This is a genomic window from Candidatus Nitrospira neuquenensis (genome assembly GCF_979578155.1).
Window position 1 is genome coordinate 115344 of the sequence record NZ_CEFZDU010000022.1, and the last position, 109951, is coordinate 225294.

A 109951-nucleotide genomic window follows, 5' to 3' on the forward strand; every position below is an offset into this window, starting at 1 on the left:
CCGCCCTTTGCGACGGCCTCCAGGAAGTACCGGATCTCTTCCACATACATCTCGTTGACGTCCGGCTCGGGATGGTCGAGGAGCGTCTTCCATCCCCCGGAAGCGTGGGCGTAGGCCCGAACCAATTGGGGATTGAAGCTCCACTCGATGACGCCGCGGTCGCCGACGACGCGGGCGACGCACCGGTATTCTGCCTGGAGAAAATCCAGGTGGATCGCGCCGATCACCCCGGACTTGAACCTGACCAGCATTTCGGCCACGTCCTCGGTGTCGATGTCCAAGTCGCTCCGCTTGGCGTGCAGGCAGGTCCCGTCCGTGACCTCGCCGAACATCCAGCGCAGGTAGTCCAGCTCATGCGTCCGGTCCAGGATGACGCCGCCCCCGAGCGAGGCGCGCGAGGCGTAGAAGTCCCGGTAATCCTCGTAGGGATGCATGGCCGGCAGGAACAGGCCGAACTCCGCGCGGACCGAGGCCACTGTCCCGACCGCGCCCTCCTCGATCAGGCGCTTGACCAGGTTGAGGCTCCGGTCGAAGCGGTAGTTACACCCGACCATGGTCACCAGGCGCCGTTGCGCCGCCACCGCGATCAGCTCCTCCACCCCCTCTAAGCTGTGGGACAGGGGCTTCTCGATGAACAGATGGCAGCCTCGTCGGGCCGCCTCGAGGGCCGCAGGGACATGCAGCGCCGTCGGCGTCGCGATGATGGCGGCGGTCGGCTTGTGATCGAGGGCCTCTTCCAGGTTCGCGAACCCGACCGCGCCGGCCTCATCCGCAGCCTGCCGCCGCCGGTCCTCCCGCGGATCCACCCCGAGGAGGGTCGGCACGCCGAGGGCCCGCAGGTTCCGCAGGTGCCGCCGCCCGATGGAGCCACACCCGACCACCAACGCCGCCTCGACCTTGCCGGCGTCCCGGCTCATGGGCGCCCCTGCGGCTCGCTGCCCTCGTCCAGGCAGCAGGCCAGTCTCGGCGCATCCGCGTGCAGCCGCCCGCACCGGCTCTGGAGGCACCGGTTGTAGGTGCGAAAGACCGGCCTGGCCGGCCTCCCTTCCAGCAGCCCCTCGACGGACTTCTGCTCCAGCGCCCGCCGGTATACGGCGCAGGCGGCTTCGCAGGCATCCAGGGTCTGCGCGATTTCCGAGTCACCGTGGCGGAACGAGGGACAGACCCAGTTGAGAAAGACGCCCCGGCGGATCAGCTCCTGCATGAACAGCGTGCGGTGCGCCATCGAGGGCCGTCCCTCGTGATCCAGGAACGTCAGCACGGGCCGGCACGCAAAATCGCCGGCCGCCGCCACGTGATGCGCCACGCCGTGCCGTCCGGCCGCCTGGTTCAGCCCGTCCATGAGCCGCTGGCCCGTCCGGTACAGGCCCCCGATCACGTCATGCACCTGATAAAAGCGGATGGTGGCCAGGCCGGCGGCCAGGGCCGATCGCTCGGCCCCGTTCGTCGTGGAGAGCAGGAAGCACCGCGGCTCCCGATGATCCAGCCCGCCCCGGGCCATGTATTCCCGCCGGCCGACCAGGGCCGTGAGCGCATACCCGTTGGCCATTCCCTTCCCAAGCGCGAGCAGGTCGGGCCGGACGCCGAACAGCGAGTGCGCGCCGCGGAGCGCGTAGCGGAACCCGGTGATGATCTCGTCGAAGATGAGCAAGGTCCCCTGCTCGTCACAGAGCGCGCGCAGCCGCTCCAGGAAGCCGGACGACGGCCTGGTCTCCCGGCAGGGCTCCAGGATCACCGCGGCCAGCTTGCGGGGATGCTCGGCGAAGAGGCGTTCAACGCTCTCCACATCGTTGTACCGAAACGGCACCATGTGCCGGACGGCCGACTCGGGAATCCCCGCGTTCATCACCGTGGTCCCGATGAACCAGTCGTGGATGCTGAAGAAGGGGGCGCTCTCGTCGTAGGCCACGCGGTCGCGACCGGTCACGGCCCGGGCCAGCCGCAGCGCGGCGGAATTGGCGTCCGAGCCGTTCTTGCCGAACTTCACCATGTCGAGGCCGTCGAAGAGGGACAGGAGGGCCTCGGCCGTCTGGACTTCCAGATCCGTCGGCCGTGAGAAATTCTGGCCGGCGCGGAGTGCCGCGATGGCGGCCTCGTCGATCGCGTCCTCCGCGTGGCCGATCAGCACGTTGTGGATACCCATCCCCCAGTCCACAAACTCCCGGCCCTCGAGGTCCCAGACCCTGGCCCCCTTGCCCCGCACGAAGGCCCGCGGCGCGTTGGCCGGAAACTGGTCGTCTCCCTTGGAATAGGTGTGCGCGCCGCCGGGGATCGCCCGGTGGGCGCGGATGCCGAATTCCTTGGGGTCCCGAGGAGCAGCGGGCGACATGGCTTGCAGGTTTCGCGTGCGGCGCCTACCCGGACGCGGCCCGGTGCGCGCCCTCCGCATCCCGGTCCCTGGACAGCGAGCGGCGGTACCCCTCGTCCCTGGTCAGACCGCGATTCAGCGCCGCAAGCTGCGGCTCGCGCGTCACAAGAGCCAGGACTTCGTCCATCCCGAAGACCGGCCCCGCATGGCTCAACCGGTCGTAGACGGCCCGGACGAACGCCAGGTCTTCCTCCTGATCCACGGTCCACCGGTGCGCGGAGAGGTCGCAGCCGTGGTCGACGTTGCCGAGGCGGAATTGATCCCCTCGCTTCCAGATGAACGGTGTGACGTGCTCGCGCTCCGAGGGCAGGACGGCCTCGCGCCAGGCCCGCTCCAAGGCAGGGAAGGACACGACCTCCGTGTCGAGCCCGTCCGGGAAGGTCGGGGGATGGACGTTGCTCACGTAATCGAACCGACCCTGAAGAAATTCGCCCACCACCCGGCCCGACACCTCCGGGTCCAAGAGCGGGCAATCGCCCGTGAGCCGGACGACGACGGACGCGTCCCACCGCTGCGCGGCCTGATAGTAGCGATCGAGGACGTCATCGGCGGCGCCGGCGAACCCCTCCACCCCGCAGTCCTGAGCCAGACGCAGCAGCACCCCGTCGCAGGGGTCGGCGGTCGTGGCCACGATCACCCGGTCCACGCCGCGGATGCGCTTGGCCCGCTCGATCACGCGAGCCAGCAGCGGCCGGCCGCGGAGGTCCGACATGGCCTTGCCCGGCAACCGGGAAGAGCCCATGCGCGCCTGGACGATCGCAACTACCCAGGAGCGCGCGCCGGCCGCGTCGGCCATCATCCGGCCAATTCCATCGCGCCCTGCCTCGTCGACCGGAGCGCCGTGTCGTAGGCCGAGAGCAGGAACTGCACGTTCTTGCTCCAATCCGCCCGCTGTCCAGCGAGCGCCACGTTGGCCTCGCGCATCCGAGAATGGGAGTCGGCCGCGTCGAGCGCCGCCGCCATCGCGCCGGCGAGGGCCTCCACGCTGCCCGGCTCGAACAGCCAGCCGTTCCGTCCGGGCGTCACCCATTCGCGATTACCGGGGGCGTCCGCCACAATCACCGGCAGTCCGCAGGCCATCGCCTCCAGGAGAGAGATGGACGTCCCATCGCTGGGGACGCTGCTGACGTAGAGGTCGGCCAGGTTGTAGTAGTCGGGCAGGGCGCTTTGCGGAACCTGTCCGGCGAGATGGATCCGGTCCGCGTGGCCGCCCGTCTCGACCATGTTCCTGATCCGCCGAGCCATCGAGCCGGCGCCGAGCAGGATCAGGCGGGCGTCGCGGTGGCACTCCGCCACGCGGTGGAAGGCGGAGACAAGGACATTGATCCCGTATTCCGGCTCCCAGGACCGCGTTGAGAGGAAGACGCACGAGCGGCCCCACCCGAGGCGCTCGCGCAAGTCCAGCGCGGAGCGACGGGGCCGAAACACCTCCAGGTCGATGCCCCAGGGGTAAGTTACGATGCGCTCGTCGGGGACGCCGGCCAGGGCCCGGACCTGCTCGCGGACCGCGCGGCAGTCGCCGATGACCACCTCGGCCTTCCGGAGCGCGTACCGCGCCAGCCGACGGACCACCGGGCTCCGCTCCGCGTCCACCAGCAGGTCCGACCCCCAGGCCATCGCTACCAGCGGCCTCGCGCCGGCCAGCGCGGCCAGGAAGGCGCAGGACGGCACAGGTCCGGCATGGACAAGGTCGGGCGCGAACTCGCGAAGCACGCGCCGCAGGCCGACGACGAGGCGCGGCCACATCCAAGACCTGACCCGGGACCGGCCCCCGGCCCAGACCAGCAACTTGACGCCGGGCGGCAGCTCCCGCCCCTCGTAGGCCACCGCCCTTTGCTCCAGGCGCAGGAACCCCACGTCGTAGCCGGCGGCGGCCAGGCTCTCCAGGTAGCGCCGGTCGTGGGTCGTGTAGTCGCGGGAGAAGTAGAGAACGCGCACCGTGCCGTCCGCCCTACTCCAGCTTGCTCCAGGTGAGATGCTCCCCGGCCCGCAGCCCGACGCGCGTCCGCCGGCCGACCACCCGGGGCAGTTCGAACGGCGGGATGGCGTCCTCGGGCGCCGGCCGCAGGACGTCGATCATCTGGCGCGTGAGGGCCGTGGCCGGCGCAAGGTCCCGCGCGGCGCGTAGGCACCGGCGCTGGACGACGGCCGAGGCCCGCTCGTTCTCCTCGATGGCCTTGCTGCCCCCGCCCAGGGCCGCCTCCAGCTCCCTGGTACGGGCGACCATTTCCATCCACGTACCGGGGTCCATGGAGAAGGCATGATCCGGTCCCTCCCGCCTTGTATCGTCGGTGAAATGCTTCTCGATGACGCGGGCGCCCAGGGCCACGGCGCCGAGGACTGTGGCGTGGCCGGGCGTATGGTCCGACAGGCCCAGGAGCACCGAGGGGAACATCGCCCGGTAGGTCTTGAGCACGTTCAGGTGGATGTGCCGGAAATTCCCCGGGTCGCCGGTGTAGTTGGTGTTGCACTGCATCAGCACGAGGCGGGGGTTCAAGGCCAGAATCGCCTCGACGGCCCGCTGCACGTCTCCGATGCTCGAGGCCCCGGTCGCCAGCATGACCGGCTTGCCCTTGCGCGCCACGTGCTCCAACATCTCCGGCCAGGTGATGTCGCCGGAGCCGATCTTGTAGACCTCGACGAAGGGATCGAGCATGTCCACGGCGGCGAGGTCGTAGGGGGCGGAGAAATAGTCGATGCCGACGCGGTCGCACTCCTCCTTGAGCACCTTCGTCCACTCCCAGGGCAGCGACGCCGCCTCGTAGACCTGGTAAACCGACTTCTTCCACGAGGCCTGGTGGGCGAGTTGCGCGCCGAGCGCCTCGAACCCCTGTCGGCTCACAATCTGGGGCGCCCGGAAATTCTGGAACTTGGCGGCGTCGGCCCCGGCGTCCTTCGCCAGCCGGATGAGGAGCTTGGCACGGCCGAGATCGCCGTCGTGGTTCGCGGAGATGTCGGCGACGAAGTAGGTCGGCTCGCCGTCACCGATCCACCGACGGCCGATCGGCAGCCGGGTCACGCCCGCGCTCCGCTTCCCGGCGCCGCGCCGGACGACACCGGGGCCGGACACAGGGCCCGACGCGCGGCGACCTCGCCGCTCTCCTCCAACCGCCGAAGACGCCGCAGGCCCTTCGCGACGGGGGGCATGGCCCTCCCGAGCGCAGCCTCCGCCTTGGCCGGATTCAGGTTCGTCACCAGGGGGCGCGCCGCCCGCAACCCCGCCGAGGCGATCGAGGCGGGACGGACCAAGTTCCGGTCAAGGCCGAATTCCCGGGCCAGCGCGCGGGCGAACTCATACTTGCTCACGGCGTCCGGCGCGCCGAGGTGGTAGAGCCCCTTCAGGTCCCGTGCGATCATGTGCAGCAGGATGTCCGCGAGGTCGTCCACGAGCAAGGGGGAGAAGATCACGTCCCGAAACCCCGGCACCTCTTCGCCCCGCCGCAGCCTGCCGAGGATCCATTCGGCGAGGCTGACCTTGGGAGACACGTTCCAGCCGTAGAGATTGGTGCGGACGATGAGATGGTCCGGTGCCTCTCGCCGGACGGCTTGCTCCCCCAGCCATTTGGAGCGCGCGTAGACGTTGAGCGGCCGGGGCTCGTCCTCCTCCACGTAGGCCCCTCGCGTGCCGTCGAAGACCGAGTCGGTGGAGATGTAGACCAGGCGGGCGTTGACCAAGGCGGCCGCGCGGCCGAGCCGCGCCGTACCCTCGACGTTCACCCGTATCGTCTCGTCCGGATGGTCCTCGCACCAGTCCACGCGGGTTTCGGCCGCGCAATGGACCACAACGGTCGGCCGCGCCGCCGACACCGCCGCGGCGATCGACTCGTCGCTGGCGAGGTCGAGTTCCACCGACTCCACGCAGGGGAATTCGATTATGGGCCGCCGGGAGCCAGCCACGACCTCGTACCGCTTCGAGGCGGCGAGGACGAGCGTGGCCCCGACCAGCCCCATGCTCCCCGTCACCAGCAGCCGATGGGCCATGGTCAGGCCTCTCCGATCAGGGCTCGCAACTCACCGGACGAGAGCCACCGCGCGTTGGTGTGGCTCTCGAAGCTGAACCCGTCGGGGAGTGCCTTGCCGCCCTGGAGATGGTCGCCACCCCACCAGGGGAACATGGGCTGGACGACGTACATGTCGTCGAACTCGACGGCGTTGCGCGCCTCGTCGGCCGAGATCAACATCTCGTGCAGTTTCTCGCCCGGCCGGATGCCGGTGACCTCCACCCTACACCCGGGGGCCACCGCCTCCGCCAAGTCGGTGATCCGCATGCTCGGAATCTTCGGCACGAATATCTCGCCGCCCATGGCCAGGTCCGCACAGCGGACGACGAAGCGGACGACCTGATCGAGCGTGATCCAGAAACGCGTCATCCGCTTGTCCGTAATCGTCAAAACGCCCTTCCGGCGCTGCTCCTGGAACAGGGGGATGACGCTGCCGCGGCTGCCCATCACGTTGCCGTAACGGACGCAGGCTAGCCTGGTGAGGCGCCGGCCGACGTAAGAGTTGCCTTGGACAAAGAGCTTCTCGGCGACCTGCTTGGTCGCCCCGTACAGGTTCACGGGGTTCACGGCCTTGTCCGTCGAGAGCGCCAAGACCCGCTGGACGCCGTTGTCGATGGCCGCGTCGATGACGTTCTTCGCCCCCAGGATGTTCGTTTGCACGGCCTCGAAGGGGTTGTACTCGCAGGACGGTACCTGCTTGAGGGCGGCGGCGTGGACCACGATGTCCACTCCATAGAAGGCCCGATTCAGCCGGTCGCGGTCGCGCACATCCCCGATGAAGTAGCGGACGGGCGAGTTGCCGGTATCCGGATACTTCAACCTCATCTCGTGCTGCTTGAGCTCGTCCCGGCTGAAGACGATCAGCTTCTTGGGTTGGTATTCGGCCAAGACGAACTCGATGAACTGTTTCCCGAACGACCCCGTCCCGCCGGTGACCAGAATTGTCTTCCCGTCGAGTCCCATCGCGCCTCCCTACCACCGGTTCAGAACACATCGAGGTCAGAGTCCCCGCCGTTGAGGACCCACCGCTCTGGGGCTTCCACGCCGGCGCCGCCCCGCCCCTCCCCGCCGGCCGACATCATCCAGCGGATGGGGCTCGGGGCTCTCAGAAAGCCGGACCGCGCCAGTTGCCGCTCGACCGCCGGCTGGCGGACGGTGCATCGGATGAACGCGGGCCGGTCCCCCGGCGTCCCCGTCAGTCGCCGCTCGGCCTCCGCGATCAGGGCATCAACGGCCGCGTGGTCTGCGGGACGGGTCAACACCTCCGTGATGAACCCGGCTGGCAGACCGCGCGAGCGGCCGAGACGCAGAACCGCCACCCCACGCACCTCGGTTCCGGTCCTCGCCATGAGCATCTGATAGCGATGCGTGGGATGCTCTTCGTATCTCCAGCGCATTGTGTCGGCCGTGCGGCGGATCACGCAGGGCAGGCGCGGCTCGATGTCGGCCCACCAACGATTGAAGCGCTCATCGAACCGGTCGAGGAGAACCACCTCGACCCCGTCGTTTCCCCGCCCGACGAAGCCGGCCAACCGTCCGACGGATTGCCTGGCCCGGATTGCCGCACCGATCAGCCGCCGGTGCAGCGGGCTCCACGGCAGGGTATCAAGCACCCGGGCGGATTCGTAGAGCCTGACGTAGACGGGCAGAGTTCCGGCGTCCCGAAACCCCAACCGGTGAAAAAGGGAGGCTGACTGTTCGTTCATCCCCGCGACGAGCAGGGGACACCCTGCAGCCTCCCGCGCCGCCAGCACGAGCAGAGCGCCGACGCCCAGACTGCGGGCCTCCGCGGCCACGATCAGGTCGCGCGCCCAGGCCACCGGAGTCGGCCGTCCGCCAACCACGGCTTCGGCGGGCAGCAGGCCCAGGTGGCCGACGATCCGGTTTCTGTGCCGGCAGACCCAAGCTGGCGGCCCGCCCTCCATGGGGACCGGGCTGCGCTCGTACAACCAGCGCCACCGGCGCTCGACCAGGGACCGGTCTCGGAAGCTCTCCGCCAAGGATTGGTCCGCATAGGCCTGCTGGAAAAAGTCACACAGCTCTCCGACCTCGTCCGGCCGCACGCGTTCGACGGGCAGGGACGAGGAGAACCGCCGGAGGAGGGCAACTTGCGGCGGAGACGCGGCGGGAACCGTGCTCATGCCGACACCCGCTCACCCGCCGAGGGGCCGGCAGGATGCCGGCGGGCCTGCCATCGCTGCACGACGACGTACCAGTCGTAGCCGCCCTGCAACAGCAACTCGAACTCGCTGATCCCTTCGCACCAGGAGATCCGTGACCGGCGGAGCAGGAACCGGTCGGCGCCGGCACCGTTGGAGCCGAAAACCGTGGTGAACGCCCCGGCAAAGCCCGCCGCTTCCACCGCGGCGCGCGCCGCAGCGTCCCAGGCATCGAAGGCACCGAAGGGGTAGGCGAACAGCTCGACCGGCGCGCCCAGGCCGTCCTCCAGGCTCCGCCTGGCGCCTTGCGTTTCCACCGCAAGGCTGCCCGGGTCGAGTCCAGCCAGTCGCCGGTGCGTGGCGCTATGGCACCCCGCCGTGATCAGGCCGCTCGCCACCAGCTCCCGAGCCTGCTCCCACCCCAGATAGCTCCCCCCCCACCCGGTGTAGACCAGGTCCCGCCGGCCGGCCAACGCCGAGGTCACAAAGAAGACCGTCGCCGGAAAGCGGTGCTGCTGCAAGACCGGTAGGGCCAGCTCCAGATTGTCGGCATAGCCGTCATCGAAGGTCAGGACGATGGTCCCGCGCGCGATCGGCTGGCCGTCCCTCAGCCGCTCCACCAGATCCAAGGCCCCCACGACCCGATAGCCCTTCGCCGCCAGGTAGGCCATCTGCTCCCGGAAGAGGGGGAGCGGCGTGGTCATCTGTTCGGGATCATGACGAGGCTCGGGGACGATCGAGTGGTACATGAGGACGCGGGCCGCATCGGCCGGCGCGCCGCCGCCACAGGCCCGATAGAGGCGGCTGACACCCCGTTTCGCGGCCATCCTCACCTCGGCGACCCGCATCGGCCCGATCACTCGCCCGCCCCGCCGTCCACGGCGACGGAGACGCCGTTGACCTGCGCGGCCGCGGGCGAGAGCAGGAACGACACGACCGCGGCCACATCCTGCGGCTCGACCAGGCGGCCGGTCGGCATCCTGGCCGCCATCACCAGGCGGCCGCGCTCGGACAGGCCTTCGTTGAGCCCGACCGGGACCATCGTGGGCACCACCACGTTCACGGTGGCCCCCTGCGCGGCTAGGTCGGCGGTGAGCAGTCGTGCGACCTGCTCCATGGCCGCCTTGCCCAGGGAATAGGCGCCGAACTGCGGCTGGGGGCGCCGCGAGCCGGCGGTGGACCCCACCAGAACCATCCGCCTGACTCGGGAGCCAGGTCGACGCGCCCATCGGGCGAGCAGCAGGGGCACTTCCACCGCATGACGCCAGTGCCGCGCCACGCCGGGCAGGTCGTCGCTGGCGAAGCTGCGCACGAGAGGAGGGACGCTCATATGCAAGAGCCCGTAGAACCCGTCGGGAGCAGTCCGGGCGAGGAAGCCCTCAAGGGCGCCGGGCTGATCCAGGTCCACCTGCTCGTACCGGACCCGGTCGGACCCTTCGAGCCTCGCCGCGCGACGCGTCAAGCAATGGAGACGGTACCGGCTCGCAAGGTCCTGCGTGACCTGCGCTCCGAGCCCCCCGGTCCCCCCGGTGACCAACAGACAGGATTCTCCGCCGGGGGAGGCGTCCCGTTCATCCTCCCGGCGCGCGACCGGCCGCCGCGCTTCGCCGGCCCAGTCAGCCGAGCCGGAGCCCGCTTGGGGCTGCGTCGCGTGGAGAGCAAAGGCGACTTCCGAACTCAACACCGACCACTGGCGGGCCAAGTCCGTGACCGTGACCGACACCGAACCGAGGCCCTGCGCCTCGTTCAAGTGCGTGAGCTCGCCGGTCACCTGCACCTGCGCGGGGTAATACAGCGGTTTCGGGAAACGGGCTTTCACCGAGAGAATCAGGCTCCGCGGACCGGGGATGTGCATTCCCACGACCCGCGACACGAGGCCGACGAGGAAGGCCCCGTGAACGAGGGGCCGGCCGTATTCCGTCCCCCGGGCGTACTCTCGGTCCGTGTGCAGCGGGTTGAGATCGCCGCTGAGGCGTGCGAAATCGGCGACGTCCTTCTCGGTGACCTCGACGGTGAAGGAACAGGTCCTATCCACGGCGCAGGGCCTGTCGCTCTTCGATGATCTTGACCGCTGCCTCGAACGAGGCCAGGTCCACGACGTCGTCGTCCGTCAGACGCACCTGGAATTCCTGCTCGATCGCCACGATGAGGTTCAGGTGGAACAGACTGTCCCATCCCACGCAATTGAACCTGCTCCGTCGGGCGACCGGTACGGCCTCCCCCGGCATGAGATCGGCGAAGATCGCCTCAAGGCGGCCGGCGACGTCAGTCATGGAGCCCCCGCCCCACCGAGGCGCGCGACGGCTCGCGCGCCTCGCGGACCACGGAACCGGCCTCGCGGATGAGCGCCTCGCCCGCGGCGACCGCCTCTCGTCCGCTGAGTCGCCAGTGCCCGTCGGGCTCAAGGCAGCACCCGAGATCCTGGACGAACCGCCTGGCCGGCTCATTTTTCCCCGTGTCGCGCAGAGGGATGCGCACCCACTCGCAGGCGGTCCGCCTCGCCAGCTCCGACAGGATCACAACCTCGACCCCGCGACCGAAGGCACGGCAACTCAGGACGAGCTGGCGGAGACGGATTGACCGATCCGTTTCCAGGCTCCCCGTCACGACGCAGACCGTTCCGAACTCCCCGAAGCGATCGCGCAGCTTGGCCGACCAGCAGAACGCGCCGGGGGTCTCCGCCCACGCCGCCCATTCGTGCTGTAGAAATCGCTCTCCGGTGAGATTGAATTGGTTGGTCTTGTTGATCAGCTCCAGCGAGCGAGGATCGCGAAATGCGTCGGCCGTGAGGATCACTTCGAGATGCAGATCACGAAGGCGCGCGCAGGGGCCGCTGGCCGTGGCCGCCCCTTCCCGCCTCGGCTCCGCCGCGAGAGAGGCCGCCCGGTGCCGGTCCTCCGCCAGCCGTTCTGCCCGAAGCCGGTCCTCTTCGCTCACGCGCCACGCGGCGAACAGCTCCTGAAGCGAAGCGAACAAGGCCTGCCACTCCCGTCCTTCCCGCGGTGTCCTGAAGGTCACGACGTCCGGCAGCCGTTCCTCGATCTCCGCCAGCTCCAGCGGATCGTCGTCGACCAGGACCATCGAGTCGGGTCGGATGTTCAGCTCGGTCGCGATCGCACGGAGGTTGTCCGACTTGGGATCCCAGTTGCAGCGGTGGGCCGCAAAGTCCGACAGCCCCAGCGGCATATTCATGTCGTCCAGGAAGGGGAGGACGTCGCCGGGGTTGTTCTTCGAGCAGAAGGCTAAGAGGACCCCTTCGTTTTTCAGTTTCAGAAGAAACTCTTGGAACACGTGGAAGGGATAGCCTCGGCCATCCGGCCGGTACTGAAGCCCCTCGGGCCCTTCCTCGCCGATCACCCCGCTCCAGAGGGTGCCGTCCAGATCGACCACCAGCGCCTTCTTACGGAGCCGAACGGGGAAGGCCACCTCGACGAAATGCCGAGCGATCGTCTCGCTCCGCTCCGGTGAGAGGGGACACCCTGCTAGGAGCAGCTCCCGATAGTCCAACTCGCAGGGGGGGAGATCGAGCAGGCGCCCTCCCTGCCGGCTGGCCTCTCGAGCGATATCCCACATCAGCGCGGAGGCCTCCACCGCGACGGGCCCGATCGCCATCGGCGAACAGGCGTCGAGCAGGGGAAGATACCGTGCTGGCGGGAGCGCGAGGTAGGTCTCCGCTCCCTGACGGGACCGGAGCCACAGACTCAGCTCCTCCTTCAGCTTGGCCGCCCCCTCGATGAGGGCCGCGGCTTCCACGCGATCCTTCCCGCGCCCTCGCCAGGACAGCGCGGGATGGATGTCCTCCCAGGAGAGGCAGAGGAGGGCGGGGAAGATCCTGAGCCGCGAGGCCGTCGCGTCGAGCCCCGCCCGCAACTGGTCGTAGCCGAAGGTCTCGACCTCCGGGGTACGGCCGGGAAACCGCTCGGCCAGAACCGCCTGCAGGTAGGTTTTCAGGTGGAGCGGCTCGAACGAGCAGAGGAGAGCGACCCGGCTCCCATCGTAGGAAGCAGTCCTCACCACACGGAGGGCCTCACGAATCAGCATGGTTGCTTGAGAAGCCTGGGGATCGAAGGGAGAAGGGACCCGCTTGCTGGCGTCGGGGCCCCGCACCACCCCGCCGCCTATAGACATAGCTCCGCCTCGTCACTTACACGCACCCTCCCGCCTGCCGCCGTCCGAAGCCTGAAGCCCGTTCAGACCGGGGCGGAGGCTTGTGAGGAAGACTCCTCGACCGGGCAGAGCGTCCAGATCCGACCGAGCGGGACCGATGCACGGGCGAGTTGCTCGCGGACCCGCTCCACCTCTTCCAATTGGGCGATCAGAACCGCGTCAAAATCCCACTCCGCCAGCAGCTCGACCGGCACGCGCGGATAGGACAGGAAGGTCCGGTCGCCCCGGCCGTCCACGAACCCTACCAAGACCAGGGGAGTCTCCTTCAAGCTCAGGTATGCCAACTCGGCTAGCTCGCCCGTGCCGTAAATCATCACGCGCTTCAATCCGGCCTCCGCAAGACCGTCAAGGACGGCCTTGAGCCGCTGCCGGATCTCCCGGTAGTAGCAGAGCGAGTACTGCATGTACTCATAGGTGAGGCGGGATTTTTCCGCGACGCCGCTGGGGGTCAGCAGGTACTTGATCCGATTCCGCGGAATCGTGGTGATCTTGATATAGCCCTTCCTGGCCAACCGCTTGAGGTAGAGATTGGTCAGGCCGAGGGCCACGCCCAATTTTTGGGACAGGGTCCGTTGGGTGACACAGGCGTCCTTCTCGACTTCGTTCAGAAGTTGGAGATCGCGCTGTGCTTGTAAGTTCATGGAAGAGCAAGGCCTTTTCAAACGAGGTTCGAATTTTGAACACTTAACCCCGCTGCGTCAAGAGAAAAAACTCTCATGGGCAAGACGAGGCCAGGCCAGGAGCCGAAACCGGATCGCCTAAGATCCCCCAAACGGCCACTCCGCCCAGCGGAAGACCGCACCCTTGACACCCCTAGGCGAGGTGCCTAAGATACGACCCCTCACACCTATGGTTTCAAGCGCTCTCCCCGCCTTGGCCGAGGGTTCCATTTGAGCATCAACCCGCAAGCCAACCTGGTCGCTGCCGGGCGGCCGGAGCCTGGACGCCACCCATGATTTCCATCGTGATCCCCGTCCTCAACGAGGAGGACAACCTCCCCGAGCTCCGCAGCCGCCTCCTCAAGAGTGCCGAGGCCTGGGGCGAGAGCTTCGAGATCATCCTCGTGGACGACGGGAGTACCGACCGCACACCGGCCATTCTGCGCGGTTTCAACCAGGAGGATCCCCGTTTCAAGGTGGTCCGATTGTCTCGGAACTTCGGCCATCAGGTGGCGATCAGCGCCGGGTTGGAATACGCCTCCGGGGATGCGGTGGCCGTGATGGATGCGGACCTGCAGGATGGGCCGGACGAGTTGACCCAACTGCTCGCCAAGTGGCGGGAGGGCTACGAGGTGGTCTATGCCGTCCGGCGCAAGCGGAAGGAGAACCTCTTCAAGCAAGCGGCCTACTGGGCTTTTTACCGTCTCCTGGCCTGGGCCTCCTCCGTGCGCATTCCGCTGGACAGTGGGGACTTCTCCGTCATGGACCGCCGGGTCGTGGACGCCTTGGTGGCCATGCCGGAGCGGAGCCGCTTCGTGCGCGGGCTGCGCAGTTGGGTCGGTTTCCGCCAGATCGGGATCGAGTGTGAGCGCAACGCCCGCTTCGCCGGCGAGGTGAAGTACACCTTCACGAAACTGCTCAAGCTGGCCCTCGACGGTCTGGTGAATTTCTCGGAACGACCGCTGCAGCTCCTGTCCGTGACCGGCTTTGCGATCGCAGGACTGGCCTTCGCCGGCATGATCTACTCCGTCGTCTCCCGGGTCTTCGACATCAGCCTCTTCGGGGTGAAGCCCGCCGACACGCCGGGCTGGACCTCCCTCATCCTTGTGGTTCTGTTCCTGGGCGGCGTCCAGCTCATCGGCATGGGGATCATCGGGGAATACCTCGGGCGGATGTACAGCGAGGTGAAGCGGCGGCCGCTGTACGTCGTGAGGGAGGAACTCGGTTTTCCGACCTCCCGGAAGCAGCGCGAGATCCTTTCATCCGGCCGGATAGACTGAGGCGCGCCTGGCCAGGCAGGCACACCCCGCATCGAAACCATTCCATGAATCACGCCCCGTCAGCCCGGGAGAAACTCACCGCCCTTCGCCAGGCTTGGGAGCGAAAGCCCGTGCTGCGGCGACTCTATCGAGAGTATTATCGGCGCATCGAAGCTTCCCTTCCGCCGGATGCCCGACGCATCGTCGAACTGGGAAGCGGCAGCGGAAACATCAAGAGCGACTTTCCGGCCGTTATCTCTACGGATCTGGTGGCCTGTGACTGGTTGGACGCCGTCCTGGACGCCCATGCTATGCCCTTCCCCAACGGCCAGATTGATGCATTCGTCGCGGTGGATGTGCTACACCATCTCGCGCGCCCGCTCCGATTTTTCTGCGAGGCCGAACGCTGCCTGCGCTTCGGCGGACGCATTCTGCTCGTGGACCCCTACATCTCCCCGATGTCGTTCGTCATCTTCAAGCTGCTTCACCACGAACCGGTGGATTTGACCGCGGACTTGTTCGCCGACCCCGAGGCGGCCGGGTCACTCGGCAAGGACCCTTGGGACGCGAACCAAGCTGCGGCCACGATCCTGTTCTGGAAGCACCGCGCGCGGTTCGAGCGCCGATTCCCGCGCTTGCGCATCCTGACGCGCGAGGCGTTCGACTGGGTGTGGCCGCTCACCGGGGGATTCAGCCACCCCGCCCTGGTACCGGAGCGATGGGCCGAGTGGCTCTGCCGGATCGGTCGCTGGAGGCTCGCCAACAGGCTGAGTGCCTTCCACTCGTTCATCGTGATCGAGAAGACCTGGTGATCGAGCTTTTCGCTCGCGGAGTTCGCATGGGTATTCACAGGAGCACGCCGGCGAGTGCCGCGGGAGTGCCGCAGCGGGCATCCTCGTCCTTGCACAGTCACGAAGGCTCACCGCGGAAGTCTTCGGAAATTTCCTCGGGTGCGGTCTGTCGGGACCGCAGTGCATCGGTCAGTTTCCCCGTTCCGGCTCGACAAGCCCGCGGTGGCGCTCCGCTCCTCCGGCGAAGTCGGGGAGCCACGCTCCCGCCGCTGGTCTCGTGCCGGACTTCTGCCGCGATGTTCAGAGGCCGGACCCTAGCAGGAGCCCACGGTACAGAATGCGGGGGAGTCCATCCCATTAGAACAGGTCCGCCAGCGGCGTGCTCGCGTCGCTCAGGGACTCAACGTACGGCAAAGAGTACGCCTCGCCCCTTCGCTCGCCGCCTGCCCGCCGACGGGCAGGCGGCCTTGCTGGACGGCCTGTTTGACCATCCTGCGAGCGATTCCGGTTCCGCCTGGAATCCTGTGCCGTGGTGTCTGTCAAGGCCGAAAAGAGTTTTTCAACAGCCCGCTAGATGCCTGTGAGAATCCCTACAACATTGCGCGACGCGTATCGGACGGCGGCGCTCATCCTCCTCAATACCTCCATCCTTCTGTTGGTCGTGAACGTCGTCCTTTTCGTGTATTTCCAGGTCTCCCGTAGAGACACGAACAGCAATGTGGTCTTTGAGAAATACGGCGCTGCGTGGGTGACGAGCCGGTATCCCGAATTGAACGGGGAGCAGGTCCAAGAGCTGCTGGCGGAGACTTGGTCCTTGCATTTGACGTACGAGCCTTACACGGAATTTCGAGAGCGACCTTTCCAGGGCACCTGGGTAACCGTCGATCCGCGAGGCTTTCGAGTCTCCCGCAATCAAGGGCCTTACCCGCCCTCCGAGGAATATTTCAACGTGTTCGTCTTCGGAGGCTCGACGACCTTCGGGTACGGGTTGCCAAACGATTCCACCATCCCGTCATATGTGCAGGAACTGCTCCCCTCCCCCCAAACCGTTCGGGTCTACAATTGGGGACGCGGCTTTTATTTTTCATCGCAGGAACGCATTCTATCGGAGGCGCTGCTTGTCTCCGGCGTTGTTCCCGATCTAGCGGTATTTATCGACGGCCTCAATGAATTCCATTATGCGGAGGATCGTCCGAGGTTATCCTCTCGACTCGAGTTGTTCGTCGAGGGCTGGGAGCTCGTCAAAGCGATTCCGATGATTCGGTTGATGCTCCCCCTGGGGGCCGATGTATCGGCCGGCAGCATTCGCGAAGCGACCCGGCTGGTCGCCGAGATACGATCTCAAGAGAATGGGGAGTACCTTAAGAACCGCTACACGGATCCCGGGCTAGTCGATCGCATTCTCGAGCGGTATAGGCGCAATAAGACGCTCATCGAGAATGCTTTCAAGGCGTATAACGTTCCGGTCGTCTTCGTCTGGCAGCCTGTCCCCGACCAGGCCACTTTCGCGGCGTTCGGCTACCCCAAGATGGCGAACCTGCACCGTGAAGGTGCATTGGGACCAAATTTCGTATGGTGCGCGGATGTCCCGGATCCAGTCTATGTGGATGGCGTGCACTATTCGGGCGGGACCTCGCGTAGGATCGCTCAATGTATCGTGAGCAACATCGTTGAGAGGGGCATGCTGCCGACCGCGCACCGGTAACGGCTATTTCACAACCCGTGATGGCGGGTACTCATCCGAGCGATGTTCATGCGGACGATCAGGCGCTATCGTACGTTCGCCTTCAGCCACCCTCACCGAGCCTTGCTTGGCATGCGGGCTCTCGCTCTGGCTCCTCTCGCCAAGGCATACGCCAGGTGCATGGGGGTGAAGTTCGGACGGGGCGGGGTCTTCTTCGGCAGGCCGTTCATCGACAAGGCGATCGGCAGCACGATTGAGATAGGGGATTATTTTACGATCCAGAGTCTGTGGTATCTGAGTCGGGTCGGCTTCGCTCATCCGATGATGTTTCAAACCGAGAGCAAAGAGAGCCTTATCCAAATAGGCGATTATTTCGAAGCTTCCGGCAGCACCTTATATGCGGCCAAGCGCATCACGATCGGGAACAACGTCATGATCGGCGCGAACTCAATAATCATCGATACGGATTTCCACCCCGTCTTCGCGAAGGTAAGGGATTGCGCCGATATGGAAAACGTCGGTAAAAGGGAAATCCGCATAGAGGATAATGTTTGGATCGGGATGAACTGCACGATCTTAAAGGGTGTGACTGTCGGCAGAAATTCTGTGGTGGCCGCCGGATCGGTGGTGACTAAGAACATCCCCCCTGACTCTATCTGCGCGGGTATCCCCGCTAAAGTGATAGGGGTTAACGAACACGATTGAAGACGGCCTCATGACCTCTCTGTTCCGATCGGAGCTTGTCTAGGCGCAGGCTAGCCATGTCATTGCTCACCTCATCGCCACACACCGCACATTGATGCGAAAAGCGACGGCTTCTGGACATGCGGCTGCGCCCGGCAACGCACCGACCGCGTGGCGCCGGATAGGCCCCCTGCCGGCACTGCTCGGCATCGGGCTGCTTGCCCGGTTGGGCATGCTGTTCTGGTATCTGAGCGCGCACGGATGGACCCTGGAGACCTGGGAATATGAAGTTCTCGCGCTCAACCTCCTGAACAAAGGCGAATTCTCCTACCCCTATCTCGGGAACGACTACCGTTCGTACGTTGGCCCCGTGTTCCCCTTCATCGGTTACGTGCTGCACTTGGTCGGGGGTAAGAGTTTGTTCCTGTACGCCGTGTTTCACCTCTCCGTCTCCCTCACGACCATCTGGCTGACCTACCGGCTCGCATCCGCATGGTTTTCCAGGGAAACCGGGACCCTCGCCGGCTTGCTTGCGGCACTGGAGCCCGGGCTCATCGTGTACAACTCTTACAAGGTGGATGTCATAACCCTGGCAACGTGCCTCCTGCTGGTCGGGTTAGCGGTGTTCGAGCGCATCGCGACTACCGGACGATACCGCTGGTCAGCATTGCTTGGGAGCCTGGTCGGGATCGCCATGTTGACCCGCCTGGACTTGATCACCATCCTGGCTCCCTATGGCCTATGGCTCGCACTGGGCGGCACCTCCCGCCGGAGGATTCTGCTGCACGGCCTGCTTGCCGCCGGAATGACGCTGCTGGTGCTCACGCCGTGGCTCGCGCGCAACTACGCCTTGCATGGCCGAGTTCTGCTGACCACGACGGCAGGCGAGCAACTGTGGATCGGCAACTATCCGGGCTCGACCGGGACCCCGGATCCCTCGGCGAGAGCCGCCTACCTGCAAATCGCGCCCGCCTCACTCCGCGAGGCCATTGCCCACGGAACAGAACTGGAGCAGAACGACGCCTTCCTCGCCGACGCGGTCCGCACGATCCTGGCGGACCCGATCGGCTTCCTCCGCCAGACCACCCGCAAGTTCTTTTATTTCTGGTGGTTCGCGCCGACCTATGGGCTCTATTACAAAGACCTCGGGGGCCTGCGCGACGCCTACAAGGCCTTGTATGCCGTCCTGCTGGCGCTCGCGATCGTAGGGTCGGCGGCAGCCTGGCGGAACGACGACGTCCGGAACCGGCTCCCGGTTTGGTCCGCGATGGCCACGATCATGGCCATCGTGCTCATTCACAGCGTCTACTTCCTCGAGGGTCGGCACAGAGTCTTGGTGATGCCCCTGTTCCTGATGTTTTCAGCTCACGGGGTTGTGGCCCTTGCCGCGCGATGGCGACTTCGCCGTGCTCTTGGGTCCGTCGCGCGACCTCGTCCTTCGTCAGGCGACTGATCCCGATGACCGGCGGGGCGTCAGATAGGACACCGCGACGCGGCGTCCCGACTCAATGGGCTGAACCATGGAGGCGGCACCGATCTCCGGCGCGGCCGGCGGAAGCCCAAGGGGGCGCCGCCCAGGTCGAGGAATCCTTTTGCGGTCCCTCCACGGTTTGGCTTAGAATGCGGCCTCGCCCGATGGCGGGTCGGTGGGCGGCGGAGTGAAGCCCGATGGGATTTTGGACCGATAAGCGAGTGACGGTCACCGGCGGGGCCGGCTTCCTCGGCTCCTTTGTGGTCGAGAAGCTGGTCGAGCGCGGCTGTCGGCAGGTCGTGGTGCCCCGAAGCAAGGACTACAACCTCGTGGACCGGGACGCCGTCATGCGACTGTATGCGGACGCCAGGCCGGACATCGTCATCCACCTCGCCGCCAAGGTCGGCGGCATCGGCATCAACCAGCGTTGCCCGGGGGAATTTTTCTACGACAACCTGATGATGGGTGCCCAGATGATGGAGGTCGGACGGCTTCGCGGCATCGAAAAGTTCGTCGCGATCGGCACCGTCTGCGCCTACCCCAAGCATGCGCCCGTACCCTTCCGCGAGGAAGACCTCTGGAACGGGTACCCGGAGGAAACGAACGCCCCTTACGGGCTAGCCAAGAAGATGCTCCTCGTCCAGGCGCAAGCCTACCGGGCCCAGTACGGCTTCAACGCGATCTTCCTGTTGCCGACCAACCTCTACGGGCCGCGCGACAACTTCGCTGCCGAGAGCTCCCATGTAATCCCCGCCCTCATCCGCAAGTGCCTCGAGGCCGCCGCCCGCCGCGAGCCGGCCATCACGCTGTGGGGAGACGGCCGCGCGACGCGCAGCTTCCTGTACGTGGAAGATTGCGCGGAGGGCATCATTCTGGCCGCCGAGCGCTACAACGAGAGCGAGCCGGTCAACCTCGGCGCGGCAGGGCAGGAGATCAGCATCAAGGAACTGGCCGGGCTCGTGGCGCGTCAGACCGGTTATCGCGGCGAGGTCCGCTGGGACGTGGCCCGGCCGAACGGTCAGCCCCGCCGCTGCGTGGACACGGCCAAGGCGGAAGCTTGTTTCGGCTTCACGGCGAAGACCCCCTTCGAGGAGGGGTTGGCGCGGACCATTCAGTGGTACCGCGCCACCCTCGGCGGCGGACCCGCGTAATTCGTGAAGCCCCCCCCTGTTGACGAAGCGGAGCACGCACCGGACCTCGGAGCCCCTCCCGCCCTCTCGCCCCGCAAGGGACGGATCCGAGACCACTTCGACCGGCTCGCACCCGACCGGGCCCGGTGGCGTCGGCGGTACCGCTACTACTACCGACTCACCGAGGACTATTTCCGCTATCTCATCCCGCCCGGCTCGTCGGTCCTGGAAATCGGCTGCGGCACCGGGGACCTGCTGGCCGCCGTGCGTCCCACGCGGGGACTCGGGATCGATCTCAGCCCGCGAATGGTCGAAATCGCCCGGGACCGCTATCCCGACCTGGAATTTCGCGTCGAAGACTTCGAGACCCTCGAAACCGCCGACCCGTTCGACTACGTGGTCCTTTCCAACGTGCTGGGCTACGCGGACGACGTGCAGCGGGCCATCGGCCGGCTCCACCGGGTGTGCCGTCCCGACACCCGGATCATCGTCACCTACATCAATTACCTGTGGGCTCCGCTGTTCAAGGTGGCGGAGCGGCTCGGGCTTCGGATGGCGCAGCCGGAGCTGCACTGGCTCCCCCTGGACGAGATCGAGAACCTCCTCCGGCTCAATGACTTCGAGGTCGTTCGGAAGACCTATCGGAACCTCATGCCTCTGCCGATCCCGCTCCTCTCGGGCTTCCTGAACCATGTCGCCGTCAACCTGCCGGTGCTCTGGAAGCTGTGTCTCGACGAAGTCGTGATCGCCAAACCGGCGGCGCGGCGCAAGTCGCGGGAATCCGTCACCGTGTCGGTGATCATTCCCTGCCGGAACGAGCGCGGCAACATCGAACCGGCCGTCCGGCGCCTTCCGCCCCTGGGCGCGGCGACGGAAATCATCTTCGTCGAAGGACATTCGCGCGATGGGACGCTGGAGGAGTGTCGGCGGGTGCGGGCGGCCTACCCGGAGCGGGCGATCAGCCTCCTCGTGCAGGATGGAGTCGGCAAGGGGGACGCCGTGCGGAAGGGGTTCGCGGCGGCGCGGGGGGATGTGCTGATGATCCTCGATGCGGACCTGAGCGTGCCGCCCGAGGACCTGACGAAGTTCTTCGACGCGATCGCCGAGGGCAAGGGGGAGTTCATCAACGGCTCCCGCATGGTGTACCCGATGGAGGAGGGCGCCATGCGGTTCTTAAACTATCTGGGCAACAAGTTTTTCAGCCGTGCCTTCACCTATCTGCTGGAGCAGCGCCTCCGGGACACGCTCTGCGGGACGAAGGTTCTCTGGCGCACCGATTATGAGAGAATCGCCGCCGGACGCTCGTACTTCGGCGACTTCGATCCGTTCGGCGATTTCGACCTGCTGTTCGGCGCCGCCAAGCTGAACCTCAAGATCGTGGAAATCCCCGTCCACTACCGGGACCGGACCTACGGCACGACCCAGATCAGCCGGTTTCAGCACGGCTGGCTGCTCCTGAAGATGACCATCTTCGCTCTGAGGCGCATCAAGTGGATCTGAGCCAGGAGACGCTCCGCGCCATGCCCCCGCCCCATCCCATCGGCCTCTGTCGCGATTGTCGCCACGCGGCGACTTCCACCAGTCGCTCGGGCAGCCTCTTTTACCGCTGCCGTCTCTCCGAGACCGACACCCGCTTTCCCAAGTACCCGCCCCTGCCGGTCCTGCACTGCGCGGGCCACGAGCCGGCCGGCTCGACGCCGCCCACGGCCTGACCCGCCCCCTCAGCCGTCGGCCGGCACGACCCCGCGCACGACCCAGCCGGCCGAGGTCTTCAGCCGCTCCACGCGGACCTCCGCCAGCCCGCAGGACCGGAGTAGCGCGACGACTCCCTCGCGGCTGTACCGGACCTCGATCGGCGCACCGAACCGGTCGAGCAGGTCCCCGTGCACCGAGAAGAGCGAGGTTCCGAAGTTGAACGGCATCTGATCGGCCAGCGCCCGCGTCGGCCCGAACCGGGCCATGATCCGCGCCGGGATCGAGAAGGTCAGCACGACGAAGGGCGAGAGCAGGTAACAGAGGACGCTCAGCGCCCGCGGCGGCAGCTTGGTCGTCACGGCTCGGATCGCCGTCACCAGCCGCAGCGGGACCGCCTTCCAGGGATTGTCCGCATGATCCTCGTACAGATAGAGGACGAGGCGGGCCCCGCCCCGCTGAACCCGGACCATCTCGCCGAGCCCCCTGCGTGGATCGGTCGTGTGGTGCAGCACGCCGAAGGAGTAGCCGAAGTCGCAGCAACCGGCTCGAATCGGCAACGCGAGGACGGAGGCGCGGATCGGGTGGACGTTCGGCAGCGTGGCTGTGGCGGCCTGCGTCCGGTGGATCCCCTCGCTGATCTCCACGCTCAGGAGCTCGACGGACGGATGCCGCCTCGCCAGCGCGGCCGTGTCGGTGCCGGCCCCCGAGCCAGCTTCCAGCCCGACGGCGCCGCGGACGATCGGCTCGCCCAGCGCCGCTTCCACCCCCTCCGCATGGGTCGCCCCCTGCCGTTCCGCCGGCTCGACCGCCTGCCACAGGTGGCTGTAGAGGCCGACTGTCTCGCGGAGCCGCCGCCCCCGGGCGCCGGCCTCCGGCTCAAACAGCCAGGGGACACCGTCCACGACGGGAAAGTCCCGCCCGCAGCCCGTGCAGACCAGGGTTCCGGAAACGACTTCCTCGTTCCAACAGGCGAGACAGCGCTCCCGCGGCGGCGGTACGACGGCTTCGCCCTTCGCGCAGGAGCGTGTGCAGGGAAAGCAGACGCCGCGCACTTCGGCCGGTCGGGTGGTGGCCCCGGTGAGCCTCAGGTCGCCTCGGCACCGTGGACACTGGAGGAGGTCGACGAGGCGGTACTTCACCGCGGATCGCCGGGATGGGAGCCGACGGCCAAGTCGCCAAGCGCCCTCATGCGCCGAAGGCCCTCCTGCAGGGGGAGGGAGGCGATGCCCAGCTCGTCGTGCATCCGCTCGGTCACGAAGGAGGTGTTGCGGGGGCGGGGTGCAAGGGAGGGGAAGAAGCTGCTGTCCACGGGATGCAGGAGCGAGGCGTCGAGGTCGAAGACCTGGGCCACGAGCCGCCCCAACTCGTACCGATTCACGACATCCCGTCCGGCGACGTGGAACAGCCCGCCCTTCGCGAGCCCGATGACCCGCCAGATCACCTCGCCGCAGTGGAGGGACCACAGGGGGTTCTCGTAGACATCGGTGACCAGGTGCGTCGTCTCGCCCCGCCGGAGCCGATCGAGCAGCCACGTCGCCGGGTTGGCGCGTCCCTCCGGTCGATGCCAGCCGTACATCAGGATCGGCCGCACGATCGCGGCGTCGGGACAGGTGCGCCGGACGAGGGTTTCGCATTCCACCTTGATCCGGCCGTAGGTGTTGACGGGGTTCGTGTCGTCCGTTTCGCGGTAGGGCGCATGCCGGCCGTCGAAGACCGCGTTGGAGGAAACGTAGATCAACCGGCTGTCCGACTTCCTGGCCAGTTCCGCCACGTTCTGCGTGCCCACGACGTTCGAGCGCCAGGCCTCCTCCGGCCGACGCTCGACCTCGTCCACGCTGGCCATGCCGGCCGCGTGCACGACGACGTCGAACCGGCGGGCCGTGAACAGCTCAGCCAGTCGTGGCTGGTCGAGGACGTCGAGCACGATCTCCTCGACGCCGTCGGACGACGAGCGGTAGTTCCGCCGGTGCAGCACGCAGAGGCGCGCCCCGTCCCCCGCCGTCGCCACGATCGCCTGTCCGAGGAGTCCGGTCCCGCCCGTGATGAGGACGTTCATGCCCGCCCGCGCTCCGCGAACCATGGGACCGTCACGTCCAGCCCCTGGGCTACCGTGTGGCTCGGCGCATAGCCGAGCAGCCGCACGGCCTTCGCGATATCGGCCAGCGAGTGCCGGATGTCGCCGCTCCGGAAGGGACCGAATTGCGGGACCGCGTCCCGCACCGCGGGCCCAAAGGGAACCAGACGCTCCCGGATCAACCCGTAGAGGTCCAGGAGGGTCGTCTGCTGACCGACGGCGATGTTGTAGACCGTGTTGACGGCCTGCTCGTTCGTCGTGAGGGCGGCCAGGAGGTTCGCTCGCACGACGTTCTCCACATAGCAGAAGTCCCGACTCGTCCGTCCATCCCCGTTCACGATGCACGGTCGCCCGGCCAGCAGATTGCTCACCCAGGTCGGGATGACCGCGGCGTAGGGGCCACGGGGATTCTGTCGAGGCCCGAAGACGTTGAAGTAGCGCAAGCCGATACAGGCGAGTCCATAGCAGCGGGCGAAGACGCCGGCGTAGAGCTCGTTGACCTGCTTGGTGACCGCGTAGGGAGAAAGGGGGACGCCCTCGACGCCCTCGACCTTCGGCAAGCCCGGGTGATCGCCGTACACCGAGCCGGAGCTCGCGTACACGAACCGCTTCACCCCGGCGTCCCTGGCCGCGACCAGCATGTTGAGGAAACCGTCGACATTGGCCCGGTGGCTGCCCAGCGGGTCCGCCAGCGACCGCGGTACGGAGCCGAGGGCTGCCTGATGCAGGACATAGTCCACGCCGGCGCAGGCCTTGGCGCAATCGGCCTCCCGGGTAATGTCCCCTTCGATCAAGCTGAACCGCGTCCAGCAATCGGGGCCAACCCGCCCCCGCACATCCTCGAGGTTCTCCCGCGTCCCGGTGGCAAAGTTGTCCATCCCCACGACCCGTTGGCCGGCTCTGAGGAGCGCCTCGACGAGATGGGAACCGATGAACCCGGCTGCGCCAGTGACGAGCCACCGGCGCGAGTCGCGGCCCAACGAGTCGTTCAAGGATTCCCATGCCGTCATCGGCCGCCACGCCTCACGCAACCCATCCCCCTGCTCCCGCTGCAGGCCACCCCCACTTACCGGACGACGGCCCGGTGCCGGGCCGCTCAGTATGCCAAGGCCTCTCCATAGCCGTCAACAAGCGGGGGCGCGGCCCACTCGGCATTTCGCCGGTCAGACCGGGGTGAGCCGCCCCCTCCAACGACGCCCCCACAACACCAGCGACACGAGCACCAAGCCCCCCGACACGACGGCGGACACCCTCAGCAACCGGTAGAACATGGGCGGTGCGAAGACGAACTCCACGGTCTGCCGACCGGGCTCGATGGCGACGCCGCGCAATGCCGCGTAGGTACGAAGGAGCGGTCGCTCGACGCCGTTCACGTAGACCCGCCAGCCCGGGTAGTAGGTGTCGGAGAGGGTCAGGATGCCGCCCGGGCCGTCTTCGACCTCGACCATGATGCGGTCCTGCCCGCGCGCCGTGCGAATCGTGGCGGGGGTGGTCTGGGCCACGACGCCCGCCTCGCGTCCGCAGATGGCCCCGGCCGCCGGGTCTTCCTCCAGCAGCACGGCGCGGGCCTTGAGCTCCGAGAGCGTGGCGGCGTGGATGGCGAGCAAGGCGTCCTCCTCGCGCGCAAAACACCGAAGAGCCGTCGCCACAAAGGCAGGGCCGAGCCGACTGTCCGCTTCTACCTGAAAGACGGTCTTGCCGCCGGGCGCCAACTCCGCGACGGGTCGGTATCCCGGCAGCACCTTGCCCCGGGGCGCCAGGATATATTCCACGTCCAGAAGGGGAAGGATTCCGAAATTCGTGCGGTCCGTATCTTCGACTTGGACGATGTTCCACGGGCTCCCCGGATTCCCGTTGATCCCGACATGGATGAGACGCCCGTACCACGCCGGCAACAGATTGTTGTAACCGGAGAGGACTCTCACCCCGGCCAGGGGCAGCAGGGTGATCTCACTGCCGAACATCCAGGTCGCGCTGTTCAACGGTCTGGTAAGGTCCAGCACCCGCCCCTCCCGTTCGATGAGCCGTTTGAGCGCCAAGATCTCCTCCGGCAGGGCGTACCGCTGTGCATAGGTCATAATCGGCACCGCCCCGGACGGCGCTTCGATGCCCTGCGGCCGAACTAGACCGCTCCGGTAGGCATGGACGGACGTGACCAGGGCCACGGCCGCCACGAGATGGGCGGCATCGGCGAGCCGCCCCCCCCAGCCCCCCCCTCCCGCCGGGGCGCCGACGGCCTGGGCCGACCGGAGCCACAGCCTGACCAGGAGACCGCCCAGCACGATCGCGTATGCGGCCAGGAACCCGTATAGGAACAGTCGTTGCGGACCGACGCTTGGGGGTACGTCCCGCAGACGGTAGGCGGCATGGCCGATCTGCAGGCTCCCCAACAGGCCGACGGCAGCGATGGCACCCCGCAACACCCAGCTCTTGGTCGGCGAGGGAGCGGAGGGCCGAGCGCCGAACAGCGATCGGTCCCACATCCACCCGACGAGGATCGCAACGCCGAACGAGCCGAAATCGGCGAACCGCTGGACGTTCCATCCCCGCACGAGCGGCAGCGATCCCTTGGCCGCATTGATGGCCTCGTGGAACAACTCGATCAGCGGGATGGCCAGCGAGACCACAGCCGCATAACGCAGGACCCTCCGGCGCCCCGCCGACTCCCCCCCCCATCCCTCCCCTTGGCCGCCCCACCACAGAACGCCAAGGAGCACGACCAGGAAGATGCCGTAGCGGTTCACGCCGACGGCGAATTGGGCGGCCATTAGTTTCCCATGCGCCACCCAGGCGGGGAGGTCGAGGGCTTGTACCGGGTAAAAGCCTGGTCCGGCGTTGCGGTGGGAGAGGCTCGCCGCTTCGACGAAGAGCCACAGGAACGGCGCATACAACAGCAGGCCCGTGCCGAGCGCCACCGCCACCCAGAACCCGGAGCGCCGCGGCCGGAGGACGGCGACGGCGTAGGTCGAGACCAGAAGCAGCGTCACCGGCAACGTCGAGAGGGACCCGTGCAGGGCGCAGGCGGCGAACAGGAGAGCGAGCCCGGCGAAGGGCCACCAGACGTCGCCTCCCCGCCCGACGGTTGCCTCCAGGCCATGGGCCACCGTGAGCAGCGCGGGCAGCCAGGCCACGGCCATGGGCACGTTCGGGTTGGTGTTGAGGTTGTAGTCCCAATAGGTGGCGCAGGCGAACGTCGCAGCGGCCGAGACTGCAGCCTCTCGTGACAGCGAGAGGGCCCGCCGCAGGTACAGGTACAGGGAGATGGCTGAGAGGTAGTAGAGCAGCAGCGCGCCCACGACCTCGATGCCCAGCGGAGACAGGTGGAGCCATCGCGCGGCCAGGACGTCGAGGGCCAAAGGGCTCGATACGAGGCTGACGATCCAAAGGTAGCCCGCCAGAGTCTCCTCCCGCCACAGGGGGCCCAGCAGGCCTCCGTCGCCCAGCCTGGCAAAGAGATACTTGTTGGTGAGGTCGACGTGGTAGCGGTCTGCCCAGTACTGGTAGCTGTCCTGGCCGAACAGCAACAGGAAAGCAAAGAGGGTACCGGGAGCCGCCAGCCCGAGCAGGGCGTAGGCGGCTAAGACCTGCCCGGACCGGTCTTTGTCCGTCAGCTCAGGGCTCATCGGGGTTTGTTCCAGCACGGAGCGGATCGCGGGGCGGGGTGTGCGGTCAGACCGGGGTCGTGGGAGGGCCAGGCGCGGCCAAGGGGGCAAGAGGAAGGGGGGCGGCGGAAAGGTCGAGCGGTCAGGTGAAGCGGCGGTCCTGCTCCAGCTCGTGCACGAGCGCGGCGATCAGGTCCCGGTGCTCCTCCAGCAGCCCGCTGAGTTCCTCATTGGAGTAGATGTCCACCTCCTCCGCGGACTGCAGGTGGGAGCCGATCAGGTAGGTCCGCTCGGCTTCGGGCAGCTTGCTCAGACGGGCACCGAAACGGTCCACGAACTCGATCCAGGCGGCCGGTTTCCGGCCGGGCTCGACGGACAGGCCTGCCAGGGTCTTCTTGCGCCGGCACTCGCACACGAACAGCAGCGCGAGCAACTGGCGTGAGTTCAACCGTTCCGCGAGAAATCCTCCGGCTAGCTCTGCCATGGGCCTCCGAGAACTTCGCTCGGCGGCTGGCTCAGCCCCTTGCGCGTCCGGTAGAACTTCTCGCCCTCCTCGCGGGAATGCTTCAGGAGCTCCGAGAAGAAGCTCTCCTTGATCGTCCGCAGGATGTGCCGCGCCGAGTACTTCATCGGGTAGATCTTGGTCCCGATCAAGTAGGCCTTGGCCAGGTAATACATGATGAAGTAGAGCTTGGTCCAGCGCCGCTTGATCAGGTGGTTCACGACGAGGTTGCGCCACGACGGGAAGACCAGCAGGACGAGCCCCAGCAGCGACAGGTTCACCTGCTCCAGCTTCTCCTGCGGGGTGAAGCAGGTGAACGGTGACTCGGTCTGGTAGTTTTGGTGGAGCTTCTCGAAGTCCCCGTCGAAGGCGCCGATGTCGATCGTATACTGCGACACCGGCGTGCCCGGGTAGGGATGGAGTTCGGGAAACTCTCCGAACACCACCCCGTTTTGGATGTTGATGTCCACGGACTCGATGTCGTAGTCGAGCACGCGGCGCCGCAGACCCACCCCTTCCAGAAACTCGACGACCTTCTTCCGAGCCGGCGCGTCCAGGGGTCCGTCGAGGTTCACCTCCGCGCGAAGCGTCCCCAGGTTCATGCGGTGGTAAGACTCCAGATGGGCGCAGAGGTCGTTCGCCTTCCGCTGGAACTCCGGGTCGTCCGGGTCGGGGATGGTCGGGACCGGCACGGCCAAGATCGTGTTCGAGAAGGTGTGGATGCCGTGCTTGTGGCACAGGGCGAAGGCGAAGCGGATGTCCTCGGCGTCCATCCCCCGCTTGAAGATCTGCTCGCGGATGAAGGGATTCCCCGACTCGATGGACATGCTAATGGACTTGATGCCCGCCTTCTTGAGGTAGCTCAGGATGTCGGGGTCGCGCCGGACGAGGTCGGAGCGGACCAAACAGTGGAAGGGCAGCCCGATCGTCCGGGGGTACTTGTCTGCGAACTCGATCAGCCAGTCGTCCGTCCGGAAGACGAAGACGTCGTCGTAGAACTTGATGAACTGGGTACGATGCCGCCGCACCATGTCCTCCAGCTCGGCGATGAGCCGGTCCACGCTGTAGCGGTTGAGCATCTTCCCCTTGCCCTTGTACATCGCGTTGTACTTGGCGTTGAAGCAGTACGTGCACGGGAAGGGACAGCCGCGCCCGGCCATCAGGCTGCGCATGCCGAACTCTTTGAGCCGGGTCTTCGCGTACACCACGTCGCGGTCCAGGTAGGGGAGGTCGTCGAGCGCCATGTTGCGCTCGCGCAGGGTCACGCTGCCGTCCGGCTTGCGGTTGGCTCGCGTGACGACGTTGGGGATGTCGTCGAGGCCGCCGCCGCTCGACAGCGCCCGCAGCATCGCGGGCCAGGCCTCGTCGCCCTCCCCCACCACCAGCGCGTCCAGTTGCGTGTCCTCCACCACGCGCGGCATGGCGGGGCCCGAGAAGGTCAGCGGCAGCTTCAGGCACTCCCCGTAGAGCTGCATGCGCATCGAGTTGAAGGTCGGGTGCGGCCCGCCCATCACCGTGAAGACACGGTCCCGGTAGGTCGCCTTGATCGCCCGGTTGGCGCGGAACATCACATTGCTCTCGCCGGTCTTCGCGCTGTAGGCCACGACGTCCGGCCCGATCGCCCGGACCTCGTCCATGAGGTTGTCGTGCTCGAGTACGTTCAGGAAAGTATCGTGTCCTTCCCGCTTGGCCAGGGCCGACAACAGCTCGATGTTCATCGGGTCAATGTAGTCTTCCTTGACCATGACGAACATGATTTTCATGGCGACGTCCTCTGCAGCTTCGTCCCGGCGGGCTTAGGCCCGCGATTCGACCCGCCGCACCGCGCCGCGGTACTTGCCGCGCTCCGCGATCCGGACTTCCCAAAAGAGCTCGGCCAGGGTCCGGAGCACGCTCAGGATGTTCTTGAACTTGAAGGCCTTGGACCGGCCGTGCTGCCTCGCCTGCAAGGGCATCGGCACCTCGATGTAACTGCGGCCGGATCGGATCAGCCGGACCAGGATCGCCGCCATGTAGGCGAACCCGTGGGTCCGCATGGGTACGGCTTGCAGCAACATCCGGCGATGCACGCAGGGGCCGTTATAGTAGCGGAGGCTCAACCCGAAGAGCAAGTTAACCAGCCCCACGAAGGCGGCGGAGATGATCTGACGACGGCGCGACCGCACGGCTGGTGTGGAGATATAGGGCACGACGATGTCCGCGTTCCCCACGGCGTCCAGGATCGTGCGGATCGCCTCCGCAGGGATCTCGTTGTCCCCGGGGAACATCGTCACGTACTCCATGCGGGCCAGCTCCACACCGCGGGTGTAGTTGTAGCCGAACCCCCTGGTCCGCTCATTATGGATGACCCGGATGCGCGGGTTCTCGGCCGCCAGCCCGTCGGCGATGGCACCCGTGCGATCGGTGCTCCCGTCATCGAAGATGAGCACCTCGTAGTCGGCAAACCGGTCGCCGACGGCCCCGATCACCGTCGCCACCGCTGCGGCCAAGTTGCCCTCCTCGTTCAGGGCTGGAATGATGACGGAGAGGGTGCGCTCGCTCATTAAAAGGGTCCGGTGAAGGCCTTGTCCGGCACGTCCAGCGGGGTTTCGTGCTGGATGCCCAGTCGCTCCTCGGTCACCTCCGCGAGCCCCAGCATGGCCCGGGCCGCGTTCACGATATGCACGGCGCGCGGGTAGAAGTGCTGCGCGAGGGCCGGCGTGCTCGGCGAGGGCAGATCGGGGAACGTGACTCGTGCGGGGGGGGCCTTCAGAGTCCCGTGGGTCCGCTCGGCCGCCAACGCGACGATCTCCGCCGCAAAGCCCACGGTCCGCCAGGCACCATCCACCGCGACCAGCCGACCGGTCTTCCGGACCGATGCCAGGATGTGGTCCGCGTCGAGGGGGCGGAGGCTCCGCACGTCCACCACTTCAGCCTCGATGCCGTCCCGGACCAGCAGGTCGGCCGCGCGCAGGGATTCCAGGACCATGTAGGAGGTCGCGACGATCGTGACGTCCCGGCCCGGCCGCGCCGTCCTGGCCTTGCCGATCGGCACCGTGTAGTGGCCCTCGGGCACCGGCCCGAAGATGTTGTGGAGCCACCGGTGCTCCAGGTAGATGACGGGATTGTTGTCCTCGACGGCGGCGATCAGGAGGCCTTTGGCGTCATGCGGCGTCACGGGCATCACGACCTTGAGGCCCGGGACGTGGGCGAACATCGCCTGGAGGCTCTGCGAATGCTGCGGCCCCTGGCCCCAGCCGCGCCCGATCATCATGCGGATGACCAACGGCATCGCAGCCTGCCCGCCGAACATATAGTGCCAGTTGGCGGCCTGGTTGATGATCTGCTCGACCGCGAGGAGCGCGAACTCGATCCGTTGATGGACCATGATCGGTCGCATCCCGACGAGCGCCGAGCCGATGGCCACCCCCGTCATGCCGTTCTCCGAGGTCGGCATGTCCATGACCCGGCTTGTGCCGTACTTCTTCTGCAGCCCCAGGACCGTGCCGAAGACGCCCTTCGGGTCGGCCGGCACGTGCAACCCCATCAGGTAAACGGAGGGGTCTCGTGCGAGACAGAGGTCCGTCGCCTCATGGACCGCTTGGAAGAATTTCAGGTCCCTGGTCATGGCGCGTAGAGGTGCTCCGCCAGCAGCCCGGGTTCGGGGAAGGGGCTCGCCTTGGCGGCGGCCACCGCTCCCTCGATCTCCTCGACGAGGGAGGCCTCGAGCCGGTCGAGCTCCGCCGGCCCGACCAATCCGCGTTCCAGCAGCCGCTGCCTGGTCCGCGCGATCGGGCAGCGCGCTTTCCACTCCTCGAATTCCTGCTCCGACCGGTAGCCCGCGTGGTTGTCATAGTGGGGACCGCAATGTTCCCGCCAGCGATACGTCTTGAACTCCAGGAACGTCGGCCCGCCGCCTCTCCGAGCCTTATCCACCGCCGCCTTCGTGAGCGCGAACACCGCCTCGACGTCGTTGCCGTCGCCCTGGCGGCTTTCGAGGCCGTACCCCTCGGCCATCCGGTAGATCTCCCGATGAGCGGGCTGCCGGACGCCGAGCGAGGAATAGACTGAAAAAAAGTTGTTCTCGCAGACGAAGACGGCCGGCACCTGCTTCAGCACGGCGAAGTTGAGGGCTTCGTGGAAGACCCCCTCCTCGGTCGCCCCGTCGCCGAGGAACACGACCGTCACCCGTCGCTCTCCGCGCAGCAGCGTCCCGAAGGCCGCTCCCACGCCGATGGGGATGGTACTGCCCACGATCGGCACGGCGCCCAGGAATCCCACCGACCGGTCGACCAAATGCATGGAGCCGCCCTTGCCCTGGCAGCAGCCGGTCACCCGTCCATAGAGTTCCCCCAGCATGGCCTTCAGGCTCCCCCCCTTGGCCAGGTAGTGGGCGTGGGAGCGGTGGGTGCTGACGGCGTAGTCCTCCGGCTCCAGGGCGGCGCAGGCTCCGACCGCCGCCGCCTCCTGCCCGACGCTGAGGTGGACCGGGCAGCGCATCTGTTGTTCCGGATAGAGCTCCGCGATCTTCTCTTCGACCAGGCGAATCCGCAGCATGCGGCGGTAGAGATCGCTCAGCGCGACGGAGGCCATCGGGGACGGAATCCTTTCGCGGTCAGATGAAGTTGACGTGGGCGGGGGGATGGATGAGGTCCCAGAGGTAGCGGTTGACCTCGTCCATGCGGCAGTTCTGGCGGCACTCCGAGATGTTCAGCTCATGGCGCACGTGGTGGAAGCTCCGTCGCCGTTCCTCGCCCTCCCAAATCTCCGCAAAGGAGCGCTCGTTGAGGTTGCCGTAGCAGAAGCGGGAATCCTCCAGGTAGGCGCTACAGCCGTAGACGTCGCCGCTGGCCATGACGTAGGCCCAGAAGAAGGGGGTCGCCTGGCAGACGGAGTAGTAGCGCTCGCCTTCCCGCAGCTTTTCCATGGTCCGCCGGCGGAAGATCACCCGGAACCGGTCGGTTTCGAGCGCCGTCAGCTCCCGCTCCATCGGAAAGAGTCGGCTGTAATCGTAATCCTTGTAGCCCTTCTGCATCGTCTCGACGCTCAGCAGGTGCTGGGAGTAAGGCTTGATGACGACGTAGTCCGCCCCGATGTCCTTCGCGCGGGCGGCGAGCGCGAGCGATTCGCCCTCGTTCTCCGGCAGCAGCACCATCTGCACGCCGATCGTGCACTTGTACCGGTTGGCGTCCCGCACCTCGACCGCCTTGGCCAGGTTGCGGAAGACCCGATCGAAGTCGTCCGCCTTCGTCTGGTGGACTTTGGAGTAGGTGTCCCGGGTCCCGGCGTTCACGCTGGCCTTGATCCAGGTGATGGAGCCCAGGGCCTCCTGCACGACCTTCTCGTTCAAGGCCACGGCGTTCGTCGTCAGCGCCACGTCGATGCCGGCCTTCTGCGTCTGGACGATGATCTCGCCGATGTGCTTGTGGAGGAGCGGCTCGCCCTCTCCCGCGTACATGATGCTCTTGACGCCGCGCTCCGCCATCTCGGCGACGCGGCGGATCAAGAGGTCCTTCTCCAGACTCCGGGTTTTGTAGCCGATATAGTCCACCGCGCAGAAGGTGCAGCGGTGGTTGCAGGCGCCGGCGGGAGCAATCTCCACGTAAAGGGGGTACACGGACTTCGCCCGTTCCCACTCACCCCCCGCCGCCTGCCACTGGGCGATGCGGTCCGGGTGGTACATGAGCTTGTGCGAGTCGATCCGATAGAGGTCCATTCCCACTCCCCCGGAAGGTGGCGAGCCGGATCCGGGACCCATGAATGACCTGGGCCGGAAGCGAGCCCTCACGATACTGCGCAGGGGTCCACGATTGCAAGGCTATTCTCTCATCCACCGGGCCCGAGACGCAGCAGACGCTTGCACAGAGCCAGCAGCCCCGCCGCCAGACGGCCGCGCGCCGTGGTCCGGTACCAGCCGTCCTCTTCTACCACGTAGCCGGCGTGGATCAGGCGCTTCAGGCGGCGATCCAGCATCCAGTCGTAGCGATACCGTTTGGTCAGGTCTTCCAGCGACAGCCCGCGCTCGCCCGCGGCGGTCAGCTCGATCATGGTTCGGATCCCGACCGAGCTCTCCGCCATGTAGAAGAACTGGGCGTAGCCCATGAACAGAAAGAAATACAGAAGCCCCCCGCACAGGAACGTCACGGCGTCGGAGGGGGCGGCCAGCGCCGCCGGCCAGATCTCTCGATCGTCGGGTATCGTCGCATAGAGGAGCCAATAGAGGGGGAGGCAGGCGCCCCAGAGCCCCACGAGGACGACCGCCCGTCGCGCCACCTTGATCAGGTGGAAGACGGCGCCCTGCAGCAGGAAATACCCGCCGAAGGCCAGAATGCCGGCCAGTAAGCCCCGCATCAGCCCCCCTCGCCGAGCTGCAGGAACCGCTTGACAAAGGCGAACATCTCCGCCGCCGCTCTCCCCTTGGGGGTGTTGACGTACCGGCCGTCTCGCTCGACGACCCGGCCGATCTCCAGCATCTCGCCCAACCGCCGGAGTAGGACCATCTCCAGCGAGTAGCGCGCCGCGATGTCCTCGGCCCGGAGCCGGCGTTCCGGCGCGGCCTCGATCTCGATCATCATCCGGCCGGAAAACCCTCGGTCCACCAGGAAGTAAAACATGCAATAGCCGACGAAGAGAAACGCGAAGACCAGCAAGCCGTTCAGCAGGTCCACGGCCCAGCCGGCGCCCGTGTAACGAGCGGGCAAGAAACCCAGGTCCGGCGGCGTGAGGGGATACAGCAGCAACAACCCGACGCCGATCGCCGTGGCGATCCGGACCATGGTTTTGAAACGCAGCCGGGGGACCCGAACCTGAAAAAGGGCCACGTGGGCGACGAGGAAGAACAGAAAACCGCCGAGGGCGAGGACGAGCCCCTTCAGCATCCACGGCTCCTCATCAGGCTTCCCGCATCAGCCCGGCCAGGCCGCCCCAGGTCACGGCTCGATCGGCAAGCAGGCAGGCGAGCCCCACCGCGTTGATCGCCAGCCACTGGCTCCCGTGCAGCAACGTCGCGTAGGCGGCCGCGGTCGTGGGATCGGTCGAGGAAACCATCGTGAGCGCCGCGACGCAGAACCCGTGGAAGGTGCCGACGAAACCCGGCGCCGAGGGGACCGCGATGCCGAGGAGGACCACCACGAAGACGAGCGCCGTCTGCGCGCCCGTCAGCCCCAGCCCGAACCCCTCGGCCAGCAGGTGGAAGGAGAACACCCCGATCGCCCAGACCAGCAGGGACAGCCAGATCACCTGCAGCACCTGCGCCCCGCCCCGGAGTGCGCACAGGCCCTCGATGAACCGGCGGAAGAGGTCGAGGGCCCGCACCTTCCAGGGAGGCTGATGGCCTTGAGCCAGCCGCTCCGCTTGCCGATGGATCAGGTCTTGATAGCGCACGACGATCAAGAGCCCGACGATGAAGCCGGCGCTCAGCAGCACCCCCACGAGCCCCATCCGCCGGAAGACATCACCGCCCGAGCTGTTCAGGGATGGGGCGAAGAAGAGAGCCATCCCCAGGACTGCCACGAGCGCGATCATGTCGAGGATCCGCTCCAGGACGATGCTGGCGAACACCAGCGGCACAGGCCTCCCCTCGTTCCGCGCAAAGACCCAGGCCCGCACCACCTCGCCCAGCCGAGCGGGCAGCACGTTGTTCGCCATGATCCCGATGAAGGTGGCGGATACAAGCGACCGGAGCGAGGCCGCCTCCCCGTCGGGGAGCAGGTAACGCCAGCGCACTCCCCGGACCACGAGGCTCAGCAGCGCTGCGACCAGGCTCGCGATCAACCACCCCACCCCGACCCGGCCCATCTCGCTGGCCAGGCCGCCAAAGTCCACGCCCCGGAACGCGTACCACAGGCAGGCGAGGCTCAGGACAAGGCCGAGGAGGAACCCGGGAAGGAGCCGCCTACGCACGGCGCTCGATGATCGTGTCGATGAGGCAGTGGCAGAGGGCGAGGTGGGTGATCTCGACGTACCCGTAGGACCCCGAGTCGGCGTAAAAATTGACCGCGCCCAGGGAGCGGAGCGGATTGTCCGGTTTGAAGCCGGACATCGTGATCAAGGAGCAGCCGCGGGCAAGGCCGGCCTTGGCGCCGCGCTGGATGTTCTCGGATCGTCCCGAGCTGCTGATCGCGATCAGGACGTCGCCCGCGTCCGCGAACATCTCGACGGGTTTCTCGAAGACGTGGGGATACCCGAAATCGTTCCCGACGCAGGTGAGCAGCGAGCTGTCGTTGAAGGCCAGGGCTCGGATGCCTCCGTTCTTCCAGTAGTCCACGGCTTGATGGGAGGCGATCGCGGCGCTCCCCCCGTTGCCGATGAAGAGGACCTTCCGCCCGGCCGCGGCGCAACCGGTGATCAGGGCCATGGCCTCCTCCAGCCCCTGCCCCAGGCTGATGGATCGGCCGTCTCCTCGGGTGACCTCGACCGTGCGGAGCACGGCCGCCAGCTCGTCGAAATAGCGGGACATCGCATCCATGTCGTCTTGACTCCTTCGCCCGCGGTGGGCCCGATCACTTCAGCAGAGCCGTGACGAACTTGAACAGGGGAACCGGCTCGACGGCTGATCGGTTCCCGACGATCCGGACCGCCAGCGCGCCGACCGCGTTGCCGATGAAGGCCACGAGGTCCATCGGCAACCCCGCCGCCACACAGGGCGCCGCGACCGACAGGTAGGCGTCGCCCGCCCCCACACGGTCCACGACCCGGCTCGAGAAGACGGGAATCTGGCAGAACCCCTCCTCCGCGCCGTAGGCCATGGAACCGTGGTGGCCCCGCGTGACGACGATGCGCTGGCAGTCCAGCTTGCTCGCGACCCCGGCGATCAGCTCCCGCAGGTCGCCCGTGCGGTCGTGGCAGGCCAGCCGCATCTCCGGTTCGTCGATGCAGATGAAGTCGGCGCGCGGATACTTGGTGATCAGATTGAAGCCCGCGTTGGCGCTGTTCGTCTGGGTATTGACGGCCAAAAAGCGGGAGCCGCCGCACAGCAGGTTGATCATCTCGCTCCCCATCAGGCCATGGCCGTAGTCGGCCACCAGCACGAGGTCATAGTCTCTGATGACCGACTTGAGGTAGTCACACACCTCGTCCTCGATCCGTGAGGGGAGCGCGCTGTCGTCGAGGAAGCAGACCTCGAACATCTTGGAGAGGAAGGCATGGTCCACGTAGCGCCGCTTCACGATCGTGGACGCGTCGTCCCGGTGGAAGAACTGCGGCACGACGTTCGGCTTCAGGTGCGACCGGACGAATTCCTCGCGCGAGTCCCTGGACCCCAGGCAGGTCACCAGGTGGACTTCCTCGCAGAACCCCGCCACGTGGTTCGCGCAGGCCAGGATCCCTCCGGCGAAGGCCTCCTCCCGCAGAAAGCGGGTCGTCACCAGCAGCTCTTTCGGGGATTTGCCCATCGCCGCGCAGTAATGGTACTCGTCGATGATCGTCTCGCCGACGAGGAGCACCCGGAGCTTGCGCAGGGCGTCGAGTTTGCGGATCACGTCCTCCGCCGAGTAGCGCTGCCGGAACCCCTTGAGAAAGGCCTGGGCCTCGTCAGGGTAGACGTCGAAGTGGCTGTTCAGGAGCTCCGTCGAGCTGAAGGTGATTTCGTTGGTGAAATGGATGCGCCCGCCGGCGGCCTTGACCGCCGCCTCCTCCCGGTGGATGCCGCCCGTCACGTCGCGCTCGGCGGCGGCATACTCGTCGCCCTTGACGTAGACCTGCGGCTTGAGCAGCCCGATCGTTTCGACCGCGGTCGGCCAGCGGTTGATCGCGACGAAGTCCACCGCGTGCAGGGCCGCGACCGACTCCGCCCGCAGCCGCTGGTTGAAGACCGGCCGGCCCGGTCCCTTGTTCACGTGCTCGTCGCGCGTCACCGTCACAACCAAGACGTCCCCCTCCTTCTTCGCAGCCTCGAAGTGCCGGATGTGGCCGGGGTGGAGGAGGTCGAACACCCCGTGACAGTGGACGATCGACTTGCCCTGCCGGCGGAGGTCCGCAAGGATCCCCGCCAACTCTTCGAGCTCCTTGACCTTGTTCGCCGCGTTGACGCCTTTCATGGGCTCTCCTTCAGCGTGGTCGTATCATTTCGACAGGAACTCGAACCATTCCTTGGTCGCGCGCGAAATCGAGTCCGGGGTCCAGACCGGAGCCTCCGCCCAGTCCTGGATGTGGGCGAGCATCCGCCCGACGCCCTCCTCGAACGACACCTCCGGCTTCCAGTCCAGGTACCGGCGGATCAGCGTGGTGTCGGCGAAGGTGCAGTCCGGCTCGCCCGGCCGCTTGGGGATGTGCGTGACCGGCCCCCCGAGCAATGCCACGAGGCGGTTCACGCTGTAGGTCCCGCCCGAGCCCACGTTCAGGACCATCTGCCGCACGTCCGACTCGGCCGCCGCGAGAAACGCCCGCGCGACGTCCGTGACGTAGGTAAAGTCCCTGGTCTGAGTCCCGTCCCCCACGATCGTGAAGGGCTGACCCGCCAGCTTCTGCGCGAGAAACACCCCGAAGACCGCCCCGTAGGTTCCCGAGGTCCGCGACCTCGGCCCGTAGACGTTGAACAGCCGCAGCGACACGACCGGAAGCTTGTACACCTGCCCCCAGTGCAGGGCGAGTTGCTCGCCGAGGTACTTGGTCAGGGCGTAGGGGTACTGCGGCCGCACCTCGGCCGTTTCTGGCGTCGGCACCTCGTCGGGGATCCCGTAACAGGAGGAAGACGCCGTGTACAGGAACCGCTTGACCCCCGCGAGGCGGGCCGCCTCCACGACCGCCGCCGTCCCGTCCACGTTGGCGTGGAAATACTCGAGCGGCCGCTGGATGGAGGGCACGATGTCCGCGAGCGCCGCGAGGTGGAAGACCCAGTCCGCGCCCTCGAAGAGCGGCCGGATGGCCTGCGCATCCGCCACGTCCACTTGATGGAAGGACCAGCCGGAGCGGCCCTGAAAGGCGGTCAGGTTCTCACGCCGGCCGGTGGACAGATTGTCGAGCACCACGACCTCGTGGCCGCCCGACAGCAGAAGCTCCACCAGATGGCTGCCGATGAACCCTGCCCCGCCGGTAACGATCGCTTTCACGCCCGTCCCCCCGCTATTCCCCGCCGCCCCGGACCGGTCGCTCAATCAGGCGTGTCCGGGGAACCCACCGTCGATCAGCCGCGCGAGCAGCCGGTCCACGACCCCTGCCGCAACCAGGTTGACTCCCAAGATGATCCGGCGCCGGACCGGCTGCGCCATGGTCTCGGCGCGCGGCCGACGGATCACCGTGACGATGCGGGTCGCGACCGTCCGTGCATCCTCCACCGGGCCGACGAGCCCTCGATGCCGCTCCGTCCGGCGGCGCGCCGCCTCGAAAAAGTCCGTCCGCGTCGCCCCGGGCAGGACCAGGCTGACCTCGATGCCCGTGCCCAGGAGCTCGGTCCGGAGCGACTCCGTCAGACCGACCACCGCGAACTTCGCGGCGCAGTACGCCCCCACGTAGGGCGATCCGCGCCGGCCGGCGGTCGACGCCACGTTGACGATGTGGCCGGCGCCCTGCCGCCGCATGACCGGCAGCGCCGCCTTGATGCCGTGGAACGTCCCCTTGAGGTTGACCGCCAGCATGGCCTCCAGGTCCTCGGCCGTCGTCTGCTCGACCGTCGCGAACAGCCCCGCGCCCGCGTTGTTGACCAGAACATCGAGCCGACCGAACCGCTCCACGCAGCCCCTTACCCCCCGCTCGCAGGTTTCCGGATCGGTCACGTCGCCGGCGAAGACTTCCGCCGCACCTCCCGCCTCTCGAACCGCCGCCGCAACCGCTTTCAGCCGCTCGGCTCGGCGCGCGACCAAGCCCAGCCGGGCTTTCGCCCGCCCCAGCGCCAGAGCGGTTTCCCGACCGATGCCGCTGGAGGCTCCGGTGACCAGGACCACGCAGCCGGCAAGGGAGCGGCCCACGGCGCGGCCTTCCTCCTTCTTTAGAAGGGCCAGGCGGCCAGCCTGGCCCTCGCCCACCGGACGAAGATCAGGGGTGCGAACCGCGGCCCCACCCCCAGGTAGGCGAGGGGGATCAGCGCCAGCCGGCCGGCCACGTACCACCAGCGCCGGTCGCGGAGCGGCGTGGCGACCCAGACGAACGAGAGGGGCTCCCTCCGCAGGAGCCCGCGCACCTGGGCCAGTTGCAGCCGGTTGGACACACACACCAGCGTCCGAACGCCCCGCGCCCTGGCCTCGGCGGCGACGTTGCAGGCCTCCTGCACCGTGTCCAGCGAAGGTCGGGCACCGGGCCGCTCGCCGGAACAGGTGACCGCCTCCGCGGGCACGCCGCGCCGCACGAGCTTGGCCTTCAGGAGCCGCTCCACCGACTCGGGATAGCGCGCGGAGTTGCTCCCGTACAGCCAGATGGGCGCCCCGGACTCTCGATGCAGCGCGACCGCCCGATCGATCCGCTCCTCCGCCTCCAGCGTGTCCGGGTAGTGACAGAGGAGCCAGATGACCGCCTCCTGGCTCTTCCGGACGTCCTGTGATCCCGTGCATCCGGCCCCGCCGCTCACAGCAGCACGACGTTCGTCTTCTTGCCCTTGGCGTGGCGCGTCGCGTTCCTGGTGTCGAAGACCAGCGGCGCGAGGCGGACCACGGTCTCGTAGTCGAAGGCCGAATGGGCCGTCAGGATCAGGACGCCGTCGCAGCTCCGGAGCCGGTCCTCGGTGACGGGGACGGCCTGGTAGACCCGGCCTTCCACCTCGAAGGTCGGCGTGTAGGGGTCCGCGTAGCTCAGCGCCGCGCCTTCGCGCTGGAGCAGCTCCATCACCTTGGCGGCGGGCGTCTCCCTGGGGTCCGCCACGTCCGCCTTGTAGGTCACGCCGAGGACCAGGATGTCCGCGCCGTTCAGGCAGCGGCCGCGCCGGTTCAGCAGGCGCTGGAGCTTGGCCGCGACGTAATAGGGCATGGCCTCGTTGATCTCGCCGGCCAACTCGATGAACCGCGTGTGCAGGTCGTACTCCTTCGACTTCCAGGCCAGGTAGTAGGGGTCCAGCGGGATGCAGTGGCCGCCGACGCCGGGCCCCGGATAGAAGGGCATGAACCCGAAGTTCTTCGTCGCCGCCGCGTCGATCACCTCGTAGACATTGAGCCCCATCCGGTCACACAGCAGCGCGAGCTCGTTCACCAGCGCGATGTTCACCGACCGGAACACGTTCTCGAAGACCTTGGTCATCTCCGCCACGCGCGGCGAGGAGACGGGGAAGATCTTCACGATGGCCTGCTCGTAGAAGGTCTGGGCGTGGGTCAGGCAGGCGGGCGTGACGCCGCCCACCAGCTTGAAGGTGTTGTGCGTCTTGAACGAGCGGTTGCCCGGGTCCACCCGCTCCGGCGAGAAGGCGACGTAGAGGTCCTGGCCGACCTTCAGCCCGCCCTTGGTGAGGATCGGGACCATCACCTCCTCCGTCGTGCCGGGGTAGGTGGTGCTCTCCAGGACCACGAGGATCTGGGGGTGGAGGTGCTTGGCCAGCTCCCCCGTGACCTTGACGATGGCCGTGATGTCCGGTTCCTTGTTCCTGGTCAGGGGCGTCGGCACGCAGATCAGGACGACGTCGCAGTCCTTCAGCGCCCGGAAGTCCGTGGTCGCGGACAGCCGGCCCGCTTCGACGGCCTGGGCCAGCTCGGCGCCGTCCACGTCCGAGATGTAGTTCTCCCCCCGATTCACCCGCTCGACCTTGCCGGCGACCTCATCCACCCCGATCACTCGGAACCCGACCTTGGCCTGCAGGACGGCCAGCGGCAGGCCGACGTACCCCAGACCCACGATGCCGACCACCGCGGAATGGTCCTTGATCTTGTCCAGTAGGGACATGCTCACCTCGTTGAAGAAGGAACGCCCCCCCCGGCGCCGACCGGGGGGAACCCGCTCAGACCCCGTAGTACTCGCGATACCAGCGGACGAAGCGCGGCACGCCCTCCTCGATGGGCGTGGCCGGCTTGAAGCCGACGGCCTTGTCGAGGTCCTCCACGTCGGCCCAGGTGGCCGGGACATCCCCCGGCTGCAGGGGCAGGAGGCGCTTGGCGGCGGTCCGTCCCAGCGCCCGCTCCAGTACCTCGATGAATCGGAGCAGGTCCACCGGCCGGTGATTGCCGATGTTGTAGACCCGGTAGGGCGCGGCGCTGGTGCCGGGGTCGGGCCGGTCGCCGGACCAGGCCGGGTCGGGCGCGGCGGGCCGATCGAGCACGCGCACGACCCCCTCGACGATGTCGTCGATGTAGGTGAAATCGCGGGACATGCGCCCTTCGTTATAGACCTCGATCGGCTCGCCCGCCAGGATCGCGCGCGTGAACCGGAACAGGGCCATGTCCGGCCGGCCCCAGGGCCCGTACACCGTGAAGAAGCGCAGCCCCGTGCAGGGCACCCCGTACAGATGGGCGTAGGTATGGGCCATCAGCTCGTTGGCCTTCTTGGTCGCCGCGTAGAGCGACACGGGATGGTCCACGTTGTCGTGCACGGAGAAGGGCAGCTTGGTGTTGCCGCCGTAGACCGAGCTGGAGGAGGCGAAGACGAGGTGGCGGACGCCGGCCCGGCGACAGCCTTCTAGCACGTGCAGGAAGCCCACGACGTTGCTGTCCACGTAGGCGTGGGGATGGCTGAGCGAGTAGCGCACCCCCGCCTGGGCCCCCATGTGGAGCACCAGCCCCGGCGGGCGCTCGGCGAAGAGCCGTTCCATGCCCTGCCGGTCCGCCAGGTCCAGCTTGACGAACGTGAACCGGTCCGCGGGCGCCAGGCGCGCCAGCCGCGCCTCCTTGAGGCCCACGTCGTAATAGTCGTTCAGGTTGTCGAGCCCGACGACGTCGTCGCCCCGGTCCAGCAGCCGGCGGGCGACGTGAAACCCGATGAACCCGGCGACGCCGGTCACCAGCACCGGGGCGGTCACCGCCACGGACATGCGCGCTCCAGGGAGCCGCCCTCAGGAGACCGGAACCACATCGGAGGCATCGATCTCGACGGCGGCCGCCTGCTGGATCAGATGGACCGAGATCACCAGCCGGTAGGGTTTGGTCTTTCGCAGTAGGATCCCGCGGATGCCCTCCAACGGTCCGCGAGCGACCTCCACGACCATGCCCTCGCGGAGGTAGGGGTAGGCATCGTACCGCAGGCTGCTGTCCATGAGCCGCTTGAGCGCCTGGATCTCCTCCTCGGGGATGGGCTCGGGGCCCTCCGCCCCGCCCACGATCTGCACGACCCCGGGGACCTTGAGCACGGTCAGCCGATCCTGCAGGGTGAAGGTCGCGAAGCAGTAGCCGGAAAACAGGGGGACTTCGATCTTCTTCTTCCGGTCCTTCCACTGGCTGAGCCGCACGACGGTCGGCAGCAGCGGCTCGACCCCCTGCGCCACCAGCCGGTCGCGCACCTGCTTTTCGTGACGGGAGCGGGTGTGGAGCGCGTACCACCGGAGGCTTCCATTCGATTCGGGCATAGCTCCGCTCTCTCACTTACAGTGCGGGGATGGCCCCAGCCCCCTGGAGTCCCTCGATTCCTGTTCGACGATCCGAGCCCGCGACAGGGCCGGACCTATGTCCCGACTATGATGGGAGCAACCGACATACCACCGAGCCCACGCCCATTACCGGGCGGATTCGACGGTTCTGCTCGTCCTGCCGGCCTGCATCCGGAAGTTGGGTGCCGGAATGACACAGCGCCTGTGCAATCGGCGCATCGGCAGGTGACCGAGTCGGCCCCGGAGCGAAGACAAGCAAGTGGGCATCACCGCGCTCGTCTCCATGGATGACATGGGAGGCAGCTTAGCGCCTTACCAACGGCCAGGGGTGGCCGGCTTGAGCGGGGAGGATGGGCCAACCACTCAACAAGAAGGGAGGATGATTGCAATCGTTGACGACACGCCCACTTCCCACCGCCGCGAGGGTCGAGCGAAGCCCGTTGCCCGACCAGCCCTTCCTCACATTCCCAGTCCTGCTTTTCGGGGTGAGCTTTTGCCACAGTCACCAAGACTTGTCAAGATATTTCGTGCACTTCTCATCACGCAGTCCTGTGGACAGGTCAACTTATCCCCAGGCTCCACACAGGCCGGTGCCTGTGGTCGGACAACCAGGCAACCGGCCCGAACCGTTCATTGCTTCGCAATAAAAGGCGGAGGGCCATGGTCTGCCTGGAAGACTTGAAGGGGATCAAGCACCTGGGCGGCCGACAGGACCTCCGTTCCACCGTCCGGCCTTGACCGGAAGAGGTCGAAGGCCCGGCTCAGATGGTAGCCGCACCCCCCAGGAGCCAGGAGCTCGGCCAGGGCAGCGGGGGGTTCCCAATGGGCCGTGAGGAGGGCCGTCCGCGCGGGGTTGCGCCCGCTGAACGTGAAGGAGAGGTGGTCCGGCAGCCAGTCCGCCCCCCCCGTCGCATAGGACACGAAGAGGCGCGCCCCGGCCGCTCCGGCCAACTCCGCCAGGTACCCGTTGGTCAGGTAGCCGTTCTCCCCGACGTCCAGCCATCGGCCGGGCGGGGACAGGCAAGCGTGCGCGGCGTAGGTGCGCACTTCCAGGAGCTGCTGTTGAGAGGCGAAGAGGGTCCCGATGGGGCCGTATCGTTTCACCAGCCCTTCGATGACTCCCTCCTTCACCGCGGAGCGGCCGGCATTGGTCGGCCCGCTGTCCACGTGGGCCAGGACGTTGTAGCCCCGGTCCGTGATGAGGTAGCAGTTCCGCGGCATCTCCAGGTCGCAGGGGTCCTCGCCGAAGAAGGGCACGGACACGACCGCCCCGCCGTCGAAGGGCCAGGATTCCCCGTGGGCCAGCTCGATGACGTGCGTGAAACCGAGCTCCCGCAGCAGGGACAGGTAGTCATAGAACAAGGCCTTCCGGTTCCGCCGGCTCGGCACGATGATCGGAATGTCCTTGGGGAGGTGGAACAGGGTTCGGGGGTCCACATGGTCGTCGTGGTCGTGGGTCAGGAACACGGCGGCGGGCCGGGGCAGCAGCGAGGTCCAGACCGACGGGACCGGCGACTCTGCGAACCAGGGCATCAGCCAGGGATCAAACAGCAAGAAGCGGTCCTGCTGCCGGTAGAGCAGCGCCGCATGACCGAGATGGACGATGTCGCGGTCGCGCGTCGCGGCCAGCCACTGCTCGCGCACGGAGGAGCGGGGAGCCGTCGTCAGGAAGCCGTGCGTGCTCAGAAGCTCCATCAACCGGGTCAGGTGCCGCTCCACGTCCCGACCGGCGGCGGCGGCCACGGTCCGCAGCTCGGAGCAGGTGTGGGAGCCGTCGAGAAAGCCGACGAACTTGCCGACCGCCGGGGCGATCGGCCGGTCGAAGCTCAGGGGAATCACCTGCCGGGTCACCGAATCGAAGACCCGCAGCCCGCTGTAGGTCACGCGGGCCGACTTCGTGGGATCGAGCGGGTACTCCCACTGGAAGGACCCGTCGGGCCGGCGCCCGCACCGGATGTGGGCGCTGAGATAGGCTCGCGACCGGACCAGCTCGGCGTAGGCATCTTCCAATCGCCGCTTGGTGGCAGGGTCGTCGAGGCTCGCGCGGCGGGAGAAGACGTCGCTGATCGCGGTCTCCACGCCGCTCAGCAGCAACTGGTGCGCCTCGTGGAGGCTCGCCACCACCTCGGGCGCCACGCCTCCGAGGAACGGCAGGGGGCCGGGCGATTCCTGCGATTCGAGCTGGACCCACGTCCAGGGGGCCAGGCCCACGTGGACGTCGCTCTTAAGCTGGCTCCAGATCGCGCTCATACCCTCAGCATCCGGCGGTGGTAGGCACCCGCGGTTCGCCCTTCAGGTACTGCTCGACCACGTAGTGGGCAAAGGCCATGGAGCTGGTAAACGCAGGAGAAATCGCGTTGAGGATGTGGAGGCTCTCCTGATCCCGCAACACGAGGAAGTCCATGACGAGCGCCTTCTTGTGCCAGTCCACTAGCTGGGGCCGAATCCCGACTTTCCCGCTCGGCAGCAGATCACCGGGAGCGAGTGCCTTCACGAGACTCCTGGCATCCTCGAAGAAATACTTTGGCAAGTACTTTCTTGGCTCTCTCAGCGCGACGGCCCTGAACTTTCTGTCCATCAGAACGAGCCGGGTGTCGTCGAGCAGGATCCGGAGCGTCTCGCCGCTCAGCCCCTCCCAAAACCCGTAGTTTTCCCGTCCAAGGGCCGGGATCGCGGTCGGCCCGACATAGACATGGTCGTGGATGCCCCGCGTGAAGTGCACGCCCAGAAAGGGCGTCCGGAGATCCGGGGCGGGATAGATGTTGCCCCTCACCAACGACGCCTTCTCCGGCGCCAGTTCCCGGTAGGTGCCCTTGAAGGGGATCAACCGGAACTGCCGGGCCAGGCCGAAGCCGTGCGCAACCGAATCGCTGTACGCCCCCGCCGCGTTGATGAAGGTGCGGAACCGGACGGGGCCGCGGCTGGTCTGCGCCGTCCTCGTCTCCTTGAGCCCCGTGAAGCTGGTCCCCGTGAGGAGCCGGACCTTGCCGGTCTTCTGCAGCTCGTCGACGAGACTCCGGAGAATGGCCTGGGGATCGACGATGGCGGTATCCGCGCAGAACAGGGCGACCTGGTGCGTCCGGGCGAACGGCTCGCGGGCCCCCAGTTGCCCCTCGTCGATCAGCTCGACCGAGGCGCCGTTCCCCAGCCCTGTCTGATGCAGCGTCTGGAGCACGGGGATCTCCCCTTCGTGCCTCGCGACCACCACTTTGCCGACCTCGCGCAGAGGCAACCCCCGTTCCCGACAGTAGGCCTTCATCATGCGATTGCCGCGGAGGCAGAGCGCGGCCTTGAGGCTGCCGGCCGGATAATAGATGCCGGCATGGAGGACGCCGCTGTTCCGACCGGACGCGTGGGCCCCAACCCTGCCCTCCTTCTCCAGGATCAGGACGTCCTCCGCCCCGCGTGAGACCAGCTCCCGGGCGAGGGTCAGTCCGATGATGCCGCCGCCGCAGATGAGGATGTCGGTGTCCGCGCACGTCATATCGACCGTGAACGGCTCATGCCTCGCCGCGTCCCGTCGCCCGGCTGATCGTCGGCTCGTAGAGGACCTGCACCGTGTTGCCGTCCGGGTCGGCCAGATAGCAGGAGTAGCTCCCGTCCCGATGGCGGCGGGGCCGGTGGACGATCGGCGTCCCCCGCCGCTCCGCCTCCGCGCACAGCCGGTCCACGACCGCCTCGGTCTCCACGACAAACCCGAGGTGGTCCAGAAACTGGCCGCGCCGGTCCGCATAGGCCGCGAGCTCGTCGGCGGCGACCTGGTGGAGCGCCAGGTTGTCCGATCCGGAACTCAGGTAGAGATTGTCCGGGTCCGGCTGCCAGACGACGCGCAGGCCGAAGAGCCCCTCGTAGAACTCGCGAGACCGCTTCAGGTCCGTCACCCGCAGGGCCAGATGCCACAGGCCCCGTACCCCCGGCGTCCCCATGCCCCTCCCCGTGGATCGGGCGTGCCGCGCCGCCCCGCCGGCGCGGCTACCGCCCGTCTCACTTGTACGGCCTCGGCCGCCGGGGCGTCAACCGGAATCTGGCGGCCTGTCCCGGCGGCTGGACGGCCCCGCCGCGCGGCTGTTCCCGCGCGGCGGGGCTGTGATAGGATCGGCCCGTCCATCCGCGAAACCGGAACCGAGGAGCCCCGATGCGCACCATCAGCCCGATCGCCCTCTCGTTGTCCCTGCTGTCCCTCCTGACGCTGCCGCCGCCCGCCCCCGCCCCCGCGGCGGCGGGCGGCCCGTCGCAGGCCGGCGAGCCCGCGCGCGTCGGCAAGGACGGCGCGCCGATGGTGTTCGTGCCCGCCGGACCCTTCCCCATGGGCGTGCCGGCCGGCGACCGGGACGGGGGCCGCGACGAGTACCCGCGCCACGAGGTGGACCTGGACGCCTTCTACATCGACCGGTACGAGGTCACGAACGGCCGGTACCTCGAGTTCGTCCGGGCGACGGGCCATCGCCCGCCGCAGCATCCGACGAATCCCTCGCGCAACCTCTGGCAGGGGGGAATGATGCCGGAGTCCGTCGCGGACCGTCCGGTCATCAACGTGGATTGGTACGACGCGGACGCCTACTGCCGCTGGGCGGGCAAGCGCCTGCCGACCGAGGCCGAGTGGGAGAAGGCGGCCAAGGGCACGGAGGATCGCCGCTTCCCCTGGGGCAACGTCGAGCCGACCCACAAGCACCTCAACTACAACCAGCAATGGCAGGGGGAGAAGACCCTCATGCCCGTCGGCAGCTACCCGGCCGGCCGGAGCCCCTACGGCGCCGACGACATGGCGGGCAACGTCTGGGAATGGGTCGCCGACTGGTATGACCCGCACTACTACGAGAAGAGCCCGGCCAAGAACCCGAAGGGGCCGGACACCGGCACGCATAAGGTGCAGCGCAGCTCCGGCTGGCAGGTGGAAACCCCGCTCGTCCGCATCTTCACGCGCGTCAAGAGCGACCCGCTGATCCGCAATGAGTCCACCGGCTTCCGCTGCGCCGCCGACGCGCGGGACGGGGAGATGAGCCATTGAAGCGTGGCTGATCGAGTCATGGGAGGATTGACGCTAATGATCCCGGCTTCAGCCCCCTCCCTCTTCCATCATCCAATGCCTCAATGCTTCAACGCCTCACTCCTTCACTCCCCCCTGCTTCCATCCCCCGATCCCTCAAGTCCGCCATGAGCGTTCCTGGTTTGAGGGGTCTGCGCGTCGCGGCCTTCGAGAGCCGGATGGCGGAGGAGATGGCCGGGCTGATCCGGCGGCACGGCGGGGAGCCCCTCGTCGCCCCGGCCCTGCGCGAGGTCCCGCTCGCGGACAACGCGGAGGCGCTCCGGTTCGGCGAGGCGCTGCTGGCGGGCCGCTGCGACCTGCTGATCCTGCTCACGGGGGTCGGCGCCCGCGCGCTGATCGAGCTGCTCGACAGCCGCCATCCGCCCGAGGCCGTCCGCGACGCGCTCCGCCGCACCGACCTCGTCGTCCGCGGTCCCAAGCCGGCCGCGGTCCTCAGGGATCTGGGGCTGACCGCCGCCGTCACCGTCCCCGAGCCCAACACCTGGCGCGATCTGCTCGCGGCGCTGGACGCCCGCGGCCCCGTCCGGGGACGCCGCGTCGCGGTCCAGGAGTACGGCGCGCCGAACCCTGAGCTGCTTGGTGGGCTCGCCGACCGCGGCGCGCTCGTCACCCGCGTGCCCGTCTATCGCTGGACCCTGCCGGAGGACACCGGCCCGTTGCTGGCGCTGCTGGGGGAAATTCTCGCAGGACGGGTGGACGTGTTGCTGGTGACCAACGCGGCGCAGGCCGACCACGTCATGGAACTCCTGGAGCGGGACCGGCGATCCGATGCGTTCCGGCGGGCGCTTGCGCGGATGGTCGTCGGCTCCATCGGGCCGACCGCCGGCGAGCGGCTCCGCCGCCACGGCTGGCCCGTGGACCTCGAGCCGAGCCATCCTCGGATGGGGACCCTCGTCAAGGAGGCGGCGGAGCGGGCGCGGGAGCTGCTGGCGGGCAAGCGCGGCTCCGGCTGACCGCGGTCACTCAGGAAGGCTCGCCCGGCGTGGAAGCCGGCGACCTCCCCGCGGAGCCGGTCGGCGTTGCCCCGTCCCCGGCCGCATCGCGGGCGCAGCGGAACCCCAGCCAGTTCATCTTCGTGTTCGGGTCCGTCCCGTTCCGCTGGGTCACGCGCACGCTGGGGGTGCTGTCGATCCACCCGCCCCCGCGGAAGGCCTTCTGCGTGCCCTGCTCCGGCCCCTTGGGGTTGCGGTCCGGCCCCTTCTTGTAATAGTCGCGGTCGTACCAATCCGCGACCCACTCGGCGACGTTGCCCGCCATCTGGAAGAGCCCGTAGGGGCTCACGCCGTTCTCGTACTTGTTCACCGAGATGATCGGCGGGTACAGCAGGAGCCGCTCGGGCCGGTCGCGGACGGGACCGGAGAGCCCCGTCCGCCCGAAGTTGGCGCGGCTGAGCCCGGCCGGCTGGTTTCCCCAGGGGTAGATCCGCCCGTCCTCGCCCCGCGCCGCCTTTTCCCACTCGGCCTCGGTCGGCAGGCGCTTGCCCGCCCAGCGGCAGTAGGCGTCGGCGTCGTACCAGGACACGTGCATGACCGGGTGCGCGGCCATCGCCTCCTGAAAGTTGCCCCCGTCGTAGCGCCAGTCCACCAGCGGCCGGCGTCCCGTGGCCAGCACGAACCGCAGGTACTGGACCGTGGTCACCTCGAACTTGTCGATCTCGTAGGCATCGAGGTACACGCGCCGCTCCGGCATCTCCGCCGGGTAGGCCTGCTTGTCCCGCTGCTTGCCGCTGCCCATGAGGAACCAGCCGGCCGGCACCCGCACCATCTCGTCCATCGCCGGCAGCTTCGCTCGTTCGGCGGCAAGCGCCTTTCCCTCGGCCGTCCACTCGACCGTGATGTCCGCCACGTCCTCGCCCCGGCCCGCCTCCCCGGCCGCGACCAGGAGCACGCCGGCCAGGATGGCCGTCCATGTCGTCCGCCGCGTCATGTGATGTCCTTCCCCCCGCACGCCGCCGTCCCTCCGTCTAGCCTCGTCGTCCGCGCGGCGCCGGCGGCCCGTCGAACTCCTCCAGCGGCTGGAAGTTCACCGGCAGCTGAAAGAGCAGGTCCGACACCGGCCGGATCTTGACGTGTTTATATTCGACCTGCCAGCTCCCGTCCTTCCTCGCCAGCTTCAAGGGGAACCGGATGTCCGTCGCCAGCCACTGGTAGTAGACGTCCGCCCCCCCGCCCCGTTCCCGGCGCACGGTCACCTCGTAGAGCGTCGTGGGGTGGCCGTCGAGCGTCTCGGTCCCGACCACCTCGCGCGACACCTCGCCCTCCAGCCGCTCGCTCACCTTCGGCGCCTGCTCCGGGTCGTAGGGGACCGTCTTGAAGTGCCGCATCCGGGACAGGAGCAGCCAGATCACCTGCTTGTCCTTCCGCACGATCGTGACGTTCACCGGCCCCGGGTCGTGGTGCTCCAGCCGCCACATGTCGTCGCGGTAGTAGATGTTCGCCTTGCGGCTGTGCCCGTTGACCTTGGTGATCTGGTCGGCCGTGAACTCCAGCGCCCAGGCGCCGGACGCGCCGAGGAGCCATGCGAGGAGCGTCACGCCGAACGGTCGCACCCTCATGGTGAATGGCTCGAACCCGACGGAGGCGGTGGGGGGCGGAGCGACCCGCTTCCCGTCGCCAGGGCTCGGCGTTCGGACCCGGACCGACGACCGAACACCGAGAACCGACGGCTCCCCCCCCGCTTCCTTCACGGTTTCGCCTTGATGGTCTCGACCTCGAGCGTGATCCGGACCTCGTCGCCGACGACCAGGCCGCCGTTGTCCAGGGTCTTGCTCCAGTTCATCCCGAAGTCCTTGCGATTGAGCGTTCCCCGCCCGGAGAACCCCGCCCGGACGTTGCCCCAGGGGTCTTTCGCCACACCGTTCAGCCGCCCGACCAGCGTGATCTCCTTCGTCACCCCCAGCAGCGTCAGGTCGCCGACGGCCGTGTACTCCCCGTCCGCCCCGCTCTTCTTGTAGTGCTTCATCCGGTAGGTCATCGTGGGGTACTTCTCGACGTTGAAGAAGTCGGGGCCGCGGAGGTGGGTGTCGCGCTTCTGGTGGTTGGTGTTCACCGACGCCGTGTTGATGGTCGCCTCGATGGCCTTCACCGTTCCGGCGTCGGGGTCCATTTCGATGAAGCCCGCGTAGTCCATGAACCGGCCGGTCGTCTTGGAGACCACCATGTGGGCGACGCTGAACTCGATCGTCGTGTGGTCCGGGTCCACGTCGTAGCGCGCCGTCTCCGCCGGCGCCAGGGCCGGCGCGACCAGAACGAGCACCGCCACGAAGCCCGCCGCCGCCGTTCGCCTCATCCTCGCCACCTCCCTCGTCAACGCCCTTCGCCCGCGGTCCGGCCCAGCCTACCGGCTCGGCCGTCGCGCGGTCAAGCCCGTGGCGCGCCCCGATCGGCTGTGCCATAATGCCCAGCATGAGGGCGCTGGTCAAAGCCGCCCCGGAGCCCGGCCTCACGCTCCGGCAGGTGCCGGACCCGGTTCCCGGCGCGGGCGAGGCCCTCGTCCGCGTGAAGGCCACCTCGCTCTGCGGCACCGACGCGCACATCTACCGCTGGGACGAGTGGGCGCGCAGCCGCGTCCGGCTTCCCCGCATCCTGGGCCACGAGCTGTGCGGCGAGGTCGTCGAGACCGGCCCCGGCGTGGCGTCCGTCCAGGTCGGCGACTATGTCGCCGCCGAATCCCACCTCACCTGCGGCGTCTGCTTTCAATGCCGCACCGGCCAGGCCCACGTCTGCCAGCGGTACCAGATCCTCGGCATCGACCGCGACGGCTCCTACGCCGAATACGTGAGCCTCCCCGAGCGCGTCCTCTGGAAGACCTCGCGCGACATCCCGCCGGAGCTGGCCTGCGTCCAGGAGCCGCTCGGCAACGCCGTGGACGCGGCGCTGGCCGAGGAGCTGGCGGGCCATTCGGTCCTGATCACCGGCTGCGGCCCGACGGGCCTGTTCGCCGCCGCCGTCGCCCGCGTGGCCGGCGCGTCCCTCTTGATCGCGACGGACGTGAGCGACCACCGCCTGGGCCTCGCCAAGCAGCTCGGCGTCCACCACACGCTGAACGTGAAGACCGACGCCCCGGAGACCGTCACCGCCGCGATCCGCGAGGCCACGGGCGGCGAGGGGGTGGACGCGGCGCTGGAGATGTCCGGCGACCCCGGCGCGCTGCACCTGGCCTTCCGGTCCGTCAAGAACGGCGGGCGCGTCACGTTGTTCGGCCTCTCCGCCGGGCCCGTCTGCTTCGACCTGCCCAACGAGATCATCTTCAAGGGTATCCGTGTCTACGGCGTCACCGGCCGGCGCCTCTTCGGCACCTGGTACCGGCTGGCCGGGCTGTTCAAGGCGGGCCTCGACATCCGGCCCGTCATCACGCACCGGCTGCCGCTGGAGGACTTCGCGACGGGGTTCGATCTCGTCTCCTCCGGCCGGTGCGGCAAGGTCGTTCTGTTCCCCTGAGCTCAGGAGGCGGCTCACCCGTTCTCGGGGCCCGCCGGCTTCGCCACGTGCCGGGCCGCGGGCCAGCCGCCGCCCAGCGCCTTGTAGAGCTGGACGATGGACACCAGATGGAGCCGGTGGGTTCCCGCCAAGGCCAGCTCCGCGTCGAACAGGTTCCGCTGGGCGATGAGCACGTCCAGGTAGTTGGCGAGCCCGCCCTTGTAGCGGAGGTTGGCCAGGTGGAGGGCCGAACGCAGGGACGCCACCTGCTCCGCCTGCGCCTCCCGCTGCTCGCGGGCCGTGCGGACCGCCACCAGCGCGTCCTCCACTTCCTTGAAGGCCACGAGGATCGTCTGCTCGTACTGGGCCAACGCCTGCTTGGCCTGCGCTTCGGCGGCCCGCTGCTGGAACCCCAGGATCTGCGCGTTGAGGATCGGCCCCGTGATCGAGGGCCCCGCCACGCCGAAATCGCCGCCCCGTGAGAGCAGCTTCGCGAGCGACGGGTCGGCCACGCCGAGGAGCCCGGTCAGGGAGAGCTTGGGGAAGCGATCCGCCTTGGCCATCCCGATCCGCGCCGTGGCCGCACCCAGCTCCTGCTCCGCCTGGACGATGTCCGGGCGGCGCTGGAGCAGCTCCGACGGCAGGCCGGGCGGCACGGTGGGCGGCATCACCTGCTCGGTGAGCGGCCGCCCACGGGGGATCGAGGCCGGGGTTCTGCCCAGCAGCACGCTGAGCTGGTTTTCCTTCTGGACCATCTGCCGCTCGAGCTCGGCGGCGCGCGCCGCGGCGTTGGCCCGTTCCGCCTCGAACTGGTCCGCGTCCAGCTTGGTGATCAGGCCCTGCCGCAGCCGCGCCCGGGCGATCCGCACCGACTCATCCCACGCCGTCAGCGTGCGCCGGGCGATCTCCAGCTGCAGGTCCAGCTGCCGGAGGTCGAAGTAGGCCTGCGCCACGTTGCTCACGAGCTCCAGGACGACGGCGCGCCGGGCCTCCTCCTTGCCCAGCAGCTCGGCGCGCCCCGCCTCGTTGGCGCGGCGGATGCGTCCCCAGATGTCGATCTCCCAGGAAAGGTTCCCCTGCAAGTAATAGTTGAAGGGGTTGGGAAACCCGGGGACCAGGAAGTCGGTGTTCCGGCCGAACGCGGGCGCGTTGACCGTGCCGTTCATCTGGGGGGCGAAGTCGGTCCGGGCGATGAGCAGCTTGGATTCGTACTCCTCGATCGTCGCCGAGGCGCGCTTCAGGTCCTTGTTCTCCGCCAGCGCGATGCGGATGAGCTTCTGCAGCTCTTCGTCGCGGAGCAGCTCCCACCAGGGCAGGTTCGCGATGGACGCCCCCTCGGCCTCCGCCATGCGGAAGGCCTCGTGCGGCGGCACGGCCGGACGGGTGTAGTCGGGTCCCACCGCGCAGGCGGCGAGGAGCGCCGACAGCCACACCAGGGCCAGGTTGCGCATGTCAGGCACCTCCTTCTCTTCCGGAGCCGCCCGGCGCGGCGGCCGACCGCAACGCCGGCGGCCCGTCGCTTCGCCGAGACAGCCGGCTGATCAGCACGAAGAACAGCGGCACGAAGAAGATGGCCAGGAACGTCGCCGAGAGCATCCCCCCGAACACGCCCGTGCCGATGGAATGCCGACTGGCCGCGCCGGCGCCGGTCGCGACCACCAACGGAACCACGCCCATGATGAAGGCCATGGAAGTCATGACGATCGGCCGGAAGCGGAGCCGGGCGGCTTCGATCGCCGCCTCGGTCGCCGGCAGGCCGGCCGCGTGGCGCTTGTTGGCGAACTCCACGATCAGGATGGCATTCTTGGCGGCGAGGCCGATGAGGGTGACCAGGCCGATCTGGAAGTAGATGTCGTTGTTCATCCCCATGAGCCAGACGGCGCTCAGCGCACCGAAGACGCCGAACGGCACGGCCAGGACCACGGCGAGCGGAACCGACCAGCTCTCGTACTGGGCGGCGAGCACCAAGAACACCATGACGAGCCCGAATACGAAGGCCAGCGCCGACTCTTTCCCCGCCCGGCGCTCCTGGTAGGAGATGCCGCTCCAGTCGATCCCGTAGCCCCGTGGGACCAACACCTCCTGCGCGATCCGGTCCAGGGCGGCCAGCGCCTGGCCGGAGCTGGTGCCCGGCGCGGCGGCCCCGAGGACCAGCGCCGTGTTGAAGCCGTTGAAGTGCGTCACCGGGTCCGGTCCGCTGGTGTATTCGGTCGTGACCACCGTGTCCAGCGGAATCATGGACGGCCCCCGGCCGTCCGGGCCGCCCAGGGCGCGCACGTAGACCTTGGAGAGGTCGCCGGGATCGGATCGGTACTGCGGCTCCGCCTCGGTCTGCACCCGGTACACGCGGCCGTACTTGATGAAGTCGTTCACGTACAGGTTGCCGAAGTAGGCCTGGAGGGTATCGAAGACCTCCGAGATCGGCACGCCCAGCGCCTTGGCCCGCTCCCGGTTCACGTTCGCGTAGAGGCGCGGCGCGCTCACCCGAAAGCCGGTGCCGATCGCCCCGATGGCCGGGTCCTGCCTGGCCTTGGCGATGAACTCTTGGACGACCGCCGCGAACGGCTTGAAGTCCCCCCCGGAAGGGTCCTGCACCTGCACGGAAAAGCCGCCCGTGGCCCCGAGCCCGCGGATGGACGGAGCGTTGAAGGCCAGGATCAACGCCTCCGGAATCTTGGCGAACTCCTTGTACGCCGCGCCGATCAGGGCCTGCACGTGCTCGTGCGGCCCCTTCCGCTCGTCCCAGTGCTTGAGCGGCAGGAACATCGTGGCGGTATTCGACCCCCTGGTGCCGAAGACGAAGTTGAGGCCGGACATCGCATCCGTCGAATGAATCGCCGGGACCGAGAGGAAATACCGCTCCACGCGGTCCAAGACCCTGTCGGTCCGCTGCTTGGACGCCCCGTCCGGGAGCTGCACGATCGTGATGAAGTAGCCCTGATCCTCGTCCGGCAGAAAGCTGGGCGGGATCACGCGGAGCAGGCCGACCGAGAGGGCCACCAGCGCACCGAACGCCGCCAGGGCGATCGCCCACCGCCTGATGACGACCGCCACGCCGGCCGTGTACCGACGCTGCGCCCGGTCGAACAGCCGGTTGAAGACGCCGAAGAAGCCCCCGCGCGGGCCGTGGGACGGCTGGAGGACCAGGGCGCAGAGGGCCGGGCTGAGCGTGAGCGCGACGAAACCCGAGATGGTCACGGCCATGGCGATGGTCATCGCGAACTGCTGGTAGAGCCGGCCGGTGATGCCGCCGAGGAAGCCCACGGGGACGAACACGGAGCAGAGCACCAGCACGATCGCGACCACCGGCGCCGCCACCTCGCCCAAGGCCTTCTTGGCGGCCTCCCTGGGCGCAAGCCCGTTCGCGAGATGGCGCTCGACGTTCTCCACGACCACGATCGCGTCGTCCACGACGATCCCGATCGCCAGGACCATCCCGAAGAGCGTGATCGTGTTGATCGAGAACCCCAGGGCGCTCATGCCGGCGAAGGTGCCGATCAGGGAGACCGGCACCGCCACGCCCGGGATCAGCGTGGCGCGCCAGCTTTGCAGAAAGAGGTACACGACCAGGATGACCACGACCATGGCCTCGCCGAGTGTCTTGACCACCTCCTGGATGGAGACCTCGATGAAGCGGGTCGTGTCGTAGGGCACGTCGTAGGAGACGCCGGGGGGAAAGGCCTTGGCCAGGTCCTTCATCTCCCGCCGGACCCGCTTCACGGTGTCCAGGGCGTTGGCGCCCGGCGACAGGAAGGTCAACAAAAACACGTTGGGCTTGCCGTTCCACCGCCCCTCGAGGGTGTAGGATTGCGCGCCCAGCTCGACCCGCGCCACGTCCTTCAAGCGGATCATCGAGCCGTTCGGGAGGGCGCGGACGATCAGCTCCTCGAAGTCCTTCACCTCCTCCAGGCGCCCGCGCGTGATGACCGGGATGGTGAGCTCGGTCCCCTGGGGGGCCGGCTCCCGGCCGACCGTGCCCGCGGGAAAGTCCCGGTTCTGGTCGCGGACGACGGCGGCGATGTCGGTCGGCGTCAGGCTGAGCTGCGCCATCCGGACCGGGTCCAGGATCAGCCGCATGCTGTAGTTCTGCTGCCCGAACACGTAGGCGTCGCCCACGCCGGGCAGCCGCTTGATGTTGTCCACGATGCGGAGGATGGCGTAGTTGGACAAATACACGGTGTCGTGCGTGGGGTCGCTGGAGCTCAGGGCCACGACCGCGAGCAGGTCGGGCGAGACCTTCTTGACGGTGATGCCCTGGCGAATCACCTCCGGCGGGAGCTGCGGCTCGGCCAGCTTCTGGCGGTTCTGCGTCTGGACCTGGGCGATGTCCACGTTCGTCCCGATCTCGAACGTGAGCTGGATCGTCATATGGCCGTCGTTGGTGCTGGTGGAACTGTAATAGAGGAGGTTGTCGATGCCCGGGAGCTGCACCTCGATGGGGCGCGCCACGGCGTCCGCGACGACTTCCGCGCTGGCGCCCGGATAGTCGGCCTCGATCTGGACGACCGGCGGCGTGATCTCCGGAAACTGGGCGATGGGCAGGGCGGAGAGAGCCACCAGCCCCACCAGGACGACGGCGATGGAGAGGACCGACGCGAAGATCGGCCGGTCGATGAAAAAGACGGGATTCACGTACCGGCCTCGGTCTTGGCAGCCGGCCCCTTGCCGTCGGCGGCCGGCGCGACGCCCTCGAACGGCACCGGCTTGACGGGCGCCCCCGGCATGATCCGATGGACGCCCTCCACGACGATCCGCTCGCCCGCCTGGAGTCCGCCCTCGATGAGCCAGCGATCCCCGTGCCAGGACGTCGCCTGGACGTCCCGGACCTCCACTTTGTCGTCCGACCCGACCACGAAGACGACCGGCCCCTTCGGCCCGAGCTGCACGGCCCGTTGCGGCACCAGGATCGCCGCGGTTCGCAGGGCACCCCGCAGGCGCACCCTGACGAACTGCCCCGGCATCAGGACGCGCTCGGGATTGGGGAACACGATCCGCGCGTCCAGCGTGCCCGTCTCCGTCCGCAGGCCTACGTCCAGGAGGTCTAATTTCCCCTCGTGCGGATAGGTGCTGCCGTCGGCGAAGGTGATGACGCCCGTCAGCGCGTAGGTCTCCGCGCCCTGCACCTTCTTCTCCGCCCGCTCCCGGCGCCGCTTCAGGAGGAAATTCTCCGGCGTGCTCACGATCACGTACATGGGGTCCACCTGATGGATCACCGTGAGCAGATCGGTCTGCGCGGAGACGAGCCTCCCCTCGTAGACCCGGGTCCGCTCGATCAACCCGTCGATGGGCGCGGTGATCAGGGTGTTGTTCAAATCGAACTGGGCCTTCACCAAGTCGGCCTTGGCCGCCTCCAGCGCCGCCTTGGCGGCGAGGTCTTCCGCCACCGCATCGTCCACGTCCTTCTGGCTGACCGCTTGCTCGGCCAGGAGCGGTTTGACCCTGGCCAGGTGCTGCGTCGCCTGGACCACCCGCGCCTCCGCCTGGGCGATCTTGGCCCTGGCGTTGGCCACCGCCGCCTGGAACGGAACCGGGTCGATCTGGTAGAGCCGGTCGCCCTTCCTGACGTCGCGCCCCTCGGCGAAGTAGCGCTCCTTGATGATCCCCGTCACCTGCGAGCGGATCTCGACCGGCCGGGAGGACTCCGTCTGCCCGATCAGCTCCGGCTCGTCGGGTACCGTCTGGGTCGCCACGGTCAGCACCCGGACCTCCGGGAGCGCCGGGGCGGGAGTGGAGGCCGCTTCCTGCTTGCAGGCGACCGCCCCCCCACCCGCCAGGGCGGCCAGCAACAGCAGGGCGTGACGTCTTCCGCCATGGGGAGCCATGACCGTCCTCATCGCGTCCGCTTCCCCTGTGGCGGTGGGGAGTCGGAGGAGCCGGCGCGCGAGATCTCCTCCACGATGCACCGGGTCAGGCAGCCGGCGGCCTGAAGCTTCACCCCCTGTCGCCACATCCTGGTCAACAACGCCTTGCCGGCTTCGTCTATGAACGTGACCCCCGTGAGGTCCACCAGGATGCGCCCTTGGTCGGGCTCGGCGAGAGCCCGCCAACTGCGATCCAGCTCCGCCACCCAGGGACCGGTCAGCCGGCCCTCGACCTCCAACATCGTGGTCCGGGATTCTCTGTGAGTCGTGATCTTCAGCATCCGGTGCCCATGCCTCCTCCTCGCCGACGCCTCACGGACCGTCTCTTCGCGAGACCGAGAGGGCAAGTGCCGTTCCACGACACGGCCGGCGGCGAGACGGCGGGAGAAGTCATTGAAACGACGGCGGAGTCCCCCCTGCGGCTGCGCCGATGTGTCGCCGCAGAGAGGAAGGCTGCCGAGGGGGCGGCGCCGACATGCCGGCACGCTGCCGACATATCGGCGTCCGGGCCGGGGGGAGGCTAGCGATGCGGCCGACGGATGCCGAGCTTCTGCATGCGGGATTGCAGCGTCGTGCGTTTCATGCCGAGACGCGCGGCGGCGCCGGCGGGGCCGCCGATGACCCATTCGGCTTCGGCAAGGGCGCGCAGAATGTGCTCCCGCTCCGCCGCTTCCAGCGTGGCGACGGGCTGCGTCTCGTCCCGGGCCGGAGCTTTCAGTTCGGCCAGCGGGACGCGCAATTCCGCGCCGGGGGAGAGGATCACCGCGCGCTCGATCAGGTTTTCGAGCTCGCGAACGTTCCCCGGCCAGTGGTAGCGCGTCAGGGCGGTCATGGCGTCGGAGGGGATGCTCTCGATGCGCCGGTTCATCCGCCGGGCGAACTTTTGCGCGAAGTACCGCACGAGCAGGGGAATGTCCTCCCGGCGCCCGCGGAGCGGCGGGACCGTCAGCGGGAAGACGTTGAGCCGATAGTAGAGGTCGTCGCGGAACTGCCGATCCGCGACCATCCGGACCAGGTTCCGGTTGGTCGCCGCGATCAAGCGGACATCAACCCGGATCGTCCTCGTGCCGCCCAGCCGCTCGAACTCCTGCTCCTGCAAGACCCGCAGCAGCTTGGACTGCAGCTCGAGCGGAATGTCCCCGACCTCGTCCAAAAAGAGCGTTCCGCCGTCGGCCAGCTCGAAGCGGCCGAGCTTCTGCGCGATGGCCCCGGTGAAGGCGCCCTTCTCGTGGCCGAACAGCTCGCTCTCCAACAGACCGGTCGGGATGGCCGCGCAGTTTATCTTCACGAACGTCCGGTCGCGCCGGCCGCTCCGGTTGTGGATGGCCCGGGCGATGAGCTCCTTGCCGGTGCCGGTTTCCCCGAGGATCAGCACGGTGGAATCGGTGCGCGCGACGATCTCGGCCTGCTTCAAGACCTCTCGAAGGGCCGCGCTGTCGCCGACGATCTCCTCGAAGTTGTACTCGCCCTGGATTTCCCCCTCGAGGTAGAGCTTCTCCTTGCTCAATTTGTCCTTCAAGTCGGCGATCTCTTGAAAGGCCAGCGCGTTCTCGATCGCGATCGCGATCTGGGTGGCGACCTGGACCAACAGGTCCACGTCCTCCGGAGCGAAGGCCTCGGCGCGGAGGCTGGCGATGTTCAGCGTGCCGAGGGGACGCTCGCGCGACCGCAGGGGCACGCAGCAGACGGACTTGATCCCTTCGGCGATCAGAAGGTGGACGAACCCGGAGGAGAAATTCCGGAGCTCGACCTCGCCGACGACGCAGGGCTTGCCCGAGCGGAGCGCGTCGCCGGCCGGCGTGCCGTCGACCGGACCGACCATCCCTTCGGACACCAGCCCCCTGCTCACGGGAAAATCCAGGGCGTAGAGACGGAACCGGTCGTGCTCGGCCTCGTAGAGGGCCAGGCTGGTGTAGTCGTTGGGCAGCACGTCCCGCAGGCAGGCCGTGGTGGCGGCGAAGACCTCGCGAAGATTCAATCGGGAGACCAGGGCGTTGTTGATCTTCAGGAGCAGGCGCAGCCGATCCCGCTCGCGCGTCAGGAGTCGCTGGGCGGCCTGGGCCCGCTCATGGTTCAGCACGTTGCCGACGGCCACGGCCACCTGGCTGGCCACGCGCTGCAGGAACGCCACGTCGGCCTCCCCGTAGGCACCCTTCTGCAGGCTCCCGAAGCCCATGGCGCCGAGCCGCCGGACGGCCGTGGTCAGGGGGACCAGGCACAGGGCCCGGATGCCGTCCTCCCGCGCCCGCCGGATCATCTCCGGCCAGCGATCTTCCTCCGCCAGGTCCGAGATGAGCAGCGGCTGCTGCGTCCGCCACACCAGACCGGAGGGGGTCTCCTCGACCGGCTCTTCGTGGCCGCCGACGATGTCGGCCGGCACGTTCGCCTGCAGGGTGTGCAGCCGCATCACGTGGCGCTCCGGGTCGTGCAGGGACAGGCCCACGAAATTGACGTTCACGACCCGCGGCAGCCGCCGGGCGAGGTCCCGAAACAACTCGTGCAGGTCCCGGTGGGCGGCGACGGCCTCCGACACCTCCAAGAGGGTGCAATACCGCGTGAGTTCGGGTTCTGCACGGGGCTGCGTCGGCCGCTCCGCCATGGGCGTTAGTATGGCCTGCGCTCCCCCCCATTGCAACCGAGGCCGGGTCGGCGTGGCGCAACCCGCCGGCCTGGACCGCGCGTCCTATTGATCGCCCCGTGGTTCTCTGCCACAATCCGCCATGGCCTACCATTCCTTCAAGCAGGCGGTCGAGGCGCAGCTCGAGGAGATCCGCAAGGCGGGGCTCTACAAGACCGAGCGTCAGATCCTCGGACCCCAGGGCGCCCTGATCCGCGTCGCCCGGCCCCACGGCCCCGCGGAGGTCCTGAACCTCTGCGCGAACAACTACCTGGGGCTCGCGAACCACCCCGACCTCGTGCAGGCCGCGGCCGAGGGACTCAAGCAGCACGGCTACGGCATGGCCTCCGTCCGCTTCATCTGCGGGACGCAGGACCTGCACAAGCGGCTGGAGCAGGCCCTTTCGACCTTCCTGGGCACGGGCGACACGATCCTCTACGGCTCCTGCTTCGACGCGAACGGCGGCCTGTTCGAGACGCTGCTCGACGAGCGGGACGCGGTCATCAGCGACGCGCTCAACCACGCGAGCCTGATCGACGGCATCCGCCTGTGCAAGGCCACGCGCGTCCGCTACGCGCACGCGGACATGGGCGAGCTGGAGGCGGCGCTCAAGGAGACGGCGGGCAGGCGGCTGCGGCTGATCGCGACGGACGGGGTCTTCTCGATGGACGGCGACCTCGCGCCGCTGGACCGCATCGTGGAGCTGGCCGAGCGCTACGACGCGGCGGTGGTCGTGGACGACAGCCACGCGACCGGCGTGCTGGGCAAGTCCGGCCGCGGCACGCCCGACCACTTCGGGGTGGCGGACCGCGTGGACCTGATCACGAGCACGCTCGGCAAGGCGCTGGGCGGGGCGGCCGGCGGGTTCACGTCGGGACGGGCGGAGATCGTCGAGCTGCTGCGGCAGCGGTCGCGGCCGTACCTCTTCTCGAACGCGCTCCCGCCGCCGGTGGCGGCCGCGGCCCTCCAGGCCGTCAAGCTCGTCGCGCAGGGGGAGGCCCTGCGGGCGACGCTGGCGGAGAACAGCGCCTTCTTCCGCGCCCAGCTCGCCAGCCTGGGGTTCCGGCTCGTGCCGGGCGCGCACCCGATCATCCCCGTCCTGCTCGGGGACGCGGCCCTGGCCACGCGGATGGCCGACCGGCTGCTCCAGGAGGGCATCTACGTGATCGGCTTCAGTTACCCGGTGGTCCCGAAGGGGCAGGCGCGCATCCGCGTGCAGATGTCCGCCGCCCATACCCGCGCCCAGCTCGACCGCGCGGTGGCCGCCTTCGCGAAGGTCGGCCGGCAGTTGGGAGTCATCGGCTAGTCCGGCCGGCCGGTCGCCTCCCGCCGGCGCTCACCGGGCGCGCCCACCCTGCCCGCCGCGCGCCCGTTCCTGCCGCAATCGCTCGAGATAGCGCACCCGCTCGTCGTCCTTCGGCTCGTAGGAAGAGGGGCGGTAGCCGGCGATCACCCCTCCCAGATAGTCCGCGGTGAGGGCCGCCCCCGCCCCGAGCAGCGAGAGCAGCAACACGAGCAAGACGAAGCCCCGGTTCCGGCTGAGCCAACTGCGGATCGCGTAGAGGAACCGGAGGCCGCGCCGCCGCTTGACCATCGGGACGACGGAGGAACGGCGGGCCACCCGCCCCATCGGCGGCACCGGACCCCGCTCCTCCCGGGCGGACCCCGACGGCAGGTCCGGGGCGGCGGCGGCCAACTCCGCCCAGACAGCATCGGCCGCCGCCGCACGCGCGGCTCCCTGCGCCGCCAGGACCCGCGCGAGGTCGTCCACGCCGACGAGCTTGAGCCGGAGCAGGTCGTCCAGGGTGAGCAGGGTGAAGAGTCGCCCCTGGTCGTCCAGGACGGGAAGCTGGCGGATGCCGCGGGCGACCATCACGTCCACCGCGTCCGGCAGGGTATCGGTGAGCGACGCCGTGATCAGGGGCGTGCTCATGACGGCCCCGACGTCGACCGCGGCCGCATCGGCGCCCGAGGCGGTCACCCGGCACAGCAGGTCGCCGCGGGTGACGAGCCCGACGGGCTCCAGGCCGTCCACGACCACGACGGCGCGCACGCCGCGCGCCGCCATGAGCCTGGCCACGTCCTTGACCGAGACCTCGCGCGGCGCGGTGTGCACCGTCGAGGACAGGGACGACTCCCGCGTCCGCTCCGCGGCCTCCATCGGGCCCTCCCCTCCGTCCTGGGACGGATCCCGGGACCATGGGCGCCCTCGGCCCATGCCGGGGCGGGTTCAGTATAGCGGAGGCCCGGCGTCCCGCGGGTGGAAGGGACCGAAACTGCTTCCGTCTGTTTGGAGGGGTGGGACGGCGGGGGTGCTGCGCCCCCCGCGCGCGGCTACTCGCGGATCATCTTCGCGCGCTTCTCCAGGTAGGCGCTGCGGACCGCGCCGTAGAGGTTCACGGTCACCTCCTCGAAGCCCTCGAACGTCTTGTCGATGTTGATCGAGCGGGTGTTGACGATGTCGCCAGCCCGGGCCCCGATGTTGGCCATGCTGGAGGTGAAGTCGTTGGTGACGAGCTGCGGCCCGTCGTGGATCTGCACGAAGGGCAGGATCAACCAGTTGAAGGGGTCGAGGGCGATGTCCATGACGAACCCGAACCCGTCGCGCAGCGTGAAGGGGCCGAGGAAGGGGATCACCAGATAGGGGCCCGGCTTGACGTCGTAGGAGCCGAGCGTCTGACCGAAGTCCTCATCGGGCGTCTTGAGCTCGAAGACCTCCCCGGCGAAGTCGAAGAAGCCGCCGATGCCGAAGGTGGAGTTGATGACGAGCCGGCCGACCTCGATCGCCGCCCCCTCGAACTTGCCCTGGAAGAGGTTGTTCAGCACCCGCGGCACGGTCCGGATGTTGTGAAAGGCGTTCTGGATGCCGAACTCCAGCGGGTCCCAGACGACCTTGTCGTAGACTTCCGCGACGGGTTTGAGGAGGTATTCGTCCAGCTTCCGGTTGAAGGTGAACATCGCCTGGTTGAAGGGCTCCAGGGGATCGTACGCCTCGGCCGACTCGCCCCCAGCCTCGCCCGCCTGCGCAAAGGGATCGACGAACTCCTCCGTCTTGTCCCCGCCGCCCGGCTCCGCCGGCGGTTGCCCCGCCGCCGGCTCCTTGCCGGCCTCCGCGGGCGCGGCCGCCTCCGCGACGGCCGATGCGGCGGGCCGCGCGGGCGCGTCGGCGGAAGCCTGGGCCGTGGGCACGAGGGGCGGCGCGGGCTCGATCGGGAAACCGAAGGGGGAGGCCGGCGCTTCGGCTTCGCCCGCCACCGGGTCCGGCAGCCAGGTGGATGGCCGGCTCTCCGGCAACAGCTCCCCCAGCCCCGCGCACCCGGTCAACGCCAGAGCCAGCACGCCGCCCGCGAGCCGGCCCGCCCACCGCTTCACGCCCGCCTTCCCTCTCCCCACTGCGTCACCTCCCGGCCTCCACATCCCCCACCGCCGCCCCCTGGGGGGCGCCGATCCGCCCCTCGGGTCGGCGCACTGTAGCAGAATCGCTTCGCGGCCGCCAACGGGGACCGGGCTATTCTCCCCGGACTATGGTGCAGACCTCGGCGTAGATGCCGAACACGTAGCTGCGGAGCGACTGCTGGACGTGGGCGACCTTCGTGATCCCGCCCTGGAGCATGGCCGTCTCGACGCGCGTGTCGCCGGTCGCGACCAGCCCCAGCACCTCGCTGCTGCAGGACTTGCCGGTCTTGGTCATGGAGGCACGATTGTCCACGATCAGGCTGCCGCCCTGGACATCCGTCACGATGAATCCCGGCCCGGCCGTAAAAACGCTCGGCTGAAAGCCGACCATGGCGCCGGTACACCCGGAGAGGAACGCTGCGGCCACGACGACCATCACAACTCCCTTCATACGACCTCCTGGATTGGGTGGTGAATGGGACTCCTCGGTCCGGCGAGCGGAGCAACGCGCGCCGCCCGTCCGCCGGCCGGGCGGATTATTGACGAGCCGCACCCTCCCTTGTCAAGGTGGGCGTCGGAAGCGGCGCGAGGGCGGCCGGCTCACCGGACGACTTCGCCGACGAACCGCCCGAGGCGCTCGAAGTAGGCCGCGCCGCCGACGTGGTAGAGGTCGTTATGGCCCGCGCCGCGCACCAGGTAGAACTGCTTGGGCTCCCGGGCCGCGGCGAAGACCTCTCGCCCGAGCTCCGCCGGGATCAGCTCGTCCTGGTCCCCGTGGATGACCAGCACGGGGATCGAGACCCGGCCCAATCGCTCCGCGAGGTCGAACCGCGCCTGCAGGAAGAGGTGCATCGGCAGGCCGCCGTACATCAGCTTGGCGACCGCCGCGACGGAGGGAAAGGCCGATTCCAGGATCAGGCCGGCCGCCGGCTGCTTGGCGGCGAGGTCCCCCGCCACCGCGCCGCCCAGCGAGCGGCCGAACAGGATGAGCCGTCCGGGCGGGACTTGCCGGACCTCCCGCAGGTGGCGAGCGGCCGCCTCCGCGTCGCGGTACAGGCCCTCCTCCGACGGGCTGCCCTCGCTGCGCCCGTAGCCCCGGTAGTCGAAGAGGAACACGGAGAGGCCCAGGTGATGGAGCAGGCCGAGGTTCTCCAGGCGGTGGATGATGTTGCCCGCGTTGCCGTGACACCAGAGCAGGGTCGCCGCCGCGCCGGGCGCCTCGACGTACCAGCCGAACAGCCGCGGCCCGTCGGCCGCCCGGAACCAGACGTCCTCTAGCGGCAGGCGGCTCGCGCGGGCCCAGTCCCGCTCGACCCAGGGCTGCGGGTGGTAGATGAACATCCGGTCGAGCGGGCTGGTCATCAGAAGAACGCCTGGATCGAGAAGACGACCTGCCGGTCGTCATACCGCCGGGTGAACTCCATGCGCACCGCGAGGTTCTGCGCCAGCGTGTACCGCTGGCCGACGAAGACCCGGAAGTCATCCGAGCGGTCGCCGAGAGGATAGTACAGGTAGCCGGTCGAGGCCATGACTTTCCAGCGGTCCGAGAGCGTCGCGAGCAGCCCGACGGTCCCCCCGCCGCCGATCCGGTAGTTGTCCGTCCAGGCGCGGCCGTAGTTCGCGTCCAGCTCGGCAAAGGCGAAGTAGACCTCGCGGCGCCACAGGGCCGACTCCGCCGCCGCCCCGGCCCCGCCGTTCACGTTGACGTTGCCGCAGTAATTGCAGCCGGGCCGATGCACCGTCTCGTAGTCGGCCAGGACCTTCCAGGACGGCGCCCGGAACAGGCCGTCGATCGGGGAGAGCGACACGATGTCCAGCAGCCGGAGCTGCTCCAGCCGGTACTTGTTGTCTTGCTGGTAGTGCCGGAGGCTGAGTGCGAGGACCTCGAGCTGCGCGTCCCGGGGATAGCCGGGGTCCGGGTCGAGCAGGCCGTGGTAGCCCGCCCGGATCGTCACCTCCTCGAACAGCCCGCCGTTCCGCCAACCGAAGCCGGCGCCGGCGCGGGACGTCCGGTGGCCGTCCTCCGGCGGCCGGACGAAGGGCTCCACGGCGAAGGGCGGCGAGCTGACGCGGAGCGCGCTCCTGGCGAGGAGGATCTCCCGGTTCCGCGCCTTGTCCCGTTCCGCCGCGGCCTCGTCCGTCGCGCCGCGGTAGCGAAGGTAGTCGGACACCAGGTCCAGGACGAAGGCCTGCCGGTCCACCGCCAGCCGCGTGAACTCCGCGGCACGCGCCGCGGCCGGGTCGTCGGCGAGGCGCCGCACCCAGGACCGCTCCTCCCCCGAGAGCGTCTCGCGTTTGCGCTTGATCTGCGTGCTGCGCGCGGGACGGGAGACGACCTCCCCCACGAGCCCGGCTTGGTCCAGCAGGGCGCGGATCGTGTCGGCCGGCACGGTCCAGACCACGAACCGATCCACCAGATGCCACGACGGGTCGGCCACGTCCAGCAACCCCAGGATGTGGTAGGCGCAGTTCTCCTTGAAGAAGAAATAGTCGAACGTGGCGTGGCCCAGCTCCCAGACGTGCATCAGCACCAGCCGGAGCTGCGCCTCCGTGAGATTCAGCCGGTACTCCCAGATGTCCCGGTTCTCGATGTCCCGGTACTCCTGGACCTTGAGGTAGTAGGGCGCGATCGAGAAGGCCCCCCGGTACCCGCCGAAGACGCCCTTGACCGCATATTCGAGCCCGGGGTTCGGCGGCACCTCGGCCGCGTAGTTGATCGTATAGGCCAGCAGGCGCGTCTGCTCGGTCTGCCCCCGCTGATCCACGCGCAGGAACGTGTGCCCGAACATGGAGGAGGGGTTGTTGAGGTAGGCCGCGGCGAAGATGAGCGTGAGCGAAGTCGGGTTGATCTCCCGGTACCAGGCGTCGAACCGCTCGCAGGGGTCCGGCGGCAGGCGGCGGGCGTCGAACTGCAGCTCCGCCCGCAGCCACTCGCGCCGCGCGATGAAGGCGCACTGCGGTGGCTGCTTCGAGCGGCCCACCGGCTCGGCCGAGAAGAAGCCGGCGAGCGTGGCATCGAGCTCCGCCTCGGGGTCGGTCTTGCCGTCCGGCGACAGAAAGAAGCCGGGATCGTCCACCTCGCTCGTCCAGCCGCCGAGCAGGTTCTCCCGGTCATGGAGCAGCAGGCGCCACTCGCGCCGCTCGGCGAGCTTCAGGTCGGCGGCCCGCCGGACCAGCTCGGGGAGGTAGGTCGGGTCCGGTCCATCGGCGACGGCGGGGGATGCGATCGCCAGCAGCAGCGCCAAGGCGAGGGGCGGAGGCTTGACGTGGCGGCGGCGGAGCACGGGCGAGGATAGCACGCGGAAGCGGGGAGCGTCGCGGGCGGGAAGGCGGGCTTCCGGCCCCCCGGGGCCGGAAGCCGACCGATCTCACCGCGCGAGGGCCACCTGGGCCAGGGCGGGGTCCGCCGCCATCGCCCGGCGCAGAGCGAGCAGCATCGCTTCCGGCGAGGTCCGCGCGGCCTCCGCGAGCGCCGGATACTGCGCCTGGGCCAGCGCGAAGAAGGCCGGCCGCCGCTCGACCGGGACGCCGAGCAGCGTCGCGAGCGACGCCAGGTGCTCGCCCTCGCCCCGCGCCATGTCCTGCGAGAGGTCCTCGGGGTTCAGCGTCGCGAAGACCCGCGCCTTGTCCTCGGACCACAGCTTGCCGTCGTTCTTGCAGCCCAGCGTGCCCGTCGTGATCGCAAAGGGCATCGTGATCGAGTTCGTCGTGGACATGAGCAGTTGCGGGCCGATGCCCTGGCCGAGCTTGGAATCCTCCCAGGCCACCTTGCCCAGGCCGCAGCCCGGCCCCGTGTCCGCGGTGCCCGCCCGGGCGTCGTGCGACGGCGCGACCATGAACGCCAGAGCAACGGAGAGCGCGAGGAGCTGTTTCAACATGATGACCTCCCGGTTGACGTCGAGGGACGCGAGACGCGACCGTTCCGCGTCCCTTGCCAGCGTGCGTACAGGGGGAAAGGTAGCAGAGCCCCGGCGGATGGGGCAAGCCGATCGGAGGTAGGGCTACCGGCGGATCGAATACTCCGCGGTCGCCTCCGCCCAGTCGGCGGGGTCGAGCGCGGCGAGGGCCCGCATCAGGTCCACGAGCAGGGCCGTCTGCGACGGCTCGTACTCCTGGAAGACCGCCTCCGCCGCCTGCCCCTTGAGGAGGGCCACCGGCCTGCGGGTGACGATCACCTTGATCTTCTCGGCGGCGGTCCGCGTGCCGGGCAGCAACCAGGTCTTGAGCCGGACGCGTTGCTGGAGGAGCGTCTCGGAAGGGAACCGGTATTCGCGGCCGGCGGCGAGCCGGACCTCGGGCTCGTAGCGGTTGGGCGCCAGGACCGTCACGTGCTCGTCCTGGCTGACGTTGAAAAGATACAGGTACCCGTCGTCGGTGGGCGTGATCCGGATGACCGCCTCGTCGCCGTCCTTGTAGACCTCGCGGTTGAGCGACAGCCTGACGCCGAAGGTGCCCCGCCGCTCGACCGGAATGCCGCGCACCCTGGCCTTGATCCTGGTGCGATAGAGCATCCCCTCCCCGTCCTTGGCGTCCGCCAGCCCCCGGTTCAGGATCTTTTCTTCGACGATCACCCCCCGGACGACGGCATGGACCAGGTCGTCCGCGAGCTGGAAATTCCTGACGACCGTGGACCCCGTCACGAAGGTCCCCACCGCCTGCTCGATCGCCGCGCGCCGCGCCGCCTCCAGCGAGCCGCGCTGGGCCGCCTCCAGCGTCGTATCCTGGCCCAGGAACACGACCCCGTCCGCCTCGACCCAGAGCTCCGGTTGGACCGGCGGCGCGGCCGAGGCCGCTCCGAGGTCGAACAGCAGCCATGCCGCCAGGGCGATTCGGCAAACGGATCGCACACTGACCCGCACAGGGCTCCTCCCCGGTGTGCGCGCGCCCGGCGCGCGACAAGACGGCAGAATCTAGCAACTCGGACATGGGAAAGCAAAGTCTTTCCCCCTCAGCTTCGCCTTGACAAACCCCCGGCTCGGTCCTACGATGCAGCCCCTAACACCTTCGGAGGGCGGCGGAGCGCGGCGTCCACGATCGTTCCCGCGATGGGCGACGACGATCCTCCCGTCTTGGTGGGAGGCTCCCATGATCCCTCATCGGTCCCGCCGCGCCTCCGTCGCGCACCGGCTCCAGGCGCTCCTGCCCGGGCTCCTCGCCGCCTCCCTGTTGAGCGGGTGCGCCGAGGGGTTCTCGCCCGTATCGCTCGTCCACGGGGACCCCGCCGTCCACGTCACCATCAGGACCGAGCCCTCGGGCGCCAAGATCCTCCTCGACGGCAAGGAGCTCGGCACGAGCCCCGTCACGTTCAGGGACCCCTCGGGCGGGGAAAAGACCTTCACGGTCGAGATCCGCAAGGACGGCTACGAGCCGATGACCCGCGTGCTCCGTCGGACCTGGGATTCCGCCCGGCTGACCAACCGCCTGGATCCGGTCTACTTCTACACCCTCACCGCCCTGCCAGGGACGCTGGACCAGCCGGTCGTGGCGGGCAAGGGCGGCAAGTCGCGGACGCAGGCTCCCGTCAAGGCCAGCGACGTGGACGACATTCCCAAGCCGCCCGCCGGCGCCAAGGCGCGCGACGCCGTCGCCTTGATCGTCGGCATCTCCCAATACCGCGACGAGTCCATCCCGCAGGTCCGCTACGCGCGGCGCGACGCGGAGATCATGGCCGCCTACCTGGAGTCCGTCGCCGGGGTGGCCCGCTCCAAGATGAAGGTGCTCCTGGACGAGGGCGCCACGTCCAGCGACCTGGCGGCCTACGTCGAGGAGTGGCTGCCCCGGCAGGTCGGCCCCGACACGGCGGTGTTCGTCTATTACGCCGGACACGGCATGCCCAACCTGGCGAACGGCAAGGCCTTCCTCGTCCCCTACGACGGCCATCCCGATTTCGCCAGCAAGCTGTACCCGCTCGACCGGCTCTACGAGCGGCTGGACCAGCTTCCTTCCAAGCAGGTCGTCGTCATGCTCGACTCCTGCTTCTCCGGCGCGACCGGCCGGTCCGTGCTGCCCTCCGGCGCCCGCCCGATGGGCCTGGCCCCGGACACGGCGTCGAGCGTCAAGAAGGCCGTGGTGCTGTCGGCCGCCTCCGGCACGCAGATCAGCTCGGACTATGACGACGAGAGGCACGGGCTCTTCACCTATTTCCTGCTCAAGGGCCTGCGGGGCGAGGCGGACCGGGACGGGAACGGGACCATCCAGGTCGAGGAGCTCTACAGCTTCGTCAAGGACCAGGTGACCAGGGTGGCGTCGGAGAAGCTCAACCGCGACCAGACGCCGCTCCTGATCCCGACCCCCGAGGCGCTGGGGCCGCGGGGGCAGTACCGGATCACTCGTGCCGCGCAGTAGCGGAGGCGGCGGCACGGCGGCGGGGACCTTCACAAGGAGGACGCTATGCGGAGAAGAGGGGGCTTGTTGGCGGTCGTCGTCCTGGGCGCGGCGCTCGGGCTGGGCGGCTGCTCCATGCGCATCGGGGATTTCACCGTGGGGAGCTCGAAAAACATCAGCCTGCTCTCCCAGAAGGGCGACACCGTCGAGGGCGAGGACTGCTCCAGCAACATCCTCGGGATCATCCCGGCGGGCGGCCCCATGATGCCGAACTTCAAGACCGCGATGGATCGGGCCCTGGAGCGGGCCAAGGGCGACGTGGTCGCCGATGCGGTCCTGTGGGAAACCCACGTCGTCACCATCCTCTTCAACCAGCATTGCTTCAAGGTCGAGGGGAAGGTGGCGCGGGGCGAGTTCGGGAAGAAGTCGTAAGGCCGGCGGCCGACGTGCATTCCTTGAGGTGAGAGTCCTGACAAAGGGGGAGCCCGATGAAACTGACGGCAGATCGGATGGTCGTGGCCCTGGCGCTCGGCCTGGGCCTGCTCGTGCTGGACGGCTGCGCCACTCGGCTGGGTGATTTTACCGTGTTGAGCACGAAGAACGTGGACGTCTCGGGCCTCAGGATGGGAGACCGGGTCACCGGCGAGCACTGCATCAACAAGGTGTTCGGGATGATCCCGCTGGGCCAGGTCAACTGGAAGGAAGCGATGGACGACGCCCTGGAGAAGGCGAAGGGCGACGTGATGGTGGATATCGTGCTGACGATGAAGTCCTGGGCGATCCCCCTCATCTGGGGCCAGGACTGCATCGAAACGGAAGGAACGGTGGCCCAGACCTCTCAGTACAAGTAGCCAGCCCGTCCCACGCGGTCCGTCTCCCGGGGGCGAGGGGGTTCCACCAGGGGGTGGTCCCCCCTCGCCCCGCTTTTTTCGTCTTTCACGACCCCGGCGGGGCCGCGGCCGGCATCACGACCCGCGCCGCGATGCCTTCGATCGTGATTTCGGTCGTGTAGTAGAGGTCCAGGTAGGACCCCAGGGTCGTTTTGACCTTGAGATTGATCAGGATGTCCCCGCCCCTCTGCTTCAGCGCCATCCGCCTGACCTCGTCGTAGAAGGCCTTGTCCGCCTCCACGGCCCAGAGCCAGTGGCCGACGGACTTGGTGGCCGACACCGGCCCCAGGGGCTCGACGACGGCGCCCGGCGGCACGAACGTGTCCGTCGGGATGTTGGTGCCGAGCCGCGTCCAGCAGCCGGCCAGGGCCAGCCCCAGCGCCAGGCCCGCGGCCGAAACCAGGACGGCGCGCCGCGTCCGGTCACGGCCCATGGGGCGGCTCCGGCGTCGGCGGGCTCGGTTGCGCGGGCGGCATCGGCTCGAACCTCGCCGCCGTTCCTTCCACCGTCCAACTGATGATCCAGGCGTTCACCCCCGCGATGTAGAGGCCGAGGGGAATCCGGGTGACGTAGAGCGAGTAGGTGGCGTTGGTCAGGAGGTCGGCCTGCGTGGCGGCTAGCGCGTCCTTGGTCGCGGCCTGGGCGATGTCCGGGTGCATGATGTCCGGCACCCCGCCGAAGGTGAAGAACCAGTCCTTGGCATAGCCCTTGACCGCGCCGATGGGCACGACCCTGGTCTGGGGCGGAAGTTCGTGCGTGGCGGGGACGGGCCAGACGCCGACCGCGGCGCAGCCGCCGGCGGCCAGCGCCGCGCAGAGCAAGAGGCCGGCGCCGGCGAGCGACTTGAACGGTGGCGTCATCCTGGCTCCGTCGCGGAGGGAGAACGGAACGGGTTCGCGCTTGTACCGCGACGGCGGGGGGTTGTCAAGCCCGGCGCGCCGCGGATCCGCGCACGCCGCGGCAACTCTATTCCGGCCGGTTGCCCAGCGCAATGAGCACCGGCGTCGCGATGCCCCCCTCGATCGTCACGAGCCCGACCCCGCGCGGGAGGCGAAAACGCCGCGGGCCGGCCGAGCCGGGGTTGACCAGGAGGGTCCCGCCGAGCCGCTCGATCCTCGGCTGGTGCGTGTGACCGAAGACGCAGAGGTCCGGCTTCACGCGATCGAGGAAGGCCCGGCCCTCCTTCGTCAGCTTCCCGCCCTCATACAGCACGTGCCGGATCGCGACCCGCAGGCCCGCCAGCTCCAGGACCGTCTCGACGGGCAGCCCGCTCTCGTCGTAGCCGTCCACGTTCCCCGACACGGACGTGACCGGCGCGATCGCCTCCAACCGTCGGAGCACCGACCGGTCGCCGATGTCGCCCGCGTGGAGGATGCGGGCTACGCCGGCGAACTCGCGCAGGATCGCCCGATCGAACAGGCCGTGCGTGTCCGCGATGAGGCCCAGACGCATCGGCGCGTCTTCTCCCCAAACTCAAGGCTGGTCCATCGAGGGATGACCCATGCAGAGACCGACCCGGCGAAAGTCGTCATCGAAAGCGAAGGCGGCCGGAATTCCATACCGCTGAATCAGGGCGAAGCTCGATCAAGTCCACGAGGCTGAACCGCTTGTCCCGATAACGTCTGAAGATGTCCTGGGCCGTGCGTTCATCGTCCGGCGTCACGCGCTTAAGCGGCGTATCTCCGGCATCGAACAACTGCCGTCCGACTTTCACGGCCGGCCAAAGCCCCGCCGCATCCTCACCAAGGTGATGGTCTCATAGGCCACGAGATTGCTGGTGACGAGCCGCCGCGCATTGGTCTGGACGAACCGGACGGCGCGGGAGTGACACCGATCGGTTTTGTCGGCAAGGGCGTAGAACGCGGAGGTGTCGACGAAGACGGCGGAGCGCAGCGTGCTGCAAGGAAGACTCCCCATTTCTCGTGCACGTACTGGTCGTGCTGGACGCTGATGTCGGCAAACCCGCTGGCGCCGCCCCCCCGCTAAGGGAGAGGTAGGCCCTCTTCTGCCGCTCGACGGACCGCTTCACCTCGGAGGGACACCCTTCACAGTCCCGCCCGCGCCGCCTGCCAGTCGAAGGCGAAGGGCTCGGGCTCGCGCCTCGGCAGCGCCGCCGCCTCCGCCTTCAGGCGCGCCGCCCGCGCCGCGCTCATGGGGTGGGTCGAGAGCAGTTCGACCTGCAGCTTGTCCTTGTCCGATAGCCGCTCGAAGAACCGGATCAGCCCGTCGGTCGGGATGCGGGCCCGGTGGAGCAGCTTGAGCCCCTCGACGTCGGCTTCCGTCTCCTGCTCCCGGCCGAACTTCAGCGTCAGCAGCTCGACGCCCAGCCGTTTGGCCAGCCCCACCAGACCGGACTGATCGCCGGTGAAGATGGTCACCACCGCCACGAGGCCGAGCGTCTTGACGATCCGCTCCACGCCGTGCCGCTTGAGCACGTGGGTGAGCTCGTGCCCCAGCACGCCGGCCACCTCCTCCGGGCTGTCCGCCTGCTTGAGCAGCCCCGTAAACACGACGACGTAGCCGCCCGGCAGCGCGAAGGCGTTCACCGTGTCGCTGCGGACCACCGTCACGCGGAAGGTATAGGGGTTGTCGGGCACCGCCTCGACGAGCCGCCGGACGATCTCGTTGACCGCCTCGACCGGCGGCCCCTCCCGGATCACCGTCTGGCCCGCGAGGAATTCCTGCTGGGCCGCCTCGCCGATCGGCTGCTCCCACTCGACCGGCACCCGGGACACGGCCAGCCGGACCCAGGCGTCGAACCCCAGCCACAGGCCCAGGCCGGCGCCGATCACGCCGGCCACGGCCAGCACCAGGACCGTCCGCCGCCTCGTCCGCGCCCGCCGCACTCGCGAGGCCGTCTCCTCGAGCCGGCCCGTCACCTCCGGCGGCGCGGCGGCGCGGAAGGCGAGGATCAGCGCCGGGTCCTTGAGGTAGAGCCTGCGGGAGACGCCGTCGGCCGCCCACTTGACGATGAGGTGGTCATGGTCGAAGCCGCCGGCCTCGACGGCAAGGCCCGCGAAGGGGACGGTGGACGGCGGGAGGCCGGGCAGTTCGACGGCGAGCCCCTCCGGCGCGACGCCGGCGCGGCAGGGCACGCCCGCGGCGGGCAGGTCAGACCCGAAGCAGAGCGCGTTGGCAGGAGCGGCCATGGGCGACCGCGGCTATTCCGACGTCGGGATGAACTGCCGGATCCACGCGCCGAAGCCGCTCGGGTTTCGGCTCTGGATGTAGACGACCCCCGGCCCCCGGAAGCGGCAGACGAAGCCCTCCCCGGAAGTGAAGCTCGCGATCCAGCCCGCCGACGCCTTCTCGATGTTGTAGGTCGTCGTCGCCGTCCAGGCCACCAGGTGGCTGTTGTCCACGATGTACTCTTCGTCCGGCTTGAGCTCCACCCGGTGCACCGCGCCGAAGCTGTTGAGGATGAGCGCCCCGTTCCCGCCGATCCGGAGGATGAAGAACCCCTCGCCGCCGAGCAGCCCGCGCGCGAGGCTCTGCATCCGGCTCTCGATCGTGATCCCCTCCGCCCCGGCCAGGAAGCCGTCCTTCTGCACGAGGTATTCCGTCACCCCGTCGAGCTCCAGCAGGATGATGTCGCCCGGCACGGTCGGCGCGAGCAGCACCTCCCCGGCCCCGCGCGTCGCCCGGAGTGTCTGGAAGAAGAAGTGCTCGCCCGAGAGCACGCGGCGGGACAGGGCGCCCAGCAACCCGCCTTCCATCTTGCTCTCCACGTCCACCGTGGGCGAGCAGGCCACCATCGCCCCCGACTCGGCCTTCACGCTCTCCCCCGCCGCCAGCGCCACCCGCGCCATCGGAAACGCGCCGGGGTACAGAACTTCGCTCTTCATGGGTTTCGTTCTCCTCCTCACGCTGAATCATCGGCCCCGAGCCGCGCGTGCCCAGGCGGCCGCATGGCCCGTCAACGACGTCACGAACTTGCTGAAGCACAACTCCTGGCTCGGCTCCCTGTACCCACCCTTTAACCCGCCGACGCGATCAGAAAGCAGAAAGCAGGCAGAGTCATACAGTCGCTCGCGCACGAGCTTGCGACAGAACAGCTCGTACCGCTGCGCATAGGACGCGGCACGGAACTCAGGGAACACCGGGAAGTGCGGCTCCGCGACCGTCACCGCCGACATCGAGCGCGGCGACTCCTCCAACAACATGAGGTAACCCAGCCACGGCCTCGGAGATGCCTTGAACGCACCTTCTCGATAGGCCGTCCAGAGGTCTGTTGCGCTCCCCAGTGCCTCTTCCGTACGGTTGTTGTAGTTGTTCCCGAAAGAAGGACCGACCTGGGATTTGAGCTCGATGGAGGCCAGAAGAGAGCCATCCGCGACGACCAGGAGATCCCACTCTTTGGTCGGCCGAAAGAACCCCGGCAGCTCGACTCGTCGTTTCCTGAAAATCGTGCCCTCCGGAATGCCGCTCTCGATCAGTAACCGACTCACCAGGTGGACCAAACCGTCCATCTGGGCGCCGCCGGTCACGGCGCTGCGGCTGCCCTGATCCTTCTTGCCCGTGGCTCGCCCTTGTCGTCGTTCCTGCTTTCGGCGGGTCTGCCAAAACTGGCGCACCGCCTTCGCCAATTGCCGATCGAGGTCGTTCATTCGGCCTTGGCCTCGGGCTTCACGACGTTGAGGGTGGCGCGTCCGAACAGATCGCTCGTGGCCGTCGCCATGCGCTCGCAGGCCAGATCGAAGTAGTGGGGATCGATTTCGACACCGACGCTGTTCCGGCCCCACTGGACCGCCGCGATATTGGTCGTGCCCGTCCCCATGAAGGGATCGAGCACGGTATCGCCCGCGAAGCTGAACATGCGGAGCAGCATGCCGGCCAACTCGACGGGGAACGGAGCCGGGTGATGCTTGGTCGACGCACCGGGAATGCCCGTCCACACCTGCTGAAACCACTTCTTGTGGTTGTCGGTGGCAATGAGGCTCAGGGCCCGCTTGGCAAGCGACGGGCTCCGGTAGCCCCCTGGTTTGCGCTGCATCAAGATGAACTCAATGTCGTTTTTGATGACCGCGTTGGGTTCGTAGGGCTTGCCGAGAAAACCGGAGCCGTTCTCCACCTCATAGGCCGCATTGGCGATCTTGTGCCAGATGATGGGAGCGAGGTTGTCATACCCCAAGGCTCGACAATGTTCTTGGATTGAGGCATGCAGGGGCACCACGGTGTGCCGGCCGTCGTTCTTGCGACGAGACAGGCAGACGTCGCCGACCACGCAGATCAGCCGTCCGCCCGGCACGAGCAGGTCGTAACAGTGCTTCCAGACCCGGTCGAGCTCCCCCAGAAACTCGTCGTAATCCTCGACGAAGCCGAGTTGACCTTTGGTGCGCCGGTACGCCTTGAGGGTCCAATAGGGCGGAGAGGTCAAGACCAGATGCACGCTTTCCGGCGGAAGGAGGAGGCCGTCTCGCGCATCCTGCCGGTGCAGATCATGCCGCGTCGGCAGCCCGCGCAGTGCCGATTCGATGAGGGCCGTGAGCTTGGGATTCTTGGCGATGCGCGGCAGGTCGGTTTGCGGATTCTTAATGAGCTTCTTGATCTGGGCGGGAAGAAAGTCCTCCAGGTCCTCATCTGGTTGGGCGGCCGATTGTCTGCGATCGCTCACGGCTTCCTAGCTCCGGGCCCGGGATCGGTGGCGGCCGCCATTATACATCCCGACTGGTCGCTTCGGCAGGCGCGGGAGCGCCGGGCCGAGTCCCTCCCCCTCACCCCGCCACCCAGCCGTACACGCGGTGCGTCGGCGCCGGCCCCTCCTCCAGGTAGGCCATCCGGATCAGGCTCAGCGCATCCTTCGGCAGCTCGCGCCGCTTGGCCGCCGCATCCACGCCGAACAGCCCCGCCGCGTTCAGGCCGAAGATGCGCGCCTTCACCTCGCGCGTGAGCGGCTGGTAGCCCTTCCGCTCGATCAGCTCGTCGGGGATCTGAAACCGCCGGAAGGCTTCGATCTGCCACTGCGGCGTCCCGTACCAGATCGAATCCGTGCCCCAGAGCACATGGTCCGCGCCGAAGGCCGCGATCACCTCGCCCAGGAGGTGCGCGCAGATCAGCGGGTCGGCCGTCACCAGTTGGGCGAAGGTCGAGCCCAGCTCCATGTAGATGTTCGTGATCCCCGGCTCCGCCCGCTTCATCCGGCAGAACTCGCTCGTCCAGGGAATCTCGCCCGTCGCCGCGAAGGCCTCCGTGAGCCCCCGCGCGCCGCGGAACCCCGAGTGATAGACGAGGAACCGGAGGTCGGGAAAGTCCTTGGCCGCCTTGATGAGGTCCTTGGGATGGTTGTACTCCGCCACCGGTCCCAGGGGGAGCCCCTTGTGGACGCAGACCCGCGGCACCTTCAGCGCCCGCGCCCGCTCCAGCATGGGGTAGGCCACCCGCTCGTCGTCCATCCACCAGCCGTGCTCCTGACCCCTGGGCGGCGCGCCCGTGTAGCACTTCCAGGCGTCCACCTTCAGCGTCTCGGCCTGCAGCGCCATGAACTCCAGGTCGGCCTTGCCGAGCTGCGGCGTCGCCAGCCCGTGCGCGAGCATCCGTTGCGAGCCCGCGACGCGGTTGACCTCGTCGCGGATGTGGGCCATCTCTTTCGGCGGCACGACCGCCTCCTGCGGGTAGGGGCCGGGCGGCGTGCTGATCAGGCCGATCGTCGTCTCGCTCTCGAGGAACACCTCCCGGATGAAGGTCTCCCAGGACAGGTCGTCGAGCGTCCCGCGGTCGGCCTTCAGCTTGGGGTTCATGCCCGCCTCGCGTGCCCGCCGCCGGAGCGCGAGGAGTCCTTCCTTCGTCACGGCCCCGCGCCGGCCGGCCTCCGCGTTCTGCGGGTCGAAGCCGGCGCTGACGTAGTGGGTCTGCACGTCGAAGATGAAGAAGGGCTCCCCGCGGCGCTCGTCGAAGGCCGCCGCCTCCACCAGCTCCGCCTCCAGCACGTCGAAGTACCGGCCGAACACCGAGTTCATGGCGAGCAGCGCCGCGGCCATCCCCCCGGTGGTCTTGAGGAAGTCCCGGCGGCTGAGCCCCAGCCGCCGGCCCGCCCGGTCGGCCAGCCGGCCGATCAGGTGCTCGACGGCGGCCTGCCCCGCGGTCTGGGGCCCCGGCGCATATTCGCCGTTGGAGACGGGCCTGGTGGGCAGGGGCGCGGGGAAGGTCAGCCCCTGGAAGAACTTGGGCGGGCGACGGGAAGCCATGGCGAGGATTGTCAAGAATCCCTCAAGGCCTGTCAAGCGCGCACGGCCGCGCCGGTCGCCGCAGTTAAGGAGGAGTCGCCATGGGTCGCACCCGCCTGCTGACGATCCTCAGTCTCTGCCTGGGCCTGTGGCTGACGGGACGTGACGCCGCCCGGGGTCAGTTCACCGACTTCAGCCCCGCCCCGTCCGACCCGAACGCCCCCAGCCGGTTCCTGAATTTCTTCAGTTGCTACGACATCCGGGACGGCCACTACCTGGACTGCCAGTTCACCCACCAGATCGTCGGCCTCAAGGAACCGGTGTCGACGGTCTGCACCGAGCCCGTGGTCAACGGCGGGCTCTGCACCAACGGCGGGCACCAGCACGACTTCTCGGGGCACCCCCTCGGCCGGCTCCACTTCAACCTCGGCACCTTCCCGATCATCGTCAGCGACCGGACCAACGACGATGTCGCGGTCGTCATCCACGAAATGCCGGAGGTCGCCGGGCAGGTCCAGACCAAGACACGCATCGTGCCCCCGCCGAATTACGCCCGCGTGGCCCAGTGCGACGACGTGACGACCACGCTGGACGTGCGGGGCAAGGGCTTGGAGATCCTGTCGCCGCGCCAGGCCATGGACCAGGACGATTACGTCACGCGGCGCGGCGGCCTGTTCGACATCAACGGCGGCTACGCCACGCCGCCCCGCCGTCCACGACGCGGTACTACCTGACCACCGAGCCGCCGGTCGCTACCACCTGGCCGCCTGCGCCGACGCCCCGGGCTCCATCGTCGAATTGGAGGAGCAGAACAACTGCTCCTTCAGCCTGATCGCTTGGCGCTCGCACGTCGTCCCCCTCCACTTCGAGGGCGTGGCCTGCACCGGCAGCGTCGGGGTCGGCGTCCCGCACGACCAGAGCCAGGGCGCGCCGGTGAACGACGGCCAGCTCTTCGATTCCACTCTCCCCTGACCTTCACCCCGCGACCGGGGGCAGCGCCGCGTCCAGACGCGCGCGCGGCTCCCGGAGCCGAGCCTGCGCCGCCTTGCGCCCGACCAGCGCGAAGCCGACCCGGTCGCCCGGCGCGAGCTGGGCCGCGAGGGGAAGGGCCGCCGAGCTCACGACGGCGAGGACCGGAGAGCCGCCGGTCGTCTGCCGGTCGGCCATGAGCAGGATCGGCCGGCCGTGGGGCGGTATCGCGGCGCGGGCGACGATGCCCGGCCCCTACGTTGTTGGTGCAGGTTGACAAGCACCGGCCGGGCGGCGCATGGTAAAGAGCATCGTGACAACGGAAGGATCCGCAATGTCGCCGGGCAATCGACGGGGACGGATCGGGATCCAGAACACCGGGCACCTCCTGGATGGCCTTCTCAGGTCTGCTGCGACCGGAGAGGGCCTTTTTTCTCGTACGAAAGGAGTGAACGCCATGAAGACTTCTCTTGTCGCGATCAGCCTCTTGATCGGCGTCGTGTGCTGCGCCTCGCTCGCGCTCGCCAACCCGGCGATGCTGCCCAAACACCCCGGCTATCCGGCCGGCAGCGCCGTGAGCCCGGTCACCGGCCAACCCCTCGCGAACGATCCGGGCCAGACCAACGCGACGGGCGAAAAAGCCAGCTTGGAAGCGGCGGCGGCCGAGGACGCCCATGTGACGCAGCATCTCACCAATCCCGAGGATCAGCGGATCCTCGAGAAGCCGGGTGCCGGCCTCCTGCCGAAGGTGCAGGGACCGCAGATCAAGATCGAGCCTCCCGTGAAGGAAGCGACGCGGATGAAATAACGCCCGAGCGTCCTACCCGCTTCGGGTCATGAGCCGACCGGGGGCAGCGCCGCGTCCAGACGCGCGCGCTGCTCCCGGAGCCGAGCCTGCGCCGCCTCGATCCCGACCAGCGCGAAGCCGACCCGGTCGCCCGGTGCGAGCTGGGCCGCGAGGGGAAGGTCCGCCGAGATCACGACGGCGAGGACCGGATAGCCGCCGGTCGTCTGCCGGTCGGCCATGAGCAGGATCGGCTGGCCGTGGGGCGGCACCTGGAGCGCGCCCAGGGGCATGGCCTCCGAGACGATCTCTCCCCCGTCGCGCCGATCGAGGGTCGGGCCGAGCAGCCGGTACCCCATCCGGTCGCACTGGTGGGACAGGGCGTAGCGGTGGCTCACGAGGGTCGCGACCGCCCCTGGGGTGAACCGTTCCACCCGCGGGCCCGACAACACCCGCAATACCGGCGAGGGGGCGTAGATCGGACGGAGGTCCGGCGGCACTCCCAGCCCTGCCCGCGCGACCGGCTCTGCGCCCGGCGGCCCGCCACGCAGCTCGTCCCCGGCTGCGAGCGCGCGCCCCTCGTGTCCGCCGGTCCGGCTCGGGACATGGGTCGCCCGGCTGCCCAGGACGACGGGCACGTCGAGGCCGCCCGCGACGGCCAGGTAGGCCCTCGCGCCGGCGCGCCGCTCCCCGAAGGTCAGGAGCGTACCGGGCGGGGCGGTCACCGTAGTCCACAGCGGCACGGGTCTCCCGTCGAGCGCGGGCGAAAGATCCGCGCCGGTCAGGGCGATCCGCGCGTCGCTCACGAACCGGAGCGTCGGCCCGATCCGCGTGATCTCCAGCCCGGCCGCCCCATCCGGATTGCCGACGAGGCGGTTCGCGAGCCGGAGCGCGAGCTGGTCCATGGCCCCGCCCACGGGCATCCCGAACCGCTGCCAGCCCGGCCGCCCCAGGTCCTGCACCGTGGTGAGCAGGCCGGGCTTCACGACGAGGATCCGCGCCGGCTCAGGGGCCATGGCCCACCGCCATGACCGTCACGCCGTCCGCCTCCAGCGCCGCGCGCACCAGCTCGGCCAGGTGCCCCGCGCCGGGCGTGTCGCCGTGCAGGCAGATCGTCTCGGCGCGCAGGGGGACCTCGGCCCCCTCCACGCTGCACACCGTCCCCTCGCGGACCATCCGCCGCACGCGCGCGACCACCGCCGCCGCCTCCACGATCACCGCGCCCGCCTGGTTGCGCGGCACGAGGGTCCCGTCCGCCCGGTAGGCCCGGTCGGCGAAGGCCTCCTCGACCGCCCGCAGACCCCGGGCCCGCGCCGCCTCGATCGCCGGCGAGCCCGAACAGGAGCAGCCGCCGATCCACCGCCGCCACCGCCCGCGCGAGCGCCGCGGCGAGCGCGCGGTCCCGTGCCGCCTGGTGATAGAGGGCGCCGTGCGGCTTGACGTGCGCGAGCGCCACGCCCTCCTCCGCGGCGATTGCCGCCAGCGCCCGGACCTGGGCGACGACCAGCGCCTCCGCGTCCTCCGGGGTGATGGAGCGATCTCGGCGGCCGAGCCCCTCCGGGTCGGCCAGGCCGGGGTGCGCGCCGACGGCGACGCCCCGGGCCTTGGCCGCGCGGACCAGCCGACGCATCAAGGCGGGGCTGCCGGCATGGACGCCGCAGGCGATGTTGACGGAGGTGACGAAGGCCATGATCCCCTCGTCCCGGGCCACGAGGTCCGGCCCGGCCGACTCGCCGATGTCGCAGTTGAGATCAACGCGCATGGCACTGGGCGAGCGGTGGTGATCGAAGGCGTCAGGGATTCGAGGCTCCCCTCTTCCGATTCTCAATCCCTCACTCCCTCCGTCGTCCCATCATCAGCTCTTCGTACGTGCGTCGGTCGATCGGCACGAACCGCACGACGTCGCCCGGCGCGAGGAGAAACGGCGGCGTCCGGGCGGGCTCGTAGAGCCGCAACGGCGTCCGGCCGATCAGGCGCCAGCCGCCCGGACTCTCCAGCGGGTAGATGCCCGTCTGCTCGCCCGCGATGCCCACGGACCCGGCCGGCACGCGCAGGCGCGGCTCGGCCAGGCGCGGGGCCGCGAGCGCGGCGGGCACGGAGCCCAGGTAGGGAAAGCCCGGCGTGAAGCCGAGCATGTAGACCCGGTACTCGACCGAGCGGTGCAGCGCCGCGGCCTCCGTCGGCGTGAGCCCGGCCGCCGCCGCGAGGGCCGCCAGGTCCGGCCCGAATTCCTCGTCGTAGCAGACCGGCACCTCGACGCGCCGCCGCGCGGCGGGCGCCGGGCGCGACGGCCAGGAAGCCAGCACCCGCAGCCGCCGCGCCAGGGTCGCCGCCGGCACGACCAGCGGATCGTAGTAGACGGTCGCCGACCGGAAGGTCGGCACGACCTCGAGGATGCCGGGCCACCGCTTCGCCGCGACCGCCTCGGCGAACCGCCGGACCCGCCCGTTGATCGCCGGCGCGATCCGGTCGCCGAACTCGACCGTGACGGCCGCGTCGCCGGCCTGCACCAGTCGCGGAAAGCTCCGAGCGTTGAGTGCTGACCGTTGAGAGTGGTGTTTGGCCATCCGAGGACTCACCCCTCACGACTCAGCGATCCCTTACTGCAGCCCGTAGCGGAGCGCCAGCAGCACGGCGAACAGGTGGATCAGCCAGTGGGCCTCCCGCGCCCGGCCGGTCGCCGCCTTGAGCAGCGAGTAGGCGACCAGCCCGAAGGTGATCCCGTCGGTGATGCTCAGGGTGAGCGGAATCAGCAGGACCGTCAAGAAGGCGGGGACGGCCTCCGAGGGATCGCTCCAGGGGATGAGCGCGACGCCCCGCAGCATGAAGCTGCCGACGACGATGAGGGTCGGCGCGATCACGGGGTAGAGGTGCGCGCCGGCCGGGGTCTCGACGCTGCCGCCCACCATCCGGGCCAGGGGCGAGAAGAAGAGCGCGAGCAGGAAGAGCCCGGCGGTGACCACGCTCGCCAGGCCGGTCCGTCCGCCCGTGGCCACCCCGGCCGCGCTCTCGACGTAGCTCGTGATCGTCGAGGTGCCGAGCAGCGCCCCCGCGGCGATGCCGGCCGCGTCGGCCATCAGGGCCTTCTCCGCGCGCGGCAGGCGCCCGTCCCGGAGCAGCCCCGCCTGCCCGCCGACCGCCACCAGCGTCCCGATCGTGTCGAAGAGCGCAAGGAAGAAGAAGGTGAAGACGGCGGTCGCGCCGGTCGCGGTGAGGAGCCCGGCGAGGTCGAGCTTCACGAACGTCGGCGCGAGCGACGGCGGCGCGCTCACGAGGCCGTGATAGGTCGTCAGGCCGAGCGGGAGCCCGAGCGCCGTCGTCGCCGCGATCCCCCAGAGGATCGCCCCCGGCGTCCCGCGCGCGAGCAGCAGGGCGGTCAGCGCGAGCCCCGCCAGGGCCAGGCGCGTCGGCGGGCCGCCGAGCGGTCCCAGGCCCACGAGCGTCCCGGGCTTCGCGACGACGAGGCCCGCCCACTGCAGGCCCACGAAGGCGATCAGGAGGCCGATCCCCGCCGCGATGGCGTGCTTGAGCGAGTCGGGCAGCGCGTTCAGCAGCCGCTCGCGGAAGCCGTAGCGGGACAGGACGAGGAACAGCGCGCCGGAGACGAAGACCCCCGCCAGCGCCGTCTCCCAGCGGAGCCCCATCCCGCCGGCCGCGACCGCGCCGCAGACGGTGAAGGCGAAGTAGACGTTGTGGCCCATCGCGGGGGCGAGCGCGATCGGATAGTTCGCGTAGAGGCCCATCAGGAGCGTGGCGAACGCGCTGGCGAGGCAGGTGGCGGTCAGCACGGCGCCGAAGTCCATGCCGGTCGTGGCGAGCACGGCGGGCTGGACGAAGAGGATGTAGGAGAGCGTGAAGAAGGTCGTGACCCCGGCGACCGCCTCGGTCCGGACCGTGGTGCCGTTCGCCGTGAGGTGGAAGCGCCGCTCCAGCGCCTCGGCGGGATGTGCAAGCCACATGGACGGCGCGACCGTCGGTCCGGGCCTATGGGGTTCCGGCGGCCGGCGTCTTCGACGGCCGCTCCACCGTGAGCCCCGTCACCTCGAAGACGACGCCCCTTCCGGCCAGGGGGTGGTTGAGGTCGAGCACGAGGGCCCGGTCCGTGACCTCCAAGGCCTTCATCGTCCGCCCGTCCGGGGCTTCGAGAAACCCACCGACCGGCACGTCGGGCGGGGCGAGGTCCCGGGGGAGCGTGACCCGCGCGGCCTTGTCGTAGGGCCCGTAGGCCCGCGCCGCGGCCAGGGTCACGCGCTTGCGCCGGCCGGCCTTCATCCCGAGCAGGGCCCCTTCCAGGTCGCGCGGCCAGAGCCCCCGTCCCTCCTGCCCGTGTCCATCACGTCACCCCGTCCCGGCCGTCCCTCAGCGGGGCGCCGGCCCCCGCGCATCCAGGACTTCCCGGACCTTACGCACCAGCGCGTCCGGCGTGAAGGGTTTTTGGAGGAAGGCCGTGCCGGGGTCCAGGATGCCGTGGTGCACGACGGAGTTCTCGGCGTAGCCGGACATGTAGAGCACCTTCGTGCCGGGGCGGCTCGCCAGGACCTGCGCGGCTACTTCCCGGCCGCTCATCTGGGGCATGACGACGTCCGTGAGGAGCAGGTGGACCGGGCCGGGATGGCGCGCGCTGAGCAGCAGCGCCTCGATGCCGTGCCGAGCCTCCAGGACGGCGTAGCCCCGCGCCCGGAGGCTGTTCCGCACGAGCGCCCGGACGCCCGGCTCGTCCTCGACCAGCAGGATCACCTCGTCCCCCCTCGGCAGGTCGCCGGGCGTCTCGGCGACCGGCTCCGGCTCGACGGCCTCGTCCACGCGCGGCAGGTAGACCTTGAACGTGCTCCCCCGGCCGGGCTCGCTGTAGACGAAGACGTGGCCGCCGCTCTGCTTGACGATGCCGTAGACGGTCGAGAGCCCCAGCCCGGTGCCCCGGCCGACATCCTTGGTCGTGAAAAAGGGCTCGAAGATGCGGGCCTTGGTCGCCTCGTCCATCCCCATGCCCGTGTCGCTCACCGAGAGGAGCACGTAGCGGCCGGGCATGACCACCTGCCCGTGGCGGAAGGTCTCGGCGACCTCGACGTTCGCCGTCTCGACCGTGAGCTTCCCGCCGCGAGGCATGGCGTCGCGGGCGTTCACCGCGAGGTTCATCAGGACCTGTTCGAGCTGGCTCCGGTCCGCGCGCACGTGCCCCAGCGCGGGATCGAGCGCGACGTTCAGGTCCACGTCCTCGCCCAGCAGCCGCTGCACCATCGAGCTCAGGCCGCGCACGACGGCGTTCAGGTCCAGCACGGCGGGCACCATGACCTGCCGGCGGCTGAACGCGAGGAGCTGCTGGGTGAGCTCGACGGCGCGGTCGCCCGCCTTCTTGATCTCGGCGATGTCCTGGCGCAGCGGGTCGGTCTCGGGCAGCCGGCCGAGCAGCAGGTGACTGTAGCCGTTGATGATCGTCAGCAGGTTGTTGAAGTCGTGGGCCACTCCGCCGGCCAGCTTGCCGATCGCCTCCATCTTCTGCGCCTGCAGGAGCTGGGCTTCCAGGTCCTTGCGCTCGTCGATCACGAGCAGGACGCCGCAGAGCTTCGCGACGCGGCCCTCCTCGACGATCACGCTGCTCAGGTCGCGCACCCAGAGGGTCCGGCCGTCCGCCGCGAGCACGCGGAACTCCAGCTCGTGGTTCCGCCGCTCGGCCACGGCCTTGGTGCAGAGCGCCACGACCCGGTCGTAGTCTTCCGGATGGATCAGGTCCCGCCACGTCAGGTCGGTCAGGAACCGCTCGGGGGGATAGCCCAGGAGGCGCTCCGACTGCCGGCTGACGAAGGTGAAGCGGAAATCCTCGGCCGACGCCTCCCAGACGATGCCATCGAGCGAGTCCACCAGGCTCCGGTAGCCCGGCTGCGCCTCGGCCGCCCGGTGGTGGACCCAGCGCTCCATGGCGAGCGAGAGGGCGGCGGCCGCGGCCGCGGCGAACAGGCGGTCCGCGTCGCGCCAGGCGCGGCGCGGGCCGACGTGCTCGAAGCCCAACAGGCCCTCGACGCGGCCCAGGACGTGGAGGGGGGCCGCCATCAGGGAGGTGACGCCGTGGACCGCGAGGTAGCCCGGGGCGAGGCCGCGCGTGCGCTCGTCGGCCGGCGCGTCGTCCGCCGCGACCACCTCGCCCGCGTCCAGGCGTTGGAAGTAGGCGGGGCAGTCGGCGACCGCCACCTCCGTGCCCGGGCCGTGCCGGTCCGCGGCCCGTTCGTACAGGTGCAGGCAGAGGGCGCGGCTGCGGGTCGCGTCGTAGCGCCAGACGCCGACGCGCGCGACGTCGACGGCCCGCGCGGCCGCCTCGGCGACCTGCCGCGCGCCGGCCGCGAAGTCGTCCGACCGAAGGGGCTCGCCCCGAACCAGGTCGGTCAGGGCCGCGAGCTGGCGGAGGAGCGGGTCGTCCTTCACGCGAAGATCCTTCACCACGGCCGAGGACCGAGCGGGCGAGAACGGGGCCCTATCGTAGTACGAGGGCGGCGGTCCGAACAAGGGGCCGCACACCGCCGGATGGGGGACCGGGGGCGTTCCCCGCGAGATCGAGGCTCCGAAGCCCGGAGCAGGGAGCCGGCGGGCGCATCAGCAGGGACGGCGATTGAGGCGCTCGATCTCGTCGGTCAGTTCCCGCCGCTCCCGCTCGACCGACCGGTCCTGCGCGCGCTGTTGCATGTACTCCCGGAGGCCCGCGCCACGGTCCTGCTCCCATTGCCGGTCGGGCCGCGTCCCCTGCCCGGACGGCGCGGGCGTGGTCATCGGCCCCGCCGCCCAGACCCCGCCCCCGACCGACAGTCCCAGCAGAAACCCGAGGAAAAGGTCGCGCATGGGGAGTCCTCCCGCTTCGACGAGGGATCGCTACGACTTCAGCAGCATGGCCTTGAGCAGCACGGCGCCCTTGACCACGACCCGCTCGTGGGAATGGAGCCCCTCCAGCACGCGCACCTGCCGGTCCGGGAGCTTCTGGACCTTCACGGCGCGGGGCGTGTAGTGCGACGGCCCGTCCTGGACGTAGACGTACAGCCGGCCCTCGGACTCGAACACCGCCTCGCTGGGCAGGGTGATGAAGGGGGTCTCATCGCCGATCGGGACGTGCAGCCGGGCGAACATCTCCGGCTTCAGCCGCCGGTCTTGGTTGTTGACCCAGGCCCGTACCTTGATCGTCCGGCCGGCGGGATCGACCAGGTCGCCGATCGCGGCGATCGCCGCCGGGAACTCGACGCCCGGCGCGGCCTCCACCGTCGCCGTCGCCACCTGGCCCACCTTGATGAGCCCGAGGTCCGACTCGTACACGTCGGCCGCCACCTGGAGGGTGTCCAAGTCCACGACCGTGAACAGGACCTGGGCGGGGTCGCCGCCGACGGATTCCCCCGGCGTGACGTTGCGCTCGACGACGGTCCCCGTCAGGGAGCTCTTCAGCTCGAACCGCGAGATGATGTGTTGCTGGGCCAGGGGCTTCTCCAGCTCCGCGGCCGACACCTTCAGGGAGAGCAGCCGCTCCTTGGCCCGGTTGAACGCCGCCTGGTCCTTCACCAGGTCGTTCTCCGCCTGCTTGTAGTCCCGGAAGGGGATGGCCTGGAGCCGGTAGAGGTCCACGGCCAGCTCGAAGGCCCTGGTCGCGTAGGAGAGGTCCGAATGCTCCTTGACGAACTCCGCGTAGGCCTCCGCGATGTCCGGGCTGTCGAGGACCAGCAGGACGTCGCCGGCCTTCACCCGGTCGCCCAGCTTGGCCCGAACCTCCGTCACGCGTCCGCGGACCGGCGAGGAAATCCGCGAGAACCGGTCCTCCGCGTAGGTGATGCGGCCCGCCAGCGTGAGGACCGGCTGCGAGGGCCGCTCGGCGACGATCGCGGTCTGGATGTGGGCGGGACTCTCGGGCTTGGGTGCCGGCGGGGACGCCGCGTGGCCGGCCGGCGAACCCGGGCCGTCGCAGGCGGTGAGGCTCAAGCACAGTCCCAGCAGGGGCAACCATCGCAGCATCTGAACGTTTCCCTCACTCCACTCACGGCCGCGCCCTGCGGGGGGGCGGGCGGCGACGGGCGGCACCGATCGCGGCGACAGGATGGCGCGGTCAGCGGGACGGCGGCCCCCGAAGACTCCACCGGGCGGACGGGACGCGGGAGGGAGCGGCCGGCTCGGGTAGCGCGGCCGGGCGCGAGGCCGGCGACGGGAGATGGACCGATGCCCTGGAGCCGGAGAAGGCCAGGTGCGGGGCCGGGGACGGGTGGAGCCCTCGGAGCTGGTCGGCATCGAGCCCGTCACCGTCCGGCAGGACGGCCTGCGGGAGGGGGACGCTCCCCGCCTCCACGGCCACGGCCCCTTCGACGCCCGCGAGGGCGAAGCAGACGAGGATCACGAGCGCGACCGCCGCCCGCCGCAGCCCCCGACACCAGACAGTGAGCCTTCTCGCCTCGGTCACGGTCCGGACCTCACCGGCTTGGAAGGACGCCGATTCAGCGTTTTACCCTAGCACGCAACGGGCAGCCTGTCAATGCGGGAGCAGGTGGTCGGGAGGCTCGCCGGCGTCGCGCTACCGTGCAAGGAACCCGGCCACGGCGTCCCGCACCGCTCCCCAGAGGTGCACCTTCGTCGTGACCTGGTGGGGCCGGACGACCACCTCCGCCTGCGGCGGACAGAAGGGACGTTCCAGCCTGGCCCTCACGCCCTGGAACCGGGCGACGGCGGACTCGCCGGGCCGATCGGGCAGGCGGCGGACGATCAGCAGCGGGTCGCGCGGCTCCAGCACGCAGTAGGTCGTGTAGCCGGCCTCCCGGTACCGATCGGGACGGACAAAGTAGACGATGTGGCGCCCGGTCGAATAGACGGAGTCGCCGTCCCGCAGGGGGCCTTCCGGCGCGATCGTGTAGAGGAAGGCGGGCACGAGCAGCACGAGCCCGCCGGCCAGGACGAGCAGCAGGAGCGCGCGCCGGCTGCGGGCGGCACCGTCGTGATCCGGCTGGGTGACCATCGGCGTCCGGCGGCCATTGTACACCGGCGGCTAACGGCGGAACCGGGCCTCCTCCCAGATCCGCCGGGCGATCGAGGCGGTCAGGACGAGGGCGACCCCGCCGCCGAGCACCCAGCCGAGGGCCCGGAGAACGGAGAACGACGCCGGGCACGGGACCGACCACAGGAACGAGCACCAGGGCTCGGACACGACCAGCGACAGGAGCGCGGCCAGCGCGCCGCAGACGAGCAGGCTGGGGACCAGGATCCACAGGCAGAAGAGGAGGCGCGCCGGGCACGCCGGGTACCGGTCCGCGGGCGCTTCCAGCGTCGGCGCCCCCTCCACCCAGGCGATCAGCCGGTCGATGAGGCGATCGTCGCGGGGCCCCGCCTTCCAGTAGGAGGTGTGGGCCGTGAAGGGCCACCACTGGTCCGTCCACTCGAGGTTCGTGAGCCGGAGACCGCCGCGCCCCGACGACGGCTCGGGCAGGGGGAAGAGGTCGATCCGGCCGGCGACGAGGTCCTGTCGGTCGGCCACGTTGTACCAGGCCACGTCGCGTCCCAGCGGCTCCCGGTTGACGGGCACGATGACGGGCCACATGGCGGCGAACTTATCCAGGGGGCTGCCGATCGTCAGGAAGCCCCGCAGCCCGCCGAGGACCCTGGCGCGGCAGATCGCGTCGTGCGGCCCCAGCCACGGCGGCCGCCGCGGCATCTGCAAGGGCGGCGCCGGCTCCCGCGCGGCGACCTTGAAGGCCGCGGGCAGCGCCAGCCATTCCCGCTCGGTCAGGTAATTGGGCAGGGTCGTGTCGAGCTCCATGAGGGCGTTGAAGGCGACGACGCTCCCCAGGCTGTGGGCGATCACGTAGAACCCGTCGAGCCGTCCTTCCTCCACCTCCTTCGCCATCGCCAGCACCCCCCGGACCATGCGCCGGCGGATCGCCACCCGCGATTTCTCGCCGTAGACCTCCGCGCGGGTGTCCGTCCGGACGAACCAGTCCTGGTAGAGCTTCACGTCGCCGACGTAGTTGTAGACCGTGTCCTTGATCGCCTCGACCCATCGCACGCGGATCGCCAGCCGGGTCAGCAGGCCGGAGACGAGCCCCACGGTGAGCAGGGCGAGGAGGAACAGCAGGGACAGGCCGAAGAGCTGGAGGCGGACCAGCGCCCGCCGCCCGCCCGTCAGCGGCCGGGGCAGGGACATGACGGCCCGCCGATGGCGCCACACGAGCGAATCGGCGAAGAGCCGCACCCCGGACATGCTGAGGGCCCAGCCGGCGAAGGCGAGCCACCGGCCCAGGGTGGGCGGCAGGTCCAGGTCCGCCCAATGGACCTCGGCGAAGTGCGCCTCCACCCACTCGGGCCAGTCGTCGCGCGGGGGGTCGAGCGTCCGCCAGCGGAGCCGGAGCGGCCGCTCGCGCCAGCTCTCCTCGCGGGAGCCGCGGGGAGCCTGGTCCCCGCGGCACAGTTGCAGGACAGCGGCCCGTCTCGGCTCCTTGAGCAGCGTCTTGTAGAAATGGACCGCGACGGACTCCAGGAACTGGAAGGCGCCCTGGTCGCCGACGCCGTGGACCACGAGGATGCCGACACGTTTCATCGCCATTGTCGGCCGGCCGTCGCCCCTCACGGTCCGACGGCGGCTCCTCCAGGCATTGTACGTACCTCGACGGGAAGGGCCACTATAGCGGGACGGGGGGTGCGGCGCGATCCTCCTCATCGTCCCCACCGTTTCAAGGGAGGAGAACGCCCGAGTCGAGCCGGGCATCCGGGACCCGGCGAGGGACGCGAGGAGCTTGAGGAGGGAAGACTATCGCCGGCCGATCGGGGTTTCGCGGAGCAGTGTGCCGTTGTGGTAGAAGGCCTGGCTCACGGCGCGGCCGGTTTCGTCGTAGGAGAGGACGGTCAGGAGGTCGTCGGAGGGGAAGTATTCTTTCCAGAGGCCGTGCAGGCGACCGCCCCTGCACTCCAGCTCCTTCCAGACGCGGGACCGGCGCCGGTCGCCGTCGCTGCGGTAGGCCTGGAAGCGGCCGTCCCGCCCGATCGCCCGGCAGACCTCCGTCATCGAGCGGCCGACGACGGTCCGGTCCACTGCGACGGACGTCCCCTCGGCGTCGAAGAACAGGACGGTCGGCGGCCCGCTGTCGGGAAGCTGACCCCGCACGCAGCGCTCGTAGGTCTCGCCCTCGAGGCCGCGGCAGCCCGCGGCTTGGGCCGGGAGCGCGGCGAGCCACAGCCAGCCGAGGACGGCCAGCCCGATCATGAGCCCGTTGCCACGCCCCGGCGTTTCGGCTACCATGTCCGCGTCCCCAGGGGTTCCACCAGAGGAGGTGCCTATGACCGCCACGGCCGCCCTTCCGCAGCAGTCCTGGAAAGATGTCGCCCTGCAGGCGCTCGGCTGGTTCGCCCTTGTCCTCGGGGTCGTCGCCCTCTTCGTCCCGCTCGTGCCCGCCGCGCCTTTCCTGCTCGTCTCCGCGGTCGCCTTCGCGAAATGACGCCGGCCGGGCCTCCGGCTACCGCGCCGGCGGGGCGGGGGCCCCTTCCGCGAACCGATCCCGATACTTCAGCATCTCCTGCACGATTTCCTTCGCGGTCCGGTCCACGTCCCGCGCCGACGCATCCTTCTCGATCGCGAACCGGGCGGCGGCCATGAAGGGGTTCATGGTCACGACCGCCCCGGGCAGGTGGCTCGGGTCCTTGACGGTGCCGAACACGATGAAGGGCGCGTCCGGATTCCCCGCCAGGTCGCTCACCGTCACCTGCACCTCCATGCTCGTCGCGCCCCTCCCGAAGCCGATGATCGCCCGCTGGACCCGATTACCCTCGCTGACCTCGGTGAACAGGCCGCGGAGGAGCCAGCCCGCCTTCGGCCGAACCGCGCCGGGCGCCAGCCTCGAGGCCGTGAAGCCGGCCTCGTTGAGGTGGCGGACCAGCCCCTCGCCCATCGCCTCCACGAGCTGCCGGGCCTTCTCGGCCGGGCTCTCGCGTCGGCGCAACCGGGGCATCTGCTGGAGCGGGGCGACCCGGCCCCTGAGCCCTTCGTCGGTCTCCACCCGCTCTGCGTCCAGCACGAAGTCTTCCACGTAGATGCGCCTGGAGGGCGCGGCCGGCGTCCGGCCCGGCGCGGGCCGAGGCTGGACCGTCACCCCGCCCGTGACCGCATCCTTGGCGGCGGTCGGGTCCCAGCCGCAGCCGCTCACGGCGAGGACGAGCGCGACGGCCGAGAGCAGCCGGAAGCGGGTGGCGGAACCGTCCACGTGCTCCTCGGGGGCGGGGAGAGGGGCCGGAGACGGGCCCGCTCAGTACGCCGGCGGCTTGGAGAGGGCCTCGTTGGACCGGACCTGCATGACCCGCAACGTGTCGAAGGCGGCCGCGGCGTCTCCCCTGGTGGCCAGCCCGATCTTGCCCGGCACCAGCGCCGGATCGGTCACCGACAGGACGAGCTCGCCGTCGAAGCCGATCTCCAGGTACGGCTGGTCCAGCTTGGCGGTGTTGCTCTTCTGCACGCGCAGGTTGTGCCAGAGCTTCTTGCCCTTCTTGATCGCCTGGCGGCCGACGACGGTCTTCTGGCCGTTCCGCACGCGCACCACCTCCAACGTCTCCAGCGCCTGGTCCACCGTGACGGCATGGAAGTTCTCGGCGTCCTTCGCGCTCAGGACCAGCCCCGCGCCGCCCTGCGATCCCCCGCTCACGAAGCGGAGCACGACGCCGAGGTCCAGGTAATCGAAGTCGCGCGCATCGAGGATCAGCACCCGCCAGCAGTCCGGCGCGCCGCAGGGGTCGGTCTGGACCAGGACGTTCGGCGCCCCCGGCGAGCGCGGGTCCGCCTCCACCTTCCAGAGACCGGCGACCCCTCCGCCGGGTCCGCCGGCCGTGAAGCCCTTGGGCGACGCGCCCGCCGGCTCGTGATCGAAACTCCAGGACCCGCTCCAGAAGGGGTCCGCTCCGTCGGCCGGATCGGCCGCCGGCGACGCCGCCCCGCCCAGCACCAAGACCAGGGCCGCCGCGCCGGCCAGCCCGCGCCCATCACACCGCCGATCCCGTCGTGCCTGCCCCATGTCCTGCTCCCTCGTGAGTCGGGCCCGGAGGCCCCCCGCTCCCGCGGAGGGACCGCGACCCAGCCCCGCTACAGTAGCCGCAAAGGCCGTCACGGGTCAATGGCGGGACGCGGGGCCGCCGCGGCCGGGGCGAGGGGCGATCCCGGCCGTGCCGCTCAGCCGCCGTCGGCGCCGAAGTACGAGCCGATGCCGTACCGCTCGAAGAAGGCCGTGAGGGAGGAGAGGCGGTCCAGGTACATCACGACCCCGGACAGGATCAGGAGGAGGCCCGTGAGCGGGCCGATCAGCCCGAGCGACGCCCGGAACGGCTTGGCCCAGGCCAGGAATCGGTCCAGGCTGAGCGCCGCGGCGAAGAGCGGCAGGCCGAGGCCCAGGCAATAGAAGGCCAGCAGCGTGACCCCGTCCCACAGCGTCTCGGCCGCGCCCGCGTAGAGGAGCATCGCGCCGAGCACCGGCCCGACGCAGGGCGTCCAACCCGCCGCGAAGGCGGCGCCGACGAGGAAGGACCCGGCATGGCCGGCCGGGCGGCTTCGCCAGCGGAGGCGGTGCTCCCGCATCAGGAAGGGCAGCTTGAGCCCGCCGACCAGGGACAGGCCGAAGAGAATGATCAGGACCGCCCCCGCCTTGCGCAGGAGGTCCTGGTGGGCGGCCAGCGCGCGGCCGACGGCGCTGGCCGACGCCCCGAAGCCGATGAACACGGCCGAAAACCCGGCGATGAACAGGAGCGAGTTCGTCAGGACGGTCCGTCGCAGGCCCTCCCGCCGACCGGCCCCCTTCAGGTCCTCCACGGAGAGCCCCGTCACGTAGGTGAGGTAGGAGGGCACGAGCGGCAACACGCAGGGCGACAGGAACGAGAGCAGGCCGGCCAGGAAGGCGGCCAGGAGCGAGGCCTGTGGAAGATCGCCGAGCAGCGCCATGGGGTCTCACCGTCCGGGGAGGGACGGCGCGACGCCGCCCTCCCCGCCCTCGGTCATCGCGGCGAGTCGGCCAGGAACTCCCGGAACCGCGGGTTCTGCAGGAGCCCGCCGCCGCGGTGCACCAGCACGATGCTCCCGGCGCCGTCCAGCAGCACGAGCGTCGGGGTCGCGGTCACCTGGAACGCCTCCGCCACCCGATTGTCCTCGTCGTAGGCCGTCGGGAAGGCGAAGGCCTCCGCGCGCGCCTTCACAAAGGCCTCGACGTTGGCGCGGGTGTCGGCGAAGCCGATCGCGAGCAGCCGCAGGTGGGCCGGTCGGCCCGACCGGGCAAACTCGGCCAGCCGCGGCAGCTCCCGCTGACAAACCCGGCACCAGGGCGCCCAGAAGATGAGCAGGGCCGGCCGCCCGGCGAGCGACGCGCGGCTGGAGGTCCCGCCGTCGGCCGTCACGACCGAGAAGTCCGGTGCCGGCGGACCGGCGGCCTTCACCGCCGGATCCGCCCCCGCCCCGTCAGTGCCGAACGCGGCGAGCGTCATGAGGAGGGCGCCCGCCGCCGCCCGCCACCCGTCGCCCCGGCTCCGCTCCGCTCCCGCCATGGCTCCCTCCGCTCCCCGTCAGGGCTTGATGTAGAGATAGCCCTGGGCCTGCAGGTCCGCGATCCGCTTCACCGCCACCGGATGCAGCGTCGGCTCCAGCCCGGGCACGAGGCTCTCCAACGGCTTGCCGAAGATTTTCATCGAGACCTGGCACATCTCGGCGTGCGCGCCGTCTTCAAGGATCAGCTCGAATTTCTTCTTGAGCTCGGGGTCGATGGTGTCCTTGTCGAAGAGCGGCAGCGCCGGACCATGGATCACCAGCTTGACGTCGATCTTGTCGGGCCCGCCCTCCGCCTCGATGTGCTTGTGGATGAGGGCGAGGGCATACTTGGCGACCTCGGGGTCCTTGCCGTCCACGTGGTAGAGGACCTTCACCTTGCCCTTGCCGGGCGTCTCGCCCGCCGCCGCCCCGCCGGGAGCGAGGAGCAGCGCGAGCGCGGAGCACAGCGTCACGGCGGCCACGAGCAGTTGCCAGCGATGCGACGACGATGCGTTCATGACGGCCTCCTTGGTTGGGAACCAGCGATCGGATTCGTCCATGGCGCCATCGTAACGAACGCGACGGATCGCCGGCAGAGGCGATCCCCCCGCCGCCGGTCACGATTATTCCCCTGGTCGGCTAGGGGAAAACGCCCCTGGCGGGCGGCCGCCGGCGTGGTCCTGCGGCGCGTCGCCGCGGCTCGGCCGGCTTATCGGGTGGAGGGGAAGTGCTTGCTGAAGTACACCGCTGCCTGCGACCGGCGGGTGACGTGGAGCTTCTGGAAGACGTGCCCGAGGTAGTTGCCCACCGTTTTCTCGCTCAAGCCCAGCGCGACGGCGATTTCCTTGTTCGTCCGGCCCTCGGCCACCAGGGCGAGGACGCGCTGCTCCTGGGGAGACAGCGGCTCCTCCGTCGGCTCGCGGGCGGGGTCGGCCAGGGCCTTGATCCGCGCCAGCATGGAGCCCGTCACGGCGGGGTCGAGGACGGCCCGGCCCTCCGCCACCGTCCGGACGGCCTTGACCAGTTCCTCGCCGCCGACTTCCTTCAGCAGAAACCCGTCCGCTCCCGCCAGCACCGTGGCCATCACCGCCCCCTCGTCCGCGAAGGACGTCAGGAACAGCACGCGCGTGGCGGACCGCCGCGCCCGGATCTCGCGGCAGGCCTCGACGCCGCTGCGGTCCGGCAGCCGGACGTCCATCAGGACCACGTCGGGCTTGACGCGCGCCGCCAGGGCCGTCGCGTCGGCCGCCGTGCCCGCCTCCCCGACCACTTCGAAGCCGCCCGCCTCTGCGAACAGCGTGCGGAGACCCATGCGGAGCACCTCGTGGTCGTCCACCAGCAGCAAGCGGACCGGTGTTCGGTCACGTGACGGCATGGGTGCGCTCCATCGGAATCTCGACCTCGACGCGGGTCCCCCGTCCCGGCGCCGACGCGACCCCGAACCGTCCGCCCAGGGACCGGGCCCGGGCCGCCATGTTGGCGAGCCCTCGTCCCCGCTCCGCGGCGGCCGCGGGGTCGAACCCCTGTCCGTCGTCCTCCACCACGAGCCGCAGCGCCGCGCCGGTGTCCTCCAGGGACACCGTCGCCGCCCCGGCCCCGGCGTGGCGCAGGCTGTTGCTGAGGGCCTCGCGGACGACGTAGAGCACCTGCTCCGCCTGCTCCGGCGTGAGGCGCCCCGTCGCGGCCGGGTCCAGGCGCCGCTCGACGTGGAAGCCGCGGGCCTCCCGCAGCGTCCGGCCCAGGGCGTCCACCGCCGCCTCCAGCTCGGCGCCGCTCATCACCCGCGGCGTGAGCCCCTTTAGATGCCCGCGCAGCTCGCGGATCACCCGCCTAAGCTCGGCGAGTCCCGCCGCGAGCTGCGCCCTCGCCTCCTCAGGCCGCGACCCGACCAGCCGCCGGCACCGCTCCAGACCCAACACCTGCGCGTAGATCGATTGGATGATCCCGTCGTGCAGGTCCCGGGCCATGCGCTCCCGCTCCTCGAGCAGCCGACGCAGGTCCCGCTCGCTCGCCCGCAGGGTGTCCTCCGCCTCCCGGGTCTGAGCGAGCGAGTGCTTTAGGTCCGCGATCAAGCCCAGGTAGCCCCGCGCGAGGTGGCCGAGGACGAGCAGGGAGGCCAGCAGCCGCAAGCCGTGCCAGAACCACCAGCGGCTGTCCCACAGGGACGAGTACACGAACATGAATTCCGCGAGGCTGTACATCAGGGCCAGCAGGGCGAAGAGCGCGTCCTGCGGCGCGCCGGACCGGCGATGGTCGAGGAGGAGTCGCCCGGCGGCCGAGAGGAAGAGCAGGCAGGCCAGGCTGGTCGGCGCGACGGCCGTCGGCGTGAAGGCGCCCTGCCTGGTCATCGCCGGCAGGGCTTCGGGGAAGGCCAGGACCCAGGACCCGACGGCGACCGCTCCCGCGGCCACCAGCCAGGGAAGGCGTCGCGCTCGCGCCGAGTCCGGGGCCGGCTCCGGCAGCCAGACGAGCGCGAACCCGAGGCCGCCGGCCAGGCTGGCCGCGCCCCGCAGCAGAATGAAGCCGTTCCCCGGCGGGGCGACCGCGTGGAATTCCTCGAGCAGGCCCATCGCCAGGAAGCCCAGCGCCAACCCGTCCCGCCGGCGGCCGCCCGCCGCCGCGCCGCGGCGGAGGAGCACCGCGGCCATGGCCACCCCGGCCAGGCCGCCCACGGCTTCCATGGCCGAATGCAGCCCCGCCTGATGCCAACTGAAATCCGGCGCCGTCAGCTCGAGGGCCAGCCCCGCCCCCAGGGACGCGGCCGCGCATCCCGCCATCGTCAGCAAGAGGGAGCCCGGCTTGAGCCTCATGCCCCGACGGTACGCCGGGCCGACCGGCAGGTCAAGCCGCTCCAACGGCCGGGCGGAGCCGACGACGGTGGGGGCGTTCCGGTGAGTCGGGGAAGGCCGGTGGCGACGTCGGGGCGGTCAGTTCATCTCGTGGCGGATGGTGAGCGACACCTCCGACGGCAGCGCCAGGGTCAGGACCGGACGATTGGCGCCGTCCAGGTGCACGATCGCGGAAACCACGCAGACCCGCGGCACCGCCTCCGGCTGGAAGGCGAGCAACGCCGGGAACTGGCTCACGAGGGGCAGACCGGGCAATCGGACAAGATGGAGGCGGAGCGCGATCAGCAGGTCGCGGAGCCGGCCGGGCTGCTCCTCCTCGGACGCGCTCCCGGCATCGGTGATGCCGGCCTCCCACAGCGGGCGGGTGATGCCGATCGGGAGCGTCAGACCCAGCTCGGCGGCCTGCTCGCTGACGTCCACGAGCGCGCCCGCCTCGATCGCCTCTTCGCGCGTGGCGGCCTGGCCCCGGACGGTCGCCTGCCCCTGGTCCCGCGGCTCGGGGACCGCCGAGTCCGCCGACGGCTCGGCCCCTTCGTCCGACTCGATGCCGGTCGGGCGCGGCCGTCGCTCCGCCGGCAGGGCTTTCAGGAGCCCTTCGTACACCCGCTTGGCCGCCGCGGTCCAGGAGGGGTCCATCGGGAGACCCTGGAACGCGGCTTCCGCCGCCTTTTTTTCATCGTGGCTGAGTGTGCGGGGCGTCATGGGCGGCAAGATAAGGCCCGGCGCCCGGATGTCAACGGGGGAAACCGGCGTCAGAGCTCCGTGTACTTGAGGTTCTTACCCTTCGCCTTCTCGACCGGATACTTCCGCGCGCCCTGCTCCATCTTGCGGCGGAGCGCCTCGTCGAGGTCCACCTCGTACCGCTGGGCGAACCGCAGGATGAAGAACAGGACGTCGGCCAGCTCCTCCTCGACCGCCCGGCGCCTGCTCGCGTCGGCCAACAGGTCGGCGATCTGGGCCTCGGAGAGGAACCGGAACTGCTCGAGCAGTTCGGCGGCTTCGGTCGCGACGCCGATGGCGAGGTCCTTGGCGCCGTGGAACTGGTCCCAGTCCCGCTCCTCGCAAAAACGCTGCACCCGGCCCTTGAGCTCCGCCACCGCCACCGTCGCGTCCATCGTGCCTCCTCGCGTCCCTCCCGCATGTCGTCTCGCGCCCGGCCGACGCCGGTTTCGGGCGAGAGCCTACCACAGCGCCGCGCGCCTGTCAGGACCGGTTGAGCCGCGCCCGCCGATGCCGGTAGGATGGACGCCGCGAATCACGGGGGGCCCCATGCGACGGCGACGGGTCGGGATGGTCTTCTGCGCCGCGGTCCTGCTCGCCGGGGCGACCGCCTCCGGTCCCGCCGCGGACCAGCCGGCCGGGCTGGGCGCGATCGTCTTTCCGACCTCGGGCTCGCCCGAGGCGCAGCGCCACTTCTTGCGGGGGGTCGGCGCGCTCCACGCCTTCTGGTACGAGGAGGCGCTGACGGCCTTCCGCGCGGCGACGGCGGCGGACCCCGGCTTCGCCATGGGCTACTGGGGCGAGGCCATGGCGCACAACCATCCGGTCTGGCTGGAGCAGGACACCGAGGCCGGGCGCGCGGCGCTCGCCCGCATCCGCGGCCTGGAGCGCGTCACCGAGCGGGAGCGGGCCTACATCGAGGCCGCGAAGGTCCTCTACGGGGAGGGCGAGAAGCCGGAGCGCGACCGCGCCCACGCGCGCGCGATGGAGCGCCTGGCGCGCGCCTACCCGGACGACCTGGAGGCGGCCTGCTTCCACGCCCTCGCGCTCCTGGGCATCGCCAAGCAGCCGGGCGAGGGCGTGAAGACGCGGATCACGGCGGGCGCCGTCGCGCTGGAGGTCTTCCGGCGCAACCCCGACCATCCCTGCGCCGCCCACTACACGATCCACGCCTTCGACGATCCCGAGCACGCGATCCTCGCCCTGCCCGCCGCGAAGCGGTACGCGGCGATCGCCCCGGCCGCGCACCACGCGCAGCACATGCCCGCGCACATCTTCCTCCAGCTCGGTCTCTGGCCCGAGGCCGAGGCCTCCAACCGCGCCGGCTGGGAGGCGTCCAAGGCCTGGGTGGCGCGCGAGGCGCTGACCCTGAACCTGCGCGACTACCACAGCCTCCACTGGCTGACCTATGTCCTGCTCCAGCAAGGCCGCTACCGCGAGGCCGAGGCGCTCCTCGCGGAGAAGCGGCGGGACATGGCCGACTTCCCCGACCCGGCGAAGGCGATGGGCTTCGGCTTCCAGCGGGACATCACCCGCAACTACGACGAGACGGCCGCGGCCGTCCTCGTCGAGACGCAACGCTGGGACCGGGCGCCCGCGCTCTGGGAGGGCCTGCCGGCGCGGGCAGGCGCGGCCGACGCGGTCCGTGTCTTCGCGCTCGGATTGGCCGCCGCCATGCAAGGGAAGTCGGAGGCGGAGGGGTACCTGGCGGCCCTGCGCGAGAAGACGCCGACGCAGGAGGGCGCGCGGCGCGGGGACAAGGCCAGGATGCTGGAGATCCGCGCGCTCTCGCTGGAGGCGGCCGCGCTGGCCGGCCGCGGGCGGGCCGAGGAGGCGGTCGCCCCGATGCAGCGGGCCGTCGCGATCGAGGAGGCGCTGCCGCCGCCCTCCGGCCCGCCGGACACAATCAAGCCGCCCCATGAGCTGTACGGCGAGATCCTCCTGGCGGCGGGCCGGCCGACGGAGGCGGCCACGCAGTTCGCCGCGGCCCTGGCGCGCCACCCGAACCGGGCGCGCTCGCTCCTGGGCGCGGCGCGCGCCGCCGCTCGGGCCGGCGACCGCGCCGCCGCGGCGGCCGCCGCCGCGACCTTCCTGGAGGTCTGGGCCGGGGCCGACCAGGAGCTGCCGGAATTGCGCGAGGCGCGGGGCTTCCTGCAGCGGTGAGGGGGCGGCCCCGGCCGATCGCCGGGACCGCCCCCGGTCGTCGCTCAGAAATAGGTCGCCGCCGAGACGACCAGCGCGGCGTCGTGGACGCGCTGCTGCGTGTTGGGGTTGAAGGCCATCGGCTGGTACTGGTAGCTGAGCTTGAACACCGTATCCTCGATCGGCCGGTAGTTCAAGCCGAAGGTAATCTGCTCCAGGTCGCCAAAGCCCCCCGCCTTGTTGTCCAGGTTCGTGTTGACCCGGTCGTAGCGGACCACGGCGGTGAAGGTCGAGCCCTCGCCGAAGCGCGTCGGCGAGAGGTTCGTCAGCCACTGCGGCATGAAGTGGTAGTTGCCCTGGATGTAGTAGCCGCTGGACTGCTGCGGCGGGACGCCGACACCGCTGTTCCCCGCGATGCCGGTCAGGAGGGCGCCGGGCGTGAAGCCGAGGGTGTTGCCCGGGATGGCCCGGGAATTGTTGCGGGCGTAGGTCCAGGCCGCCTCGCCGATCAGCTCGAAGGGCCCGCGCTGCAGCGTCCAGTCCACGGCCACGATGCTCAGCGGATTGTAGCTGCGCGGCGAGCCGTTCCCGTAGTACCCCGAGCCGGCCACCTCGATGCCCAGCGCCGGGCTCACCGCCAGGCGGCCGACCACCGCCTTGCCGTTGTTGATGTCGAAGCCGTCGTTGGTGGCGCACTTCCGCTGCCGCGCTCCGCGCGTCCCGGTCGCCTCGTTGATCGTCGGGGTGCCGTTCTGCTCGTAGCTGCAGGGGCCCGTGGTGACGTAGAGTTCGTAGTCCACCTTGGACGTCCGGCCGGGGTAGAAGGTGCCGTAGAACCCGGCGCCCGTCTCGGACAGGGTGGTGGGGATGACGAACTGGGCCACGAGCGGACGGTCCGTCAGGTCGTTGAGCGGGGAGTCGTGCAGGAGGTTGAACTTGCCCACCGGCAGGAGGATGATGCCGGCGCGGAGGTTGATCGGTTCCTTGATCAGATAGTCGATCGTGGCGAACTCCAGCCCGAACTCGACTTCGCGGTCCGGCCCGCCCTCTTCCCGGATCCCGTGCTCGATCTCCAGCTCGGCGGCCATCTTCACGTGCTCGGTGATGTCGGCGTAGATGAAGGGCACGAACCGCTGCTGGTCGAAGTTGCTGGAAATGCCCCCGTAGCCGTTGTCGATGGTCCCGACTTTCTGGGTCCGGTACTGGAAATCCATGTACCCGCCGAGGATGGCCTTCGGGGACGACACGAAGGGCTTGGCGTAGAGCAGTCGGCCGGACCCCGTGGAGCTGAAGGAGAGGGCCGGCTGTTTTTCCGCACGGCGCTCCCGCCCGACCTCGGGCAGGGGTCCGATACCCGGCTCCTCCGGCGACACCTCCGGCCGGAGAACCTCGGGCCGCTCCACCCCGGGCGGCATCGCCTCGCGCTCCCGCCTCTCACGCAGGGCGTCGCGCTCTTCCAGTCGCTTGAGCCGTTCTTCGAAGCTCAGGGCCGGCTCGGCCCCCGATGGCCGGCCGGATCCCGGCTGGGCCAGGATCGGAGCGGTCATGACAAGACACAGGCACAACGTCGCAAGTCCGGTCGCGAGCCTCATGGATAACCTCCCTCATGAGCTCGTCCGACTCTGGACTCGCGGTCGCTGGCCTGGGACGGGGTGGATTGTGGAACGATGCGGCGGGTCGGTTCGCCTGACCGCCCTGCCCTCCGTGGCGTCGCGCCGCAGTCCTGCGGCGCGCGCGGGTGAAAAGGAACTGATTCTCACTATCAATTTCCATGCCGGCCCCCGCCCCCCGCAACCCCGCTCCCGGCGCGCCGGGGAGGCGGGGCGCGCGGGGAGATGAGCGCCCGCGCACCCGGCTGGAGTGCGAATCCGCACGGATCGGGCTGTCGAACAGGGGTGGGGGAACCGGAGGGAACAGCGGCGCCCGCGAGGCGGTCGGGACTCGGCGCGGGGCTGGCTCTATGCTATGGTGGCGGGCCATGACGCCGCGGGATTGGCGACGCGCCGGCTATCGAACGATCCTTCGTGAGGGGCGGGTCTATCTGTTCAAGCCCGGGACGGAGGAGGTGATCGAGGCGCCGGCCGCGGGCGACTGGGCCGACCATCCCAACCTCAACGCGGCGCCCTGGCGGCGCTGGCAGGCGGCCGATGTCCGGACCCGCCCCGCCCTGCTGGAGGACTTCCGCGCGACGGCCGCGACCTGCGGCTGCGACCGGGACGGCGTGGACCTGTGCGACTTCTGCGCCGGCCGCCGCCGCTCACCCTGGCTGGGCTGACCGGCGCTGGCAATTCCCTCTCTCTTCCTCTACACTCGGCGCCGGTCGAGCGGAGGACGCGATGTCCGACCAGCATCTGCTGGACCGGCTCCAACGGTCCGACTCCTGGATCCGCGCCGCCTCGGCGCTCACGCCCGAGCAGCGGCACGAGGCCTTCATCTTCCTCTCCATCGCCTTCAACTGCCTCTACGGCCGCCGCCAGTACGAGGGGGACGAGACCAGGATCGGGGAGGACGTGGAGGTGTTCGTCACGAAGCTCCTCGCCCTCGCGCGGTTCGACGGCGAGGAGGGCGGGGCGACGCTTCCGGAGGCGGTCGCGGCCTGCCGGCGGGAGGGGGCCGCGTTGATCCGGGACAAGTTCTTGGACAATCGGTACTGGCGGGGCGCGACGCCCTCCATCGAGCTGCAGGCCCGGCTGAACCGCGACGCCGAGGAGGCCCTACAGCGGCTGGACGAGGGCTCGTTCCGGGAGTTCCTCAGCCTGGTCTTCCGCCGGATCGCGGTGCTGCGCAACCAGGTCATGCACGGCTGCGCCACCTACGGGCCGCGCTCGCAGGGACGGGCCTCCCTGGAGAAGGGGCTCCGCGTCCTGCGCCTGCTGGTGCCCGCCTGCTACCAGCTCGTGTTCCGCCACGGCCACCGGGTCAAGTGGGACCCGGTGCCCTACCCGCGGGCGGGCTCGCCCGCGGCGCCGCGCCGGTGAGGGGATGGAGAAGGCGGGCCGGGACGCGGTGCGGTCCTACACGCTGGTCGGGGTCCAGCTCGCCTCGATCGCCGTCTTGCTGTTTTCCGGGCCGCTCCTGCCGCAAGAGCCGGCCTGGCGCGCGATGCTCGCGGCGGGGGTCCTGCTGGGGCTGTGGGCGCTCGCGACGATGGACCGGCGGTCCCTGACCGCCCTGCCGGACGTCCGGCCCGGCGGCTCGCTCGCGACGCGGGGCCCCTACCGCGCCATCCGCCACCCGATGTACGCGGCCGTGCTGCTCGCCGGCCTGGCGCTGGTCCTCGACCGGCCCTCCGTCCTCAGGGTGGCGGCCTACGCGGTCCTGTCGGTGGACCTGCTCTTCAAGTTGAACTATGAGGAACGGCTGTTGGAGCGGGAGTATCCCGAGTACGACGCCTACCGGGCGCGGACCAAGCGCTTGATCCCGTTTATTTACTAGCCCGACCGGCGCTGCCCCCCGGCTTCTCGCAGTCCTCGCGCCGCCAGTCCTTGAGGACGTCGCCCGGCGTGAAGGTGAGGATGTAGCGGACGCAGTGCAGCTTCTCGCTCGACCCCTGCCCGCCCTTGCCGATGAGCGCCGCGGCCTGGTTGCCCAGGTCCGTCGCCGGTCGCGTGAGACTGTCCATGCTGTAGGGATTCTTCTCAGAGTCGGTGAGGACGAAGCGATAGCTCCAGGTCGATTCGCCCCCGAGCAGGGATTCCTTGGCCACGTGGGGCGGGCCGAACTTCTCGCGCACCTCCTCCTTGGTCGCCTTGTTGATCCCCCGGTCGAGAAAGTCGTCGCGCCAGTGGCCGCAGGCGACGAGGGCCAGGCAGGCCGCCGCCGCCCCCGCCCAGCCGATGAGCCGATCGATCGTCATTGCCCCTCCCCGTCCCGGGTCCCTCGCCACCCCGCCTACTCCTCGCGGCAGGAGCCCGCCCAGCCGTTGGACGCCGACGCCTCGTCCCAGCGCTCCGGGGGACAGAAGGCGCGGGAGACCGCGTGGTTCGCCAGGATGTCCATGCCGTAGGTCTCGGTCGGCGCCGGACGCGACCAGCGGGCCGTGCCCAGGTAGTAGACCTGGCCGGTCTCCACCCCCACGATGCGGATGAGCACGCGGATGTCGTACCCCTCCGTGAAGCCGGACACCGGCCGGCTCTCCGTCTGCAGGAAGGCGACGAGCTGGGCGCCCACGAGCTTCCCGACGCTGACGTCGTCGGCCGTCCGCTCGTCTCCGTACGTGAGCAGGGTCTTCTGCTCGTCGAGGAGCGCCTGCAGGTGCTCCCGCTCGACGACCCGGAAGCCCCGCTGGAGTAGGACGCCCTTGGCGATGATGAGCGCCTCCTCGGCGCCGGGCCCCCGGACCTCCTTGACCCAGATCCCGCCGGTGAGCGGCTTCTCGAACTTGCGGTAGGTTCCCGTCGTCTCGGCGAACATGATGTGTTGCTCCGGATGGTCGCGCGCCGGCTTCGGCGGCGGCGCGCTCGACGCGCAGCCCGCCGCGACCGTCGCCAGGATCAGCCAGGACAGGTGTCGCACTCGCTCCTCCTCACTTCGGCGGACGGACACGGCCTCCGCTTATACCATGGGGGGCCGCCCCCCGTCCCCCCGCGTCGCGACGGTCGTCACGGCGCCGGCTGCGCCACGCACCCGGCCTCGTCGTCCCAGGCCCGGCCCTGGTCCCCCTCGCAGACCCCCCGCTCGATCGCCACGCGCGCCAGCTCCACGACCCGCCGGTCCGGCTGGAATCCCGGGTCCTGGTAGGTCGCGGCGGCGGTCCAGAGCACCGTCCCCCGCTGGACCTCGACCCCCCGCACCGCGACGGCCGGCGCGTAGAGGGTGTTCACGTTGCGCTCGACGCCCTCCCAGTGGCCGGCATAGCCCCAGTAGACGCCGTGCGACCCCATGGTCACCTCGACGAGGACCAGGGCCCCCGCCTTGAGCGTCCGGCCCAGGCGCAGGGCGGCTTCCGCCCGATCCTGCGCGTCCTCCGGCGCGGCGCCTCCGCTCACCCGCTCCAGCACCCGGTAGCCTTTCTCCCGTAGCCAGGCGGCGACCGCCTGCTCCGCCTCCTGGTGGTTGCCCCACACCAGCACCGACCCGCTCAGCGGCGGGCCGGCGCGCTCGGCCGCGTGGGAGCCCGCCGTGAGGGGACGGGGCGAGGCACAGGCCGCCAGCCCGATGAGGGCGAGCAGGCCGAGCCAGGCCAGGCTCCCTCTGCCGGCCCGACTCATCGCCGCCCCTCCCCGCCCGCCGCCCGCCGATTCATGGGCGCCGATTCTAGCAGGATCGTCGGGGAGAGGCACGATCCTTGTGGACGGGGCGGCGGCGGTCCGTTAGACTGATGCAACCAGCCTCGGAGGTGTCGCCATGATGCCCGTCCTCCTCACCGCCGCCGTCCTTATCGGCCTGGTTGGAACGCCGGCCGGCGCCGCCGTCCAGGAGCGGACCCTCGCCGAGGGTGAGCGCGCCCTGATCCGGAACGCCGCGGCGATCTACGTGGAGGTCGAGTCCTCGACCTGGCGGCCGCGCGGCCGGGTGTCCTTCGCCATCGGCCCGTCCGTCCGGGCGAAGCTCCGGGCCGCCGGCTTCGCCGTGAGGCTCGACGAGCGGGAGCCGCACGACCTGACGCTGAAGGTCTTCTACCGCGAGGAGCGGGGGCGGCAATTCCGCGCCGACCTCTACGAGACCGACGTCCACGCGACGCTCAGCCTGCTCCACCCCACCCTGGGCGTGCTGCTCCTCGTGCGGGTGGACGAGTCCTCCAGCGACGCCGGCGTCACCAACGCGCCCTACGTGGACGTGCTGCACAAGATCGAGGGCAACCCCTCCTTCTATTTCTTCGGCGACCTCGTCCGCGGCTACCTGTCGGAGGGCCGGGACGCGCCGGCCACGTTGATCCGGGGCGCCGAGCGCCTGCTGGAGGACGAGGAGTTCCGGCTCTACCCGCACGCGGACACCGCGGCGCTGTCGGGGGAGATGCTGGCCGGCCCGGAGTTCCTCTACGGCACGCAGGCCCTCGAGCGCGCCGCCCGCGAGCTGGGCGCGCTGCGGGAGGCCCGCGCGACGCCGCTCCTGACCAGGCTGCTCCACCATCACGACCGGCAGCTCAGGCTGGCCGCCGTCGCGGCCCTGGCCCAGCTCCAGGACGAATCGGCCCGCCCGGCGCTGGAGCACCTCGCCGAGCAGGACACCTCCGGGGAGGTGCGCGCCGCGGCGGCCGAGGCCCTGGCCCGGATGCCGCTCGCCGCCCCCGCGCGATGAGGCGGCCCCGCGGCCGGCCGGTGGACTCGCCGCCGGGGTTCCGCTAGAATCCGCGCCCATGTCCGACGCGCCCGTGCCCGCCCCCGCCGCTCCGGTGCCGGACGAGCACCATTCGGTCGCGTCGGCCGCCGGCCTCATCGGCGTCGCCACCCTCTCCAGCCGCATCCTCGGGTTTGCGCGCGACATGGTGCTGGCGCGCCTGTTCGGCGCGACCCCCGCCGCCGACGCCTTCTTCGTCGCCTACCGCATCCCGAACCTGCTCCGCGAGCTCTTCGCCGAGGGCTCGATGTCCTCGGCCTTCATCCCCGTCTTCACCGAGTACCACCAGCTCCGCGCGAAACGCGACGCCTGGGAGCTGGCGAGCGCCGTGTTCACGACGCTGCTGACGATCCTGACCGCGGTCACGCTGCTCGGCCTCCTCGCCTCGCCCGCGATCGTCTGGCTGCTGGCGCCGGGGTTCCACGGGGATCCGGAGCGGCTGGCGATGACCACGCTGCTGACGCGGATCATGTTCCCCTATCTGCTGTTCATCAGCCTGGCGGCGCTGGCGATGGGGGTGCTGAACTCGCTGCGCGCCTTCGCGGCGCCGGCCTTCTCCCCGGTCGTCTTCAACGTCTGCATCATCGCCGCCGCCTTCCTGCTCGCGCCCCTGCTCGCGGAGCCGATCTTCGGCGTGGCCGTCGGCGTGGTGCTCGGCGGCGCGGCGCAGTTCGTCATGCAGCTCCCGGGCCTCCGGCGGCGCGGCTACCTGTTCCGCTGGCGGTTCGAGCCGGGCCATCCCGGCGTGCGGCGGATCGGCCGGCTGCTGGTGCCCTCGCTGCTCGGCATGTCCGTCACGCAAGTCAACATCACCGTAAGCACGATCCTCGCCTCCTTCTTCGCCGGGGGCCCGACCTACCTCTTCTACGGGATGCGGCTGATTCAGTTTCCGCTGGGGATCTTCGGCGTGGCGCTCTCGACGGCCATCCTGCCGACCCTCTCCGCGCAGGCCGCGCGGGGCTCGCTCGACGAGCTGCGCCGCACGGTCGGGTTCGGGCTGCGGATGATCCTGTTCATCATCCTGCCCTCGATGCTCGGGCTGATCCTCCTGCGGCGGCCGATCGTCCACCTGTTCTTCGAGCACGGCACCTTCACCGCCGCGGACACGGCGGCCACCGCGACCGCGCTGCTCTGCTACGCGGTCGGGCTCTGGTCCTTCGCCGGCGTCCGGATCATCGTCGCGGCCTACTACTCGCTCAAGGACACGACGACGCCCGCGGTCGCGGCGGCCGTCGCGGTGGGCGCCAACATCCTGCTGTCGCTGCTGCTGATGGGCCCCCTCCAGTACGCGGGGCTCGCGCTGGCCACGGCCCTCGCCTCGATGGTGAACGGGACGATCCTCATCGCCGTCCTCAACCGGCGGCTGGGCGGGGTGGATTGGCGGGCGGTCGGTCGGTCGGCGGCCCGCAGCCTGGTCGCCGCCCTGCCGATCCTCGCGGCCGCCGGCTGGGTCGCGGGCGCGGCCGTCTGGACCCACCAGGGGGACTGGATCGCCAAGACGATCCTGCTGCTCGTCGGCGTGGGCCTGAGCATGACGGGCTACTTCGGCGTCCACGCGCTCATGCGCTCGGAGGAGCTGGACGTGCTCTGGAAGACCGTCGGGCGGAAGATCGGGCGAGAGGGGACACCGTGACGCGGAGACGCGCGGAGAGGCAGACGCGGCCAAAGGAGCGCGGAGGGATCGCCGGTCCAGTCGCCGCGCCCCCACGCCCCCGCTCTCCCGCATCTCCGCGTCCCCCCGTCCCCGCGTCCTCCGCCCGCGCGATCTTCGGCACCCCCTGGGGCTGGATGGCCCTGGAGGCCACGCCGCGCGGCATCAGCCGGATCGTGCTGCCGCGGGCAGGCCGGCGGGCGGCGGAACGGGCGCTGGGCGCGCCGCGCGCCGCGCGGCGGTCGTCGCCGCCCCGCGCGGCGACGAGCCGGCTCAAGGAGGCGCGCGCGCAGATCCTGGAATTCCTGGCCGGCCGCCGCCGCCGGCTCGCCTTTCCCCTCGACCTGTCCGACGGCACGCCCTTCCAGCGGCGGGTCTGGCGGGCGATCCGCGCCATCCCCTACGGCCGCGTCCGCTCCTACCAGTGGGCAGCCGAGCGGGTCGGCGGCGCCCGCTACGCCCGCGCAGTCGGGCTGGCGCTGGGCGCGAACCCCGTCCCGCTGATCGTCCCCTGCCATCGCATCCTCGCCTCCGACGGCTCGCTGGGCGGCTTCACCGGCGGGCTCGCGACCAAGCGGCGGCTGCTGGCGCTGGAACGGGACGAGCGACGAACGACGGGGGCCCGATGAAGGCCGTGCTCCAGCGGGTGACCCGGGCCTCGGTGGAGGTGGCGGGGCAGCCGGTCGGCCGGA

Annotated in this window: 112 protein-coding genes and 1 pseudogene (2 of these 113 only partly in view); 27 read left to right on the top strand and 86 right to left on the bottom strand. The window is 69.4% G+C overall.

Annotated elements, in window-relative coordinates; all coding sequences use genetic code 11:
* The 13 genes from AC1U7O_RS09365 to AC1U7O_RS09425 all read right to left on the bottom strand — a co-directional run.
* A protein-coding gene (locus AC1U7O_RS09365) for a Gfo/Idh/MocA family protein (protein ID WP_479894468.1) crosses the window boundary here: on the bottom strand, positions 1-917 show its 5' portion. Its footprint begins 91 nt before the window's first position; the window shows 917 of its 1008 coding nt (coding positions 1-917); it begins with the start codon at positions 915-917; its stop codon lies beyond the left edge, outside the window.
* A complete protein-coding gene (locus AC1U7O_RS09370) occupies positions 914-2329 on the bottom strand; it encodes a glutamate-1-semialdehyde 2,1-aminomutase (protein WP_479894469.1) in 1416 nt (471 codons plus the stop codon). The genes AC1U7O_RS09365 and AC1U7O_RS09370 overlap by 4 nt, the downstream gene beginning before the upstream one ends.
* A gap of 25 nt (positions 2330-2354) precedes the next feature.
* Positions 2355-3167, bottom strand: a complete 813-nt coding sequence (locus tag AC1U7O_RS09375) for a cytidylyltransferase domain-containing protein (RefSeq protein ID WP_479894470.1) — start codon at positions 3165-3167, stop codon at positions 2355-2357.
* Entirely contained in the window at positions 3164-4306 is a 1143-nt protein-coding gene (locus AC1U7O_RS09380) for a glycosyltransferase (RefSeq protein WP_479894471.1), read from the bottom strand. The genes AC1U7O_RS09375 and AC1U7O_RS09380 overlap by 4 nt, the downstream gene beginning before the upstream one ends.
* Positions 4307-4319: 13 nt before the next feature.
* Entirely contained in the window at positions 4320-5387 is a 1068-nt protein-coding gene (locus AC1U7O_RS09385; RefSeq protein WP_479894472.1) for an N-acetylneuraminate synthase family protein, read from the bottom strand.
* Positions 5384-6349 (bottom strand): SDR family oxidoreductase, encoded by a 966-nt coding sequence (locus AC1U7O_RS09390; protein WP_479894473.1) that lies wholly within the window; start codon positions 6347-6349, stop codon positions 5384-5386. The genes AC1U7O_RS09385 and AC1U7O_RS09390 overlap by 4 nt, the downstream gene beginning before the upstream one ends.
* A 2-nt stretch (positions 6350-6351) precedes the next feature.
* Positions 6352-7332: a UDP-N-acetylglucosamine 4,6-dehydratase (inverting) gene (gene pseB, locus AC1U7O_RS09395; RefSeq protein WP_479894474.1), complete on the bottom strand. Its 981-nt coding sequence runs from the start codon at positions 7330-7332 to the stop codon at positions 6352-6354.
* A 20-nt stretch (positions 7333-7352) separates the two neighbouring features.
* The gene (locus tag AC1U7O_RS09400; protein WP_479894475.1) at positions 7353-8510 is read right to left on the bottom strand and encodes a GNAT family N-acetyltransferase; all 1158 of its coding nucleotides are present in this window, start codon (positions 8508-8510) and stop codon (positions 7353-7355) included.
* Complete coding sequence (locus tag AC1U7O_RS09405; RefSeq protein WP_479894476.1) at positions 8507-9355, bottom strand: polysaccharide deacetylase family protein; 849 nt, start codon at positions 9353-9355, stop codon at positions 8507-8509. The genes AC1U7O_RS09400 and AC1U7O_RS09405 overlap by 4 nt, the downstream gene beginning before the upstream one ends.
* Positions 9356-9384: 29 nt before the next feature.
* The gene (locus tag AC1U7O_RS09410) at positions 9385-10563 is read right to left on the bottom strand and encodes an SDR family oxidoreductase (RefSeq protein ID WP_479894477.1); all 1179 of its coding nucleotides are present in this window, start codon (positions 10561-10563) and stop codon (positions 9385-9387) included.
* Complete coding sequence (locus AC1U7O_RS09415) at positions 10556-10801, bottom strand: acyl carrier protein (RefSeq protein ID WP_479894478.1); 246 nt, start codon at positions 10799-10801, stop codon at positions 10556-10558. Before AC1U7O_RS09415 ends, AC1U7O_RS09410 begins: the two co-directional genes overlap by 8 nt.
* Complete coding sequence (locus AC1U7O_RS09420) at positions 10794-12569, bottom strand: HAD-IIIC family phosphatase (protein WP_479894479.1); 1776 nt, start codon at positions 12567-12569, stop codon at positions 10794-10796. Before AC1U7O_RS09420 ends, AC1U7O_RS09415 begins: the two co-directional genes overlap by 8 nt.
* Before the next feature lie 149 nt (positions 12570-12718).
* Positions 12719-13336: a winged helix-turn-helix transcriptional regulator gene (locus AC1U7O_RS09425; protein WP_479894481.1), complete on the bottom strand. Its 618-nt coding sequence runs from the start codon at positions 13334-13336 to the stop codon at positions 12719-12721.
* A gap of 311 nt (positions 13337-13647) precedes the next feature.
* On the opposite strand from AC1U7O_RS09425, the gene AC1U7O_RS09430 reads away from it, so the two are divergent.
* From AC1U7O_RS09430 to AC1U7O_RS09465, 8 genes are all read left to right on the top strand, one after another.
* On the top strand, positions 13648-14634 hold the full coding sequence (locus AC1U7O_RS09430; protein WP_479894483.1) for a glycosyltransferase family 2 protein: 987 nt from the start codon (positions 13648-13650) through the stop codon (positions 14632-14634).
* A 110-nt stretch (positions 14635-14744) separates the two neighbouring features.
* Positions 14745-15425 (top strand): methyltransferase domain-containing protein, encoded by a 681-nt coding sequence (locus AC1U7O_RS09435; protein ID WP_479894484.1) that lies wholly within the window; start codon positions 14745-14747, stop codon positions 15423-15425.
* Between the two features lie 553 nt (positions 15426-15978).
* The gene (locus AC1U7O_RS09440) at positions 15979-17109 is read left to right on the top strand and encodes a hypothetical protein (RefSeq protein WP_479894486.1); all 1131 of its coding nucleotides are present in this window, start codon (positions 15979-15981) and stop codon (positions 17107-17109) included.
* Positions 17110-17157: 48 nt separating this feature from the next.
* Entirely contained in the window at positions 17158-17793 is a 636-nt protein-coding gene (locus AC1U7O_RS09445) for an acyltransferase (RefSeq protein ID WP_479894487.1), read from the top strand.
* A gap of 94 nt (positions 17794-17887) precedes the next feature.
* The gene (locus AC1U7O_RS09450) at positions 17888-19225 is read left to right on the top strand and encodes an ArnT family glycosyltransferase (protein ID WP_479894488.1); all 1338 of its coding nucleotides are present in this window, start codon (positions 17888-17890) and stop codon (positions 19223-19225) included.
* 215 nt (positions 19226-19440) lie between these two features.
* Entirely contained in the window at positions 19441-20394 is a 954-nt protein-coding gene (locus AC1U7O_RS09455) for a GDP-L-fucose synthase family protein (protein ID WP_479894489.1), read from the top strand.
* 3 nt (positions 20395-20397) lie between these two features.
* Entirely contained in the window at positions 20398-21873 is a 1476-nt protein-coding gene (locus tag AC1U7O_RS09460; protein ID WP_479894490.1) for a glycosyltransferase, read from the top strand.
* Complete coding sequence (locus AC1U7O_RS09465; protein ID WP_479894491.1) at positions 21864-22085, top strand: hypothetical protein; 222 nt, start codon at positions 21864-21866, stop codon at positions 22083-22085. Before AC1U7O_RS09460 ends, AC1U7O_RS09465 begins: the two co-directional genes overlap by 10 nt.
* Positions 22086-22094: 9 nt before the next feature.
* On the opposite strand, the gene AC1U7O_RS09470 is transcribed toward AC1U7O_RS09465, so the two are convergent.
* The 24 genes from AC1U7O_RS09470 to AC1U7O_RS09585 all read right to left on the bottom strand — a co-directional run bounded on the left by AC1U7O_RS09470 (position 22095) and on the right by AC1U7O_RS09585 (position 47581).
* Entirely contained in the window at positions 22095-23207 is a 1113-nt protein-coding gene (locus tag AC1U7O_RS09470; protein ID WP_479894492.1) for a methyltransferase domain-containing protein, read from the bottom strand.
* The gene (locus AC1U7O_RS09475) at positions 23204-24124 is read right to left on the bottom strand and encodes an SDR family oxidoreductase (protein ID WP_479894493.1); all 921 of its coding nucleotides are present in this window, start codon (positions 24122-24124) and stop codon (positions 23204-23206) included. Before AC1U7O_RS09475 ends, AC1U7O_RS09470 begins: the two co-directional genes overlap by 4 nt.
* Positions 24121-25152 carry an SDR family oxidoreductase gene (locus AC1U7O_RS09480; RefSeq protein WP_479894494.1) on the bottom strand — a complete coding sequence of 344 codons (1032 nt, stop codon included), beginning with the start codon at positions 25150-25152 and terminating at the stop codon, positions 24121-24123. The genes AC1U7O_RS09475 and AC1U7O_RS09480 overlap by 4 nt, the downstream gene beginning before the upstream one ends.
* Positions 25153-25305: 153 nt before the next feature.
* Positions 25306-27765, bottom strand: a complete 2460-nt coding sequence (locus tag AC1U7O_RS09485; RefSeq protein WP_479894495.1) for a hypothetical protein — start codon at positions 27763-27765, stop codon at positions 25306-25308.
* Positions 27766-27886: 121 nt separating this feature from the next.
* Positions 27887-28228, bottom strand: coding sequence for a hypothetical protein (locus tag AC1U7O_RS09490; RefSeq protein WP_479894497.1), 342 nt, complete (start codon positions 28226-28228; stop codon positions 27887-27889).
* Positions 28216-30009, bottom strand: a complete 1794-nt coding sequence (locus AC1U7O_RS09495; protein ID WP_479894498.1) for a B12-binding domain-containing radical SAM protein — start codon at positions 30007-30009, stop codon at positions 28216-28218. Before AC1U7O_RS09495 ends, AC1U7O_RS09490 begins: the two co-directional genes overlap by 13 nt.
* Before the next feature lie 33 nt (positions 30010-30042).
* The gene (locus AC1U7O_RS09500; protein WP_479894499.1) at positions 30043-30789 is read right to left on the bottom strand and encodes a glycosyltransferase family 2 protein; all 747 of its coding nucleotides are present in this window, start codon (positions 30787-30789) and stop codon (positions 30043-30045) included.
* Positions 30789-31853: an alpha-ketoacid dehydrogenase subunit beta gene (locus tag AC1U7O_RS09505; RefSeq protein ID WP_479894500.1), complete on the bottom strand. Its 1065-nt coding sequence runs from the start codon at positions 31851-31853 to the stop codon at positions 30789-30791. The genes AC1U7O_RS09500 and AC1U7O_RS09505 overlap by 1 nt, the downstream gene beginning before the upstream one ends.
* The gene (locus AC1U7O_RS09510) at positions 31850-32818 is read right to left on the bottom strand and encodes a thiamine pyrophosphate-dependent dehydrogenase E1 component subunit alpha (protein WP_479894501.1); all 969 of its coding nucleotides are present in this window, start codon (positions 32816-32818) and stop codon (positions 31850-31852) included. Before AC1U7O_RS09510 ends, AC1U7O_RS09505 begins: the two co-directional genes overlap by 4 nt.
* Positions 32819-32840: 22 nt before the next feature.
* A complete protein-coding gene (locus AC1U7O_RS09515) occupies positions 32841-33941 on the bottom strand; it encodes a radical SAM protein (protein WP_479894502.1) in 1101 nt (366 codons plus the stop codon).
* A gap of 110 nt (positions 33942-34051) precedes the next feature.
* Positions 34052-34576 carry a hypothetical protein gene (locus AC1U7O_RS09520; RefSeq protein WP_479894504.1) on the bottom strand — a complete coding sequence of 175 codons (525 nt, stop codon included), beginning with the start codon at positions 34574-34576 and terminating at the stop codon, positions 34052-34054.
* A complete protein-coding gene (locus AC1U7O_RS09525) occupies positions 34576-35103 on the bottom strand; it encodes a hypothetical protein (protein ID WP_479894505.1) in 528 nt (175 codons plus the stop codon). Before AC1U7O_RS09525 ends, AC1U7O_RS09520 begins: the two co-directional genes overlap by 1 nt.
* A 13-nt stretch (positions 35104-35116) precedes the next feature.
* Positions 35117-36127, bottom strand: a complete 1011-nt coding sequence (locus tag AC1U7O_RS09530; protein ID WP_479894506.1) for a lysylphosphatidylglycerol synthase transmembrane domain-containing protein — start codon at positions 36125-36127, stop codon at positions 35117-35119.
* A complete protein-coding gene (locus AC1U7O_RS09535; RefSeq protein WP_479894507.1) occupies positions 36120-36692 on the bottom strand; it encodes an SIS domain-containing protein in 573 nt (190 codons plus the stop codon). The genes AC1U7O_RS09530 and AC1U7O_RS09535 overlap by 8 nt, the downstream gene beginning before the upstream one ends.
* 34 nt (positions 36693-36726) lie before the next feature.
* A complete protein-coding gene (locus AC1U7O_RS09540; protein ID WP_479894508.1) occupies positions 36727-38262 on the bottom strand; it encodes a PfkB family carbohydrate kinase in 1536 nt (511 codons plus the stop codon).
* A 24-nt stretch (positions 38263-38286) separates the two neighbouring features.
* On the bottom strand, positions 38287-39273 hold the full coding sequence (locus AC1U7O_RS09545; protein WP_479894509.1) for an SDR family oxidoreductase: 987 nt from the start codon (positions 39271-39273) through the stop codon (positions 38287-38289).
* 45 nt (positions 39274-39318) lie between these two features.
* Positions 39319-40128, bottom strand: coding sequence for an SDR family NAD(P)-dependent oxidoreductase (locus tag AC1U7O_RS09550; protein ID WP_479894510.1), 810 nt, complete (start codon positions 40126-40128; stop codon positions 39319-39321).
* 20 nt (positions 40129-40148) lie between these two features.
* On the bottom strand, positions 40149-40724 hold the full coding sequence (locus tag AC1U7O_RS09555) for an ElyC/SanA/YdcF family protein (protein ID WP_479894511.1): 576 nt from the start codon (positions 40722-40724) through the stop codon (positions 40149-40151).
* Positions 40721-42022, bottom strand: coding sequence for a nucleotide sugar dehydrogenase (locus AC1U7O_RS09560; protein WP_479894513.1), 1302 nt, complete (start codon positions 42020-42022; stop codon positions 40721-40723). The genes AC1U7O_RS09555 and AC1U7O_RS09560 overlap by 4 nt, the downstream gene beginning before the upstream one ends.
* 55 nt (positions 42023-42077) lie before the next feature.
* Complete coding sequence (locus AC1U7O_RS09565; RefSeq protein WP_479894515.1) at positions 42078-43103, bottom strand: NAD-dependent epimerase; 1026 nt, start codon at positions 43101-43103, stop codon at positions 42078-42080.
* A 21-nt stretch (positions 43104-43124) separates the two neighbouring features.
* Positions 43125-43634, bottom strand: coding sequence for a UpxY family transcription antiterminator (locus AC1U7O_RS09570; RefSeq protein WP_479894516.1), 510 nt, complete (start codon positions 43632-43634; stop codon positions 43125-43127).
* 651 nt (positions 43635-44285) lie between these two features.
* Positions 44286-45905, bottom strand: coding sequence for an MBL fold metallo-hydrolase (locus AC1U7O_RS09575; RefSeq protein WP_479894517.1), 1620 nt, complete (start codon positions 45903-45905; stop codon positions 44286-44288).
* 4 nt (positions 45906-45909) lie between these two features.
* Positions 45910-47139, bottom strand: coding sequence for an L-2-hydroxyglutarate oxidase (gene lhgO / locus AC1U7O_RS09580; protein WP_479894518.1), 1230 nt, complete (start codon positions 47137-47139; stop codon positions 45910-45912).
* A 16-nt stretch (positions 47140-47155) separates the two neighbouring features.
* Complete coding sequence (locus tag AC1U7O_RS09585) at positions 47156-47581, bottom strand: VOC family protein (protein ID WP_479894519.1); 426 nt, start codon at positions 47579-47581, stop codon at positions 47156-47158.
* A gap of 209 nt (positions 47582-47790) precedes the next feature.
* On the opposite strand from AC1U7O_RS09585, the gene AC1U7O_RS09590 reads away from it, so the two are divergent.
* Together AC1U7O_RS09590 and AC1U7O_RS09595 are read left to right on the top strand one after the other, a co-directional pair.
* The gene (locus AC1U7O_RS09590; protein WP_479894520.1) at positions 47791-48663 is read left to right on the top strand and encodes a formylglycine-generating enzyme family protein; all 873 of its coding nucleotides are present in this window, start codon (positions 47791-47793) and stop codon (positions 48661-48663) included.
* A gap of 161 nt (positions 48664-48824) precedes the next feature.
* A complete protein-coding gene (locus AC1U7O_RS09595) occupies positions 48825-49655 on the top strand; it encodes a uroporphyrinogen-III synthase (RefSeq protein WP_479894522.1) in 831 nt (276 codons plus the stop codon).
* 10 nt (positions 49656-49665) lie between these two features.
* Here the strand turns inward: AC1U7O_RS09595 and AC1U7O_RS09600 are convergent, their stop codons facing one another.
* From AC1U7O_RS09600 to AC1U7O_RS09610, 3 genes are all read right to left on the bottom strand, one after another.
* Entirely contained in the window at positions 49666-50628 is a 963-nt protein-coding gene (locus AC1U7O_RS09600) for a formylglycine-generating enzyme family protein (protein WP_479894523.1), read from the bottom strand.
* 37 nt (positions 50629-50665) lie between these two features.
* Positions 50666-51256: a hypothetical protein gene (locus AC1U7O_RS09605; RefSeq protein ID WP_479894524.1), complete on the bottom strand. Its 591-nt coding sequence runs from the start codon at positions 51254-51256 to the stop codon at positions 50666-50668.
* Positions 51257-51384: 128 nt separating this feature from the next.
* Entirely contained in the window at positions 51385-51990 is a 606-nt protein-coding gene (locus AC1U7O_RS09610; protein WP_479894525.1) for a YceI family protein, read from the bottom strand.
* A gap of 116 nt (positions 51991-52106) precedes the next feature.
* Here AC1U7O_RS09610 and tdh point away from each other — a divergent pair, with 116 nt between their 5' ends.
* Positions 52107-53141: an L-threonine 3-dehydrogenase gene (tdh, locus tag AC1U7O_RS09615; RefSeq protein ID WP_479894526.1), complete on the top strand. Its 1035-nt coding sequence runs from the start codon at positions 52107-52109 to the stop codon at positions 53139-53141.
* Positions 53142-53155: 14 nt separating this feature from the next.
* On the opposite strand, the gene AC1U7O_RS09620 is transcribed toward tdh, so the two are convergent.
* The 5 genes from AC1U7O_RS09620 to AC1U7O_RS09640 all read right to left on the bottom strand — a co-directional run bounded on the left by AC1U7O_RS09620 (position 53156) and on the right by AC1U7O_RS09640 (position 61580).
* Positions 53156-54571: an efflux transporter outer membrane subunit gene (locus AC1U7O_RS09620; RefSeq protein WP_479894527.1), complete on the bottom strand. Its 1416-nt coding sequence runs from the start codon at positions 54569-54571 to the stop codon at positions 53156-53158.
* 1 nt (position 54572) lies between these two features.
* Complete coding sequence (locus tag AC1U7O_RS09625; protein WP_479894528.1) at positions 54573-57752, bottom strand: multidrug efflux RND transporter permease subunit; 3180 nt, start codon at positions 57750-57752, stop codon at positions 54573-54575.
* The gene (locus AC1U7O_RS09630) at positions 57749-58942 is read right to left on the bottom strand and encodes an efflux RND transporter periplasmic adaptor subunit (protein ID WP_479894530.1); all 1194 of its coding nucleotides are present in this window, start codon (positions 58940-58942) and stop codon (positions 57749-57751) included. Before AC1U7O_RS09630 ends, AC1U7O_RS09625 begins: the two co-directional genes overlap by 4 nt.
* A gap of 8 nt (positions 58943-58950) precedes the next feature.
* Positions 58951-59262, bottom strand: coding sequence for an STAS domain-containing protein (locus tag AC1U7O_RS09635; protein ID WP_479894531.1), 312 nt, complete (start codon positions 59260-59262; stop codon positions 58951-58953).
* 239 nt (positions 59263-59501) lie between these two features.
* A complete protein-coding gene (locus tag AC1U7O_RS09640; RefSeq protein WP_479894532.1) occupies positions 59502-61580 on the bottom strand; it encodes a sigma 54-interacting transcriptional regulator in 2079 nt (692 codons plus the stop codon).
* Positions 61581-61701: 121 nt separating this feature from the next.
* On the opposite strand from AC1U7O_RS09640, the gene AC1U7O_RS09645 reads away from it, so the two are divergent.
* Entirely contained in the window at positions 61702-62904 is a 1203-nt protein-coding gene (locus AC1U7O_RS09645) for a glycine C-acetyltransferase (protein WP_479894533.1), read from the top strand.
* A gap of 30 nt (positions 62905-62934) precedes the next feature.
* Here AC1U7O_RS09645 and AC1U7O_RS09650 read toward each other — a convergent pair whose 3' ends face one another.
* The 7 genes from AC1U7O_RS09650 to AC1U7O_RS09680 all read right to left on the bottom strand — a co-directional run bounded on the left by AC1U7O_RS09650 (position 62935) and on the right by AC1U7O_RS09680 (position 69853).
* Positions 62935-63759, bottom strand: a complete 825-nt coding sequence (locus tag AC1U7O_RS09650; protein ID WP_479894534.1) for a CBS domain-containing protein — start codon at positions 63757-63759, stop codon at positions 62935-62937.
* A gap of 173 nt (positions 63760-63932) precedes the next feature.
* A complete protein-coding gene (locus tag AC1U7O_RS09655) occupies positions 63933-64970 on the bottom strand; it encodes an MlaA family lipoprotein (protein WP_479894535.1) in 1038 nt (345 codons plus the stop codon).
* Between the two features lie 136 nt (positions 64971-65106).
* On the bottom strand, positions 65107-65445 hold the full coding sequence (locus tag AC1U7O_RS09660) for a TRL-like family protein (RefSeq protein ID WP_479894536.1): 339 nt from the start codon (positions 65443-65445) through the stop codon (positions 65107-65109).
* A 149-nt stretch (positions 65446-65594) separates the two neighbouring features.
* Positions 65595-66356, bottom strand: coding sequence for an alpha/beta hydrolase (locus AC1U7O_RS09665; RefSeq protein WP_479894537.1), 762 nt, complete (start codon positions 66354-66356; stop codon positions 65595-65597).
* Entirely contained in the window at positions 66356-68293 is a 1938-nt protein-coding gene (locus tag AC1U7O_RS09670; protein ID WP_479894538.1) for an Lnb N-terminal periplasmic domain-containing protein, read from the bottom strand. The genes AC1U7O_RS09665 and AC1U7O_RS09670 overlap by 1 nt, the downstream gene beginning before the upstream one ends.
* Before the next feature lie 69 nt (positions 68294-68362).
* On the bottom strand, positions 68363-68872 hold the full coding sequence (locus tag AC1U7O_RS09675) for a DUF3015 family protein (RefSeq protein ID WP_479894539.1): 510 nt from the start codon (positions 68870-68872) through the stop codon (positions 68363-68365).
* Between the two features lie 123 nt (positions 68873-68995).
* On the bottom strand, positions 68996-69853 hold the full coding sequence (locus AC1U7O_RS09680) for a DUF4384 domain-containing protein (RefSeq protein WP_479894540.1): 858 nt from the start codon (positions 69851-69853) through the stop codon (positions 68996-68998).
* Between the two features lie 226 nt (positions 69854-70079).
* Here AC1U7O_RS09680 and AC1U7O_RS09685 point away from each other — a divergent pair, with 226 nt between their 5' ends.
* Genes AC1U7O_RS09685 through AC1U7O_RS09695 form a run of 3 tightly spaced genes read left to right on the top strand, consistent with a single transcriptional unit; the run spans position 70080 to position 72169 of the window.
* Positions 70080-71339 carry a caspase family protein gene (locus AC1U7O_RS09685; protein ID WP_479894541.1) on the top strand — a complete coding sequence of 420 codons (1260 nt, stop codon included), beginning with the start codon at positions 70080-70082 and terminating at the stop codon, positions 71337-71339.
* 45 nt (positions 71340-71384) lie between these two features.
* Entirely contained in the window at positions 71385-71750 is a 366-nt protein-coding gene (locus AC1U7O_RS09690) for a hypothetical protein (RefSeq protein WP_479894542.1), read from the top strand.
* A 56-nt stretch (positions 71751-71806) separates the two neighbouring features.
* On the top strand, positions 71807-72169 hold the full coding sequence (locus tag AC1U7O_RS09695) for a hypothetical protein (RefSeq protein WP_479894543.1): 363 nt from the start codon (positions 71807-71809) through the stop codon (positions 72167-72169).
* Between the two features lie 85 nt (positions 72170-72254).
* Here the strand turns inward: AC1U7O_RS09695 and AC1U7O_RS09700 are convergent, their stop codons facing one another.
* The 8 genes from AC1U7O_RS09700 to AC1U7O_RS09735 all read right to left on the bottom strand — a co-directional run bounded on the left by AC1U7O_RS09700 (position 72255) and on the right by AC1U7O_RS09735 (position 79392).
* The gene (locus AC1U7O_RS09700; RefSeq protein WP_479894544.1) at positions 72255-72641 is read right to left on the bottom strand and encodes a hypothetical protein; all 387 of its coding nucleotides are present in this window, start codon (positions 72639-72641) and stop codon (positions 72255-72257) included.
* Complete coding sequence (locus tag AC1U7O_RS09705) at positions 72631-73068, bottom strand: hypothetical protein (RefSeq protein ID WP_479894545.1); 438 nt, start codon at positions 73066-73068, stop codon at positions 72631-72633. Before AC1U7O_RS09705 ends, AC1U7O_RS09700 begins: the two co-directional genes overlap by 11 nt.
* Positions 73069-73174: 106 nt before the next feature.
* Positions 73175-73660 (bottom strand): metallophosphoesterase family protein, encoded by a 486-nt coding sequence (locus tag AC1U7O_RS09710; protein WP_479894546.1) that lies wholly within the window; start codon positions 73658-73660, stop codon positions 73175-73177.
* A 593-nt stretch (positions 73661-74253) separates the two neighbouring features.
* On the bottom strand, positions 74254-75357 hold the full coding sequence (locus tag AC1U7O_RS09715; RefSeq protein WP_479894547.1) for a M48 family metallopeptidase: 1104 nt from the start codon (positions 75355-75357) through the stop codon (positions 74254-74256).
* A gap of 12 nt (positions 75358-75369) precedes the next feature.
* Complete coding sequence (locus tag AC1U7O_RS09720) at positions 75370-76053, bottom strand: TIGR00266 family protein (RefSeq protein WP_479894548.1); 684 nt, start codon at positions 76051-76053, stop codon at positions 75370-75372.
* 27 nt (positions 76054-76080) lie between these two features.
* Entirely contained in the window at positions 76081-76815 is a 735-nt protein-coding gene (locus tag AC1U7O_RS09725; RefSeq protein WP_479894549.1) for a PaeR7I family type II restriction endonuclease, read from the bottom strand.
* Complete coding sequence (locus AC1U7O_RS09730) at positions 76812-77822, bottom strand: DNA-methyltransferase (protein WP_479894550.1); 1011 nt, start codon at positions 77820-77822, stop codon at positions 76812-76814. The genes AC1U7O_RS09725 and AC1U7O_RS09730 overlap by 4 nt, the downstream gene beginning before the upstream one ends.
* A 100-nt stretch (positions 77823-77922) precedes the next feature.
* Positions 77923-79392, bottom strand: a complete 1470-nt coding sequence (locus AC1U7O_RS09735; RefSeq protein WP_479894552.1) for an amidohydrolase family protein — start codon at positions 79390-79392, stop codon at positions 77923-77925.
* An 80-nt stretch (positions 79393-79472) separates the two neighbouring features.
* Between AC1U7O_RS09735 and AC1U7O_RS09740 the strand changes: the two genes are divergently transcribed.
* A complete protein-coding gene (locus tag AC1U7O_RS09740) occupies positions 79473-80105 on the top strand; it encodes a hypothetical protein (protein ID WP_479894553.1) in 633 nt (210 codons plus the stop codon).
* Between the two features lie 64 nt (positions 80106-80169).
* Complete coding sequence (locus AC1U7O_RS09745; protein ID WP_479894554.1) at positions 80170-80343, top strand: hypothetical protein; 174 nt, start codon at positions 80170-80172, stop codon at positions 80341-80343.
* A 3-nt stretch (positions 80344-80346) separates the two neighbouring features.
* Here AC1U7O_RS09745 and AC1U7O_RS09750 read toward each other — a convergent pair whose 3' ends face one another.
* Complete coding sequence (locus tag AC1U7O_RS09750; RefSeq protein ID WP_479894663.1) at positions 80347-80586, bottom strand: hypothetical protein; 240 nt, start codon at positions 80584-80586, stop codon at positions 80347-80349.
* Between the two features lie 211 nt (positions 80587-80797).
* On the opposite strand from AC1U7O_RS09750, the gene AC1U7O_RS09755 reads away from it, so the two are divergent.
* Positions 80798-81148 carry a hypothetical protein gene (locus AC1U7O_RS09755; RefSeq protein ID WP_479894555.1) on the top strand — a complete coding sequence of 117 codons (351 nt, stop codon included), beginning with the start codon at positions 80798-80800 and terminating at the stop codon, positions 81146-81148.
* 26 nt (positions 81149-81174) lie between these two features.
* On the opposite strand, the gene AC1U7O_RS09760 is transcribed toward AC1U7O_RS09755, so the two are convergent.
* The 12 genes and pseudogenes from AC1U7O_RS09760 to AC1U7O_RS09815 all read right to left on the bottom strand — a co-directional run bounded on the left by AC1U7O_RS09760 (position 81175) and on the right by AC1U7O_RS09815 (position 92366).
* Positions 81175-82140 (bottom strand): 5-oxoprolinase subunit C family protein, encoded by a 966-nt coding sequence (locus AC1U7O_RS09760; protein WP_479894556.1) that lies wholly within the window; start codon positions 82138-82140, stop codon positions 81175-81177.
* Positions 82130-82886, bottom strand: a pseudogene (locus AC1U7O_RS09765) (5-oxoprolinase subunit PxpA). The gene AC1U7O_RS09760 and the pseudogene AC1U7O_RS09765 overlap by 11 nt, the downstream one beginning before the upstream one ends.
* Before the next feature lie 70 nt (positions 82887-82956).
* Entirely contained in the window at positions 82957-83634 is a 678-nt protein-coding gene (gene pxpB, locus AC1U7O_RS09770) for a 5-oxoprolinase subunit PxpB (RefSeq protein WP_479894557.1), read from the bottom strand.
* A gap of 90 nt (positions 83635-83724) precedes the next feature.
* Positions 83725-85083, bottom strand: a complete 1359-nt coding sequence (locus AC1U7O_RS09775) for an NCS2 family permease (protein WP_479894559.1) — start codon at positions 85081-85083, stop codon at positions 83725-83727.
* A 25-nt stretch (positions 85084-85108) separates the two neighbouring features.
* Complete coding sequence (locus AC1U7O_RS09780; RefSeq protein ID WP_479894560.1) at positions 85109-85396, bottom strand: FKBP-type peptidyl-prolyl cis-trans isomerase; 288 nt, start codon at positions 85394-85396, stop codon at positions 85109-85111.
* 87 nt (positions 85397-85483) lie between these two features.
* The gene (locus AC1U7O_RS09785) at positions 85484-87541 is read right to left on the bottom strand and encodes an ATP-binding protein (protein ID WP_479894561.1); all 2058 of its coding nucleotides are present in this window, start codon (positions 87539-87541) and stop codon (positions 85484-85486) included.
* Positions 87542-87709: 168 nt separating this feature from the next.
* On the bottom strand, positions 87710-87952 hold the full coding sequence (locus AC1U7O_RS09790) for a hypothetical protein (RefSeq protein WP_479894562.1): 243 nt from the start codon (positions 87950-87952) through the stop codon (positions 87710-87712).
* Positions 87953-87982: 30 nt separating this feature from the next.
* Complete coding sequence (locus AC1U7O_RS09795) at positions 87983-89104, bottom strand: efflux RND transporter periplasmic adaptor subunit (protein ID WP_479894563.1); 1122 nt, start codon at positions 89102-89104, stop codon at positions 87983-87985.
* 91 nt (positions 89105-89195) lie between these two features.
* A complete protein-coding gene (locus AC1U7O_RS09800; protein ID WP_479894564.1) occupies positions 89196-89543 on the bottom strand; it encodes a hypothetical protein in 348 nt (115 codons plus the stop codon).
* Positions 89544-89654: 111 nt separating this feature from the next.
* Entirely contained in the window at positions 89655-90092 is a 438-nt protein-coding gene (locus AC1U7O_RS09805) for a hypothetical protein (RefSeq protein WP_479894565.1), read from the bottom strand.
* 30 nt (positions 90093-90122) lie between these two features.
* Positions 90123-91667 carry a hypothetical protein gene (locus AC1U7O_RS09810; protein WP_479894566.1) on the bottom strand — a complete coding sequence of 515 codons (1545 nt, stop codon included), beginning with the start codon at positions 91665-91667 and terminating at the stop codon, positions 90123-90125.
* Between the two features lie 210 nt (positions 91668-91877).
* Positions 91878-92366, bottom strand: a complete 489-nt coding sequence (locus AC1U7O_RS09815; protein ID WP_479894567.1) for a hypothetical protein — start codon at positions 92364-92366, stop codon at positions 91878-91880.
* Between the two features lie 37 nt (positions 92367-92403).
* Here AC1U7O_RS09815 and AC1U7O_RS09820 point away from each other — a divergent pair, with 37 nt between their 5' ends.
* The gene (locus tag AC1U7O_RS09820) at positions 92404-92562 is read left to right on the top strand and encodes a hypothetical protein (RefSeq protein WP_479894569.1); all 159 of its coding nucleotides are present in this window, start codon (positions 92404-92406) and stop codon (positions 92560-92562) included.
* Positions 92563-92580: 18 nt separating this feature from the next.
* Here the strand turns inward: AC1U7O_RS09820 and AC1U7O_RS09825 are convergent, their stop codons facing one another.
* The 9 genes from AC1U7O_RS09825 to AC1U7O_RS09865 form a co-directional block, all read right to left on the bottom strand.
* A complete protein-coding gene (locus AC1U7O_RS09825) occupies positions 92581-93324 on the bottom strand; it encodes a DUF4410 domain-containing protein (RefSeq protein ID WP_479894571.1) in 744 nt (247 codons plus the stop codon).
* Positions 93325-93366: 42 nt separating this feature from the next.
* Positions 93367-94125, bottom strand: a complete 759-nt coding sequence (locus AC1U7O_RS09830; protein ID WP_479894572.1) for a hypothetical protein — start codon at positions 94123-94125, stop codon at positions 93367-93369.
* Between the two features lie 155 nt (positions 94126-94280).
* The gene (locus AC1U7O_RS09835) at positions 94281-95042 is read right to left on the bottom strand and encodes a cytochrome c biogenesis CcdA family protein (protein ID WP_479894573.1); all 762 of its coding nucleotides are present in this window, start codon (positions 95040-95042) and stop codon (positions 94281-94283) included.
* A 53-nt stretch (positions 95043-95095) separates the two neighbouring features.
* Positions 95096-95638, bottom strand: coding sequence for a TlpA family protein disulfide reductase (locus AC1U7O_RS09840; protein ID WP_479894575.1), 543 nt, complete (start codon positions 95636-95638; stop codon positions 95096-95098).
* 18 nt (positions 95639-95656) lie between these two features.
* A complete protein-coding gene (locus tag AC1U7O_RS09845) occupies positions 95657-96136 on the bottom strand; it encodes a DsrE family protein (RefSeq protein WP_479894576.1) in 480 nt (159 codons plus the stop codon).
* 191 nt (positions 96137-96327) lie between these two features.
* Positions 96328-96993 carry a response regulator gene (locus AC1U7O_RS09850; protein ID WP_479894577.1) on the bottom strand — a complete coding sequence of 222 codons (666 nt, stop codon included), beginning with the start codon at positions 96991-96993 and terminating at the stop codon, positions 96328-96330.
* Positions 96980-98428, bottom strand: coding sequence for a sensor histidine kinase (locus tag AC1U7O_RS09855; RefSeq protein ID WP_479894578.1), 1449 nt, complete (start codon positions 98426-98428; stop codon positions 96980-96982). The genes AC1U7O_RS09850 and AC1U7O_RS09855 overlap by 14 nt, the downstream gene beginning before the upstream one ends.
* 117 nt (positions 98429-98545) lie before the next feature.
* Positions 98546-99103: a hypothetical protein gene (locus AC1U7O_RS09860; RefSeq protein WP_479894579.1), complete on the bottom strand. Its 558-nt coding sequence runs from the start codon at positions 99101-99103 to the stop codon at positions 98546-98548.
* A 116-nt stretch (positions 99104-99219) separates the two neighbouring features.
* Positions 99220-99582, bottom strand: a complete 363-nt coding sequence (locus AC1U7O_RS09865; protein ID WP_479894580.1) for a nucleotide pyrophosphohydrolase — start codon at positions 99580-99582, stop codon at positions 99220-99222.
* Positions 99583-99736: 154 nt separating this feature from the next.
* Here AC1U7O_RS09865 and AC1U7O_RS09870 point away from each other — a divergent pair, with 154 nt between their 5' ends.
* Positions 99737-101350, top strand: a complete 1614-nt coding sequence (locus tag AC1U7O_RS09870; RefSeq protein WP_479894581.1) for a tetratricopeptide repeat protein — start codon at positions 99737-99739, stop codon at positions 101348-101350.
* A 44-nt stretch (positions 101351-101394) separates the two neighbouring features.
* Here the strand turns inward: AC1U7O_RS09870 and AC1U7O_RS09875 are convergent, their stop codons facing one another.
* Positions 101395-102921: a hypothetical protein gene (locus tag AC1U7O_RS09875; RefSeq protein WP_479894582.1), complete on the bottom strand. Its 1527-nt coding sequence runs from the start codon at positions 102919-102921 to the stop codon at positions 101395-101397.
* Positions 102922-103307: 386 nt separating this feature from the next.
* Here AC1U7O_RS09875 and AC1U7O_RS09880 point away from each other — a divergent pair, with 386 nt between their 5' ends.
* The 3 genes from AC1U7O_RS09880 (at position 103308) to AC1U7O_RS09890 (ending at position 104764) form a co-directional block, all read left to right on the top strand.
* Entirely contained in the window at positions 103308-103604 is a 297-nt protein-coding gene (locus AC1U7O_RS09880) for a hypothetical protein (protein WP_479894583.1), read from the top strand.
* Positions 103605-103665: 61 nt separating this feature from the next.
* Positions 103666-104307: a hypothetical protein gene (locus AC1U7O_RS09885; RefSeq protein WP_479894584.1), complete on the top strand. Its 642-nt coding sequence runs from the start codon at positions 103666-103668 to the stop codon at positions 104305-104307.
* A 4-nt stretch (positions 104308-104311) separates the two neighbouring features.
* Positions 104312-104764 (top strand): methyltransferase family protein, encoded by a 453-nt coding sequence (locus tag AC1U7O_RS09890; protein ID WP_479894585.1) that lies wholly within the window; start codon positions 104312-104314, stop codon positions 104762-104764.
* On the opposite strand, the gene AC1U7O_RS09895 is transcribed toward AC1U7O_RS09890, so the two are convergent.
* The 3 genes from AC1U7O_RS09895 to AC1U7O_RS09905 form a co-directional block, all read right to left on the bottom strand.
* Complete coding sequence (locus AC1U7O_RS09895; RefSeq protein WP_479894586.1) at positions 104754-105185, bottom strand: hypothetical protein; 432 nt, start codon at positions 105183-105185, stop codon at positions 104754-104756. The two genes, AC1U7O_RS09890 and AC1U7O_RS09895, sit on opposite strands and share 11 nt — an antisense overlap.
* A gap of 35 nt (positions 105186-105220) precedes the next feature.
* Positions 105221-105844, bottom strand: a complete 624-nt coding sequence (locus AC1U7O_RS09900; protein ID WP_479894587.1) for a CsgG/HfaB family protein — start codon at positions 105842-105844, stop codon at positions 105221-105223.
* 86 nt (positions 105845-105930) lie between these two features.
* Positions 105931-106539, bottom strand: coding sequence for a hypothetical protein (locus AC1U7O_RS09905; protein ID WP_479894588.1), 609 nt, complete (start codon positions 106537-106539; stop codon positions 105931-105933).
* 136 nt (positions 106540-106675) lie between these two features.
* On the opposite strand from AC1U7O_RS09905, the gene AC1U7O_RS09910 reads away from it, so the two are divergent.
* The 4 genes from AC1U7O_RS09910 to dtd form a co-directional block, all read left to right on the top strand.
* Positions 106676-107569, top strand: coding sequence for a HEAT repeat domain-containing protein (locus AC1U7O_RS09910; protein ID WP_479894589.1), 894 nt, complete (start codon positions 106676-106678; stop codon positions 107567-107569).
* A gap of 58 nt (positions 107570-107627) precedes the next feature.
* A complete protein-coding gene (murJ, locus tag AC1U7O_RS09915; protein WP_479894590.1) occupies positions 107628-109241 on the top strand; it encodes a murein biosynthesis integral membrane protein MurJ in 1614 nt (537 codons plus the stop codon).
* A gap of 155 nt (positions 109242-109396) precedes the next feature.
* Positions 109397-109888 (top strand): methylated-DNA--[protein]-cysteine S-methyltransferase, encoded by a 492-nt coding sequence (locus AC1U7O_RS09920; protein WP_479894591.1) that lies wholly within the window; start codon positions 109397-109399, stop codon positions 109886-109888.
* A protein-coding gene (gene dtd / locus AC1U7O_RS09925; RefSeq protein WP_479894592.1) for a D-aminoacyl-tRNA deacylase crosses the window boundary here: on the top strand, positions 109885-109951 show its start. Its footprint extends 386 nt past the window's final position; only the first 67 of its 453 coding nucleotides appear in the window; it begins with the start codon at positions 109885-109887; the stop codon falls past the right edge of the window. Before AC1U7O_RS09920 ends, dtd begins: the two co-directional genes overlap by 4 nt.

Bases quoted from the DNA above. Each gene is read 5' to 3' on its own strand.
- AC1U7O_RS09885 (WP_479894584.1), top strand. From the start codon at position 103,666: ATGTCCGACCAGCATCTGCTGGACCGGCTCCAACGGTCCGACTCCTGG.
- AC1U7O_RS09775 (WP_479894559.1), bottom strand. From the start codon at position 85,083: ATGTGGCTTGCACATCCCGCCGAGGCGCTGGAGCGGCGCTTCCACCTC.
- AC1U7O_RS09420 (WP_479894479.1), bottom strand. From the start codon at position 12,569: ATGCTGATTCGTGAGGCCCTCCGTGTGGTGAGGACTGCTTCCTACGAT.
- AC1U7O_RS09540 (WP_479894508.1), bottom strand. From the start codon at position 38,262: ATGAAAGGCGTCAACGCGGCGAACAAGGTCAAGGAGCTCGAAGAGTTG.
- AC1U7O_RS09500 (WP_479894499.1), bottom strand. From the start codon at position 30,789: ATGAGCGAGCGCACCCTCTCCGTCATCATTCCAGCCCTGAACGAGGAG.
- AC1U7O_RS09740 (WP_479894553.1), top strand. From the start codon at position 79,473: ATGGGTCGCACCCGCCTGCTGACGATCCTCAGTCTCTGCCTGGGCCTG.
- AC1U7O_RS09850 (WP_479894577.1), bottom strand. From the start codon at position 96,993: ATGCCGTCACGTGACCGAACACCGGTCCGCTTGCTGCTGGTGGACGAC.
- pseB (WP_479894474.1), bottom strand. From the start codon at position 7,332: ATGGGACTCGACGGGAAGACAATTCTGGTCACCGGCGGGACGGGGTCG.
- AC1U7O_RS09870 (WP_479894581.1), top strand. From the start codon at position 99,737: ATGCGACGGCGACGGGTCGGGATGGTCTTCTGCGCCGCGGTCCTGCTC.
- AC1U7O_RS09860 (WP_479894579.1), bottom strand. From the start codon at position 99,103: ATGGACCCCTCCTGGACCGCGGCGGCCAAGCGGGTGTACGAAGGGCTC.
- AC1U7O_RS09660 (WP_479894536.1), bottom strand. From the start codon at position 65,445: ATGAAGGGAGTTGTGATGGTCGTCGTGGCCGCAGCGTTCCTCTCCGGG.
- AC1U7O_RS09795 (WP_479894563.1), bottom strand. From the start codon at position 89,104: ATGCTGCGATGGTTGCCCCTGCTGGGACTGTGCTTGAGCCTCACCGCC.
- AC1U7O_RS09440 (WP_479894486.1), top strand. From the start codon at position 15,979: ATGCCTGTGAGAATCCCTACAACATTGCGCGACGCGTATCGGACGGCG.
- AC1U7O_RS09370 (WP_479894469.1), bottom strand. From the start codon at position 2,329: ATGTCGCCCGCTGCTCCTCGGGACCCCAAGGAATTCGGCATCCGCGCC.
- AC1U7O_RS09890 (WP_479894585.1), top strand. From the start codon at position 104,312: ATGGAGAAGGCGGGCCGGGACGCGGTGCGGTCCTACACGCTGGTCGGG.
- AC1U7O_RS09515 (WP_479894502.1), bottom strand. From the start codon at position 33,941: ATGGACCTCTATCGGATCGACTCGCACAAGCTCATGTACCACCCGGAC.
- AC1U7O_RS09690 (WP_479894542.1), top strand. From the start codon at position 71,385: ATGCGGAGAAGAGGGGGCTTGTTGGCGGTCGTCGTCCTGGGCGCGGCG.
- tdh (WP_479894526.1), top strand. From the start codon at position 52,107: ATGAGGGCGCTGGTCAAAGCCGCCCCGGAGCCCGGCCTCACGCTCCGG.
- AC1U7O_RS09485 (WP_479894495.1), bottom strand. From the start codon at position 27,765: ATGAGCCCTGAGCTGACGGACAAAGACCGGTCCGGGCAGGTCTTAGCC.
- AC1U7O_RS09855 (WP_479894578.1), bottom strand. From the start codon at position 98,428: ATGAGGCTCAAGCCGGGCTCCCTCTTGCTGACGATGGCGGGATGCGCG.
- AC1U7O_RS09480 (WP_479894494.1), bottom strand. From the start codon at position 25,152: ATGACGGCATGGGAATCCTTGAACGACTCGTTGGGCCGCGACTCGCGC.
- AC1U7O_RS09525 (WP_479894505.1), bottom strand. From the start codon at position 35,103: ATGCTGAAGGGGCTCGTCCTCGCCCTCGGCGGTTTTCTGTTCTTCCTC.
- AC1U7O_RS09695 (WP_479894543.1), top strand. From the start codon at position 71,807: ATGAAACTGACGGCAGATCGGATGGTCGTGGCCCTGGCGCTCGGCCTG.
- AC1U7O_RS09760 (WP_479894556.1), bottom strand. From the start codon at position 82,140: ATGGCCCCTGAGCCGGCGCGGATCCTCGTCGTGAAGCCCGGCCTGCTC.
- AC1U7O_RS09880 (WP_479894583.1), top strand. From the start codon at position 103,308: ATGACGCCGCGGGATTGGCGACGCGCCGGCTATCGAACGATCCTTCGT.
- AC1U7O_RS09560 (WP_479894513.1), bottom strand. From the start codon at position 42,022: ATGTCCCTACTGGACAAGATCAAGGACCATTCCGCGGTGGTCGGCATC.
- AC1U7O_RS09590 (WP_479894520.1), top strand. From the start codon at position 47,791: ATGCGCACCATCAGCCCGATCGCCCTCTCGTTGTCCCTGCTGTCCCTC.
- AC1U7O_RS09815 (WP_479894567.1), bottom strand. From the start codon at position 92,366: ATGGTAGCCGAAACGCCGGGGCGTGGCAACGGGCTCATGATCGGGCTG.
- AC1U7O_RS09375 (WP_479894470.1), bottom strand. From the start codon at position 3,167: ATGATGGCCGACGCGGCCGGCGCGCGCTCCTGGGTAGTTGCGATCGTC.
- AC1U7O_RS09430 (WP_479894483.1), top strand. From the start codon at position 13,648: ATGATTTCCATCGTGATCCCCGTCCTCAACGAGGAGGACAACCTCCCC.
- AC1U7O_RS09675 (WP_479894539.1), bottom strand. From the start codon at position 68,872: ATGTTGAAACAGCTCCTCGCGCTCTCCGTTGCTCTGGCGTTCATGGTC.
- AC1U7O_RS09415 (WP_479894478.1), bottom strand. From the start codon at position 10,801: ATGACTGACGTCGCCGGCCGCCTTGAGGCGATCTTCGCCGATCTCATG.
- AC1U7O_RS09495 (WP_479894498.1), bottom strand. From the start codon at position 30,009: ATGAAAATCATGTTCGTCATGGTCAAGGAAGACTACATTGACCCGATG.
- AC1U7O_RS09780 (WP_479894560.1), bottom strand. From the start codon at position 85,396: ATGAAGGCCGGCCGGCGCAAGCGCGTGACCCTGGCCGCGGCGCGGGCC.
- AC1U7O_RS09520 (WP_479894504.1), bottom strand. From the start codon at position 34,576: ATGCGGGGCTTACTGGCCGGCATTCTGGCCTTCGGCGGGTATTTCCTG.
- AC1U7O_RS09830 (WP_479894572.1), bottom strand. From the start codon at position 94,125: ATGGGGCAGGCACGACGGGATCGGCGGTGTGATGGGCGCGGGCTGGCC.
- AC1U7O_RS09805 (WP_479894565.1), bottom strand. From the start codon at position 90,092: ATGGTCACCCAGCCGGATCACGACGGTGCCGCCCGCAGCCGGCGCGCG.
- AC1U7O_RS09535 (WP_479894507.1), bottom strand. From the start codon at position 36,692: ATGGATGCGATGTCCCGCTATTTCGACGAGCTGGCGGCCGTGCTCCGC.
- AC1U7O_RS09875 (WP_479894582.1), bottom strand. From the start codon at position 102,921: ATGAGGCTCGCGACCGGACTTGCGACGTTGTGCCTGTGTCTTGTCATG.
- AC1U7O_RS09585 (WP_479894519.1), bottom strand. From the start codon at position 47,581: ATGGGGACGCCGGGGGTACGGGGCCTGTGGCATCTGGCCCTGCGGGTG.
- AC1U7O_RS09490 (WP_479894497.1), bottom strand. From the start codon at position 28,228: ATGGCAGAGCTAGCCGGAGGATTTCTCGCGGAACGGTTGAACTCACGC.
- AC1U7O_RS09635 (WP_479894531.1), bottom strand. From the start codon at position 59,262: ATGCTGAAGATCACGACTCACAGAGAATCCCGGACCACGATGTTGGAG.
- AC1U7O_RS09570 (WP_479894516.1), bottom strand. From the start codon at position 43,634: ATGCCCGAATCGAATGGAAGCCTCCGGTGGTACGCGCTCCACACCCGC.
- AC1U7O_RS09755 (WP_479894555.1), top strand. From the start codon at position 80,798: ATGAAGACTTCTCTTGTCGCGATCAGCCTCTTGATCGGCGTCGTGTGC.
- AC1U7O_RS09610 (WP_479894525.1), bottom strand. From the start codon at position 51,990: ATGAGGCGAACGGCGGCGGCGGGCTTCGTGGCGGTGCTCGTTCTGGTC.
- AC1U7O_RS09400 (WP_479894475.1), bottom strand. From the start codon at position 8,510: ATGAGCACGGTTCCCGCCGCGTCTCCGCCGCAAGTTGCCCTCCTCCGG.
- AC1U7O_RS09840 (WP_479894575.1), bottom strand. From the start codon at position 95,638: ATGGCGGGAGCGGAGCGGAGCCGGGGCGACGGGTGGCGGGCGGCGGCG.
- AC1U7O_RS09575 (WP_479894517.1), bottom strand. From the start codon at position 45,905: ATGAGCGCGATCTGGAGCCAGCTTAAGAGCGACGTCCACGTGGGCCTG.
- AC1U7O_RS09735 (WP_479894552.1), bottom strand. From the start codon at position 79,392: ATGGCTTCCCGTCGCCCGCCCAAGTTCTTCCAGGGGCTGACCTTCCCC.
- AC1U7O_RS09920 (WP_479894591.1), top strand. From the start codon at position 109,397: ATGGCCCTGGAGGCCACGCCGCGCGGCATCAGCCGGATCGTGCTGCCG.
- AC1U7O_RS09605 (WP_479894524.1), bottom strand. From the start codon at position 51,256: ATGAGGGTGCGACCGTTCGGCGTGACGCTCCTCGCATGGCTCCTCGGC.
- AC1U7O_RS09455 (WP_479894489.1), top strand. From the start codon at position 19,441: ATGGGATTTTGGACCGATAAGCGAGTGACGGTCACCGGCGGGGCCGGC.
- AC1U7O_RS09910 (WP_479894589.1), top strand. From the start codon at position 106,676: ATGATGCCCGTCCTCCTCACCGCCGCCGTCCTTATCGGCCTGGTTGGA.
- AC1U7O_RS09445 (WP_479894487.1), top strand. From the start codon at position 17,158: ATGCGGACGATCAGGCGCTATCGTACGTTCGCCTTCAGCCACCCTCAC.
- AC1U7O_RS09725 (WP_479894549.1), bottom strand. From the start codon at position 76,815: ATGAACGACCTCGATCGGCAATTGGCGAAGGCGGTGCGCCAGTTTTGG.
- murJ (WP_479894590.1), top strand. From the start codon at position 107,628: ATGTCCGACGCGCCCGTGCCCGCCCCCGCCGCTCCGGTGCCGGACGAG.
- AC1U7O_RS09565 (WP_479894515.1), bottom strand. From the start codon at position 43,103: ATGTCCGTGGCGGTGACCGCCCCGGTGCTGGTGACCGGCGTCGCCGGG.
- AC1U7O_RS09865 (WP_479894580.1), bottom strand. From the start codon at position 99,582: ATGGACGCGACGGTGGCGGTGGCGGAGCTCAAGGGCCGGGTGCAGCGT.
- AC1U7O_RS09835 (WP_479894573.1), bottom strand. From the start codon at position 95,042: ATGGCGCTGCTCGGCGATCTTCCACAGGCCTCGCTCCTGGCCGCCTTC.
- lhgO (WP_479894518.1), bottom strand. From the start codon at position 47,139: ATGACGTGCGCGGACACCGACATCCTCATCTGCGGCGGCGGCATCATC.
- AC1U7O_RS09810 (WP_479894566.1), bottom strand. From the start codon at position 91,667: ATGAAACGTGTCGGCATCCTCGTGGTCCACGGCGTCGGCGACCAGGGC.
- AC1U7O_RS09715 (WP_479894547.1), bottom strand. From the start codon at position 75,357: ATGGCCGCTCCTGCCAACGCGCTCTGCTTCGGGTCTGACCTGCCCGCC.
- AC1U7O_RS09905 (WP_479894588.1), bottom strand. From the start codon at position 106,539: ATGAGTCGGGCCGGCAGAGGGAGCCTGGCCTGGCTCGGCCTGCTCGCC.
- AC1U7O_RS09640 (WP_479894532.1), bottom strand. From the start codon at position 61,580: ATGGCGGAGCGGCCGACGCAGCCCCGTGCAGAACCCGAACTCACGCGG.
- AC1U7O_RS09845 (WP_479894576.1), bottom strand. From the start codon at position 96,136: ATGAACGCATCGTCGTCGCATCGCTGGCAACTGCTCGTGGCCGCCGTG.
- AC1U7O_RS09705 (WP_479894545.1), bottom strand. From the start codon at position 73,068: ATGACGCCACCGTTCAAGTCGCTCGCCGGCGCCGGCCTCTTGCTCTGC.
- AC1U7O_RS09600 (WP_479894523.1), bottom strand. From the start codon at position 50,628: ATGACGCGGCGGACGACATGGACGGCCATCCTGGCCGGCGTGCTCCTG.
- AC1U7O_RS09700 (WP_479894544.1), bottom strand. From the start codon at position 72,641: ATGGGCCGTGACCGGACGCGGCGCGCCGTCCTGGTTTCGGCCGCGGGC.
- AC1U7O_RS09665 (WP_479894537.1), bottom strand. From the start codon at position 66,356: ATGACCAGCCCGCTCGACCGGATGTTCATCTACCACCCGCAGCCCTGG.
- AC1U7O_RS09645 (WP_479894533.1), top strand. From the start codon at position 61,702: ATGGCCTACCATTCCTTCAAGCAGGCGGTCGAGGCGCAGCTCGAGGAG.
- AC1U7O_RS09710 (WP_479894546.1), bottom strand. From the start codon at position 73,660: ATGCGTCTGGGCCTCATCGCGGACACGCACGGCCTGTTCGATCGGGCG.
- AC1U7O_RS09790 (WP_479894562.1), bottom strand. From the start codon at position 87,952: ATGCGCGACCTTTTCCTCGGGTTTCTGCTGGGACTGTCGGTCGGGGGC.
- AC1U7O_RS09475 (WP_479894493.1), bottom strand. From the start codon at position 24,124: ATGAACGTCCTCATCACGGGCGGGACCGGACTCCTCGGACAGGCGATC.
- AC1U7O_RS09505 (WP_479894500.1), bottom strand. From the start codon at position 31,853: ATGACCAGGGACCTGAAATTCTTCCAAGCGGTCCATGAGGCGACGGAC.
- AC1U7O_RS09510 (WP_479894501.1), bottom strand. From the start codon at position 32,818: ATGGCCTCCGTCGCGCTGAGCGATCTCTACCGCCGCATGCTGCGGATT.
- AC1U7O_RS09895 (WP_479894586.1), bottom strand. From the start codon at position 105,185: ATGACGATCGATCGGCTCATCGGCTGGGCGGGGGCGGCGGCGGCCTGC.
- AC1U7O_RS09405 (WP_479894476.1), bottom strand. From the start codon at position 9,355: ATGGCCGCGAAACGGGGTGTCAGCCGCCTCTATCGGGCCTGTGGCGGC.
- AC1U7O_RS09620 (WP_479894527.1), bottom strand. From the start codon at position 54,571: ATGCGCAACCTGGCCCTGGTGTGGCTGTCGGCGCTCCTCGCCGCCTGC.
- AC1U7O_RS09720 (WP_479894548.1), bottom strand. From the start codon at position 76,053: ATGAAGAGCGAAGTTCTGTACCCCGGCGCGTTTCCGATGGCGCGGGTG.
- AC1U7O_RS09820 (WP_479894569.1), top strand. From the start codon at position 92,404: ATGACCGCCACGGCCGCCCTTCCGCAGCAGTCCTGGAAAGATGTCGCC.
- AC1U7O_RS09630 (WP_479894530.1), bottom strand. From the start codon at position 58,942: ATGGCTCCCCATGGCGGAAGACGTCACGCCCTGCTGTTGCTGGCCGCC.
- AC1U7O_RS09685 (WP_479894541.1), top strand. From the start codon at position 70,080: ATGATCCCTCATCGGTCCCGCCGCGCCTCCGTCGCGCACCGGCTCCAG.
- AC1U7O_RS09390 (WP_479894473.1), bottom strand. From the start codon at position 6,349: ATGGCCCATCGGCTGCTGGTGACGGGGAGCATGGGGCTGGTCGGGGCC.
- AC1U7O_RS09650 (WP_479894534.1), bottom strand. From the start codon at position 63,759: ATGGAGGCCGCGGAGCGGACGCGGGAGTCGTCCCTGTCCTCGACGGTG.
- AC1U7O_RS09450 (WP_479894488.1), top strand. From the start codon at position 17,888: ATGCGAAAAGCGACGGCTTCTGGACATGCGGCTGCGCCCGGCAACGCA.
- AC1U7O_RS09425 (WP_479894481.1), bottom strand. From the start codon at position 13,336: ATGAACTTACAAGCACAGCGCGATCTCCAACTTCTGAACGAAGTCGAG.